Below are 115,343 nucleotides of genomic sequence, written 5' to 3'. Positions count from 1 at the left end.
TGTACTGTTGCTGTTGAACTGCAATGCTAAACACAAATTTTAGTCCTGGGTAAGGTGGAGTGCTGAGTGCTGAGTGCTGAGTAGAATATAAAAATACTCAGCACTCAGCACTCATAACTCAGCACTGTTTACTCGTCTTCTGCAAACACGAAACGATATAACTCACTGGGGTCTGGTTCAGGGCTGCTTTCGGCGAATTTAACTGCCTCGTCGATTACATCCTGAATTTTACGATCAATTGCTTTGATTTCTCCCTCATCCACCAGATTTTGCTCCACCAAATAAGTTGCCAACTTCTTAATTGGGTCACGGGCGAACCAAAATTCTTTCTCCGCTTTGCTTCGCATTTCATCTGGGTCAGCCAAAGAGTGACCCCGGAAGCGGTATGTAAGCGCCTCAATTAATGTTGGACCTTCACCTGCACGGGCACGGGCTACAGCTTCTTGGGCCACAGCTCGGACTGCTAGTACATCCATACCATCTACTTCCACGCCCACCATGTTAAACACACTGGCTTTTTTATAAATCTCTGGCTGGGAAGTGGCTCGTTCGTGAGACATCCCAATGGCCCACTTATTATTTTCGACTACAAACAGAATTGGCAGTTTCCATAAAGCTGCCATATTTAGCGTCTCAAAAAACTGACCGTTATTAGCTGCACCATCGCCAAAAAAGCAAGCTGTCACTTGGTCAGCATTTTTATCTCCCAGCACTTCGCGGCGGTATTTGCTTTGAAAAGCCGCTCCAGCCGCTACAGGAATTCCCTCAGCCACAAAAGCATAGCCACCCAGCAAACGATGTTCGGCAGAAAACATGTGCATGGAACCACCGCGCCCTTTGCTGCAACCTGTGGCTTTGCCAAATAATTCTGCCATTACCTCTCTTGCTGGTACGCCCGCACTCAGAGCATGAACGTGGTCGCGATAGGTACTACAAACATAATCTTCACCCGGTCGCATTGACTGTACAACACCACTGCAAACGGCTTCTTGACCGTTGTACAAATGGACAAAACCAAACATTTTGCCCCTGTAGTACATTTCAGCGCACTTGTCTTCAAACAAGCGCCCTAGTACCATGTCCTCATACAACCGTAACCCTTCTTCTTTAGTAATGTGCGTAGTAGCAGGATTAAAAGTGGGTAAAGTACGCTCTTGAACCATTATTTTTGAGTATCCCTGTTGTACAACTTAAAGTTACGGTCTTAAATAAGTTGGTCTGATAACACCTCAGCTTTTAACAGGCTAGCGTTTGTAAGACTCAACAATCAAACTTTATTTATGCACCAAAAAAGGGTCTTAGGGAACAGCTGAATTTTTAATTTTTGATTTTTAACTTTTCAGCCCATACCCCGTGAGGATTTGACTCTAAGGGCAACATCTGCCGCTTTGGGTTTTTCTCTCTCACCAAAACAGTGCTGAGTACCGTTAGCGGAAGCGGGGCGTTTAGCCCGTGCTGAGTAAAAAGTAAAATTAGACCGATTAGGCATCAAATCAGTTACGAGTAGTGAGTACTTAGGAAAAGATTCACAAGTACTACGTCTTACTCATTACTTCTTACTCAGAACTCAGCACTCAAAACTCAGCACTCCTGAATATTCCCCTCCATAGACTAGCAATCAAGATAGACTGCTTTCTGCATATCCATTAACAATTTAAAAAAAAGGAAGCAAAAGTCTATATACCCAAATAGGTAATTGTAATTAAAGGTAAATTATGATATGATTTTCTTCTCCTGTTATCAGGGTCAACCCTCAATAGTGGTATTTTTATTACTGCTTCCTGGGGAAGTCCCGAAAAAATCAATCATCAATAGATTCTTGCAACCACAACAATTTTGCCGTGATTAAAAGCGGTAGTTGTGGTTTGTGGTATCGAAGGCTGATAATAGTCGTGTTAAACAAAAATACTAAGAATTAAGACAAACAATTGAGGCTTTCTAGGCGAAAGCAAAAAATTAGTACTAGAATGTGACTCAAAATTTCGGGAAGGTACAAAACGAGTTGTTGCAATATACACTTGTAGAGTAAATTCTACACGGCATTTTTATGGCACGGTTTTACAGGCCTGGAAAACTCTAGGTGAATTATGTTGATCACGGTGCAGGGGAAGTAGGCTGTGCGAATTCCGCTAGATTACTACCGAATTTTAGGACTACCGTTAGCGGCAAGTGAAGAACAATTGCGACAGGCATACAGCGATCGCATTGTACAACTGCCACGACGTGAGTATTCTCATGCAGCAATTTCTTCTCGTAAACAACTCATAGAAGAAGCTTACGTGGTTTTATCAGATCCAAAACAACGCAGTACCTACGATCATCTCTATCTTGCCCACGCCTATGACCCTGATAACCTTGCTGCTGCCGCAGTAGCACTGGAAAATCGTCCACCAGAAAGCACCAAAAGGGGTAGTGACACCCAGAGTCTAGGTATTGAAATTACCCAAGACGAATTAGTTGGCGCTTTATTAATTTTGCAAGAGTTAGGAGAATACGAACTTGTATTGAAACTAGGTCGTCCGTACCTAGTAAATAAAAGCGGTGCTACAAGTTCAAGAAAAGGTAATAATTTAGCAGACGAAGAAATACACGAAAGTGCTGAACATCCTGATGTCGTTCTCACTGTCGCCCTTGCTTGTCTAGAATTAGGTCGCGAACAGTGGCAGCAAGGTCACTACGAAAATGCCGCTATATCCCTAGAAACTGGTCAAGAACTGCTAGTGCGCGAAGGGTTGTTCGCCAGTGTCCAGGCAGAAATTCAGGCGGATCTTTACAAATTACGACCATATCGAATTTTGGAGTTGTTGGCACTCCCTCAAGAAAAGACTGCCGAACGAAACCAAGGCTTGGAATTATTACAAAACCTCTTAGAAGATCGTGGCGGGATTGATGGCACGAACAATGATGACTCTGGTTTAAACATAGATGACTTTCTGCGATTTATTCAGCAGTTACGCAACCATTTAACAGTTGCAGAGCAGCACAAGTTATTTGAAGCCCAAAGCAAACGCAATTCTGCTGTCGCCACTTACTTGGCTGTTTATGCCTTAATAGCAAGGGGATTTGCTCAACGGCAACCTGCTTTAATTCGTCAAGCAAGACAAATGCTCATGCGTCTGGGCAAACGCCAAGATGTACATTTAGAACAGTCTCTATGTGCATTACTCTTGGGACAAACTGAAGAAGCGACTCGTGTTTTAGAACTTAGTCAGGAGTACGAAGCTTTAGCTTTTATTCGGGAAAAATCTCAAGACTCTCCAGATTTGTTACCAGGGCTGTGTCTATATGCAGAACAGTGGTTGCAACACGAAGTATTTCCCCATTTTCGCGATTTAGCGAACCAGCAAGCTTTCCTAAAAGATTACTTTGCTAACCAACAGGTACAAGCTTATTTAGAAGCACTGCCAACGGATGCGGAAACAACTAATGAATGGGCTGTAATTAACCCCCAGTATTTTCCCAAAACCCAGACAAATAAGCCCTCTTTCCACAACAATTCAACTAAGACCTCAGCGCAATTTAATCACAGCAGAACACCTGACCTAGATTTGCCAGAAACACCAACAAAAGAAACACCCGAATATTCAAATATCTCACCACCAATGTGGAATTCATCTGGGAGTATAAAATCAGAGGTTCCTGCTGCTGAAAGAATGAGCAGAGGCTCTAATCAGCATTTGAATGGTTCAGCTAAAACTGCTGCACCGGGTCATAACCAAAAGCGTAGGCGGAGAAAACCTACTCCATCTGCTAGCCGAGAGCGTGTACCAGATAATCGTCCTCATTCTCGTCGTCCCCGACGACGGCGAACTTTTGCTAACACCATCGAAGGTAAAACACGGCTGGTATGGAGAGTGTTTATTTCTTTGGTGAGTATATTAGTTTTCGGGGTATTAGCCACAACAACTTTTGGATGGTTAAAAAATCTGTTTTTCCCCAAACCACCTTTACCTATTTCACAGTTGTTTGTAGAAATAAATCAACCACCAGTATTTATTCCTCCTCGAAATAGTAAACCACAAGTATTAGATGGGCCTTTAACAGATACAACGGCCGAGGACGTGATTCGCACTTGGCTATCTACCAAAGCAGCAGCTTTAGGCCCGAATCATGAGATTAATAATTTAGAGCAGATTTTAACTGGTTCAGCTTTGTCTCAATGGCGGCTGATTGCTCAACAGGATAGGTCAGACAACCGATACCGGAAGTACGAGCATAGTCTGAAGGTGGAATCTGTTGAGAGAATTGATTTATTTGCAGATCGTGCCGCAGTGGAAGCTACGGTTAGAGAAGTGACGCAGTTATATGAAAATGGTCAGTTCAAAACCTCTTCTAACGATAATTTGCGAGTTCGGTACGATTTGATTCGACAACGAGGCAAATGGCGTATTCAGAGTACATCTGTTGTCAATCAGATAATCAGGTAAGTTGGAATTTTTAGGTGATGATCTGCGACAAGGTTTTACTTCAAAGCTGGGCTAAATGTAATTCCACAAATGGAGTTAATACTTCACCCGTCCAAATACCTTCTATTAAGCTCATATCTCTACTTACAGAACCGTATATTGTTACCTTTTCATTTGGACTGTTATAGATAAATCGGAACTGATAATTACCTGGCTTGAGAGATTGAAAAAACCATGTACCACTATCTCCACTGGTGATGCTAAATCCAAATCGATTACCCCAAGTCCCAAAAAATTTTATCTCAGGAAAGTATGTTACACTCTCTCCTGGCATAGCGAGAGGGTAATCAGATTCTAAAGATGTTGAAGCTCTAATCCAACCACCCTCCAATGGAATGACTGCGTTTGCATTCACAAGTTCTGGAAATAAGGTGAAATAAAAGCTAAACCTAAGAGGATGTTTTAAAAGTCCTCTTGTCGGTAACAAAAGGTTTTAGATACCCCTAAATCCCCCTTAAAAAGGGGGACTTTGATTCCGGTTCCCCCCTTTTTAAGGCTACGGTGTATACACAAGTCAAATTACCCCCCTTAATCCCCCCTTGGAAAGGGGGGAAACAAGAAAATCTAGTTCCCTCCCCTTTACAAGGGGAGGGTTAGGGTGGGGTAAACCCTTGGTTAATCAGCTATTTGATACTTGTGTATACACCGTAGCCTTTTTAAGGGGGGTTAGGGGGGATCTAAACGTGTCTAAAATCACACCAAAATACTTTTAAAACAACCTCTAAGAGGAGTTAGGGTGTTATTAGTAATCCGTATACCAATCTGTACAGAATATTTAGGAGAAAAATATCCTGGCGGTATTGGTAATAAAAATTCCAAATTGCTCAAAAGTTTCTGTATTAGATTTTTTTTGGTAAGCACAACATTCGCTCCGGTACTAAAGTTTCAAACTGGATGCCATCCACTTCAACGGCATTAATTTTATTTGATCCACTTGATGTCATATTGGCTGCTTTCTCAAGGACATCTTCATGCGCCATCAATACTCTAGGCGCATAGCTTAATGTCATTATCCTGAAAAAGAATAATAATTTCAGAAAATTTTTTATTCCCCGGAACTTCCCAATACCTCTAACAAACTCTTCAACATCAAATAAGCAGAAGTCCCTCCTGGGTCTTGATGTCCAATACTCCGTTCCCCCAGGTAGCTAGCCCGTCCCTTTTTCGCCTGCATCGGTATAGTTTCTTGCAACCCCCTTTGGGCTGCTGCTACAGCTTTTTGCATAGCTTCCAGCGTTCCCTGACTTTCTTCTACAGCTTGCCCACAAGCAGCTACAGCCGGAGATAGCACATCCACCATTGTTTTATCTCCTAGTTGCGCTTTTCCACGTTGCACCACGCCGTCTAAGCCTGCTTGGAGTATCGCTAAAACATCTTGTTCTGTTAATTCTTGCTTACCAACGACTGCTGTACTTGCTCGTAAAAACCAAGTGCCATAAAGAGGGCCACTAGCACCGCCAATAGAAGAAATCAAGGTCATACTCACGGCTTTGAAAATGCTGCTGATGTCTTTGTCTGTAAGAGTTGGTAACTGAGCGCTTACCTTTTTGAAGCCTCGATCCATATTGATTCCGTGGTCAGCATCTCCGATCGCAGCATCTAATTCTGTCAAATAGGCTTTATTCTGCTCTATCTCTGTTGCATAAGCCTGCAACCATTGTAATATCTGCGCTTGACTCACCATATTAAAATAATTCGTAATTTAAAGACGGTTTCAGACTGTTATTTAAGGAAAAATCACCTATCGATAAGAATCTGCTAAACTTCACGATTCTTAACCATGCTAGCTTCCTCGTGTAGCTGACAGAAGTCCCACAATCCAATAGGCTGATCTTAAAGTGGTAATTTTTTACCAAGCTCATCTGCACAAAAAAGTAGATGACTATGTGCAACATGTTGCCTATTTTCTCTCATCACTTAGTCGTTAATAACTACATATACAGAAAATGCCCCTGAAAATCGTCCAGAACTTTGATGGCAATTTCACTCTTGAAGCACAAGCCCAAGAAACTCTATTCAATTTATTGACAAGCGTTGCTTTCTTAAACCAAATTTCTCAACAGTTGGGATGTGAACAAGTTAAATTTACAGAATTACTTTTCCAACCAGTTCCTTACAGCTTAACTACCACTAAAGGAATGCCAGCAGAATTTGAGAAGTATCATGAATCTGATGAATATGCCATCATCAACGTACCACCAAATTTCATGTTTAATGCTAAGATTTTTAAACCCAGTCGTCTTTGTGCAATTTACCAGAAATTGGGTAATGCTTAATTTTCAAGATAGATTTAATTCAAGAATTCAACACCCAGAAGTCAGAATTTAAAAAGAATGCAGCATAGATAGTACATTTATGGATAAAATTTTCTCCTAATTATTTAACTATTCTGACTCCTGAATTCTGACTCCTGAATTCTTACAATTTAAGTAATTTTCACTTTTGAAGGCAAATAGCAAGTTTGATATTTGATCTATGGCTACTGAAACAAATCTTTCTTCTTTGGCAACCCTAGAATACATTTCTTATATTGACGCTCAGGGTCAATTGCCCGAACAATTTCAGGGTAAAATCGGGATATATGCGATTTTTGACCAAGAAAAAGTACTCCAATTTGTAGGATACTCTCGTGATGTTTACCTTAGCCTCAAGCAACATTTAGTCCGTCAGCCACAGCAATGCTATTGGGTTAAAGTTCAAACTATTGAACGCCCTAGTCGCACAATTTTAGAAAATACTGAAAATGCTTGGATTGCTGAAAATGGCAGTGTGCCTTGGGGAAATGGGGATAACAAGGAAAAATGGACTGATCCCATTGATGTCAAGGTGGTAATGACACCTGAAGAACAAGCAAATTATCAAAATCCAGCTAATGATGAATTAGCAACAAGAAAAATTATTAAAAATGTGGCGCGGAGAGTAGAAGCAGAAATTTCAAAGCAATTATTAGAAATGCGAGGCTTGAAAATGGAAATTCGCTTCAATCCTAAATTGAAAGAAGAAGGTTTACTAGATTTGAAATGAAGGTAGTTTTGGGGAAAACTATCTTATGAATATCACTTGTAATCTCCCATGACAATACAGCTGCTAAACGATCGCTATCAAGTTATCCGCACACTGGGTGCTGGTGGGTTTGGTGAAACCTATCTAGCAGAAGATACGTATATGCCTTCAAAGCGTCCTTGTGTGGTTAAACAGTTAAGACCAATTCACAACAATCCCCAAATTTATCAGTTAGTGCAAGAGAGGTTTCAACGCGAAGCAGCGATTCTTGAAGAACTTGGTGGGGCAAATGACCAAATTCCGGCATTGTATGCCTACTTCTCCTCTGGGGGACAATTTTACTTAGTTCAGGAGTGGGTTGAGGGCGATACCCTAACTGGAAAAGTCCAAAAGCAGGGGCTATTTAGTGAAGGCGCTGTCCAGGAATTATTCATGAATTTATTACCCGTCCTGGATTACGTCCACTCTCGGCATATCGTTCACCGCGATATTAAACCGGATAACATCATTGTGCGTAATCAAGATGGTAAATCGGTGCTAATTGATTTTGGTGCTGTGCGGGAATCAATGGGAACAGTAGTAAATTCTCAAGGCAATCCTACCAGTTCGATTGTGATTGGTACACCCGGTTATATGCCGAGTGAACAAGCCGCAGGTAGACCAGTTTTTTCTAGTGATTTATACAGTTTAGGAATGACGGTAATTTATTTGCTGACTGGTAAACAGGCGCAGCAACTAGAAACCGATTCCCAGACGGGGGAAATTGTTTGGCGACAGTATGCTGGTCATATTAGCCCAATTATGGCAGGAGTGATTGATAAAGCGATCGCTTATCATCCGCGCGATCGCTACCCTACAGCCAGAGCAATGCTGGATGCTTTGCAGAGCATAGCAAATCCAATTCCACCGACGCAACCCCTCTTGACTCAACCAACTGTAGTCTCTGCACCACCGCCTCAGACAGTACCAGTCAAACCACAGCCTAGCCCTCAAAGTGGTAATAGTCAGAATAATATCCTCATGGGCAGTTTGATTGCAGGTGGGTTAATTGGTGCATCTGTGATTATTAGTCAAGTGTTACCAAAATCTTCTCAACCCATAACAGACAAAACGGTATTACCTTCAGAAACACCGTCAAATGTCACCACCCCGGTGATAGAAACTCCCAAAATTACACCAACTACCCCATCTGTTCCAATTCAATCTATACCTTCCTTAACAACATCAGTACCACCAGTAGATACCACCGCCGCCAACATTTTTTTATGGCTTTCCCAAAGACGGGTAACTGATGCAGATTTGGATGGTAAAGACGGTTTGGAACTTGATATAATGCGAAATTCGGTTTTTGCCATTCATGGACGCCGCTTTGATACTCCAGAATTACAAGATTATTTTAATAACCAATCTTGGTATCGTCCTATATATTTACCAAAAGCGTTTCCACTTAGATTACTGTCAAAATTAGAGCAACAGAATGTAGACTATATCAGCAAATATCAAGACCGTTATGGCTTGAGACATTTTAAAAAATAAGTTTTTCACAATAGGGCAATGGGGGAGTTCAGCACTGGGAACTCAAAACTTATAACTATTTTGGCCCACGCCCTTGCGTAAGTCCTAATATTTAGTTTGGACTTATCAAAAAATTTTTTGCTACTGATTTACATAATATCTAGGTTAGGTTATGTAGTATATCAGACAAATTTATGGACATTAAATACCCTAAAATCGAAAGACATTAGGGGCTAATCCTAGCGAAATGTATATGGGGTGAGAAAAAAACTATATTTGTCTGCCATAAACTACATCTCCAGATACTGGGCAGTTTCAGAACCAGGAATTTATATTCAATATATAAGATAGCTATCTTTGAGATTAGCAATCCATAAGTTAAAGAAATGCCATTTTTATATTTTCTTTGTTATTTTGTATTTAACGGGACAGTTCTTGATCATTTGGTGGGTTTAAATAACAATTAGTTAAACCATTTCTCTCCAGAGATGCATGTAAAATCTTTGCATTGTGCTTGTCTTCGTTATCTTCACAATGCAAAATGACCAGACAGATTACATGGCAATATTCCCAATCGGCAAATAGTTCATCTACACAAGGAAAACCTTGCCTAAAACTATGCTTAAAACAAATAATCAGCGTATTTTTCTGCCTGCTTTTATTAAACCTTTAGAAGAAAAGAATCAAATAGGTAGTAAAAAGCAATTTGCTCAACCTAAATTAGATTTACTGCAACCATTACGTCAATGGCTGGACAAAATTGAGATTCAGAATCGGAAATTCGCCAAATTTATTGCTAAACTGATCCCCGCCCAGTGTCCGTTCGAGCGTGATATCATGCTTTTTGGTCGCATAATAGGTCACATTCCGCCAATGTGCAAACTCAATCCGCTTTATAACGAACTTGTCTACTTGCGTTTTCGCGCTTTGTGTTATCTAGTAGATCAGTGTGGAGAGGATATTCAATCCTACTGCTGAACATCACTAGAGAAAACACTATCTATATGGAAATTAAAATTGAGCGTCAACCCAGACAAGAACATCTCAATGAATTAGGTGTATTTAAATGGGAAGTTTGGAAAAAGGAAGTCTCAAAATTTCCTTGGACTTATGATTCTCAAGAAACTTGTTACTTTTTGGAAGGAGACGTAGTTGTTACTCCTGATGGTGGACAGCCAGTGCAAATGGGTAAAGGCGATTTAGTGATTTTTCCCGCTGGTATGTCTTGCACATGGGAAATTACCAAGGACGTAAAGAAGCATTATTACTTTGATTAGTCAAGATTCAAAATTGATCCCCTTTGTTTTCTTGATGATCCAGAAAACCAACATCTCATCACTCAATTTTGATTTGTATTATAGGGAAGTTCGCGGCGAGTATCGTAGGATAAAGTGGCAGAGTCGGTAAATTCCTTATATCCATATCTGTCGAAACTCGTTGCGATTCCATTCCCTAAACAATATTCATAGAAATAGATAGTCTGATTTTCTCAAAATTTGGCAGTAGACAATGATCCCCGACTTCTCAAAGAAGTTGGGGATATTGGATATTGTGCGATCGCTACCACAGGGAATATTGGGAGTTCATAATCGTATTAGTGGGAGTTTATATGCTCTTTAGCAGAAAAAGGTTTGATCCCACGGCAATTTTATTGAGGAAAATCATTAACAATGCTACTACATTTAAGTACTTGGCAAGAAGTTGAAGCTTATTTACAGCAGTCCAAGGGGATTATTTTCCCTATTGGTTCCACAGAACAACATGGCCCAACGGGGTTAATTGGCACTGATGCGATTTGTGCAGAAGCGATCGCAGCTGGTGTTGGTGATGCAACTCAAGCGATCGTTGGCCCTACAATCAATGTGGGTATGGCACTGCATCATACTGCTTTTCCTGGCACAATCAGTCTGCGTCCCAGCACTTTGATTCAAGTAGTGCGAGATTATGTAACTTGTTTAGCCAAAGCTGGTTTTAGCAAGTTCTACTTTATTAACGGACACGGCGGGAACATCGCTACCCTCAAAGCGGCTTTTTCAGAAACTTACGCTCATTTAGAAGATTTGCAGATTCCCAATGCTCAACAGGTGCAATGTCAAGTTGCAAACTGGTTTATGTGTGGTTCTGTATATAAGCTAGCTAAAGAATTATATGGGGATCAAGAAGGTTCTCATGCAACGCCAAGTGAAGTAGCCCTCACCCAGTACGTTTATCCAGAGGCGATTAAGCAAGCACCCCTTTCACCAGAAGTTGCAAGTGGACATAGGATTTATAGCGCAGCTGACTTTCGAGTACATTATCCAGATGGACGCATGGGATCAAATCCGGATTTAGCAACGCCAGAACACGGTAAGCAATTTTATGATTTGGCGGTGAAAGAACTTAGCAAGGGGTATTTGGAATTTGTGAACGCAGAATAAAAACTTATAGGTGATATGACGAAAGTTTTAGCAGTGCTGCAACAAGGTTTAAATTCCCAAGAACACACGGAGTTTGTTGTGCCTTTAGCTTAGTAAAACTTAATACAAATGAATTGAAAAATACAAATTGTTCATGTAAAACGTGATATATGAGCCGGTAAAAGTTTCCCCTTTTTCACACAATCTCCCTGGGGAAGTTAGTTAATAGCATTTGTTGGTGTGAGGTAATTCTAGAGAGTTCCGGCGAATAGGGAGAAAGTATTTGGCGAAAGTCATTGAAAACAGTACAAGTCTCAATTCCTGAGAATTGGGAAAGTTTGTTGTCAGCGATTTATAAACAACACAGTTATGTCCACCACTCTCGGAAGAAGCGAAAGCGGCAACCTGTGGGATCGTTTTTGTCAATGGATTACTAGCACCGACAATCGGCTTTATATCGGTTGGTTCGGCGTTTTAATGATTCCTACCCTATTGACCGCTACCATCTGTTTCATTATTGCCTTTATTGCTGCACCCCCCGTCGATATTGACGGCATTCGGGAGCCAGTTTCTGGTTCCTTATTATACGGCAATAACATTATCACTGGTGCTGTTGTACCCACATCTAATGCCATTGGTTTGCACTTCTACCCAATTTGGGAAGCTGCTTCAATGGATGAATGGCTCTACAACGGCGGCCCTTATCAGCTCATTGTCTTGCACTTCTTGATTGGGATCTTCTGTTGGCTCGGTCGGCAATGGGAGTTAAGCTATCGTCTGGGGATGCGTCCTTGGATTTGCCTTGCTTACTCTGCTCCTGTAGCTGCTGCAACTTCGGTTTTCTTAATTTACCCAATTGGTCAAGGTAGCTTTTCTGACGGGATGCCTCTTGGCATTAGCGGCACTTTTAATTTCATGTTGGTATTCCAAGCCGAGCATAATATCCTGATGCATCCATTCCATGAATTCGGTGTAGCTGCGGTGTTCGGTGGTGCTTTTTTCGCAGCAATGCACGGTTCTTTGGTGTCTTCCTCTCTAGTCAGAGAGACAACTGAAGCTGAATCTATAAACTATGGGTACAAGTTTGGTCAAGAACAAGAAACCTATAGCATCGTAGCGGCTCACGGTTACTTTGGGCGGTTAATCTGGCAATATGCCAGCTTTAACAACTCGCGTTCCTTGCACTTTTTCTTAGCCGCTTGGCCTGTAGTTGGTATCTGGTTGACGGCATTAGGTATCAGCACGATGGCATTTAATCTCAACGGGTTCAACTTTAACCAATCAATTCTGGACTCCAAAGGTCATGTAATTAATACATGGGCAGATGTGCTAAACCGCGCCAATTTAGGTATAGAAGTAATGCACGAGCGCAATGCTCACAACTTCCCCTTGGATTTGGCGGCTGGTGAGGCATTGCCTGTGGCAACGATGTCTACGATGGGCTACGCCTACGCACCTGCAATACATGGTTAATAGTAATTTTAAATTCACCGCGCTCTCTGTTTAGAGGGCGCTTTTTTTATGAAGCTCTAGTTATACAAAGATTTACACAGCTAAAATATTAAAAAAATATCTGGTGTATTTGGGTACAATTACTAAATTGTTACTCATTTACATTAGTAAATGCATTGGTATAAATAAAAATAATTATCAAAACTGTGAGCAGTGAGTAAACTAACTACTGGTGGTTATTCCAAGGGTTTAAATTTATTGTGTTTCCACTGACTAAAAAATCTCAGATTTTAGTTTTTGTCTCAATTCAATATAAAATCTAAAACTTAAAATCCAAAATCAACATGGCAGACCTAACTCCTAATTCTAGTTTTAGTTTGACACTGCGCTTGCAGATTCCTAATCGTGTAGGAATGCTGGCGTCAGTAACCCAGGCGATCGCAACCACTGGTGGTAATCTCGGTCAAATTGATTTAATTGAGCAAACCCGCAAAGAGTCCACCCGCGATTTGACTGTGGATGCTGCTAGTACCGAACATGCTGAAACCATTGTGCAAGCAGTGAAAGCATTGCCAGATATCAAGTTACTCAGTGTCTACGATCGCACCTTTAATTTGCATCGCGGTGGCAAAATCAGCATTACCAGCAGAATTCCTCTGAAGAGTGTTTCCGATCTAGCAATGGCTTACACACCCGGAGTCGGTCGAATTTGTACAGCGATCGCTCAAGACCCAGAGGAAGTTTACAATTTAACCATCAAACAAAACACTGTTGCTATTGTTACCGATGGTAGTGCCGTTTTGGGTTTAGGAAATCTCGGCCCAGCAGCGGCTCTCCCAGTTATGGAAGGCAAAGCAATGCTGTTTAAAGAATTTGCCGGGCTGGATGCTTTTCCCATCTGCCTTGCTACCCAAGACACAGAAGAAATTATCCAGGCAGTTAAGAATATCGCTCCGGTATTTGGGGGCGTGAATTTAGAAGATATTGCTGCACCTCGCTGCTTTGAAATTGAAAAAAGATTGCGCCAAGAGTTAGATATCCCCGTTTTTCATGATGACCAGCATGGTACAGCGATTGTTACCTTGGCAGCGTTGTTCAATTCTCTAAAGCTGGTAAATAAGGCAATGGGGGAAATTCGCATCGTAATTAACGGTGCTGGGGCGGCTGGAGTGGCGATCGCTCGGTTACTGAGGAAAGCTGGAGCAGAAAAAATCTGGATGTGCGATTCTAAAGGGATTATCTCTACTAGTCGCACCGATTTGACAGAAGAAAAACTCGAATTTGCTGTGAAAGCTCAGGGTACATTAGCGGGTGCAATGCAAGGCGCAGATGTATTTATTGGTGTCAGTGTACCCGGAGTTTTGACACCAGAAATGGTGCATTCGATGGCGAAAGACGCAATTGTGTTTGCAATGGCAAATCCCATTCCAGAAATTCAGCCAGAATTAATCAGTCAAGATGTTGCGGTCATCGCGACCGGTCGCAGTGACTACCCGAATCAAATCAATAACGTGTTAGCTTTTCCTGGAGTATTCCGTGGTGCTTTAGATTGTCGGGCACAGACAATTACCACCACAATGTACTTAGAAGCTGCAAGTGCGATCGCCTCCTTAGTCAAGCCTTCAGATTTGAATCGGGAACATATTATTCCGTCAGTCTTTGATGAGCGTGTCGTCACTGCTGTTGCCGCTGCTGTGCAACGTGCAGCGCGTGAAGAAGGTATCGCTCGGAATTAATTAAAATAACGATTCTTATGGGATGGGTGTCTTGGTAATGAAACCCAAGCCTTCGATATACCCCCCTTAATCTCCCCAATGCATCCTACGGTGTACACACAAGTCGAATTACCCCCCTTAATCCCCCCTTGCTAAGGGGGGAAACAAGAAAATCTAGTTCCCTCCCCTTTGCAAGGGGAGGGTTAGGGTGGGGTAAAACTCTTAACGTCTGGTTTTTTCTTGGCAACTTGAGCTGAAATCAAAGCCTTGACATTCTGTAGCTTCCAGCAATTGCCTAACCGTATCACCAGGCTGACAACTCATCAAAGTTGCCCCAATCGCAGCCAATGTCAAAACAGTGGTTAGTGCCAGCACTGTAGCTCGTTTTCTAGGTTTGATTGTAGTGACTAAAGTATCTATCTCGGTGGCAGTACCAACAACCTGAATTCGCTGAAGTGTTTTTAAAGCAAAAGATGCATTGGCATAGCGACGTTTCCGGTTACGTTCTACCATTCTCATCAACCACAACCGAAAATGTGGACTGATTTGAGGAACTAATTTCTGAAAATTAAATCGATAGTTATCATCAATTAATTTCCCAATTTCAGCAGAACGAGTATTAGTAAGTAAGCAAATTAGCGTTGCTCCTAAACTATATAAATCTGATGCTTCCGTTAGAGGATGACCAAACTGTTCCTCTGGTGGCATAAAACCTGGAGTTCCGGCTACAAAGCTGCTCAGAGCTATTTTTGCACCCTGTATCCTAGCTAAACCAAAATCAACCAGATAAGCATTTAGTTTTTCATCAACCAAAATATTCTCTGGCTTAATATCCCGATGAATAATTGAGGGAACTTGCTTTTGCAGGTAAACCAAAATTTCTAAGATTGACAAAGCAATTTGCTTAATTTCTTCAGGATGAAAACTGCGTCTTATACCCAATGATGGGGCATTTTTATATTCCTGCACCATATAAAAAACCCCTGGTATTTCAAAGGAATCTACATAGCGAGGAATGCGGGAATGATTCAGTTGTTGCAAGATTTCAATTTCGCGTTCATAGGTTTTTATGCCTGACAAATCTGCACTTGCATGAGCAAAACAAAACTCTTTAATCACCACCTGTTCATTAGAGTTGAGGACATTAGCTAAATAAGTAATGCGTCCCCCTTCTCGGTTGCGCCCTAGTTCGCTGATGACTTGATAGCCTTGTTGGGAAAAATCTGGATGATGACTTAAGGGAATTATTCCTTTATGTTCATTACGCACATCAAGCTCCATTACATTCACCAGATGAGTTTGATTTTTTCAAAGTGCAATAAAAAATAAGAGTGACTCACCCAGATTGTTAGCCGCATTTTTACCTTGCACGCGCCCAGGTGCATAGGCACAAAGTTATTCTTGATGACGGACACTTTGCTCAATGTCATACGCAAGTGTTGTTAATGGACAGTTTGCCCTCGTCTTGAGTCTAGGCATGAAATTATAGCGGTTCTCGAATGGAAGCAATACACTTTGACCTTTCTCCTTTTAGGCTACGGTGTATACACAAGTCAAAAAAAAACTTGATTTTTCATTGTTCTCTCGTTTATCTCGTTCCCATGCAGAGCATGGGAATGCTCCTCGTTAAGGCTCTGCCTCCAATCTGGCATTGAGTCAGAGACTCAATGAATGCATTCCCAGTCAGAGACTAGGAACGAGGAAAGTCTTATCAAGCTAGGTTTTTAGGACTTGTGTATACACCGTAGCTCCTTTTAGGAGAGAGACTTTAAGTCTTACTCCCCTTCCCTTGCAGGGAAGGGGCTGGGGGTTAGGTCTGTATTTCATACAATTGAGAACCGCTATATTGACTAACTGAGTATCAAATTGCGAGTTAGGAGTTAGGAGTAAAACTTCTAATAATTTTTCAGTTCTAACTTTTAACTCCTCACTCTTAACTTCTAATTTAGAACTCTTGATATTGCGCCAGCCAATCGACAATCTGAGCATTGACAACATCTGGAACTTCATCGTGAGGACAATGACCGGCATTGGGAATGGGAACAATTTTGATTTCTTTGCCATTCTCACGCGCCTTTTCGTAAATCTTGGCCCCGGTAATTGGTGTCCAAGGGTCATCGGCACCCCAAATCACTAATATAGGACGTTCTACTTTGGGCAATAGTTCCTCTGGGCTTGGGCCAGGAGGCGCTGTGAGAATGGATGCGAAAACTTGTTGCGCTCCTGGGTCGCAAGAGGGAGTATAAAGTAAATCGACTAATTCATCGGTGACGGCTTGGCGATCGCGGTAAACTTGGTAGAGAGTACGGCGAATTTGGGCTTTTTGGCGAATGCGATTATAGACAAATTTACCTGTAATTGGCGATCGCACAAACCGATTAAAAGTTGCCATCACCATCCGTAGCGGCGGGTTCAGTTCGTGGGGACGATGACTCAAACCACCCGCAGAGTTTATTAAAATACCACCAGCAGCAATTTCTGGATGTTCTACCAGTACAATTAAGCTCAAAAGTGCGCCGATGGAGTTGCCAATAAATACAGCAGGTTCGTGTATATGTGCTGTGCAGAAATCTTTCAGCAGTTCCACCCAAACTTCCACGCTGTAATCAATAGGCGCTTTATCGGAACCACCAAAGCCTAAAAGGTCTATGGCAAATACTTGGTAGCCAGCATCAGCTAAAACTGGGATATTTTTACGCCAATGTCCAATGGAAGCACCAAAGCCGTGAACCAGTACCAGAGGTCGTCCAGTGCCCATGACAGTGTACTGAATTTTGTAGCCTTGCCAAGTCCAAAAGAATTTTTCAAAAGCGTCTTGGGTTGCAAGCGGTTGTGTACTTACAGTCATTATTAAGATTAATAAAGTGTTTCTTTAATATAGTAATTTTCTCTGACCGAAAGAGTGCTGAGTGCTGACTGAGTAAAAAACAATAATCACACTCAAAACTCCTATACTGATAACTCCTAACTCAAAACTCAGCACTCAGCACTCAGCACTCAGCACTCAGCACTCATTAGATGTTAGTTCCATCTACCCCAAGGGATTAATAAGTCAAGAAGTACTTAGTATCCCTTGACTTATTAGATGAATGGTGATGTGAGATGAAATACATAAATCAAAGTTACTTTGCTCAAATGAGCAAATTTGTTCTAGCTGTAACCTCAGTGGCAATATTTTCGCCAATATCTTCTGCATCGGCAGCTTTAGGGTTCTCTACTACCATCGCCCAAATATCTGATAATTCCACAAATCAACTACTTTTAGTTGATAAAAAAGTAGAAACAATGAATCGCACTCAGTTAAATAGTAATAAAGTTTCGGCAAAAGGGAAAAAAACAGGTTTTAGCCTTGCGATTTGGCAACCAGCAAATACTTTTTCAGAGGTAATTGCCCGCGTTTCTGTCAAGAGTAAAAGTCATAATAATTATTTACAAGAACGGTTTGTAGGCGATTATAAATACAAGATTAAACAAAAAGTAAAATTTGTTAAGGGGCTAAAAGCTAGCGATCGCATCGTCGTGCGATTGTATGATATTCAAAACCGCTTTATTGGCTACAGCGAATTTGAATGTTTGTCAGCAAATACCACAGTTAACCTGATTTTGTCAGCCAAACCTAATGAATACCAAGTTGTTCGCACTGTTTATGGTCTTGATGCTGACCAAGACGGCACTATTGACACAAATGCCACCACCTACGACTACTTTACCCAAATCAGGAAACAAGGTGTTATTTTCTTGAGCAGTTCCCAAACCTTTCAAGGTAGTCAGTTCCAAGTAGAAGGTTTGTCAACAATTGCCAAAACTAGTGTTTATCCCCTCTCTTTCACTCAGGGAGATTATGCTTTAGTCCGTCAGTCGTTCGTTAACGCTTTTAGTTCCGATTTGGCAGATGTTTTGCAAGCTAATCCGGGTAGTTTGGTGCAGGTGATGGAAGTCAGCGATAACTCTAGCTACGACACTAGTCAAATGCTAATGAATTATCGCCAAATCAGTATGTCTCGAACTCTGCAAGTTGGTTTTTCTGATGTTTCCGTAAACTACTGGGCTAAAAATTTTATTACCAAATTGGCAACAATGGAAATTCTCGAAGGTTTTCCTGATGGGACTTTCCGCCCAGATGCACCAGTAACTCGTGCCCAGTTTGCGGCAATGCTACGGAAAGCCTTTGCCAAGGGGAAAATTCGCCAAGCTATTGCTTTTAAGGATGTCTCAAATCGATATTGGGCTTACAATGCCATTAGCGAAGTTTATCAAATGGGCTTTTTAAACACTGCTGTAGGCAAGGATTTCAACCCTAGCCAAAAGCTTTCTCGCCTTGATGTTTTGGTAGCATTAGCGCAGAGATTAAATTATCAAACTACTGGCTCCACGGATACAATCTTATCTGTTTACAGCGATGCAAATACTATTCGTCCTGAATATCGCAGTCTGATTGCTGCTTTGACACAACATGGTATAGTCGTCAACTATCCCAATGTGAACTTGCTAAATGCTGAACAGGTAGCAACCAGGTCTGAAGTGTCTGCTTTAATATACCAAGCCTTGTCTAGCACTGGAAAGGTTGCAAACATCTCCTCGCAGTATGTCGTTGGACAACAACAAGTTGCAGCTGAGGATTCGATGGAGCGCATCAAACCACGTCGCCATTGTAACCAAGGAATTGGTAATGGTGCTGAGGGATGCGACCCCGGCAATTCCCATCCTCACGGTGGTAGTAACGATGAAGGTGGACGTACTCCTGGCAAAAAGTAACACTATTTTTTTAAGAGACGCGATTAATCGCGTCTCTAGCTTGCTCAACTGTAAAACTAATTTCCTGACCATAGGAAATTTCCAGTGTATGACCATCAGGGTCTTGAATAAAAGCCCAGTAACCAACCGGAAAGCCCCAGTCATTTGGCCCATCCAGCAGTATTCCCTCAGCGCGTGCCTCATTGCACAGGCGATCGATTTCCCCACGATTCTGATAAGCTACGCCAAGATGGGATTGTGGTAATAATGCGCCTTCTACTTTAGCTGCTTTAATTAGGACAATCACAAAAGGTCTAGTCAGGTCACTAATCCAAGCAACATCTGATTGAGTTGCTTGATCAATGCGATGATGCACGACCGTCATCTGGGCATACTTTGCATAAAATGAGATACTTGCATCAACATCACTAACTGCAAGTGCAATGTGAGTAAAACCAAGATCAGACATAAAAAGAACTCCGTGTGTAGACTTAACCGGAAGAATGTAGGTATTGGCCTCATTGCTTACATAGAAAGCTGACACGATTGATAATGAAGGTAGGCGTTATCTTCACAAAATTTATGTTTTTAACTTGGTTCGACAGCAACTCTTGGTTACTGGAAATTGGTGGGAAAAGAATACTGATTGACCCTTGGCTGGTTGGTTCGTTAATTTTCAGCAACTTGGATTGGTTATTCAAAGGTTCGCGATCGCAAAATCGCCCAATCCCAGATAATATTGATCTGATTCTGCTCTCTCAAGGTTTAGAAGACCACGCTCACCCACCAACGCTTCAGGTACTCGACCACAGCATCAAAGTTGTAGCCTCTCCCAATGCTGCCAAGGTAGTACAGCAGTTAGGTTACACCCAAGTTACAGTATTGGCTCATGGTGAAACTTTCAGTTTAAATAATCAAGTTGAAATCAAAGCTTTCCCCGGCTCCCCCATTGGCCCTACTCTGGTAGAAAATAGTTATCTCCTCAAAGAATTGGAGAGTGGTCTAACTGTATACTACGAGCCTCATGGTTATCATTCTCCACAACTTCAGCAATCTGCACCTATCGATGTCGTGATTACACCGTTTATTGACATGACATTGCCTTTGCTTGGGCCGATTATTAAAGGCAAAAATAGTGCTTTGGAAGTAGTAAAGTCATTACAACCTCAAGTAATAATACCTACGGCTGCTGGTGGTGATGTGGCGTTTGAAGGATTGCTGATGAAATTGATTCAGACTAAAGGAAGTGCTGAAGAATTTCGTTCGTTACTAGAGAAGAACAATATTTCAACACGGGTACTTGAGCCGAAACCAGGCGATCGCTTTGAACTACCATTAGAAAAACGAGCATTAGCAATTTAAGCTCACATTTTCCACCAGGTGATTAGAAATCGCGGCTATACAACTTAAGTCCACTAAGAAAAAATCAAGGTTTTTAACCCACGGAGGTGGGTTTTGTCTGTGTAGCCGCGACTTCTAGTCGCCAGGTCTAATTTCGTTCCATAGCTGAATTATCTTGCATATACACTTCCCTAATCGGAAAAGGAATTTGAATTCCGGCTTTCTGATAGCGTTTATGTAACTTCTTAACAAATAGATGTTTACCAATACGCTGATCAAAGTATTCATTTACGCGCATATAAAGCGTAAAATCTATACTAAAATCATTAAAAGTATGAAATCTGATAAACGGTTCACTCTCTTTTAATTCCGGTGCAATTTCTTGCATGACTTCTTTGGCAACTTCTACAGTCACTTTTTCGACTTCTTCCAAATCGCTATCATAACTTACACCCACATCCATTGTTAAAGTAATTTCCTTTGCGGGTAAATGGTAGTTGGTGAAAATGGCAGAAGACAACTTAGAGTTAGGAACAATAACTACATTATTTGAAATTTCTTTAATAGTCGTATTGCGCCAAGAAATATCTATAACATATCCCTCATGTCCAGCATCTAACTTCACATAGTCTCCGGTTCTAACTTGCTTAGATATAATTAAGTAAAAACCAGAAAACAAGTTTGCAAGTGTGTCTTGAAGTGCTAAACCAACTGCTAAACCACCAATCCCTAAAGTTGTGATGATCGGTGTAATTTGAACACCTACCGTTTGCAATATGATTAATGTTCCCAAAACTAAAACAGTAATCTTAGCAAGGTTAGAAATTAGCGATGTGGGAACCCCTTCCGTTCTGCGAATAAATAAATTAACAAAACCAGCAGTCAATCTTGCTAAAACTAGGGTTACTGAATACAGCAGTGCGATCGTCAGAATTTTTTGCAATACAATTGCAACATCTGGCTTGAGTGGAGAACTCAGAATTGCCCAAAAGAAACCGCCAATGACAAACCAAATAAAAGTCATGCGGTGCAGAGAGTGAAATATAATATTACCCCCGGCAATTCGTTTGTTATTAACGAATGTTTCAAGTTTTTTGAAGATAACTTTTTCACCAATTATCCCAGCCAGTAAGCCACCTAGAATAAATGCTATCGACGGAATCCATTCGATCATATCAATTTTAAATTTGGAATTTTAGATTTAGGAGAGCAGCATTTTTGCTGTGATTATAGCTAATTTTTACCTTGTTAGTACAAAAAATCAACTATCGCTCGGCTTTGAGAAAAAACAATCTGAACACATTTTATATCTGGTAGTTCCTTCTGAAGCCTAACGATAAATTTTTCTGATCTACGACTTTGCGCCAAACCAACAAGAGTGCTGTAATTTCCCAAATTAATCTAGTATAGATTGTAATATAAATTTCTCCCTATGCCAGCTAAAGACATTTACCATAATGCGGTTAGAAATGCCCTATAAAAAGATAGTTGGCAAATCACCAAAGATCCATTTATTATCAAATGGGGTACAAGAAATTTATATATTGACTTAGGTGCAGAAAAACTCATAGCTGCCGAAAAAAGTGGAGAGAAAATAGCAGTCGAAATTAAAAGCTTTATAGGCGCTTCTCCAGTCACTGATCTAGAAAATTATTACTTGAACTAATATCTGGGTCAATACGGTTTGGTTAAGACAAAAGACGCGATGAATCGCCATCTCTACAATAATCGGTCTTTTGTAGAGACGGCGATTTATCGCGTCTTTGTGATAAATTATCGAATCTTTGTGATCTAAAATTTTCATCAAAAAGCCTTAACGAACCGTATTGATATCTGGGTTATTACCTGGAAATTATCAACTAACTTTTTGCTGTCCGGCTGAAGATTCGATAGTATAACCATGTACTAGTTTCTTTTAAGGGAAATAGTAGATAGGTAAGAGGATTTATTGTCACAATAATATTTCGGAAGTCTCGCCGCGCCAAAAATAAGATAGCACGAGCAACTTGCGGTGCAGACATCACTCCATAAGGATTCAGTTGACTCTTAAATGGGCCAAGAATTAACTTGCGAATTACACAATCCCCATCCAAGCGCTTAAGGGTAATTATATCTCCTAGCGATCGCTTGCTGAGTTCATAAAGCGGACTCAGCGCTGGAGAAACCTCAGCCTCAGAAGTATTCACCCAGATTTCCTTAGTTGCTTTTGCTTGTGGCCCTGTTACAGTTGTCGAAAATATATCCATCAACCGCAATGCGGAAAAGGTATTCACCTCATAAGAGGAGTTGATAGCCTCTGGTGTACGGCTAGTGTAGACATTGACTCCGTGGTTGATAATTAAAATATCTACTTTCTCTAAACTATCCCTCAAATTAGCTTCATTACCCAACTGCCAGGGAATTACCTTCACCCCAGCTTGCTCTACTAATTTTTCTGGATTAGTGGTTAATGCGACAACTTTAGCATTATTCTTTACAAGTTCAGCCGTCAACGCTTGACCCAAGGCTCCTGATGCTCCGGTTAAAGCGATGGTTTTACCCTTGAGAGACAGTCCTGTACCAAGAATTTTATCCACCAAGGGAAAGACACCACTGTAGTAAGCGTTGACATCATCAAAATGATGCCGCCAATGGTAAGACCGATTCACCCACCAAATGGATGGAATTGTTTCTAAAGGGCCAGGTAGGTGGTTGTAGTCTGTATCAATTTTTCCCTGAAAATATCGCACAGACGCGCCATACAAGAAGGTACAAGCATAAGCTACTCCCAGCCATAACCCCATTTGCTGGACAACTAAGGCAATGACTACCAATACCATTAACAGTAGACTCGACTCTAAAATGTCGTGATATAGCTGGGATTCTTGGTAAACTTTCAGGGAAACTATCGATAAATCGCGGCGATAAGCCATGTGGTGCTTGTTGTGCCATTTAGCAAGCCAATTGACTTGGTGACACAAAGCATGGTAACTGTCTCTCAAGACTTCAGCGAGTAAAAGTGAAAAAATTCCCCAAATAGCAAACTGTAAGCTGGCATTTAGCCAAACCCAATTAATTTGTAATCTTGCTTCAATCCCCATTAAGTTTTCAGCTAGCATTTTTATCATGTTTGTCTATACTCGTTTTTCTTAATCATTCTTTATGATCTGACAAAGGTGCGTTAAGGTCGAGTCTAGAGCAAATAAAAATTAAAGGGAATGGGAAATGGGGAATGGGGAATGGGGAAGGATAGTAAAGTTTCTTTATCACCAACGCCAGCCATTTTCTGTGTGTCCTAATTACGAATTACGTTAGCGCAGCGTTAGCGAGTCCGCGTACTCTTACAGAGAAGCAAGCTACGCTTTTAGCGTCTCGTAGAGAGCGTCATTACGAATTACGAATTAGTTATGATATCCCAGTTGACTTTCAGATAGCCAGGTTCAATGTGGGTAAAGTGTTTGCTCAATAGCTGATGTGCTTTTGGTAAAGCGTGGAACGGAATTGATGCATACAAATGATGCTCTGCGTGAAATGGCATATTCCACATGAAAAATCGCACAGGCCAGAGAGTTAGCGTTGTGCGCGTGTTTGTAAGCAGATTGGCGTCAAGAGTGCAACCTGTATGTTCTGCAAGCAGAATGAAACGGAGAATCGGCTGGCCCACAAGAAGCGGCAGCAGCCAATACAGGAAAAACCAAGGCTGATTAAATGCTATCGAGAGAACGATAGCACCAGCATAAATACTTAATTGCCAACGTGTAGAACGAATAACTTCGGCTCGTGCTGCTTCTGACACAAATGGAAAATCGTCAAATTGACCAGTTGCAACCTGAAAATGCCCACTTATCTTGCCCCACCACCACGGTAAACCGCTAATTATCAACAAGTATTTGCCCAGGTTGCTGGGTTTGAGATCAGTCAATTCTGGATCTTTGTTAGGAACGCGAGTGTAGCGGTGATGCCATTTATGATAACGACGAAAAAACGTGCTGTTGTAAAATGAGAGCAAGCCGGAAAACCAAGCCACGGAATCATTCAAACGATTGTTAGCGAAAGCCGTTCTGTGAACGCATTCGTGCATTGATGCAAACATCGAAGCCAGACTGAAGCCGTAGATTAACAGTGCTGGTATAGCCACCGACCAATTACCAAAGTTTGTTGCCCACAAGTAGCCACTGCAACCCATAATAGTGAGATGAAAAGCCAGTTGAACTAGCCCTTTGCTGTTGGAGCGATCGTTTAGAACACTTAATTCTTGTACAGTGAGAATCTGGCAGAGTTTTTGCTCGTGATTAGCTTTGTGATCCAATAATTCAGATTGAATAATTGCGTCAGACATAATTGAAACTCTACAGAGTGTTGCTGAAACGGAACAAGCTCTAGAAAGACCTGTAGACTACCAAAAACATAAATAACACAATAATATCAAAGCCTCTCTCCTAAAAGGAGCTATGGTGTACACACAAATATGAAATCGCTAATTAAGGGACTTCCAAATAAAAAAACATCCCAAATTTTCTTGTGGGACGGGTGTCCCCACCCGTCCCAGATTTAGGGCGCTCATGTTGCCCACCCCACAAAATGGATAATTTATTTCTTGAAAGTCCCTAACCAATGTTTCACCCCACCCTAACCCTCCCCTTTGCAAGGGGAGGGAACTAGATTTTTCTTGTTTCCCCCCTTGCCAAGGCTACGGTGTATACACAAGTCTAATTACCCCCCTTAATCCCCCCTTGCCAAGGCTACCGTGTATACACAAGTCGGATGTAAAGTAGGTGCAGAGGATTTTTGAGAAGCAAAAACTATGGATAATCCAATCTTAATTCACGCTTCGACGACACCAGGAACGGCATTTGGAGACCCAAGGCTGATAAAAAGGGGGCAGCATTATACGAGGCGATTCGTAAGCACCAATCGATAAATATCCGGCAAATAAGTCGAAATTGGGCAGAACAGATGGGTTATTATCGGTTTTTGGAGAATGAAAACGTAACACTATCAGAACTAGTACGTAGCCTTTCGGATGATTGCGAGTTTCATCTGGCAAAACGACACGTATTAGCGATTAGCGATACTAGCGAGATTAACTTGCAGTCTCATGCAGGTAGGCTGTCACCGCCAGGATTAGGAGTAGTAGGCAATAACACAGATGTCGGGTTTTATATCCATCCAACATTGGTATTAGATGGTGAGAGTGGATTTCCACTGGGGTTAAGCACAGTAAAACTGTGGAGCCGAGCTATAAACCATGCAGATAAACATAACTCGTGACTATCAAAATTTACCAATTGAGGAGAAAGAATCTTACAAATGGTTAGCATCGGCAGAAAGTAGTAAGCGATGCTTTGAAGTGGGTGGAGCAAAAATGGTAACTCATATTGGCGACCGCGAATCGGATTTATTTGAGGAATTTGCAACTGTACCCAATAAAAACAATCATTTACTGATAAGAGCTTGCCAAGATCGTCGATTGTTAGGGCGGTCTGAATCACTATTCGACTACTTAAGTCAGCAGCCTTGTGAAGGTACTTATATAATTAACGTTCCCGCAGACTCACGTCGAAAGCGAATGCCAAGAGAAGCAATGCTTATTGTTTCGTTGTGGACAAGTTGAGATTCAACGCCCCGATAAATTAGGCGTTTTTGGCTATCCTCCTAGTGTTACCCTTTTTTGCTGTTGAAGCTCTGGAAGTCCAACCACCCGCAGGACAAGAACCGATTCATTGGCGGTTGCTGACAACTCACGTTGTTGTCTGCTTGGAACAGGCACTGCGAGTCATTAAGTGGTACGGATGGCGATGGAAGATTGAACAACTTTTTGCCACTCTCAAAAAAGCTGGATTGAATATCGAAGCGACTCAGTTAGAGTCTAGTATTGCAATTCAACGCCTAACAATCCTTGCTTTGTCCGTAGCCGTGCGAACCTTACAAATGGTTGAGGGACGCGATAATACTCAACTTTCTGCCGAGCTTACCTTTTGTCAAAAGCAGCAGCAATGCTTATTAGGACTTCAATCTTCTGTTGAAGGCGATACCAAAAAATTACAAAATCCTTATCCACGGGGTTGTTTGCCCTGGGCTACTTGGATCATTGCTCGACTTGGTGGATGGTCTGGTTATACCTCTGGTAGGCCTCCTGGAATGCCTACCCTTGTTCATGGTTTAAGACAATTTGAATCCATCTTTATCGGCTGGAAACTCGCTCTGGATGGACTTGTGTATACACGGTAGCCTTAAAAAGGGGGGATTAAGGGGGGTAATTTGACTTGTGTTGTGTGTACACCGTAGCTCCTTTTAGGAGAGAGGAATGGAAGTGAGGTCAAAATTGTACTTCACGCTTGTCGAGAAACGCTATAGGACTTACGCAAACAATAGCCCAAATCCTAATTTTACGGTATGGGAAATTATGGATTGCCTCTACCACGTGTAGTTTTGCGTAAGTCCTAATACTCTAGAAAATCAGTTTATCTGAAAATTGCTGTAAAAGCTGTAGTGTTATTTAAGTAGCGTGATGTGAGAGATTTTTCTCGATTAGCGATCGCACTTCCACTCTAATCCCGCATTTCTCACAAGCTTCAGGCGTTTGATGGAGCAGAGGGGCAGAGGGGAAAACTTACTGCAACTTCTCCCCTGCTCCCCTTCTCTTGAGCAGGCTTTGAGAGGTGTGGTGAGAAATCTGGGTAATTTATTCCTGTACAGTCATTGGCAGACGAATGGTGAAAGTAGAGCCAATTCCCGGCTGACTTTTGACAATAATTTCACCACCCATCATCTGGCAAAAGTGACGGCTAATTGCTAACCCTAGTCCCGTTCCTCCATACTTTTTCGTAGTCGAAGTATCTCCTTGTGTAAAAGGTTGAAATAACTGCTGCTGTTGACGATGAGACATACCTATACCTGTGTCGGTAACGGTAAAAGTAATGCTGCCCAAAGGAGCCTCCGGTCGGAATTCATCTTTTTCTCTCTTGACTGTGAGCGTCACCTTGCCGTTTGTAGTGAATTTACTGGCGTTGCTGAGTAAGTTTAACAATACCTGCCGCATCCTAGTTTGATCAGCGTACATGGTGCCAAGTTGCTCATCAAAATCCACTTCTAAAACATTGGCATTTTTTTCTATAGCTGGTTTGACTGTGAGGACGACGTTATGAATCAGCGTCCCAATCTCGAATGTCTCAGGATATAGGGTCATTTTCCCCGCTTCAATTTTTGACAAGTCGAGGATTTCGTTAATCAAGTGCAGTAAATGCTTACCAGCAGCGTTAATTGTTTCTAAGTCTGTGATAAAGTCTCCCGATAAACCAAGATCGGTGGCATCGTCTTCTAGAAGTTGGCTCAAACCAATGACAGCATTTAATGGTGTGCGTAATTCGTGGCTGACATTGGCCAGAAATATGCTTTTTGCTTTGCTTGCAGCTTCGGCTAATTCTTTAGCTTGTTGTAGTTCTTTTGTTCGCTCAGATACCCGCTCAATTAGACGATTTAGAGATTTGGCGAGTAGGCCGATTTCATCTTCAGTGGTAACGGGCGCTCGCAAATCAAAATTATGTTTCCTTGCAACTTGTTCAGCTACTTGGGTGACAGTGATAACTGGTTCAGCGATCGCCCGACTGGTACGCCAAGCTACAATAGCTGCGATCGCTACCGAAACCAGCATACTCATGATCACGATGAATCGCTCAACGATTTTCGCCTGCTCAACGGCTTTTTGCCTTTCTTGCTCTTGATCTTCAGCAGTTTGCAGGATGTTAGTCAAGTTTTGCGAAAGCTGGTCTAGCCGCATGGCTGTTCCACCACGCATTATTGTTAATAACTGCGATCGGGCAGAGGAAATCTCCTCAGGCTGCACTTGCTGAGAATCAATTTCCTGCAAGACAACCTCTATTTGGTCAACGTAAGCTTTTAAATTAGTCTGGTAATCCAGCAATAAGGTCTGTAAAGTCGAACTTGTTGCTGCTAGTCTTTTCGGTTTACTGTCAATAAATCCACCAATTTTTGACTCTAATTGCTTGGCTTTTTCAACATTCTTCAGAAAATCAGCTTTTTTGCTTTGCAGTTGTTGTGAATTTTCTAATACAGCAACTAGGTTAGAGCTATGTAATTGCGCCCCGATGACTGCATCTTTATAATTACTCAGTAGTTGTCCTTGTTCATAGGCTTGATTGAATTGTCTGACTTCCCTTCCCCGGTAGTAGTTGGCGATCACCAACCCAGTCAGTGAGCCAAAAAAGCCAATTCCGATCGCTACAAAGTAACCATAGCCAATTTTTTGATGGATGCGCCAAGAACTAGCTTTGAGTTTCCCTCGTGAGGGAAATTCTATAGTTGGGAGTTCGTCTGTCGATGGTTCTTCGGCTGGCACTTTTTTGCTTTCTGAACTGCTGTCGATAGGGGTTGGCTTTTGAGTTGGCATTTCTCAAACCTCCTTGCCTTCCCACAAAAATCACCAAATTAGTCTAGCTTGTACAAACACTTCAATTTAGTCATTAATATCTACATTATCTTCTTTTATCGCAAGAGCAAATCATTGCTTATTAGATAATTAGCATAACCTTATATTATATGAGTGCTTTTAATAACAATGCTCCTAAGTAAACTTACGAAGGCGTACAGAATTCACTTTTGTCAGCAGCAATGAATAGTTTTCTGCACTAATGATCCGCCAGAGAGCATCTTCTCTTTACCACAACACTTTCCTCAATATGCGGTTGATAGCAATTAGTTTTTGCCATCAGGTACGCCACTACTCTACCTTACTGCTTCCTTATAAAATTAATACAATCAGGAAAAAAACAAAAGGTTTGACATTTGTTGGGCATGGGTCATTGGGCATGGGGTATTGATTATTTCTCCCTCATCCCCCAGTATTGAGTCACGTTTATCATAAAATAAGTTAAAAGTCTAGTCTGTATGAACACACAAAAATTTTTATTACGTATTAATATCAATACGAATGGGTTAATTGACGAACGCGGTCTAAGATAGCTTTAATATCAGATAAAATCCGCTTCTAGGCTTATATAAATGAGAAGTGGACTGATTTTTGCATGATTTGTACTTAGATTTAGTACGATTATGAGCAAATGACACGGAATGGGACAATCACAACCAGAGGATTCCAGTTGATTCAAAAAAATAGACTCAGAAGGTTGATTATAATACATCTTGCTGCCTTCTGAATTCTATCTTCCTACTGACTGTCTACCTTGTAGTTGATGCAGTAGATATTACGGGGCAATTATGGTTATAGGACACTAAAACCCTTTTGTGTCCTTCACCCAATTGTAATGATGCACTTGTGCATTACCTAATCAACAGCCTTTTGGTTGTAATTATCCAGATTAGAAAACTCAACTGTCAAATTTATGGGAGTGAAAATGCCAGAACAAGAATTTACGGAAACCGCATCTAAAGAGACTACAGTGGCAGAGATCAACAACCAAACGGGAACCATCACCAAAATCCAGCCTCCCGCACAGTCTCAAGATGAATGGCTAAAATACGGTGAGCAAATTTCTAGCTTTTTAGCAACATTGCCAGAATATCTGGGAAGCTTCTTTAATCAATATAAGCAACCGCTGGTAACAGTTGGTTTAATTGTGGGATCAATTGTTGGGGTTAAAGTACTCTTGGCAATATTAGATGCTTTGAATGATATACCCTTGGTAGCGCCTACTTTTGAGTTGATTGGTATTGGTTACTCTGCCTGGTTTGTTTACCGCTATTTACTCAAAGCCTCAACCAGGAAAGAGTTAACTAGTGAAATCACCACTCTTAAATCACAAGTTGTCGGTAAAGAAATTCCAGAAGCTTAATATCTGATTATCGCTTCTCTACGAACGCGGGAGCGTGTCGTAGAGAAGCGATAATCATAGCTGCTTGCTTCTGTATGGGAGTACGCTCTAATTTCAAATCACAGAAGTCTGATCGCCGGAAGTCGGCAATCAGACTTCTCGCTAAATTCCCTACAAGTTCATTAACAATTCGTAATTACGTTATAGATATATTCTAAATCCCGATCAATAACGCTACGATCTTTATAAGTCAGGGACTCTAACCCTTGGTTTAATTACGAATTACGAATTATTGTTGAGACGAACCTCCGGCAGACAATTTACCGTTTGGGTTCTGTTTTGGAGTCTGCAAAACTTCTGGAGATATTTTGGGCGATGCCTGCTGCGGGGGATTACTCCTACGCACAATATTTTGAGATGGAATTGCCTGCAACTTGCCCTGTTTTACTAAAGCTTGATGAATCATCGCCGCCACTTCAGCCCTACTAGCTACTTTGTTGGGAGCAAGAAGTTGTGGATTTGGATAGTTAACTACCAGACCATTGGTTGTAGCAGCGGCTATTTTGCTAGTAGCATAAGCTGGAATGTCTTTAGCATCTTTATAGACACTTAAAATCTTATTTGGGGAAGTGGGTGCTTGCAGATTTAACCCACTGGCAAGGGCAACTAAAACTTGCACTCGTGAAATATTTTGTTGTGGCTTGAAGGATTGTTTCGGGTAGCCTTTGAGAAATCCGGCACTGATGGCTTGGTCAATGGCTGGAGTTGCCCAGAATTTTGCTGGTACATCTTGAAATGCGATCGCAGTCTTAGACTGTTTTTGCTCAAAAGCTTTTTGCAGTATAGCAGCAAATTCGGCGCGGTTTACAGGCTGATTTGGTCTAAAAGAATAATCAGGAAACCCCTTGAGAATACCACGGGAAGAAAGAACGTCTATAAAACGCCGACCCCAAAAGTCAGTCGGCACATCGTTAAATGCAATTGGCGGCGGAATAATTGATTTTTGTTTTGCCGGAGTTACTAAAGGCAATGCTGATGATACAATCGCCGACTCAACTTCTGTTGAAGAGGATACAGGTGGTTGTGGGGATTGAGTTGGGATTACCTGATTAGATGGCAACACTGCGCCAGAAGGAGTTGCACTATTAGTTGGGAATGAAGGTGTCGTGGGTTCAACAATCGGCTCAGATGGAGAATAGGGTAGAACGTTTTTTGGCACTGCATTTGGTTCTACCTTGGCAGTAGGGGAAGGCAATACTTGATTTGGTTGAACACTAGAAGACGGAGTGGAGGAAGGCGACAGCAGCCCGTTTAAGTCCAAGCTAGAATCCCTGCGGGACAACGACCAAAAAAGAATTGCTCCGATAGTGGTGAAGGCAACCAAAATGGCTATAAATTCATCAAAGCCAAGGGCAGTTCTTTGGGATGACTCCGGTTCGGAAGGAGGTTTATTTGTCATCGTGATTACCCTGGTAGCAGTAAAATTTGTGTCTAAACAAATTAAGCCACAGATGACTGTTTTACACCAGCCCTTTTTTAATTAGTAATTAGTAATTCGTAATTTCTAGTAAAATATCACGCTTCTGGTTCAACGCCGAGCGATCGCAATTGGGCAGCTAGGCGATCGGCTCTTTCACGTTCTCGTTCTGCTCTTTCACATTCTTCTTGTGCCCTTTCGCGTTCTTGTTCTGCTCTTTCATCCCCAATCAACAGCAAATTACCTTGTAAATTCCACCAACGCAGCCAGGGTAATTCAACATTCTGATAAACTCCCTGCCATAAACCTAATTCAACACCCAAAGAAACAATGGGATAATGTCCTCGTTCATTTGCTGGTAAAAGTTTAGCTTGCGATCGCTCTCTAAATATTCTCCGCCCAAATCAGAAATCGCACGCCAATTGCTTCCAGTCACCTGAGAAAGATTTTCACCTTGACAGACCACTAGTCTTACTAAATACCCAAACTAAAACCGGATTTTGAGGGTGGCAGAATGTAAAATATTAACTTATTGTTTACCTGTCTTTGAAAAAATCAGGGTGTCTAGTGCCAGAAGAATTCAGTTACCAAATCTCACCGCCATTTTTGTCTGAGGGTAGCGATCGCGATCTTGGTTTGGATTCAACCCTCCAAGAGCTACCAATGTATAACTTCACGGTGGAAATCAACCACACTGGTATGGAAGTGGCTAGTGTTTTGGAAAAATATCCTCTGTTACCAGGAGTAATTTTGGTAGAACAGGGACAATTCATTGGAATGATTTCCCGGCGGCGACTGCTGGAATTTTTAATTCGCCCATTCGGACAAGAGTTATTTGTTCAGCAACCATTAGCCGTTCTCTACAGCTATGCGCGAACGCCGATGTTGCTGGTTACGGATACAACATCGATTTTAACTACGATGCAACTTAGCTTAAAGCGATCGCCAGAATTATTAGCAGAACCAATTGTAGTACAAACCGAATCTGGTGCTTATAGATTGTTAGATGTCCAAGAATTGAATATTATTTCTTGGCAAATTCGAGGAATCGACAATCTAGTGCGGTATGAACGTAGCCAAGCCCAATTGATTCAAAATGATAAAATGGCAAATCTGGGGCGTTTGGTTGACGGCGTAGCGCACGAAATTTTAGACCCAGTAGGTTTTATTTGGGGGAACATAACTTATGTTTCAACCTACAGCCAAGATTTACTCAAACTGATAGCAGCTTACGATCAAGAGTTACCATCAGTTTCTCAGGCAATTAATCAGATCAAAGAAGAAATTGAATTTGATTTTTTAGAACAAGATTTGTCGCGATCGCTTGCGAGTATCCGCACGGGAGCAGAAAGATTAAAGAAACTCGTCACCAGTCTACAAAACTTCTGTCATATAGATGAACTATATCCTAAACCAGTAGATTTACATGCCTGTATAGATAGTATCATTCTATTAATAAATAGCCGGATTCAAGGAGAAATTGAAATCGTCAAATACTACGGGCAATTACCGCCAGTGTATTGCTTTATGGGGCAGCTAAACCAGGTTTTGTTGAATATTTTAAGTGAAGTTGTGGATACTTTACTCAATGAAGCAGTGCGACAGCAGTTGCATTTAGATGAGACAAAGACTGTTCAAAAACCCCGAATTGAGATTACCACAGAAGTTATTTCACAAGAAGCAAGTAATCCAAATGCACCAGATTCTCGCTGGGTTTTAATTCGTATTGCTGACAATGGCTCTGGAATGTCTCAAGAATTACAACAGCAAATTACGGATTCTTTTTCTCTTGAAACAAAGAATGGTAAAAATACTAGTTTAACGGTAAGTTATCGAATTATTACTGTGAGACATGGTGGTAAATTGAATTTTCATTCACAGACTGGTATCGGTACAAAATTTGAAATATTGTTACCTCTGGTGTAAGAAGATATATTTAGAAAAATGACTCACATATAACAGTTTTTTGAAAGAAACAATTCCTCAAATACTGATTATGAAATCAGCATGAGAGTGTGTTGAAGGTGTTGAAGTTATTCTTATTATAAGTTTAAGATCCTTAGATAGTATTTAAGTTTTCCCACTCATCTAAAGAAACTTCAAACTCTTTCTTAACTTCTTCCATCACTAAATTTTCTGTCTCAAAATAGCCAATTTCTGTAATTTCTCCGGCTTGGGATACATCGAAACGGTAAAAGCCAGAATCTGTTGTATATTGAACAATTCTAATTTCTTTAGGTGGATCTAAGTCTTTGTATATCCCATCTATACATATACGTCGATATATAGCTCCGGTAGATTTGTGGTTTGGATTTAAGAAAACACGATACTTAAGTACAGGAAACCGTTGCTTAAATAATTCAAGTAGTTCAAAGAATACATCACATGCTTTTGCTTCGTCTCCAACTTCTCGGAGAATAATATTTTTCCATCCTGCTGTTGATCCATACCGTTTATAATATCGAGCTACCCAGTTGTTCAACTGACTAAAGGGAGGATTCTCTTCTTCAATTAATATCCCATTTTGCCCTATAGCAAAAAAATAGCCATCAATAAAGCTTCTTAATGCAGTTAAGGAACGCTGTCCTAAATACATTCCTGGTCTTGTTCTAATCATTGCTAAAATGTCATAAATATTTTTCATTTTATTGCCTATTTATAAACTACAGCAGATTACGAGTTGGTGAGGTAAAAAAATACCCCACCCTAACCCTCCCCTTGCAAAGGGGAGGGAACTAGATTTCTTTTTTCCCCCCTTTGCAAGGGGGGATTAAGGGGGGTAATTCACCGTAGCCCCTGAACAGGGGAAGGGTGTACTTCATTTACTGTAATATGCAATGTATTAGTGACACAACCCCCTTAAAAAGGGGGTTGTGTCACTAATTTTTAAGAAGGATCAAGTCTTAAGAATCGATAATTTTTAAGAAGGATCAAGTCTTAAGAATTGATATGCGTTCCAGCCTCCAATTCAATTCATCTGCAATAAACTTTCGCCACGTTGGTAAATTTCCCGCGCGTGATCAGTCCAAGCACCTTGTCCCCAATAACGAAAACAACTGGTTTGCAACAACAGGTTATGTAGAAGAACATTACGATAATGAGATTGTCTGGTTACAGGTTCTGCTGAGTCAATTTGTTGTAAGGGATCAAACTTTTGATGAAATAAACTGCTTAATTGGTACATGGGAGACAACACATTTTCATATCCTTTGACCCAACTGATATGATTCGTCCACGAAGCTCCATCCAGATGAAAATTAGAGTTTGTTTGCTTCAATTCTTGAATGGCATTCTCTACAGCTTGCGGTTGAATATTCTCTGGTGAAACTCGCTCCCAAATCTGATGTTGTCCCACTGGTTGACAAGTTGGATAATCTTCAGGTTTGCATCCAGCAGCTTCGATTAATTCTAAATATTCTGTACCACACACCCCAACAAAACCTGATTTTCCTCCCCCATTATTTACCATATCTCCCCAAGCTTGTTTAAAAGCGCTAGGAAATTCATTCATCATCACGCCGCCATTTTCACCATCACCAATTTGGCTAACTATTGGTGGTACAAATACACTGCCAATTTGTTGTTTTGATAATGTTTTAGCTTCATAATAAGGCTGCATCTGAGCAACTAATTTAGTATCCGAACCTTGGGTTTTAATTAAGGCTGTAATACTAATTGTTTCGCCTTGAGAATTACGGGCAATTAGACGATGTGGTAAATGTTTATGAGTCAGAGATTGACCAGTAAGAGTTTCTACAGAATGTTCTTGAACAAGTAGCCAGCGATATCCACATTCTTTCAGCGCTTTCACAAATTCAAAGAGAGCATCAGGGTGATTTGGTAGGTGCATTTCTGGGGGCGAAAATCCTTTGACTCGCGCTAGTGCTTCCCAGCCAAAAATTGCCGCAAAGTGATGTTGCCATGCAACGATATGTAATTTAATATCTGCTATGGGTGTGGAAGGAATAACTGCATGACCCCACATTGTACCCAACCACTCTACATAAGGTTGATAGGTGCGATCGCAAGTAATCCGTTTAAGGTTATCCAGAACATCACCGCGTCCCATTTGCCGCAGTCCCCACAGCAGATTACCAGAGTAATCCAACATCACACGGGGATTGCAACCTTGATTTACAAGTTCGGGGATCAAGTCACCCATGCGGCTGTAACAATGGGCAAAAGGATCTGCATTGTGGTTATCCCCTTCATGGGGATGTTCAAACATATATTGCAGATTGCTGATCAGTGTACCGCCATTTCCAGCAGGTATAGTTGGCTGGTGCATGTGCAAGGCGATCGCAAACACAGCATTTACGTCTTCTAAACAGATATTTGTTGTTGGTAAAAATACTGGTTGATCTTGGTTAACTACAGAGAGAACCTCTGTTTCCCAACCAGAAATATTCGGTAAGCCATCAATGATTTCGGGCAAAGGAGTCAGAGTTGTGGGGAAAGAAAGCATTTCTGTTTGCTCCGAAACAAGGTATGTCTAATTATGCGATCGCACAGCAATTTCTGATCTGCAACTTTATTTATTGATGCAAACTGCGATCGCCTTGTAGTCCTGCAAAATCTATGTAGTTCAACAGTTTTGAGATCGCACTTGTATAAAAAGCGTTAGAAATCTACAGTAATCCTATTTAATTTTGTTGCTAGTAGTGTACATCTGTACGCTCCTACAGCCGATTCATTATGTTGCAAAGATTTTTGGAAATGGTATGATACAACTCGAAATTAATAAATTTACATTTCATCTAGGTTTCTGGGTTTGAATCTGTTTCCCTCTTTTAAATAAGCTGTAAGAGGATGTCTGAGAAGTATCAAATAATTTCTTGATCCCCCCTAACCCTCCTTAAAAAAGCTATGGTGTACACTCAAGTCTTTTAGAGTTGCGCCACAGGCCTTTTGATCCCCCCAACCCCCCTTAAAAAGGGGGGCAAAAAGCTCTTAAAGTCCCCCTTTTTAAGGGGGATTTAGGGGGATCTCAAGGGTTAGATGTATACAAAAAAACTTTTTAGGCATTCTCTAAAATCCATAGAAACTATAAACATTAAATATTATTATTTGTCAAGATAAAATTTTCTATTCTATGCTTTACGCAAATTTAATTTTAGGAGGAGTCTAATGAAACTAAAACAATTTGGAATCACATTTTTGAGTCTTTGTATTGCTGCTTTTTCGGGGATCAAAGCAGCAGATGCGGCATCATTTTCGGTAATTGCCGATGGTCTTAATAATCCACGCGGTCTAAGTTTTGGTAATGATGGGAGTCTCTACGTCACCGAAGCAGGAACAGGCGGCAGTGGAGCTTGTGTTCCTTCACCGAGCGTTGCCAACCAATCTTTATGCTATGGCACAACTGGTGCAGTCACCAAAATTGGAAATGGTACGCAAGAACGTATACTTACAGGACTTCCTTCTTTAGCATTACCAGATGGTACTGATACTTCTGGACCTCAAGATATCAAATTTGATGCTACTGGCAAGCCTTATATTGCAATTGGGTATGGTTCAAATCCCACATTTCGGGCTGCATTAGGTAACACTGACTTAGGAAAAATCATCACTGCTAATTTCAATACAAATTCGTGGACTAGTATTGCTGATTTAGCTAATTATGAACTTGCAAATAATCCAGATCAAGGCGATCTAATTAGCAATCCCTTCTCTCTTCTTTTAGATGGAAATAAGATTGTTGCAGTTGATACTGGCGCTAATGAGTTACTCAGCGTAGGAACTGATGGCAGTAATTTAAAGGCGATCGCCACAATTCCCCGACAGATATTAAATAATCCAATTTTTCCCTCTGGCCCATCATCATCGCCATTTGAAATCCAAGCAGTACCGACAAATATCGCTAAAGGCCCAGATGGCGCTTATTATATTAGCGAATTAACTGGTTTTCCTTTTCCAGAAGGTGAAGCAAAAATCTATCGAATTGGTGCTGATGGTCAACCAACAGTTTATACCGATGGCTTTACCCAACTTACTGACTTAGATTTTGATGCTGAGGGTAATTTATATGCTTTGCAGTACGCTAATCAGTCACTCTGGAAAGGTAATCTAGATGGTGCTGTGATTAAAATAGCGACTGATGGAACTCGCACAACTATTCTTAGTGGCAATGGATTAGAGTCTCCTACTGCTTTGACTATTGGTGCTGATGGTGCTATCTACGTGGCAAACCGAGGCGATCGCCCAGGACTTGGACAAGTTATCAAAATTGAGAATTCCAAGTCTGTTCCTGAATCTAGTTCTACTTTCAGCTTATTAGCATTTCTTGGCACTGTGAGCCTTACTTTGTTGCACAAGAATAAAGCCAAAGAACTGAAGATTTCGGACTTTTAACTATGGGGTACTACTGGACACTCAGCACTCAGCACTACTGAAGCGATCGCCCTCGGCGTCTCCCCTTCTCTACGAGACGCTACGCGAAGGGATAAGTTTTTCCATAGATCGTTGTCTTGTTGGTGCTGGCGGAGTTGCTATTCGTAAAATTAGCTCTAGCAACCAAGGGGAAACGCGCTGACACAATACAGCTAAATGACTTTGCCATCCGACTAAAATTTCTGCTGAATCATTTTGCATTCCGTTGACGAGTGCTTTAGCCACTTGCTGGGGAGTCATGGGGATCACCCAGCGAAATAATTTTAAGTCGCGCACCATGTCTGTGTCTGTCAGCGAAGGTAGTAATGCAATGACGCGAATATTGTGTTCAGCTAATTCTTGGCGCAAGGCTTGGGTAAATCCTAAGATGGCAAACTTGGTTGCTGAGTATGTCGCCATCGTTGGTGCCGCCACTTTCCCCATCAGGCTCGATACATTGACAATTGTCCCTTGTCTTTGGCTGGCCATGCGTCTAGCAATCAAACTAGTTAGGTTGTACATTCCTAACAAGTTCACAGAGAGTTCTTCTTGAACTTGGGGCATTTTAGATTGTAAAAACGAGCTTTGATATGCGACTCCCGCACAATTAACCAGCAGGTGAATCTGTCCGTAATTGCGCCATAGTTGGGCAACAGCGATATTTACTTCAATTGTCTGCGTCAAATCTAATGCCACGATCGCAGTTTCTGTTCCCATCGCCTCGATTTCGTCGGCTACCTCAACTAATTTTTGGCGATCGCGTGCCACCAATATCAGCCGCTTGATGCCTTGTTGCGCTAGTTCGAGAGCGATCGCTCGTCCAATACCACGAGAAGCCCCTGTAATTAGGGCAACTTTACCTTGAATCTCCATTGGTTTTATCCTCCAAAATCTAAGTCCTACCAAACTCTTCGTTATTGCCGATATACACAATCAAGAGCTACTTGCTTGTCGGCACAAGGTAAGACAAATAATCAATCGCAATTGAAATCAAACTGAAACTAAGCCTTTGGCAACGAGATATTTCTTGGTTAATCTGCAATCCCTCATAATTGTCTATACGAGGCAGAAATTTCTCGTTTTTAACCCGTCAAACCCTAACACAATTGGCTGAATGCATGTAGCTCATAGATTTTATGTCTCCTAGATCCGAGCGCTCATCAGCATCGTTGTCATACACACGTTAGCAATTAAATCAAGGCATTGCAATATTCTTTAATAAGGATTTCTTAATAGTTCTTAACGACAAGCATATATATATAAAAGATTTTATTAAATAAGTTTTTATGAATCCCTCAGTATAAATATCTTAATTCCCTGACAAAGAGCCACTTTTTTGGGAAATTGCTATATCTAATTCATAGTTTAGAAACAAAAAAGACATATAGCGTTTTGCCTTATGGTTGCAATAGTTAGCTCTAAATAAACTCACAGAATTGCATCAGTAAATTTACTGTTTTCTTGAAAATAAAGGTTGATGATTTTTATTTGTTGAAAAGGTAGAAGTAGGCTCAATGATTGTCTTGAATTATGTACCAAACTTTAAGACAAATGGTAATTTCTTGAGGTTTAACTTTGAGTTAATCAAAGTAATGCTTGAGACTTGCCTTGTTTGTAGCAAATTTCAATCATCCATCACAATAAGATCCCCAAAATCTTAGAGAAGTTGGGGTTCTTAACTGTAAGTCAATATGATTCCTAATTGATAATTATGCCTAAAGCTACACTCCGTACATTTACGTAATTAGTAATTCTCTCCACAGTTCAATCGGCTTACTCTTTCCTTCTGCCTTCTGCCTCCTGCCTCCTAAAACTAACGACGGGTAGAAGTAGGTTGAGGATTTGATGGTTTGCTTGACTGGGGAGTTGAGCCATTCCAAATTTGATTGAATTGATCTACTGGCAATGACTGTAAAAGACTGAGATTAAGTGGCTCTTTACTAATGAATGTGCCGTAGGAAGGCTGTAAATAAGAACGGTATTCAGGACGGTTAAGGATATGGGTTTCTACAAAAGCTAGGCTAAGGGCGTTGAGATAGGAATAAACAGCATCACGATCGGGGCCCAGCAAGGCAGGTGGTACAGGTAAGATATCGTTTTCAGCAGTAGGTTCAGCGATCGCAGAAAAATGGGTAGCGTTTTCGATCAAAGCCAGGTACTTATTGGAGTCCGAAAGCCAGGTAAAAGGACGAATTTGCTCAAATACGGGTGGGGCGAAAATATCTTGACTACCTGCTACCAGCATTACCGGAATTTTAATTTGACTGACTCCCCACTGACCCAAAATTGAACTATCAATAGGATTAATCGCAATGATGGCCTTGATGCGATCATCTTTTAGTTCGTAATTTCCGGGAGGTAACTCTGTTGCTTGACACTGCAAAATCAGCGACAAATTAAACGATGAATTATTGGGATTACAATCTTGGCGTAGTTGCTCAAAGTTAATCTTTGCCCCTGCTAGAGCCAAAACTGTATAACCGCCAAAGGAATGACCGATCGCCCCAATTTGCTGAAAATTGAGTTTTCCTTGGAGTGTAGGATCAGATTTGTCTAGACGTTCGAGTTCATTGAGTAGATATTTGATATCCAAAGGTCGGTTGATAAATTCTGCTGCTTCTGGCGGCCCCGCCAAACCTGCAAAATATTGTTGAATGCGTTCGGCATTACTACCAGGGTGTTCCAGAACAGCAACGGCAAAACCATAAGATGCTAGATGTTCAGCCAGGTAGACGAAGGGAGAACGATCTGAGGCGACACCATGAGAAATGACAATCAGGGGAAAGGGAGGTGATGGAGAGTTTTGAGTTTTGAGTTGTAAGTTTTGAGTTGTAGGTAAATAGATATCCACCGGGAGACGGCGATTGCGAGAAAAGTCATTTAGCTCCAAGGTTTTTTTCTGCGAGCGGAATTGTCCAGGCGATCGCAAATCTAATTTTTGGGAGAAGTCAACAGTTGAATTGGCTGCTTGTGCGATCGCCTCTTTTTGAAGAGAGGCAACAACTTCATCCTTTCTTTTGAGCAATTGCGCCAAGTCATCGACTATCCTTAACCCCTCTGTGAAATTCACCCGCATAGTATTGCTAGGAAATTTACGCAGCAAATTCACAACCGTTAAACCCTCTTGATCAGCAGCAGACAAAATCAAAGAGGCACGTATAGCATAAAAGCCATTATTTCGAGACTCAGTGAGGAGTAACTCTCCTAGACGTTGCATCAGCTGCTCGCCTATAGGTGAGTAGGTAACTTGAGATACTAGTGTAGGAGTTACATTAAACCTTTGCTGGAGTAGATCCCGCAGTTGAGCCAATTGTTCAGGAGTAGCACGACTAGCATAAAAGGAAAGTTCGTCATCGATTTTGCCAACTTTCGCAAAAGTTTCTAGCGAGTCCACAGATAAAGAAAATTCGCCAAAGGGAGGGTAAAAAAAGCTAATGCGTTCAGCTCCCAATCCGGGAGCAGCAGTCAAGAAGGTAGATAGTAAACCTAAACCCACATATCTCAAAAATTTTTTCATTATAAAAACCCACTGTCTAACCCTGCCAAACAAGTTTGGGCAGAGAGGAAAGCGGGGCGGGATCTATAACCGCTTTCCTGTTTACACTGGCTAAAAGCACAAGAAAGCAAGTACTTACATCCATAGTTTCGCATATACGTAATTTTTCAGCCAAACAGCATCAGTAGCGCGATAATTATTAATATAGAGATCAAAATACGTTATATGTCCTTCACCTCCTGCGCCTCTTGTGTTGTCGTCCTCAACCAACAACAGGAGCAAAACATCTCCCATCAGAACCAGTGCCAGGATGTGCCAGTTAACCACAGTAAGAGCATAGTTAAAAGTTGCACTGTAGTTGAAAATGGTCGCGTGGTCGTTAAACCCTTACAATCACAACTCAATCAAACTTCCGAATAACTTTCAGAAATTTCAACTTTTTTCATCTAAAGGTAAAACATCGTGGAAGCGGTTGTAATCAATGTAGCGATGTCCATCGGGTGTGTGGTGGAAGATATCGACAAATTGATTGTTCCACAAAATCTCATTAGCACCATAACTATGACGGGCATGAACAACCTGTGCAACCGTTTCATCAATACCACTCAAAGAGATGATCACCATAGTATTTGTCTGGGTTAACGATTCTGGTGTCATCCCATATAGAGGACTAAACTCATCAATGACATGCATCACTGACCAGCTTAATGTGAAGCTAGGTGTTTGGCTCCTCAGTAGTTTCAGATCGTAGAATCGACGCATGAATTGCCCTTCTAGGGTTACTTCGTCGCGCATCAAATAGACTCGCATTTGCGCCTCCAGAATCATATTGCGACGCCGATTAGCGGTGCGAAATATGAGAGTTGGCATTGCATCATGAGATGTAATTACTGCTACACGACTAAAAAGCACACGGGCTGTAGGTCGGGAGAATCGAGCAAACGCGAGTCCTGTCATCACAGCAATTCCCACCAAACCGATCATTGCTTCAATGGTGACAATAATGTTGGCGTAAGTTGTTTTAGGATACATTGCCCCATAGCCGATGGATGCTAGGGTTTGCACGCTAAAGAAAAAGACATCTAAAAAAGAGCCAGGTCTGGCGTTGGCAATACAATCTCCTCCTATCAAGTAAGCTAGGGCAAATAGAGCATTAATAGTTACATAAAAAGTACAAACCAGGATCAGAAAGCCAGTCCAGGGAATCGTTAGCAGCAGATGATAGGGATCGCGCCAGTAGGAATGCCATACACCCATACCCATAATCTCAAATTTTCCATCTCGAACTTGAATCCGAATCGGTGGGATCAGATGCTGTCGTTTCTTCGGTGAAAGTCTCTTCTGTCGAAATTTCATTGCAAGTAGCCAAAAGAACGGCAACTGCTTAGTATTGTAAATTAAGTTGCTTTAGAGACATTCCACCTACCAAAAAAGGAACGGAAATTCCAACTTTCTTTCCTCAAATCAGCAAAAAAATAGGGTGAACAATGTCCACCCTAGTAATTTATCTGCTAGAAACTTATTTTTCTGGCTTTAGTGATTGACCCTTAGAACAGCGGTCAAACCACTCCTGGTATTTTTTCTGGTGTGACTCATCTTCAACAGCAATGGTCACTCGCACTCGCTTGCAGCCGTGATTTTGCTCTAGTGCGATCGCATTCAATAATAAACTAGCAATTTTAGGTGAGCTAAATTCGCTGCTTACCGTTAAACCGCTGTCAAAACCTGTAAATTCAAGTCTTTCTACGTCGGTCAAGTCAACGCCAGCAATTTCTTCATCTCCTAAATCAATTTCTGCGAGTTGTTTGTGTTCCGGGCTAACTTGTTCCACAATCAGTTTTTCACGCCGGACAGGAACTTGTATCATCCGGGTTTCAATTACTTTGCGAACAATCACCTCACCAACTTTACGCTTACTGCTTTCAACAACTAGTCGTTCTTCTAGTAGACGAATAATCTGTTCTTCAGTAGCCTGCTCTAAATTTACGGGATCAACTAGGCTATTTGTCGTTTGATTATTCGCTAGTTGCTCAGTTGAGTTGCTATCGCCTGGTTTTTCTGTTTCTAAATATTCAGGCATATACTCTATTTCTGATTGGTTTAAGTCTATGAAAACAGATTTATTTGGCTTGTCAATTTGTTTTATTCTCTGGCTCTGCAAGCGAAACAAAGAAGGATATTTTTCGGCTAACTGCTGACCATATTCTACAGTTTGCTGATTCAACTGCCTAGATATAACTAAGTTTAGCCGACGATTAGCATCCACAATTAAATCATGAACTACTCCTACTAGCTGACCTTGCTTATCGAAGACAGAAAAATTGTTCACCTTCTTTCTTAACTCTTCCAGTGAGGTGCTAGTAGTGCCAGGATTATTGTTTGTCTGCCTAATGTTTTTTGCCATCAGTTGGCTATTCATATACAAAATTTATGAACTACTTTCTATTTAGCTAAATTAAATTAGTCACCTTGATACCATTTAGAAAAGGTTTGCGATAGATGTATTTATTCAAGCTATATCAAGAGTAAAATTCGCAATCCAAAATCTAAATTGGGATCAATTATTGCAAGCACAGGTAAGGCTAATTCATTCAACAGCCTTACCTGCACTGTGTCGAATTAATTATTAGTCATTAGCTAGTAACTAATGACTATATTTAGTTAGCGTTCTTGAATCGGAAGATTACCAGAATTCACATCTAACTCTTCACGACGCACAGTTTCTTGAGTTTCAACTGTGTCTTGATCTACCACTTTTCTCACTCTAACTTCTTCACGCAAAAATGCTTCTTTGCGAACATCAGGAGTTTCTTCGTGGATTTCTATGCGAGCAACTTCGCCTTCACGGAAATCTGCTTCGCGCCCAGAGACAGATGTACCCGCATCTGTTGGAGTTACACGTTCAATCACAACTCGTTCTCTTTCTATGGGCACTGCAACCCGTGCAGTATCAGTCTCAACATGCTTGCCAATCGTTACTTCTCCAGTTTTTTGGCGTCGTTTACTGGCAATCAGCCGTTCTTCATACAATCTCAGAGTCTGATGATCTTGCTCATTTAACCCGTATAAAGAAGGCTCACGTTCGTAATTGTAGTTATCACGGGCGTAAGTGGGTGTTGTATCTAATGGTGCTGAAGCTTCTACAGGAGGGATGTTGTCTGTGGGTTGGCGATATACACCACGCACCCGTTCTTCATAGTCGTAATCAAGGGTTTGGCGTTCATTAAACTCAGGTAAATCTTCTGCTTGCTCTCTAGTCAAGCCAATTGTGTACACGCGGTCAACGTTATAGTCGATACGGGCACGACCAAGTGGTAGCAATACTTTTTTACCAAAAATCCAGAAACCTAAGTCAACAACTAGATAGCGAAAATGACCTTCGTCATCCACCAAAACGTCGCTAACAGTGCCAATTTTTTCATCAGTTCCTTGTGTATATACTCCAAGCCCATTAATATCGTGACCTTCAAAGGTTTCCCGGTAGTTAGGCTCAAAATCTTCTAATTTGTAAAGAACCATTATATTTAACCTCAAAAATTTTCTCTTCATCTCTTAATAACTAAACTAGACATTTTTTGATTTGTATACCTCCTTCTGGCGAATGAATTGTTTCCAAGATTAAATAATCAAAAGTTATAGGGATTTTTTATAAAGATAGCTAAATAAAGACATAAAATTACGAGTACTTCACTTGTTTTTAATATATCTAGTACAGCACAGCGGAAATAAACCACCCATTCCCAATCAACAAAACCCTTACGCTGTCTTCATTTTTAATTTTTAATTCCGCCTTGCGGTACTAGCCTTAGTGCATAGATTTCCAAAGATATTAAAATACTTACAACAAAGTTTCACATCTTGACGCTGTTTCTCAAAATGTAATTTTTCAAAGGTTAAAGTTCCCAAACTATCTAATAAGTTGGGAACCTTTTGGTTTAAAAACACAGGCATATATAAAAGTTAATACCAATTTGAAAAAAGAATTTTATAGATGGAGGATTCACAGAATATACACACAGCAATTCCCAATTCAAAATCTAAAATCTAAAATCCCAAATGGTATAACTTTACCTGCATGATTATTTTAGATAAATTACCAAAAAAACTTATTAATTGGCTAATTAAATAGCTTCATGTGTAGTCATCCCATTTTCTTGCACATTTAAATTCCCCGCAGTATCAACATCTAACTCTTCTCGACGAATGGTGTCTTGTGCTTCCACAGTGTCCCGTTCTACTACTTTCTTGACCCGAACTTCTTCACGCACAAATGCTTCTTTATGTATCTCAGGCGTTTCTTCATACACTTCTATGCGTGCTACTTCCCCTTCTTGAAACTTAATTTCATTGGGATCTAGAACCTTTCCTGCTTCTGTTGGCATAACTCGCTCAATCAGAACTCGTTCTTTTTGAATAGGTATCGTAACGCGTGCAGTTTCTGTTTCAATATGCTTACCAACGGTTACTTCTCCAGTTTTTATGCGGTGTTTGTTGGCAATTAATCGTTCTTCATAGAGTCTAAAAGTTTGATCAGATTGCTCATTTAAACGGTATAAATCTGGATCTTTCTGATAATTGTATGTATCGCGATCGTAAGTCACACCGCTGGTTGAAGAACGAAATACGCCACGGACATTTTCTTCATAATCCTTATCAAGGATCGCATCTTCTTTGTGATCGGGTAAATTTTCTACTTGCTGTCTGCTTAACCCGTCAACATACACGCGTCTTTCTGGATAATTGATCCGGGAAAGACCAATTGGCAGCAATATTTTCTTGCTAGCAAAATCTAAGCTTATATCAATAATTAAATACCGAAAATGACCATCGTCATCAACTAAAACATCAGCCACGGAGCCTACTCTTTCTCCTCCCTCAGTATAAACATCCAGCGCTTTAATGTCGTCTCCACCAAAAGTTTCTCGATAGTTTTGGTCAAAGTGTTCAAGTTTATGAAGAGGCATATACTGTTACCTAATTTGTTTATAACGTTTATTTGATAGTATAAAAAATATTGTGCTAGGTCTCCTCCTGCTGGCGACTGAGTTCAGTTGAGATATTTGATGATTTATAATTCATACTTGATGAGAAAATACTCAAGTTGAACACTATTGAGAATCAATAGAGATATAACTAAAGTTATAAAAAGAAGACATTATACTGGTATAAAATATTTTCAATCATCGAACGATCGCCCCGTAGTCGATTACCAAATTTCTACCCGATCGCATAAAACACCCCTGCTTTTTCAAGCAGTTGAGCGATCTCCTCTGCGTCAGTCCTAATTAAGAGCCAATACTGAAACAATGGGAGTAGACACTAGAGCACCATGTAGATTATGAGTGAACTTCCAAATAGTCTTGAAGATGCGATCGCCCAATCTCGTATAGCCGTTCAAGCTGCCCTTACAGATGGCTGTACTCGCATACAAGTTGAGTTCCTGTTCCCTGAACTCAAGTTTATGCCGGTGGCGGAACAATTTCTACCTGCGTTTACAGAATATGATTCCCGTTTGAAGATTTTCTTTGCTGACGCTGGGGCTGCGGCCCTCGCCCGCCGCGATTGGGCTGATGCACCATTTCAAATTTTGGATATCGGTACGGGAAGGGCTGCTTCCTTGCAGACAAAAATTCAGCCAGAGGATGAAATTTTCTTATTCATCGCCCCCACATCTGTAGAAGTACCGCAGTTGGAAAAGTTATGTGAAGTAATAGGCGATCGCCCTTTAGTCTTGTTAAATCCTCGCTTAGAAGATTCTGGAACCGTGGGCATTGGTTATACAGCGAGAAAAATCCGCGATCGCTTTATCAGTACCATTGAATCTGCCTATTACGTGCGCCCCATAGACGATGAAAGTGCCTTATATCGCTGCTACCCAGGACAGTGGGAAGTTTGGCTGGAAACCGCCGGCGAATATCAAAGAATTGCCGAATTACCCACAAAACCATCTGGTGATGATTTGGATCTCATTGTTTTAAAAGGACAACCGCAAACAACAACAGACGCGACACCCACAAGAAAGCCCAATGTGTTTAAGAGTTTGCAACGGTTCTTAAAGGCGTTGAGTAGTTAGGCGAAAGCAGAGGTAGCAGGAGGAAAATTCTCATCTGCTGCCTCATCTTGAGTTTTTTATACATAAACTTGATGCAGAAAACCCTATATATTGGGCGACATTGCCAAGCAGTGGGAAAAGAACCTAATGCGCCTCTTACATCAGAGGGTAATCTCCAAGCGATCGCTCTGACTGATTTGTGATTAACTCACAGCATAATCTGTATACTGCCGGATGTAAGGTGGGTGAAATCCAACTACAATATCGTGTTTTGGTACTCCCATCGCCGCTAGTTGCTCACCTACATCCTCTTCTGTACCATTCCACTGAATCCAAATTTTGCCGTTTCTGATATCAAAATGCATCACAGGCCCAAAAACCCTGCGTCTATTTTGCCAACCAATATATATCAGTTGATAATGGTCTTGTTCTCCATCAAAAATTGTTTGAGCTTCAATTTCATTATTAGAGGAGGCACGTTGAGCATATTCTGTAAGTAATTGACGAATACAGTTTCGATATTTATCTAAATCTGCCATCGGATAATTTCCTCCGTTTCCACATCATAAACTATCAGATTGATTTGACTGCGCTGGATAATACTTTTAATAAATGGTTTATTTAAAAAATCGTTATAAGTGTTTAAGGGCACTGCCAAATATAAAACTCGCTCGGAATCTATTTCTTCTAAGGCATATCGATAATTAATAAACTGTCCCACCGCAGTATGAAACTCAGAAATAGTTGAAGTGCCGATAAAACTTTTCACTTCAACCGCTATTACTTGTCCCTCTCTTTCTGCCGCAATAATTCTCTCTGCACCTAAATCAATGTACATATCGGTAATATTTTCTATGCGAATCAGCAAAGGATCATGAGTAATTCGCCACCCGTCTTTTTGTAATGCCGATTTCACAACATTGTGAAATTTATCTCTAGCTGACATAAACTATTTTTCAGCCTGTATGAGCATTCTAAATATAATTTGCCAAAATTAGGGAAAAGAAGAGAAGTAAGGAATTTTACTATTAACTCCTCACTTCTATCTTGTTTAATTTCCTTGCAACGGGGCGTTTAAGACTTTCTCGATGCGATCGCGCGTCTCTAATAAGTGCGCTTTGGTGTATTCATCCTCGGAATTAACCCCCTTAAGTTTCTCATCTAGTTGTTTGAGTTTATACCAAGCTAGAGTCCGGGCATCTTCAGGAACATTTTCTTTTCGCAATACCATACCAGTCAAAATGTCCAGATATTGACGCTGCAAGCCTCGCCGTAAACTGGCAATCTTCATTGGTTTACCTTTTGGTTTCATGACTTCCGTCCAAATACCTGATTGCAAAGTTTCAAATAGTTCAGGTAGAGTCAGTGCATTTTCGGGCTTTGTTTTGAGTTCAATATCCTTGAGGCGAGAGAGGCGATCGCCTGAGAATAAATCCCGCAACACAGAACCCTGCATCAGTAGCACCAAGTCATGAATTGGATAATCTAAACGACCAACTTGAGGAGAACTACCCCAATGTCGCCAACGAGAAGGAGCTAATTTATTCAGTAGTTCGGGTGAAAAGCTCAGGGCATCTTCTGCAAATACGTATTTTTGTAGCGTTTCTAAGGCCTGCCGTTGTTGTTCAACTGGTACTGGTTCAAATGGTAATCGGTGTTGGCCGACTTCAGAGACTTTCTCGGAGGCTATCTCGTTGGGGCGGATGCGATAGAAAGATTGTCCCCCAATGTATTTTGTGGTGTAATATATTTGCTGGAAATAGTTACCCAATACTGTACTAAAACGTTCGCTCACATCGCTGTAACTATCACCAGCCAATGGGTAACGTTTATCGAGACGTTCCCACATCACCCGCGAATTATTCAATTGCCACTGAGAATAAAGCAGCACATTACCACTGTTATCCCAAGCATTGGCAGTTGGATCAAGGTCATAGACATCTTCATCTGTGGAATAACTCAACTCTGGCTTGTAAGATTCTGCTGCAATTTCCTCCAAAATTGGCTTTTCTGCTAGAGGAGTTGATGTTTGAATTGCTATGTAACCATACTTAATCGCCCATTCATCATAAACGCCCACCATACTGGGAAAATAATCTCCCTGTTTTGTCCCTTGAGGGGCAATATTTGGGGGAATATAGTCCATCACAGAAGTTGTCAAACCTTTAGTTTTGGTAATTTCCGTATTATTCATTTCCTCCGGTGCTAGCAGTGTACTACCACGGAAGTTATGACGTAAACCAAGAGTATGTCCAACTTCGTGAGCAATGATTAAACGTAAGTATTGATTGATATATTCTTTCACCTGATCTGGAGTGGCCATAGTATCTGGCAGCAGTGACATCGCCAATGAACCAACAGCAAACTGGTTAGCAGCTTCCATCCCATAGCATAAATCGTACTCGCCTGCCATTTTTGATAAACGACTCAACAACCCCTGTTCCCCTTGCATTTGCTGGGGCATACCATTGTTTTTCGCATCTAAACCATTAGCGCAAAGTAGACGATTTTGCATCAAAGCTGATAGAGTAGTGCGATTTTGTGTTTGGCTAGATTGTTGGCTAGGTTGGACGATTTTGCGATACTCACTCTTTAGTAGCCTGACAAAGCTGGCATCTACGAGAATATCTGCATCCAAAATTTCTCCAGTCAAGGGGTTAACGCGGGATGGCCCCATTGCAAAGTAGCCATCGACTGTGTTAATCCAGCGAATCGTGTTGTAACGAATATCTGCTGGGTCCCATGTGGCATCATCTGGCATTTGGCGGACTTCAATTGCATCCTTGAATCCAGCTTTGAGAAAGGCTTTGTTCCACATCAGGACACCTTCTTTCATCGCATCACGGTACTCTAAAGGCACAGCGTTATCAATCCAGAAAACAATCGGTTTTTTGGGTGGAGAAATTTTTGCTTTTGGGTCTTGTTTTTCCAAATGCCAGCGATTGATGTAGCGGACAAAAGAATCGCCGCGATCGTCTTTGGATAAGTCTTGATAGGCGGTGATGAAATAGCCGATGCGATCGTCAGCAATTCGCGGTCGATAATCTTTATCAGGTAGTTGCGAGAGACTATAGTGGACACGCAGGGTAAAGCCACGGTTGTCAGCTAGCGACGCAAAGCTTGCTATTTCACTTTCACGGCCAGTACCACCAGAGAAATTCAAAACTGATTCGATTTCTAAATTTTGGGGAAAAGCTTTAGCAGTACCAAAATAAGACTGGTCTGTGCTCCCTGGGACTCCTAAACTTACAGATAATCCAGCTAAATCTGTCAGTAGCAAATCGCCCAAGTCGATAAGAAAAGTTTTGCGTTGTGGATGAATACTTTTAATGGAAATGCTGTAGAGAACAGAGTCACTAAAAGACCGGGCTAGCGATCGCGCCTGGGGATCTCCCTCACGAGTGCGAAAATTCACATTGCGAATGACAAAGTTTAGTTTATCATCCACCCGTTGGAAATAAAACAAAAAATCTTGTAGAGGCATACCGCTGTAAATACCCCGTTCGCCAATACCTGATTCCAGCGTTGCCGTAGCTAGGTAATTTTTATTGAGTTGCTCTGGCTTAATTTCTAGATAAATTTTATTCTTTTCTTTATTGCGATATAGAGTGAATAATCCCCCTGACTTTTGGGTATCTTTGATTACTTCGTCAAATACCTCTAAATCATCCTTTGCTACTGGTTTACTAGGATTAGGCTTGGCATTCGGTTTTGCAACTTGTAAAAATGGTTGCTGCCCTGCTTTTTTAGGATCTTTTACTACCCAAATGAACGGTTGAGGCTGTGCATGTTTATTTTGATTAACTACCCAAACTTGTCCCGAAGGTAGCTTCTTTTCCTGAGAAAGATTAATATTTTTTAGCGATAATGCTGAAATATTAGTTGGAGAAGTTTCTGTCGTTAACTGACTATTAGATTTCTCTCCAATTCTGCCTGTAACTACCCCTTCTACAACCTTATGTTTTACTGACAACTCGGTATCAACTTTGTTAAAAGATGGTGACTTGGCACTAGCCGTTGCTATCCCTAAAAATAAACCATGTAACAAAATCACATAAAAGCTTAATTTGTTCATCGCATCCATTCCCCGATAACTATTACGCACGCAATTAATTTTTAACTTTTGTAAAGCTATATAGCCTACTCTCTGCCGATTCTCTTAGCTGCTTCATATTAAGCAATAAACTTTTGACTTCAATTTTAGTTGCCATCTTTCAGTTTTTCTATGCTGTTTTAGTGTAGGATTTCTCCTAACAATTACCTCTCCAAGAAACAGTAAGCATAATTTTTACATCAAACTAGTAACATTCTTGGGGAAAAAGTATAACAAAATAGCAAAAGCATGGAAATTACTTGATTTTGGAAAGAATCTTAAGCTAACACTTTATTTACCTCACAAGAAGAAGCTGAAGGCTACTACAGGTGAGCGAAAAGCCGCCCTCCAGGAAAGCTGTTGGCAAATGCACAAGAAGTAGCTCGTCATAGACATAGCCAACTGATGATTTTTTTAATATAGTATTTGTTTATACTCTTGATTGTTGGCAATGAATAGCAAACTAGCATAGAAAAATTTTTAATTCAGGATTATCAAAAACAGTAATTTAAATGTAACAACGGACACAGAAATGTCAACATATTTATCTCAAGTCTGGCAGCTGCTGAGAAATTATGTGAGAGGTACAAGGTTGGAAGAGATGCCAAAGACCACATCGCCAGAAACCGAAGCAGTTTTACCTCTAGAAAAAAGTATTAAAGAAGCAGATAAAAGCGTTAAATTTGCTCAAGATGATTTGCAGGAATATTTATACTCTCCGAGACTGCAAAAAAGCTTAGAAAAATGGTCAATACCAAAGAGTGGTTTGACTTCTAAGATAGATGATCAGACATTGGGCACTCTACCCTCTGGGTTATCCTTTAGAGTGTGCGATCGCCAAATGCATGAAGAAATTTATGATTTACTTGGCAATGGGGCGATGAAACCAGAAATAGTCAGCCAAGTAATGGAATTGGTTGTGACTGGTAAAAAAATTCGCCCAGAACTACTTTTCTGGCGGCTAGAAGATTTTTATCATCGCTGGTGTCAGGGAGAATTTATCGATGGGACACCAGATGATAACTTACCTCAGAAAAAAAGATTAAAACTGGCAGCACAAAATATTGCGATTGGATTGAGACAGGTAGACATATATACAGGTCTAAACGTACTGATTTTACTGTTAGAGTTACACCGCTACGCTCAAGAGCAAGATGAACTCAAACAAAAAATCACCTTCTATCCATCTGCCCAACCAGACACAGACAATTTTTTTACATCTCAACTGCTGCGGATTATCAACTATAGCGATGCCCTGGAAATTGGTAACTTTAGCAGTATAGTCGGGCAATTCCTCAAAGGCGGTAACTTTCAGAGTGCTTACTTAGGCGATGCCAACCTCACCGGGGCAGACTTTAGTGGCGCTGACCTAAGCTTTGCTTATCTCGGCGATGCCAACTTAACTGGCGTAAATTTCAGCGGTGCCAATCTTAGCGGTGCCAACCTTGGTGATGCCAACCTCAGCGGTGCCAACCTTAGCGGTGCTAACCTCAGTGGGGCCGACCTCAGTAGCACCAACCTCAGTGGTGCTAACCTCAGCTGTGCTAACCTCAGCCGTGCCGACCTCAACCGCGCTGACCTCAGCAGTACGAATCTCAGCCGCGCCGACCTCAACCATGCCGACCTCAACCGCGCTGACCTGAGTAGCACCAACCTTAGCCATGCTGATCTAAGTAACGCCATCCTTTTCGGTGCAAATTTGAGTGAAGCCAACCTTAGCAGCGTTAGTCTTAGCTATGCCGATCTTTGCCGCGCCGACCTCAGTGGTGCTGATTTGAGTCACGCCATTCTCAACGGTACTAACCTCAGTGACACAATTCTTTTCAGTACCAACCTTAGTGATGCTATCCTTGTTGCCGCAGACCTCAGCTACGCCAAACTTAACGGTGCCAAACTTAACAATGCCAGACTTAACGGTGCAATGTTCTTAGGTGCCGACCTTAGTGGCGTAGACCTGAGTCGGGTAATTCTCAACGAAGCCGACCTCAGTGGCGTGATTCTGAACGACGCCGACCTCAGTGGTGCCGATCTCACCGACGCCATCCTGTTCGGCACAGACCTCAGCTATGCCAAGCTTAACAGTGCTAACCTCAGTGGCAGTAACCTCAGTGGTGCTATTCTCAATGGTGCGGATCTTAGCCATAGCAACCTCAGTTACGCCATTCTGGGTGGTGCAGACCTCAGCGACGCCAATCTCCAAGAAATGACCTGGGGTAAAAAGCAGCAGTGGGAAGGTGTGCGGGGATTAGAGACAGCAGTTAATGTGCCAGAAGCGTTGAAAGAAGAACTGGGATTGAATTGAAATGTCTAAGTTATTAGCACGATGCGATCGCCTTTTCTCTAGAGGGGTATATCCTGCTTGCTAGAGTGTAAGTCATTCACGTAAAATATAGTGCCATTGTTGCGGCAGTTCTCATGACCTCATCTGCGTCGTTTGACACATTAGAGTCTTTACAGGCGGATATCGCTGAATTGATCGCTCGTTTACCGACATTAAAAAATCGGCAATTTATTCAGCAAGCACTTGCTACTATTGTTCGTCTAGCTGATAGCGAAATTGAGCGTCTCGATTGGAAAATCTTGTCGGCTGCGTTAGCAGATATGGAGCGCGGTTTCGAGCTTTTTTATGATTACCGACACGTTCGCAAAGTTACAATCTTCGGTTCTGCTCGTCTCGCGGCAGATACACCAGAGTACCAAATGGCCCTTGAGTTTGCTCACGCTGTTTCTCAATTAGGATTCATGGTGATGACCGGCGGCGGCGGTGGAATCATGCAGGCGGGACACGAAGGTGCTGGGCGAGAAAATTCCTTTGGATTAAACATTCAGTTACCCTTTGAACAGGAAGCAAACCCTTTTATAGAAGGTGATCCCAAGTTAATTCACTTCAAATATTTCTTCACCCGCAAGCTGTTTCTTCTGAAAGAAAGTGATGCTGTAGCCTTATTTCCGGGAGGCTTTGGCACTCAAGATGAAGCTTTTGAATGCATGACATTAAGCCAGACTGGTAAATTTGGCCCAGTACCTCTAGTTTTAATTGATCGCCCTGGTGGTGATTACTGGCGCTCTTGGAGCGAATACATTGATAAGCAATTAGTGCAAAATGGTCTTGTCAGTCCTGAAGACCCCAGCCTTTACACGGTGACAGATAACCTGGATGTAGCTTGCGACGCTATCACCCGTTTTTACCAGGTTTATCATTCTAGCCGCTATGTAGGGGATCAATTAGTCATCCGTCTGAAAACAGATATATCAGACGCTCTTGTTGAGCAACTCAATGCTGATTTCAGCGACATTATTGTTAAAGGACGAATTGAAAAAAGTCAGGCATTACCTCAAGAAGCACAAGATGAAACTGTTGGGCTACCCCGCCTCATTTTGTACTTCAATCAACGCGACTTGGGGCGCTTGTATCAGATGATTGCCACAATTAATCAGATGGGTACTCCTTCAGCAGAGGATGCAGCACATCCAGAAAGAAAATAGATATTAACTAATTCGTAATTCGTAATTTGTAATGACTTCGCGGACTATTTCGTACTGCGCTAAGGTAATTTTAGGGTTTGAGTCCCGTATTAAAATCTAAAATTGCTGCTTTATAATTAGTCGGAGCATGAATCCTTAACTAATTCAATTACGAATTACCAAAGAAGAATTCAGGAGCCAGAATCCATTCTGGATTCTGTGCGACTGGATGGAGAATCGAGGTTTAAAGCCCCCGATTTTAAGACGCTCAAGGATTCGCTACCGCTACGCTATCGTGGAGAAGAAAAATTCTTTCCGATTGTTACCCCTGACTTCAGGCATGGGGTATTCTTGAATTCTGAATTCTGTCTTCTGACTCCTTCTCATGAATTATTTTGATGAGATGCGATCGCTTCATACCTTGATATACATTTTTACCATAATTAATTCATCTCATTGTCTCAGCTAGAGATTTTTTATTCTCATTAGGCTATCTTCATAAGCAATGGGCATTTTGGCATTGTCAAAGGAGCCACAAAAACAATATTATTCACCCTACTTACAGATGATAAAAACACCAGCTATTATGACTCAATACTGATTAGCGTAAAAAAACTTGTATATTAGCACAGGAAACTTAAATCCTAATAGAGGAATAAAAAATGCTGGAATTATTGGGTTCAGGTTTGGTGTCGCTTTGGCTGGAAATGGCCGGGGTACAAATCAAACCTCTAGATGCCTTAGATGCTTTGACTTGGCAAAGTAGTCCTGGCTTAGTTCTTGCCCCTGATCCCAATCCAACTGGGGCAACTACGGTGCAGGAATATCTGAAAAAGCTCATAACATCAAAACTAGTCGCCCAAAATCTAGCTGAGAGTCAGGGAATTTGGATGCAGTCGGGGCCGATGCTGATGGCAAATCACCAAGGTACAACACCTCTGCCCGCTGCGTCTTTAACTAAAATTGCCACTTCATTAGTTGCGTTGAAAGCTTGGGGACCAGATCACCAATTTGATACTTTAGTAAGTGTCACTGGGCCAGTGGTCAAAGGGGTTGTACAGGGCGATTTGGTGATTACTGGTGGTGGCGATCCTTTGTTTGTTTGGGAAGAAGCGATCGCTCTTGGTAATACTCTCAATAAAATGGGCATCAAGCAGGTAAAGGGAAATTTGATCATTACTGGCAATTTTGCCATGAATTTCCAACGTCAGCCGATGCTAGCCGGTCTAATACTCAAGCAAACACTAAATCGTGCGACTTGGGGACGCCCTGCTGTTTATATACACTCAATCATGCCCAAGGGAACACCCAAGCCTGAAGTCGTGATTGCTGGTGCGGTGAAAGTTGCGATGCAACCCAATGCTCAACAAATTTTGTTACTACGTCATCGCTCATTACCCTTGAAGCAACTAATCAAGGAAATGAACGTTTACAGTAACAACGATATGGCAGAGATGCTGGCAGAGTCAGTGGGAGGAGCAAGTGTAGTACAATCAACCGCTGCTAGCCTTGCTAGGGTGCCACAAGTGGAAATTCAGTTAATCAATGGTTCCGGCCTAGGCCAGGAAAATCGTATTTCCCCCAGGGCTGCTTGTGCGATGTTAATGGCTATTCAAAGGGAAGCAACCACCCATCAACTGAATTTGGCTGACTTGTTCCCCATGTCTGGATTTGATCGCCGGGGAACACTGCACGCCAGACACATTCCCCCAGCAACCGTGATCAAAACTGGTACTCTCCGCGATGTGAGCGCTTTGGCGGGAGTGATGCCCACACGCGATCGCGGTTTGGTTTGGTTTGCTATTATCAATCGTGGTACAAATCTCTGGGGTTTGCGGACTGGACAAGACCAATTACTGCAAAGTGTTGTCCAACAATTACAAATCCCTCCAACTGTTCCCGCTACTCTCACTCCTCACTCAGCCATCAACTCTTTACCCCAGCTAGGTGCAGCCAGTCGGAATGAAATCTTGAACAAAAGTTAGTTCATCCATAATCCACCGTTCAAACAGAGAGTGAGACAGTCTGATTCGCAATCCAAAAGTTTTATTGATGGGTGAAAACCGAACTTGTAAAGGGTGAATGTCCATAATAGCTTTTGGGTTAGATTTTCCATTAAGTTGATTACAGATAGTTCGTAAAATGCCCTAACCCAGTAGTGGAAAGAGCAGGAGAAACTTGAACTCAAAAGCCAACGTCAATTTTGTAAAAATAACTGTAAATAGATTTGTCACGACTAAGCAACAATTAGGCTTATAAATTAGGTTGTGATTATGCGATTTCCCAAATTATCTCGGTCTCTACGTCAACTCAGTAGTCATGTTTTAGCGATCGCGCTAGGAGTTTTGCTCACGGTTAGCACATTGCAGGTGTTACCATCCCAAGCCGAACCAGCACCTATAGTCACTGCTGGAGATACTTCAGAAATCATTGCCCAACGCCAATCACCAGCCACGGCTGCCATAAATAGCACCAGCTTTGTCACAGCAGCAGTGAATCGAGTGGGTACAGCAGTTGTCCGAATTGATACCGAGCGGACAATTACTCGTCGCGTTGATCCATTTCTAGAAGACCCCTTTTTCCGTCGGTTCTTTGGTGACGGTTTTTCTCAACAGATGCCTTCTGAGCAATTACGCGGTTTAGGCTCAGGTTTCATTATTGACAAGAGCGGCTTAGTTTTGACCAATGCTCATGTGGTCGATAAGGCTGATAAAGTAACAGTCCGGCTCAAAGATGGTCGCACCTTTGAAGGGAAAGTTCAAGGTATTGATGAAGTCACAGATTTGGCAGTAGTCAAGATTAACGCTGGTAACGATTTACCAGTCGCACCCTTGGGTTCTTCCACTAATGTACAGGTAGGAGACTGGGCGATCGCAGTTGGTAATCCTTTAGGATTTGATAACACCGTTACCTTGGGAATTGTCAGTACCCTCAAACGTTCCAGCGCCCAAGTCGGCATTAGTGATAAACGCTTGGACTTCATTCAGACAGACGCCGCCATTAACCCTGGTAACTCTGGCGGGCCACTATTAAATGGTCAAGGTGAAGTGATTGGCATTAACACAGCTATTCGTCCTGATGCGATGGGTATTGGGTTTGCGATTCCTATTGATAAAGCCAAAGCGATCGCAGCGCAACTCCAACGTGATGGTAAAGTTGCTCACCCCTACCTAGGTGTGCAAATGCTAACTTTGACACCCGAACTTGCCAAGCAAAATAATACCGATCCCAACTCTCCTATTCAGATACCAGAAATTAATGGTGTTTTTGTCATGCGAGTTGTTCCCAATTCTCCAGCTGCATCTGCGGGTATCCGGCGCGGGGATGTAATTCTTCAAGTTGATGGTAAAGCAATTATCAGTGCTGAACAATTGCAGAATGTTGTGGAAGATAGTCGCCTTGGTCAAGTATTACAGGTGAAAGTGCAACGGGGTAATCAGACACAGCAGCTTTCAGTCCGCACAGCTGAGTTGCAAAACGCGTCGTAGGGGCAATATAGCCTATTTTAATTGTGTGCAATAGCAAAACGGGCGGTTAGAAACCGCGTCTACACAAACAAAAGCTACCAATCCTGGGTTTCAAAACCTTGATTTGACCTTAGTCCGCGCAGGCGGACTTTGCCTGTATAGCTGCGTTCGCGTCAGCGTGCCGGAGGCTCTATTCAATTCGCCAAAGCTTAAGTTGACACCAATGACTGGTGTAATTCTGCAATAACATCTTGGGCTGACTGATGCCGAAATTTACCTGCATGGAAATCAGCTAGGGTTTGTTGGGCATCTATAGCTATTTCTGCACGACGGTTTTCGTGGTGACGATTTTGTAAAATCTTGATCAGCATTTCTTGCTGTTCGGAGGAAAGTTGCAAAGCGTCTTCTAGCACTTGATCGAGAGTACTCATAACGATTTCAAAATGTTAAGAAGTCTAAATTACTTACCAACACTTAATACTAGACCTTCATGGGCTAGTATTGCCTGAGGAAAAGCAGATTTAATATCGACCTGAACCTGGTCAAGAAAATCATCATGATCATCTGGGTGATGATGAGAAATTGCTAACCGTTGGACGCCAGCATTAAAAGCTGTATTCACCGCAGCTTGCCAGAGTAAATCAGCAGAGTCATGGTTGTGAGACGTAGGGGGAGTGTAAGTGGCATTGGCAATCAGCAAATCAACGCCTTTAATAAACTCTAAAATCCGCTCTTGCTCCACTTGATCAGCATTCTGGTGCAAATCCGTGATGTAAGCAACACTATACTCTTGCCAAGTAACTCGGTAGCCAACTGACCGCTGAGTTTGGTTAATTAATGCAGTTGTAATGGTGACATCATCTAACTTCACCTCACTGTCTGGAGTGAGATTATAAAACTGCAATTCCGACTGCATTACCTGCAAAGGGTAAGGAAAGTGTGGCTGGAGCATCTGATCGTACAGACATTGTTTAATTGAGGCTCCATTTGAGGCAGCTGTGCCATAAATGTGAAAACAATTTTCCACAATAAATGCTGGAGCAAAAAAGGGAAACCCTTGAATACGATTTGATTGGCAGTTGGTAAAAAATAAATGGGCTTCTAGTGGCTGTTGTAGTTCTTGCCAAGTTTTACCTAGTATACGTAAGCCAGTACCGCCATCAAAAATCAAGCGTTTCCCAGCGACCTGCATTTCTAGACAAGCGGTATTACCGCCATAACGATTGGTGTTGCTACTTGGAGTGGGAATCAAACCTCTTACACCCCAGAATTGCACGAGAAATTCACCTGATGGACTGCTTGGCAGGGTAGCTGACTTTTCAGGTATGTAGCTTTGGGAACCCGACAACTCAAAATTTGACATTTTTCTTGAAATTAGACCTTACTGAGCAGGTCATCGTAGCGCCGTACTTCCAACAGCCTGTTTTTTTCGTCCACAATGACTACCGTAGGAGAGTAACTTTTTAACTCTTCTGGAGTGAACTGCCCGTAAGTCATTATAATCAAGCGATCGCCAATAATGCCTAGACGTGCTGCCCCCCCATTTAACTCAATTATTCCTGAATGGGCTGGAGCCGGGATCGCATAGGTAATAAAGCGCTGACCGTTGGCATTATTAACTACTTGCACCTGCTCATAGGGTAAGATACCAGCTTTTTCCAAAAGCATTTCATCGATACTGATACTACCCACGTAGTTGATATTCGCCCCCGTGAGGGTGCAGTTATGAATTTTTGCCAAAAGGAGAGTACGCTGCATTTTGGTTTAGGGTTGGTGGCAGTTTTTGCGATCCGTAACAAGCGAAAGTTATCAAAGTGAGGAGTTAGGAATAAAAATTCATAAATCTTAACTCCTAACTCCTAACTCCTCTATTATCCTCTATAAGCTTTGACGGATTTTTCTACTAAAGCTGCAACCTTATCCACATCTTGCCAACCAAGAATTTCAGTCACCTTTTTTTCCAAATTTTTATAACTACGGAAAAATTCAGCAATTTCATCTAAGCGGTGTGGCGCTACGTCTTTCAAGGATTTTACCTGAGTGTAGCGTGGATCTTTGTCAGGAACACAAAGGATTTTCTCATCGCGATCGCCACCGTCAATCATCTCCAAAAAGCCAATCGGTCGTGCAGCAATAACACAACCTGGAAAGGTCGGCTCATCAATTATGACCATACCATCTAGGGGATCGCCATCATCAGCCAAAGTATTGGGTACAAAGCCGTAATCATAAGGATACTTTACCGAGGAATAGAGTACTCGGTCTAAAGCAAAAGCTTCTAGTTCCTTGTCATATTCGTATTTATTTTTACTTCCGCCAGCAATTTCGATCAAAACGTTGATTAGACCCGGTTTCGGTTGGGCAGGAATACGAGATAAATCCACAAAAAACTCCTCTGATAACAGTGAATCATGGGGGCACTCAGTCAGCTTCGCTCCCCGTGTAGAATTTTAAGGCAATATGGATCTCTTCCCAAGGTATTCATTCCACGGCACACATTGCCTTTCCCCTCCAAAAAATGGAAAAAGCGTTACGAAGTTTATTCGTAACGCTTTTTCCAAGAGGGTATTATGGATATCCTCCGCCCTTGATTGCTGTTGGAGGGATTTCTTGCCCCTATTCTGTCAAGACAACTGAAATCTGGGGTAACACAATACAGATTCAGCTTATTCCTGATGAACAACATTTACATCTACAGAGGTTGTCTCAAAATCAGTGTTCTTCTTTTTGTAGCTCTCCTACTGGTGGAATACTAGTGGAAAGCTTTATCAATCTTTACTGCCTTGTAGGTTTTGGATCAGGGGTTGCTGGTTATTTTGGACATCAGTTGAAGAATAGTGGGCGATGACAAATACGGGTAGGATAAGAGTCAACAGAGCGATCGCAGTTCCCACAATGTCTGCCAAACGTTGGGAATATGTCTCGGCATTGGCAGACTGGCTATTTGAATTCATACAAAATTGAAGTTCTTCGTAACACTGTGTAGGTCTACTCTCTGATTGAGAGTCTCGATTCCATTTTAGCTATTTTTAAGTTGTAAAATGTGTAGCATTCTACAACTTAAACCAGTTGTACAACTGTCATAATAGCATTTTTATACATGGACTTCTTAATACAAACTTACAACTAAACAAATCATGTTTTATTTTGTAATTAATATTTTCAGATGTTTCCCTGTATGGTGTAACGGTTTGCATACGCAAACCCAACTTTGAGAGCATCATAAATTACATTTTTTCGCTGTTTAAAGATTAATTAGCAAAACATATTTGTTCGATACTTCATCATTATAACATCCTACAATGCCTTTGATAAGGTCATTTTACTGGAATTGCTAATTTGTGATACAGGACACAAAACCGCGAAAGCACTGATAGACCAGCAGTACTTTTGATTGTTATACAGTAGTTATACATAAAAATATCTGACACCACACAATAAATGGGTAGGAATGATTTTTGTAACCAATGATAGCCACCGAATAAATACAGATACATCAACTGTATTAGGCAGCATATATTCAGTGATATCACTAAACAAATATTTAAGAATTTAAAGTTTAAAATCTATTTAATATCACAGTATTTTTGTCAATCTATATATAGGTAGAGTAAAAAATGTTTTGAGAAAGTAGCGTAGATGGTTATGTCAAACTTTGCTTATATCTTAAAAAAATACTTAATCCCAATTTCCAGCTCCTCAATTTGTCTGGATAATTTTTGTAAGTCGCCAAAAGCTACTTACATAGTTTTCCTCAGACCTTACCTTGTGTTTGGCTTAGTGAGTTCTATGTTGTTAATATTACACGTATTTTCCGAATAATTCTCTATGTTAGGGATCATTAGGTCTTGGAAACTTTTTTTGATGGCTATCTAGATATGAACAAATCCACCGCATTGCAGAAAGGATATATGTAAAGACCAAAACGATTTTAGCTGATAGTGCAGTATCAGCTAAACTTTGCCCTGTAAAGTTTAAAACACTTATTTAATTATTTAAAAACGTAGGATTTAATTTCTTGCTCTATTTGCTCACTAATAATCTCAGTTCCCATACTGGGTTTATCGAGGTTGACCCTAACAAAGTTTGTTTTGTCTTCGGCTGTGAATTTTTTATTATTATCAGAGTCTTTGATAATTTTTAGGAAAATTGCATTTTGACTTGGAACAATAACCCAACTGATTATTCGAGTATTATTTGGGGTAACTTGCAGGAGGTTCTTACCTGATAAATCAGAAAGATAGCCGATAGTAGCATCTTCGCTGCTGAGTTTTTTATCCGTATTGGTGTCTTGGTCAACAATTCTATACAACCAAACTCTTGTAATTGGCTTGTTTGCTGCTTTTACCTCCAATAAATCAAAGGAGGTAATAATGGCTTTTTTATTTAATAAAAGATGAGCTTCACCATCTTGTTTCTGATAAAAGATGATGTTATACAATTGGTTATTCCTTTCATAAGACCGTGAAAGTTTTAAATCAATTCCTTTATCTTCATTCTGTTCTGCAAGACTAACGGGAATCATTAGATAATCTGATTGTTCTTTAATGATTAAATCGCCATAGACAAGATTTGGTTGTGGCTTTGATTTCTCAGTTGCTTTTGCTTGTTCTGCATTTCTGCTAACAGAAGACTTACAAGAAAAAGAAAGGGTCGTAATAATAATCGCTGTAGTAATTTTATTTAAAAATCTATAACCTCTCATCAAATTCTCCTCGCAGGATACGTTGCTGTCTTATTTTATTCCCTGCTGGAAAATTAGCCAGTGTATTAATTTGAGTTTATATTTTACAAAACAAACCTACACAAATGGGCTTGTTTTTTTACAAAAATAATTGAATTACTCTAACCAAAAGATTGTAGGTTTCTTGGGCATATTAACTTTCTTTTGTTAATATTATTCTAGTCTAAGTGTTAATTTCGGCACTCCCTGCCGTACTGAGTAGGGCGGCTGCATCATGTCAATAAGCAAAGTCTATTCTCAATAGAGCTAGAACTAATGTCATTAAATTTTGCTTATTGCGAAAATTTTAGGCGATCGCTTTAGGGCTTAAAAAATAATCAAGCGCGAAATCCTTATTTTTTCGTTGGTTCTTAACCTTCGTTGTGATCAAGAGTAATTTAGATGCGTTTGCCCTGCGTACTGAGTAAATTATATCATAACAAAATACCAAAAACCTGGTCGAGGTTGACCAGGTTTTATTGAGTTCACAGTTTTCAAATTGTTAAACTAATTAAGTAATTGAAAGTTCATAACTAAGGTGGACTGAAAAACTAACAAACTCAGCATTCTTGCGTTTTTCCGCTTTAGGATTTGGCTTTGCCTTCTACATTAGGTTTTTTGCCACTTTTCTAACATTTGATATGCTGAAATTTGCTTGGGTTGATGACACGGGGACACTAAGTCATTGACCCTTTTTTTTTGGTTTTATTTTGTTTGGTGTCCTACTACTTAAATTAGCACTTAGCTTGTGAATTGCAACCCTTGGTTTACTAAAGTTGACCTTTTGTTAGGTTTTGCAATCTAAAGCTATAAATTTGATCCCTAACCTTCTCTTTACGAAAGTTCAAGGTATCTTGGATATATAAGCATGGCTACCGCAACTGCATTGTCACCAATTCCACATAATTTGATTATCATCCAGATTGTCGGTAAGAATGCGTCCAATGGCGTCAATTTCTGCCAATTGGGCAGCTAATGTGTTGTCTCCTACTTGTTCGGGAGAACGCGCTCCGGCCATGTCTAACGATAAGCCGCTCCGCGTCTACGCATTTGTTTGGAGTTGGGCAATTAACCACGCCAAAGATAACTGAGCAAGAGTACAATTATGAAGAAGGGCTATAGGATGCAGTTTTCCTAGCGCTCGTTGGGCACGTTCAAAATTTTCGCCTTGAAATAGTTTATTTTTAGCACGGTTATCTGTTGGGTCAAATTTATGACCGAGAGCAAATTTGCCTGTCAATAAGCTCTGTGCTGAAGGCGAATAAGCAAGGATAGAAATATTGTTCTCGATACAATAGGGCAATGCATCTTGTTCTACCTGTTTCCAGAATAAAGAATAAGGTGGTTGTAAACTATCAATACGTCCATAACTTGCTGCTTCGACTAACTGGGCGTGGGAAAAATTGGAAACACCAATGGCTCGGATTTCACCTTGCTCTTTGAGGAGGTTAAGAGCACTTATAGTTTCTTCGATAGGTACTATTTCACTATTGAAAGCACCGGAGGGCCAATATATTTGGTAAAAGTCGATGTAATCAGTTTTCAGGTTGGTTAGGGAGTGATGTTTAACGACAAGCCGCTACGCGTCAATGCAAGCTTCAATCACTTGTTCATACTTTAGATGGTTGGCGAAAACTTTCGTGACATACTGCACGCGATGTCTGGCGACAAGCCGCTACGTGTCTACGCGTACATAAGATAAAGCTTCAGCGATAATTTGCTCAGAATGTCCTCCACCATAAGCTTCAGCGGTATCAATTATCGTGATACCAGCTTCATAAGCGGCTCTGATGGTTTTAATCGACTCTGCATCCTCAATTTCCACCCACATTCTTTTACCAGTTTGCTAAGTTCCCGTCAAAATGGGTGAAATTTGCACATCAGAAGTACCTAGCGTAGGCGTAGGCGTAGCCTCTCGTAGAGAATCAGAATCCCGTCGTATCGCTTTTCCATAACTGCTTCCTAATTCATTCCCTTGGACAGTTCATACTTTATCGGTTTTAGCTTGAAATTAAATCAGAATTACATGTAGATGCTGATGGAATTGACTACAACTTTTCATGCCCTCAAAGAATGGGCAGTGGCCGTAAATGCCTTGGAAGATGGTAAAACAATTATGTTGCTCCGCAAAGGCGGTATCCATGAACGAAATGGACACTTCCAAGTTGCCCACAAGCAAGTTTTGCTTTACCCTACTTATGAACATCAACAAGCTTTCATGCTGAAAGCTGAGTATGCCAATGGTGTTTATCCAGTAACATCAGGTTGGCATCCTGAAACAGTTCGCATTGGAAGTTGGGCTGAAATTACGGATATTTTGCCAGTTAGTGACGAGTCTATTGTCAACACCTTGCTTCCCTTCCATATTTGGAACGAGCATTTTATTAGCGATCGCCTCAAATGGAAACCACGTCAACCGCTTTATATTCTTCTCCTGCGGACGTATAAACTACCCCAAGAGCAAGAAATTTCCTATTACGCCAAATACGCTGGCTGTAAGTCATGGATTGATTTAGATGAACCAATTCAGTTGCAAGCAGCAAAACCAGTTTTATCTAACTTTGCATACATCCAACTAGTAGAGACAATTCGCGAGATTGTTGGCGATAAGTTGTATGCTCCATCCTTCTAATAACCAACATATTCGACAATTAAAACGATGAAAAAACCGTGGTTGCTGAAAATTTAACCACGGTTTTTACTTTATAAAACTTTACTTTTGTTAGTGTCTACAGACGATTAATCGCGGCCATTTATGGCAATTAGCAACCGCAAGATAAAGACGAACAAGTTGATGTAAGTTAAGTACATCGATAAAGCAGCAGGCAGATATTGGTCATCGCTGTAAGTGCGGGGCAAGATATAGAAATCGACAACAGAAACCCCAACAAATAGAAACACCCCCAAACCAGAGATGGCGATTTCTAACCAATTGGGCGTGTAAACACCAAACATGGCAAATCCGAATTGGGCTAGACACACAACCACCAAAGCAATGACACCAAGATTGATGGTTTTCGTCAAAGCCATGCCGTCTTGTTCAGAGAGATTTGAACCAATTTGACGGGCGAGAATAAAGGTAACGCCACAACCAAGAGCAGCCAATCCAATGCCTTGAATGCCAACACCTTGGGATCTCAAGGCGACAAATACCAAGCCACTGAGAGTATATCCAGACAAGAGGCTGTAGGTTGCCAACAGGGGTAGTGCAAGTCCCTTATTACCTTTTTGGGCAACATTTTGGGCAACAAAGAACAAAATTAATTCCAAAATCACCGCACCAATGAAGGCGGGAAAGAATATTTCGGGATTAGTACGGATAACTCCCAAACCGCCGTAGGTTCCTAATGCTGTTAGCACCAATCCACCACCAACGTAGGGGAGGGCGTTAGCAATCACATTTGGGCCAACGAGGGCGTGAGATTTAGCCTCACGGATAGCTTCACGAAAATTACTGGTATTGCTCATATTGAAAAACTGTTGTTCAGGAAAACGTTCTGCTCATTACTATTCTTACCAATATTTGAAGAAGAAGTTAGAGTCACTCTTATCGGGAATACCCTGGGGGATCTTGCTACAGACCTGCCACTCTCTTGTTGACCACTCAATTATAGATAGAGTGTAGTGTTCACCGTTTATTCAGATGCTCTCTACGAGACGCTCTTGCAAGCTGGCTAGGAGTTGATTCGTTATTCACCAGTCACACAGAATTCAATTTCTTTTTCTGGCTCCTGACTCCTGAATTATTTTTTGTTAATGGAAATGTCCCTTAATACCCAACTAAGTACAAATTCCCATAAAAACGAGTCGGAATTCTGTTTGTTGTAGCTTGGATTTTGTTCTTCAAGCCAACTGCCAATTTGGATTTTCGACCTTTATTAATGACGGTGCGTACTAAGAAATAAAATTGCCCAATCTATTTTGCAATTAATTCAGTGCCGATCCAATTGCACTCAGTATGACTGATGGGCATTAAGTCAGCTATGCATTTTTCAGCATAAATAGCTAGTTTTTGTTGCAAAAGCTAAAGATTATATGCCATGCAAGAATTATGTAAAAAACAAAAATAACCTGCGACAGAAGGGTTAGCAAAATCATGCGTACAAATACTGAATTGCGGAGTTAGACCCCTCACAAGTTCAGTGAAACGACGATGGCTTATTCTGGCTTGACTAAGGAAAATAATGACAGCTTAGAAGAAAATATACGCAGCTCCATTTTCTCAGGAATAGGAGTTACAACAAAGGTAATGTATATGGCAGCAAGTGAGTCCTCTTTACGAACTGATGGTATAGAATTATTACACTTGTACCACCAGAATCCTTCTATTAAACTTCGTAATAAACTTGTACAGTTACATACTGGCTTAGTACGAAAGATGGCTCATAAATTCAGCCATCAATGTAATGAACCTTATGAAGATTTAGAACAAATCGGTTATTTTGGTTTAATTAGGGCAATTGAGCGTTTCGACCCTAGCCAAGGATATGCTTTTAGTTCCTTTGCAGTGCCATACATTCGCGGTGAGATGCTGCACTTTTTGCGCGATCGCAGTACTCTATTAAAAATTCCCCGTCGTTGGCAAGAATTGTACAATGAAGGGCAAAAGATTCGCAAGGACTTGGCAATGTCTTTAGGTCGCCAGCCCAAGGATGCTGAAATTGCCAGCCAACTTCGGGTATCTGTGCAAGAATGGCAAGAAACCAAATTAGCGGCTCAAAATCGGATGCCTTTGAGTTTAGATGCAACCGCAGTTAACTATGTTGATTGCCAAATAACCTTGGGTGAAGCACTTCCTTGTCCTCGTTCTCATGTACTTCTGCAACAAGAAGAAGAACGCCAACAACTCCAAGGCGCAATCAATATGTTGGAAGAAAAGCCCCGCATGGCAGTTGAAATGGTATTTTTGAAGGAACTTTCTCGCAAGGATGCTGCTAAAAACATTGGCACTAGTCCAATGACTGTAACTCGTTATCTGCAAAAGGGAATTCAAGATTTGATTTGCTATTTGCAACCACAGGTAATGCCCACTGGATCTTGATGTCATTAGTCAATAGTCAGTGGTTAGTAGAAAAGCAACTGACAAATGACAAATGACAAATGACTAATAACTAATTATCTAGATTTTAAATCAGCGATCGCACCTTTGGTCATAGCAGCAATAGCTTGGTCTGTCGCTTTCGGCAAATGATAATATTTACCGCCTGCTGTTTGCGATAATTCTTTAGCAAAACCCGTAGACACAAATTTACTTTCCGTATCAATTACTAATAGTTGCATCCCTAAAGCACGAATTCTGGCAGCAATTTCTAATAATTCTCCTTTGATATCTGGCTTTTCTCCTGGTTCTAGCTGTTCACCCAAAGAACGCGCTAAGGGAATATTACCCCGCCCATCGGTGATTGCTACAAGGACAACTTGCCCAATATCTCCACTCATCTGAGCATTTAAGCCGACGCGCACAGCTTGAGTTAAACCATGCGCTAAAGGCGAACCCCCACCACAGGGCAATCTTTCCAGGCGGTTACGCGCTAAAGCAATAGAACGTGTTGGAGGTAATAATACCTCTGCTTGTTCTCCCCGGAAAGGAATTAATGCTATTTGATCGCGGTTTTGATAAGCTTCAGTCAACAGTTGCATCACCGCACCTTTAGCCGATTGCATTCGATTCAGGGCCATTGAGCCAGAAGCATCTACCACAAATACTACCAACGCCCCGGCTTTGCGTACCAGGCGTTTCGAGCGAATATCAGGCTGTTCGACAATAACTGTTCTATCTGGTTGTCTTTCTCTTCGTGCTTTTTGATATGGAGCCGCAGCCCTCAAGGTGGCATCTACTGCAATGCGTCGCGCTTTCCCCTTGGGCAACATTGGCTTAATATAGCGCCCCCTGTCATCGGAAAAGATGACACTACGACTACCAGATTTACCTTGCCGCTTCGCCATTTGAGTAAAGTAAAGCACGTTGTCATCAAGTATTACCCCTTCTGGATCAAAGATAAACTCTTCCGGGATGTCGGGCGGTTCTTGCTCTTCATTTTCTTCTTGTTCTTCCTGTTCTTCTTGTTCCTCTTCTGATTCGTCCTGGGGTTCTTCTTGATTCTGTTGCGGCGGCGGTGGAGGCGGTGGTGGTGCTTGATCTGGTGGCGGTGTCTGCACAACTGTGGCGCGTGGCACAATTACCAGTTCCACAGCACGGCGCAAATCTTCGGCATTAACTGTTGTTCGTCCCTCCAAAGCTGCGGCGGCCTTGGCAACCCGCGCGGCGAATAACTCGGCGCGATGTCCCTGAACTCCGCCGCGAATGGACTCATCCACTAAATAGGCAATTTGTTCATGGGTGATAATGACTTCTTTCAACCATTCCCGCGCCAAGATGATTTGGGTTTTGAGGGAGTCCAAGTCTTCGTTGTACTGTTTGAGGAAATCTTGGGGAGATTTAGAATAAGCGATCGCTTGTTCAACTGCTTCTACTCTTTGATCTAAGCCGAGTACACCGTCAGCAGAAAGTGCGATCGCAATTCTATCTAGCAAATGCTCTCGTAATCCACCTTCTTCTGGGTTGTAGGTGGCAATAAATAGGGATTTGCACGGATGCTGAAAACTAATCCCTTCTCGTTCAATCTGGTTGCGTCCCTCAGATAATACTGTTAAAAGCTGATTTGATATTTGGTCATCTAATAGATTAATTTCATCTACGTACAGTACACCCCGGTTGGCTGTAGCGAGTAATCCGGGCTGAAAAATCGTATCACCTTGTTTGACCGACTTTTCCACATCCACGGAACCGAGGAGTCTGTCTTCAGTGATACCTAGAGGAATTTGCAAAAAAGGCGCGGGGATAATTTCGATGGGAACATCTTGAATGTCTTTGTCTGCGTACTCCGCCAAAAGTTGATCGTCCCATTCTTCTGGGTGGTTGGGGTCACAATTACTAATTGAGCCTTTGACAACTTCAATGGGCGGTAGTAGAGCGTGGATAGCACGAGCCATTACAGATTTTGCCGTACCGCGACGACCTGCGATCGCTACTCCTCCCAAACCAGGATCAACTGCGGCTAACAGTAAGGCTAATTTAATTGCTTCTTGACCGACTACGGCTGTCAAGGGAAAGGCAGTGATCGTGGGATTGATAGTAGGCGCAGGCATTGTTTGCTTTCATAGCGAGTCTCGGCCTTTAGCATACCAATTTCTGGCACATTTAGAATAGGGATTATGGCAATGAGAGAAAGGTAAGGTTATGAGTATTGCTCAAGCTAAACGCTTCACACTGGATGAATACCACAGGCTTGGAGAATTGGGCTTTTTCCATGAAGATGACCACATTGAATTAATCAACGGGGAAATTATTGAAATGGCATCCAAAGATACAGCCCATGAAACTTGTTTAAGAAAACTGTGGAAGGAACTCCCTAAAATACTGGGAGACAAGGCTACTTTGCAATCACAAGCGCCGATTGCTTTGCCACCTAATAGCGAACCTGAGCCTGATTTTGCGATTGTTCAAAACCGTGCTGATGATTATCTGTCGGGTCATCCTAAAGCGGCTGATGTGTTTTTAGTAATGGAGGTTTCAGATTCTTCTTTGGCCTATGACCAAGACGTTAAAATACCTCTCTATGCTAAAGGAGGTATTACTGATTATTGGATATTCAATTTATTCGATAATTATTTGGAAGTTTACAGTGAACCATATCAGGATAATCAAGGCAGATATGGTTATTCAAATAAGCGAATTTTCCTGTCAGATGAGATAATAACTTTTCCCTGCTTCCCTGATTTATCTCTTGATTTAGCTAAGGTGTTTCCGCCAAAGCGGAATTTTTAAACTTTGTTATAGGATTCAGTCATAAGGCAAAGGATTAAGTTTTATGGCTTATAGTGATTTTAAACTTATTGAAGTTATTGATTCTTTTGGGTTAGTTATCCACGAATCATCTGGACTATTCGCAAATGTGCAGGAGCAAGAATGTAGCGATTTATTATCTACTCTTCTTAGGGAAAATGTTGATTTAGCAGTAGCGATAAGTTCAGAAAAAGCTCGTAGTGAAATGATCATAAGTCCAATCTTATTAGAAATTAGACGCAAATTTAATTATGAAATAAGCTTTTTTTCTGGAGTTGATTTTACTGTTGATAGTCAACGAGGATTAAACGGCTTTTGTGATTTTATTTTAAGTCTTTCTTCGGAGCAGTTGCTTGTGCGTAGTCCTGTGATTGTCCTAGTAGAAAGTAAAAATGAGAATTTGAGGTCTGGTTTAGCCCAATGTATTGCCGAAATGGTAGCTGCTCAGTTATTTAACGAAAGAGGTGAAAATCAAATAAAAGCTATATATGGTGCTGTTACTATCGGTACGCTCTGGCAATTTCTTAAGCTTGAAGGTAATGCAGTTTCGATTGATTTGAGTGAATATTATATTAAGGATATTAAGAAAATTTTAGGTATTTTGTATGGTGCGATCGCGCAAAGTAAACCGTAAAATAGGTTACATTTATTTACAAGTGATATGCTTGACAATATAGCTGATATCATGCAATTCTTGTAATTGAGACAGTAAACAACTTGCATGATAAAGCACAACTCTAAAGTGTAACCACTGGCGGCTGTCTCAGCAGCATAATTGCTGTGTTGCTCGCAACATTTTGCACGATCCGTTAAGCTAAAAATTCAGCCTGATGCCAGGTTCAATAGTTGACTACAATGTCAAAGAGAAACTAACCCATCTAAATGAATGTTTAGCATAGCGGATCGTGCGGAATGTTGCGAGCAACACAGTAATTATGCTGCTGAGACTGAAACTAGTTAAACTTGCGAGTAGAGAAGAGAGCTTAGTGATAGGGAGGTACTTTTTGAGTATCAATTACCTTTATAAAGCTACCCTGCTAAATGTGTAATTTGTTGAATCTGTCCAGTTCACCAAAGAATACTGGATATATTACCAGAAGTGTTGAACGGTAAGAAAAATCCGATAAAAATAGCCCAAAATATGGTATTTTTGGGCGAAGGCTTAAACTATATTAGTTTGATTGTGATTATAAATTCATTTCCCAAAATTGTCAAAGATATCTTGAAAAGCCTGCCAAAAAATGATTATCCAGTATTGAATAGTCGTCTATTCTTTGAGTGCTGGCTATCCTATGCTCTGGATAATAGCTTAACAAGTATGCGAGATTTATTTAAGAGATTAAACAATACAGGATTTGAGGTAGATATTTCTACTTTTTCTAAAGCAAATTTACATCGAAGCCAAAAAACAATTTCAAGGAATTTACCAAAAATTAAATGAATTAGTACAGAAGAAAATTCACAAAAAAATTACACGATAAATATGCTATTTGTCCTATTGATTCAACAATTATTACCCTGACAAGTAAATTGTTATGGGTTTTGGGTCATCATCAAGTCAAACTTTTTAGTTCTTTGAATTTAGCTACAGGTAGCCCAGAAGATAACTTGATCAATTTTGGACATGATCATGATTATAAATTTGGTTCCAAGATGATGTCTAGTCTCCCAACTAATGCTGTAGGGGTAATGGATAGAGGCTTTGCGGGATTAAAATTCATTCAAGAATTGGTACAAGAAAACAAATATTTTGTTTTGCGGATTAAAAACAATTTCGTTACTAGAATTTGAGGATGCAACTGGATTAGTCAAAGTAGGTGCATCTGATGAGGCTATTGCCTATAGAGTCATTAATTTTTGTGATTTAGAAACGAAAACTGAGTTCCGCTTAGTGACTAATTTACCAAAGTCGGGAGATGCAGCTGTTAATGATGATGAAATTAGGGATATTTATCGATTACGTTGGGGAGTTGAACTCTTGTGGAAGTTTTTAAAGATGCACTTAAAACTTGACAAATTAATTACCAAAAACGTCAACGGTATCACCATACAAATTTACGTTAGTTTAATAGCTTATCTGATTTTACAGCTTTTATCTATTCCCGCACAATGGGGACATACACTATTAGATAAATTCCGCTATTTGCAATCTTGTATGTGTCAGAAAATCAGCTATGTTCATTGGTTTGAGGAGATGATGTTATGTTGACTAATTTAGCCTTTTTAGAGTTAGTGTAACTATCTATGTAAAGTTTTGTATCAGCATTCAACATTTCTGATATATTACAATGACACACGCTGATAAGTCTTCCAAAAAACAAACTAACCAGCAGAAAAATTCTGTCGGTATTTTTGCCGATATTCAAAACGTCTCTTCAATTAAAGGAAAGGGTGATTTGTTGCTGGAATTTGCCCAATCCAAGGGGCGTATAGACTGCAAAAATGTCTACTATAATTCACACTACAGAAACCAAGTTAGCACCAAAAATGAACTTGAAATTCTTGGTATGAAGTGTGTTGATGTTCCCGATCATTCAGAGAATAGTGCAGATTATAGATTGATGGCTGACTGTGTTAAACTGTTCGCCCCAAAACCTTCACCTAGTCCTAATACAATTATTCTGGTACTAGGAGACTGGGACTATGCTGGCTTAATTTGCATGTTACAGGCATTAGGTAAAAAAGTGATAATTTTTGCTCAAAGAGGTAGTGAAAATCCAAGATTGATTAAACTAGTTGGTAATGAAAACTTCTATTTTGTAGATCAATTACCTGAGTTAGTTGACAATAGCAATAAGACTCAACCTCAAAACACGGCTATTGTGTCTCAGATTAATTGCAAAGAGGCTATAGAGTATCTAATTGAAGCTATCAAAACTGCCTCAAGCCAAGGTAAGCCTACCGTATTTGGTCGCATTGATAAATTGATGCGTCAACATTGTGCTAACTATCAAGGATACTTATCTATTTCTACAGATGATGGAAAGAAATTTAAGAGTTTTAGCCAGTTTATTGATGTTGCTGTAAAGGATGGCAAAGTCAAAAAGCAAAATCAGCAGTTATTTTTAACTGAGTTAGATATACTGGCTGCCTAAAATAGCTTTGAAAAACCCAGTTGAATAAAAAACTGGGTTTTCCCAAGACACCGCGATTTGCGGTTTTTTTATGTCTGAACAAAGCAACACTTGTAAAGTTTCCCAACAGCCAATTTTGCAATAAAATACAATATAAAAATGCACAAACTTCTAATATTCCATAATGAAAAACTTCTACGCCGTGCGCTTACACATCGTTCTTATGTCCATGAAAACCCCGGAGAAGGCGAACATAATGAACGCCTAGAATTCCTCGGTGATGCTTTGCTGAATTTCTTAAGTGGCGAATATCTCTATGGTCGTCATGCAGAAATGGGAGAAGATGAACTAACCCGGCGGCGTTCGGCGCTGGTAGATGAAAAACAATTAGCAAAGTTCGCCGAGGAGGTAGGTTTAGACTTTAGGATGCGGTTAGGAAAAGGCGCAATTCGAGACGGAGGCTACCAAAATCCTAATTTGCTTAGTAGTACCTTTGAAGCAGTTCTTGGTGCTTACTATTTAGACAATGAGTCTAATATTGAAACAGTTCGCGCAATTATAGAACCACTATTTGATTCTGTAGATCCTAAGCATATAATTGTGCCTCGTTCTAATGTAGACTCAAAAAACCGCTTTCAAGAATGGGTGCAACGCAACGTTACCCCAAATCCACCCAAATATTTCACAGACCAAATAGGAGGCCCTTCTCATGCGCCAGAATTCATAGCCAAAGTATTGGTAGATGAAAAGATTTATGGAGAAGGCAAGGGACGCAATAAAAAAGATGCTGAGAAAGCTGCGGCTGAAGATGCGCTTGCTAAGTTGAAAAAACAAGGTTTGTTATAGAGTTTATGGGTTCATAAATTTTGAGAATTTTAAAATTAGAAGCTTCCTAACACTGAAAAAACGTAAAAAAATGAGGATGGTATACGCCATCCTCATTTTATTTTTTGTTACTTCACTCATTTCCAGATGCTAGCTAGAATTGAGTCAACTATTACAGTTGCGGTACATACTGTTGCTTCTCTGGCACTTCAGCATACTCAGCCACAATCTGGCGGAATTCTTCGCCGTCAATTGTTTCTTTCTCGATGAGCAAATCTACTAAGCGATCGGTGACAGTGCGATGGTCACGGATGATCTTCTTAGCATTGTCGTAGCACTGCTCAACAATTTCTCTGACTTGAGCATCAATACGGGAAGCAATGGATTCAGAATACTCAGATCGGGTTGTCCAATCACGACCCAAGAATACTTCTCCCTGCTGGCTTTCTAACGACAGTGGGCCTAAGTCGGACATCCCGAACCGAGTCACCATCTGCCGTGCCATTCCCGATAATTGCTGCAAGTCTCCACCAGCGCCAGTTGTGACTTCCGCAGCCCCAAAAATTACCTCTTCAGCGGCGCGACCACCCAAAGCACCAGTAATTCTGGCTTTCAACTGAGAACGAGAAATTAATCCCTGTTCTTCGTTGGGTGTAAACCAAGTTAAACCCTGTGCTTGTCCACGTGGAATCAGGGTAACTTTCTGTACTGGGTCATGGTCTTTTAACAAAGTCCCAACTAAAGCGTGTCCAATTTCGTGGTAAGCAATCAAGCGCTTGCTCTTGCTATCTACCAAAGGAGTACCTTCCATCCCTGCAACTACCCGATCCACCGCATCATCAATTTCGCGGAGGGTGATCGCTTCTTTACGTCTTCTGGCGGTAAGAATTGCCGCTTCGTTGAGTAAGTTGGCTAAGTCAGCACCAGTAAATCCAGGAGTGCGGCGAGCGATCGCATCTAAAGATACGCTAGTGTCTAGTTTCTTGTTCCGCGCATGGACTTGCAAGATTTCCAAACGCCCTTTGATATCGGGTGCATCGACTGTTACTTGTCGGTCGAAACGACCGGGACGCAACAAGGCTGAGTCTAGTACGTCGGGACGGTTGGTGGCAGCAATAATAATGATGCCTGTGTTACCTTCAAACCCGTCCATTTCGGTGAGCAATTGGTTGAGGGTTTGCTCTCTCTCGTCATTACCGCCACCGATACCAGCACCCCGTTGTCTACCCACGGCGTCGATTTCATCGATGAAGATGATACAGGGGGCGTTGTCTTTGGCTTTCTTAAACAAATCGCGGACGCGGGATGCACCCACACCAACGAACATTTCCACAAATTCTGAACCGGAAATACTGAAGAAAGGTACACCTGCTTCACCAGCGATCGCTTTTGCTAGTAAAGTTTTACCAGTTCCAGGAGGCCCAACTAACAGCACTCCCTTGGGAATCCGTGCGCCCACAGCAGTAAATCTTTCTGGCTGCTTCAGGAAGGTGACAACTTCTTGCAATTCTTCTTTAGCTTCTTCAATCCCAGCTACGTCGTCAAATTTGACTCCGGTTTTTGCTTCCATTTGGAAACGCGCTTTGGATTTGCCGAAGTTCATCGCTTGACCTGGCCCGCCGGGAAGGTTGCTAGAACGCCGGAACAAAAAGAACAACCCGGTAATCAATAAAACTGGAAATACGAGATTGCCCAACAATCCCCAAATTGCGCCATCATTCCGCATGGGGTGAGCATCAAAACTAATGGCTTTTTCTTTGAGCTTGCTAATTAACTCAGGAGCGTTAATAGGCAAATCTACACGCCACCTTTGGACACGATTTTCGATGTCTGGATCGCGGGCTTCTATAATTGCTGTCCTACCGCCTTCGTAAAGATCCACACTGGTGACGCGATCGCCATCCAAGTATTCTAGAAAGCGACCATAGGTCATGCGGGTATTGGCTGCATTCTTACTCATGTCAGTAGGAGCGCCTGCAAAAGCCCCTTGCCAGAAGAAAAAGCCAATTACCAAAGCCGGCAATGTCCAGAGTACTACGACTTTCCAAGAGAATTTCATCTTAATTTGCCTCTAGATGCCTATACAACTCATCAGCCTTAGTAACGGAATGTTCATCACTCTGTAACTTTAAGCTGTTAAACGGATGTCTATAAATCCATTTTGTTTAATTTGATCTCTTATATGCACTGCCATAAAGCGATTAGAGCATTATGGCGATGCCAACAAGAATCTTAATCAAAGTTAACTTAATTTTAATACAATATCGCACGAGAAAAAGGAGCGCAACGGGATGCAAAGACATGGAGAATTTCTCTAGAATGCTTCTCGTGGTGTTTAAGCCCTTCTCAATCAATCATCATTCTGGGAAACTGGGGACTGGGGACTGGGAAACTAGGGACTGGAAAAAATTAGTTGAACCCTAATTTTTAATCTAATCCTCAATACCTAATCTCTAATCCCCAATCCCCTACTTAGCTTCTGTAATTTGTAAAGTGTAAGGAAGATATTTGCCTTTTTCGTAAGAACCAACCCAAATTTGGTAACTTCCAGGTAGCCATTCACCAACAATGCCGGCATTTTTGCCATCAAAATCGTCATTGCACCAAGTACCACCAGGCCCCTTGATAGTTATGGTGGTGTCTTCAGGACTTTGCACTTGCAACTTTAGGTAGTCAAATTTACTTGTTAGCGCTAATGTGTGGTCTGGGGTTTCATCAACAAATCCGTTACAAGGGCCAGTGGCTGTTTCACTTCTCCCAGCTACTTGACTCCCAGATATTGAACCACCACTCATCCCGCGAACTGTCAAGGGGTCTGGCGAAAACTGAGGACCAATGGTGACATCTCCAAATATCGTTGGCGCTTCCTGAGCATCAGCATCAGTAACAGGGGTAACCGTCGATATGATGAAGAGCGTAACTATCATGAACGATAATCTTATCCCTCTATTGAGCGCTTGTGTTGGCATTGTAATTACGTTCGCTTCTAAGTGTTTTTGAAGACATTAATTTTACACACCAAGTTCCCAAAGTGAGGAGAATTGACTACCTATTTTAGATTTGAAATTGGGGATAATTCATGAGTAATTAGTCAATGATTTTTTGTTCTTATAGTTGCTCTACCTTATGGATAGGGGCGCACGTTTGTGCGCCCCTAAAATCTAAAATATTTCTAAAATTTGGAAGTAATCGCTAATGAGCTTCCGTTATAGCGCGACTCAAGCGTGGTTTATCTAAACCAATCTGATTTAGTAGTAACCAAGATTGAATGAGGTCGGGGCCATGAACATCTCCAGTTAAAGCTGCTCTAAGCGATCGCATTACCAAGCCTTTTTTGACTTTTTGCTCTTTCACCACTTGTTTGATAATATCCTGAGCGGCGGCTTCCGATAGTTGCGCCTGGTTTTCCAAAGCTTTGACAATCGCCTCAAGGACAGCAGCAGAACCTTCTTGTTTCAGTTGTGTGCTACCTTCATCGCTAAATTCAACTTTGTCGCTAAAAAATAGTTGGCTTTGAGCTACTGCATCTACTAAACGAGTCAAACTCTGGCTAATTAAAGTTACTAGCTGTTCTAACCAGGGGCGTTCTCTTCCACCATCAAATTTATACCCAGCCCCTTGCCAATAGGGTATGAGTAAATCTGTAAGTTTATCTACTGGTGTCTTGTGGATATACTGGCTGTTCAACCAATCCAGCTTGTCCCAATCAAACTTTGCACCTGCTTTATTTACACGCTCAAAGCCAAATTCTTTGGCTGCTGATTCTAAGGTAAATATTTCTTGCGTTGAGTCTGGTGGCGACCAACCCAGTAATGTCATGTAATTCACCAAACCTTCAGCAGTAAAGCCCATTTTCTGAAAGTCAGAAATGGAAGTGACGCCATCACGCTTAGAAAGCTTGCGTCCTTCCATGTTCAGAATCAATGGTGTGTGGGAAAATTCTGGGATTTTTGCCCCCATTGCTTCATATAGCAGAATTTGCTTGGCGGTGTTGGCGATGTGGTCTTCTCCCCGGATGACATGGGTGATTTGCATATCGATGTCATCCACTACAACGACAAAGTTGTATAAAGGTTGACCACTTCCCTCTTCTGAGGCGCGGGCGATGACCATATCACCACCTAAATCGCTACCTCGCCAAGACATTTTTCCTCTTACTAGGTCATTCCAGACAATTTCCCGCCCATCTTCGATTTTGAAGCGAATTACAAAAGAACGACCTTCTGCTTCAAAAGCGGCGCGTTGTTCTGGCGTGAGGTTACGGTGACGGTTATCATAGCGAGGAGCTTCACCTCTAGCTTTTTGGGCTTCTCTGAGCGCCTCTAATTCTTCTGAGGTGGTGTAGCAGCGATAGGCTAATCCTTGATCTAGCAGTTTTTGTACTGCTTCTTTATAAAGATCCAGGCGTTGGGATTGAAAAAATGGCCCTTCATCCCAGTTAAGCCCTAGCCAGCGCAGTCCTTCAAGAATATTGTCGGTGTATTCGGGACGCGATCGCTCTAAATCTGTGTCTTCTATTCGGAGTATAAATTTCCCGCCGTGGTGGCGGGCAAATAACCAGTTAAATACAGCTGTTCTAGCTGTACCAATATGTAAATTTCCGGTTGGACTCGGCGCAATACGGACTCTAACAGTCACAGTTGATTCTCTCTTTCGCAAAGCATGATAAATGTAGCTTATATTCAAACCCTGAATTCTGAGTCAATCCTTTTGGGGAATTCAAAGTTTAAAACCACCGAGCTTTGTTTCGATGATTAACTACTGATAAATTTAGAACGGGACTGACGGGGCTCGAACCCGCAACTTCCGCCGTGACAGGGCGGTGCTCTAACCAATTGAACTACAGTCCCTTGTTTGGCAACTTTGCTATTATCACTATTTTTTTTCTACTTGTCAAGTGTTTTGGAATAGGAAATTAGAAATTATTTTTGTCTCATCTCTCCAAGGTGGAAATTTTTCGTTAAAACCTAGATAATACAACCTGTGGCTCTGATTCGAGATGCTGCAATATCCGGGATTGCATTTGTTTATACTGCTGCTTTAATAGCTGTTTGCTCAACTGGGGTTGAGAAGCGGGCGGTAGATTATGACTCTGTTGCACCCAGGTTTTCAACATTTGCCGCTGAGTTGGCTCAATGCGACTGCTGAGAACTTTGATACAAGAATTTGGCGCTTCCAGAGTAAAGAAAATCAAAGGATACTGCTCATTTTCAGCCAATAAACTTACCAGCCTAAGATTTTGGGGATTTTGCATATCTAAATAGCATGGTAGCCACTTAGGAGCCAATTGCCGATTGTAGAGTACAGTCACCCACAACAGCATTGGGTGAGGGGATGTTATGAAGATAAACTGGCTGTAACGAGTAGAAACCGCATAGTTTTTGATTTCTTGTTTAGGCAACATCAACCATAGCGCTGTTAGAGATCCTTGTGGGGCGTCTAAAAGCTGAGGAAAAACAATTTCTTGAATTGGTTTATTTTGAGGCCACAAAAGTTGCCGATAGTTTTGTTCTACTGTGATTGGTAATCCAGAATCTAGGGGACGGCTAAGAATAGAGTTAGAGCCTAAAGTTGTAGGTAAGCTGGGAGAATTAGACTGTTCTAAGCTGTTTAAAATTTGCAAAATTTGAGCTATATTTTGTGGGCGATCGCCTGCTTTTTTAGCAAGACAAGCCATAATTAAATTATTTAGCTTATGAGGTATTTTCAGAGTCGGTTTAACCTCTGCGATCGTTTTTGGTTGTTCAAAGTGATGTGCTTTATACCAAGCCCCAAAATAGTCAGTTTCTGGTTGCCAAGGTTTTTTGCCTGTGAGCATTTCAAACATCATCACACCCAGGCTATAAATATCAGAGCGACTATCTAATTTTTCCCCATCTAGTTGTTCTGGAGAACAGTAGGGTAAAGTGCCATTAAATCCCCTACTTGTACTAGCTGTTGATGCATAATTTAAAAATCTAGCAATCCCAAAATCAAGAATTTTAACTAACTGACCCAATATCGGATCGGGAATAACTAATATATTGGCAGGTTTGATATCTCTATGAACTAATGGACAAATTTTGCCATCAATGTTAATACCTTGATGAGCACATTGTAAGCCTAAACAAATCTGGCGAGAGATAGTTAAAAAGATGGGCAGAGGTAATGGAATCAAATCCTTTAAACTCTTGCCAGATAAATATTCCATGACGTAGTATGGTTTGCCTTTCTCATTCACACCATAATCATACGCCCGCACTATGTGTATGCTCTTTTGACTCAAAGCTGCACTCATTAAAGCTTCACGAGCAAAGTCTTGTTGCATCTTGGTATCGACAACAGTTTGAGTCAAAAACTTGATAGCAACTGGTATTCCTCCTAACAAAATATCATTTGCTAAAAAAACTTCACCCATACCACCGCTACCAATTAATTGCTTGAGTTGATAACGATTGGCAAGCAAGCCCGTACTACTTGGAGATGTAAATAAGCTCTGATTCACTTTATTAACCTCCACTCCTGAGTACATTTAAAGTTAGCAATACATACATAATTAAGAGAAGGTTTTTAGATAATGGAGGCAACCATTTTGATGGCAGACTTTCAATGGCGTGATACAAACTTCAAAAAAATCTCCAAGAATTTATTCATCCAATTTTTTAAACTTTCTCTCTCAGATTTTTGATGTATAGCTAAATTTTGTAAAATATCTAATTTTAGCTTTTCATACTCTGTTTTGAGAATATTTTTGGCTTGATTAGGCGAAATTAATTCTTTTGACTGTTGACTTATCTCTAACCAATCTACAAGCTGCTGGCGCTGGCTAGCGGTGAGATTTAAAGTTGTTACATGAGAGCAACGTGTTGGATCTTCTAGGGGAAAAAACAGTAAATGATAGTAGCCTACTTCTGCTAAACCACGTGCTATATTCTGCCCTTTATTGTCTTTCAAATCCAGAAAATAAGGTAGCCATTTAGTCATAGAAGGTTCGGCATCGTATAGTACTGTTACCCACAATAGCATCGGGTAAACATTCATTTTACTAATAAATTCAGTGCCATGTATTTTATCCAAAAATCTTGTAATCTCTTGTTTGGGCAACATTGCCCAAAAAGTTGGTATAGGTCTTTGGGTAGTATGTAGTAAATGTGGAAACCCAATTGGCGCAATTGGCTTATTTTTAGGCCAATTTTTCTGCAAACACTCTTGTTCTGATAATAAAGTTGCGGGTACTAATTGAACCGGAAATGAGAGGTTAACAATATCACTACCATTGCTAGGAATAACATCTTTAAGCTGAATATTAACCTTTTCTAAATCTTCTAATATTTTGTTGATATTCTGAGGGCGATCGCTTACTTCTTTAGCTAAACAACTCATCAATAGTTTTTCTAATATCTGCGGAACTTTGACTTGGGGATTAATTTCTTCAACTGTAGGTGGCATTTGAAACCGATGCGCTTGATACCAAGTACCAAAAGAGTTACTTTTTGTCTGAAATGGATGCTTTCCTGTCAGCATCTCAAACATTAGTACTCCCAAGCTGTAAATGTCAGAGCGGACATCTAGCAGTTTACGTCCTTCCATGTGTTCTGGAGAACAGTAAGGCAAACTGCCAATAAAAGAATCTGTCAGCGTCATTCCACTTCGCTCTGTTAGGAATTTTGCAATGCCAAAGTCGAGTATTTTGACAATTTCTCCTTGTTTACTATCTTCACTAATGAATATATTTTCTGGTTTAATATCCCTGTGAACAATAGGATAAATCTCTCCTTTATGGCTGATGCCTTGGTGGGCACATTGTAAACCTAAACAAATTTGATTACAAATCTGCAAAAACTTTGATATTGTTAAGGGCTTAATTTTGAGAATTTGTTTGAGATTTTTTCCTTGGAGATATTCCATTACATAAAATGGAGTTTTATCATCAGTAACGCCATAGCTTAGGATGCGAACAATATGTTTACTTTTGCGACCCAATTGAGCGCCAATAAAAATCTCTCTGGCAAAGCGTTGGGACATTTGTTGGTTCGCCAAATTAAGTGATAATATTTTGACTGCAATAGGCATACCACCTTTAGCAGTATCTTCGGCTAGATAAACTCTACCCATCCCTCCTTTGCCAATCAAATCTCTGATTAAATAGCGATTATTTAAACATTGTCCAATGTAATCGTCTAATTCTGATTTTTGCCCTACCATATTCTCAATTTTATTTTGTTTCATGAAAATCATTTTTGAAAAATATTGTTGGCAAAATACTTTAAAATTTATAGCTATTTATTAAATTTAAATCTTGCAAAAATATCATTATTTTGAGATAACTAACTACAAGCTTTAATTATGGTTAATTTCTCTGCAAAAGCTCCTAAATATTGTGTAACATATTTATTAAGGATTACGGTTGAGAAATTACACGGAAACTCTAAATAGGCTAGATAAAGTTACCTAGTAGATTCCGTGAATACACAGTAATAAGTAAATAGCAGTAAAGCCGCGATGTCTATACACCTTTATTTCTGTACAGCTAATTGTTAAAGTTTGGCAATAAACGACGTAAGAATCTAATTAGCGTATTTTCAATTTTAATTTGAAAGGCTAGTATCTGGGTGCGTTGTAGGGAGTTGAAATTGTTATCACTAATAAGAATTAATGATTGTTGTTCATTGGGTAGCTTAGGGCCAAGAGTTAAGCCTTCGATGTTGTCTAGCAGTACATCCAGTTTTCTCAAATCTAATAGCAGTTTTTTCTGAACTGGTTTAATATTTTTGGCATCAACTGCTAAAAGGCTATCAATAGTATGAATATCATCGGCTCCTTCTAAAGAAACCTGAAACAGAGAAACAGCAAATCCTAAACCAGTGAATGACCGTTCTAAACTTAGGAAGTGTCCTTGATTGTCGAGAGCAAGTAAATCGGGCAATCCACTAGCGAATTTGCCAATTAAATTCAAAAATGGTGCAACTGGTTCTGTTTGGTAAAGAAATTCCTTTTCTGGCTGGTTGTTGAGCAAGTTGTATTGCAAAATTCGGCAAGGACTACCGATATTAGGTTTAGCTGCGGCACCATCTTGAATTAGAGCATTTTCGGTGGCTGTGAATAGATGCTTTTTATCGGGTGTGATGGTAAGGCTTTCAAAAGCTAAGTTGTTGCGGATACCTTGTTGACTAGTTTTATCTGGCAAAAATTTGTTTGGGATGGGGAGTGTTGCAATTTCTCTGCCAGAAGATAGTGAGAACTCTTTAATAAAAGGATTAATTAATTTTACAGCATCGCCTTCAGAAGAAATAAACACAGTTGCTTTATTAGTTAATGCAATACCTTCTGTATCACTTTCACTAGGGCTAAATGTTTGACTATTCTCATTTAATAATGTAGGAACACTAACTGGGATAATTCCATCTTTTTGTAGGGAACCTTTACTCAAGTCGATTTTTAGAGTGTAGAAACGGGCATTAGCTTTTTGCCCCCGGTCATCAGAAACAGCATAGTAAAGGTTGTTTTTTACATTATATGTAATTCCAGATAAGCCTCCAACTTCAGTTTTCTGAAATATTAAACCTTTCGGTAAAGTGGCTTCCCCAATAAATTCTATGCTACTGATTTCAACAGCATTTGTATGTAAAATTATAAATAAGAAAGTGATAATTATAATCGGGATAAAAAAGTAAATAATTCGCGGAAATACAAATATTTTTTTAATGAACTGCATGTAAAGCTCTTGCTAAATTTTGAAAGTTATAAACCAATACGCTTGGGTTAAGGGCTAATTGTACAAAATTGTGGGTTTTTTAGACGCGATAAATCGCCGTCTCTACAAGTGTTTTGGTCTTATCTGAACTGTAATAAACAAGATAGCACTGAAAGAGTACTGATACCATTTCTGCATAAAGATGCACTAAAACATATTAAGACCTACAGCTATTTACCTGAAAATAGCTGTAAGTACAAGGAAGAAGGTGGATGTAAAGAGGCTTGCCATAGGCTATCGTAAAGAAATAAACTATCCTGGAATATGCGAAGTACTCAGCGCTAATTAAGCAAGTCGCAAATCATATTCATCCTGAAAAAAGTTGACAAGCCAATCTTTGACTCTGCGGGTAGCGCGGCAATCATCTTCATTGTAGCTTTGGATAATTTCTAGTAAGGCGCGATCGCCTGTTTCTAGCCACTGATCATACCAGTAAATACATTTTGCGCCACTAGCTTCCTTTTCCCGCCACTCAAATCCTAGCCAACGAGCGATCGCTTTGAGGGCATAGCTTTCTATTGGCAATGCTACACTTTCGGTTAATTGTTCATACACATCCACAAATCGATTCAGGACAGGACGCACTAAGGAGTACGGAGTGTGGTAAAGCTTTGCTAGCCGTTTGACTGTATCAAACTCGTAGACACAAAAATGATAAATTGGCGCTTCGGGATATTGCCAAACTAAATCCAAAAATTGCTGCCAAACTAATTCTTCGTCTTCTGGTTTGTCTGCTAAAAATGAATAAAACTGTTCTGTATTGGCAAGTCTATCAACAACTAAAACCCCCAAGAGATAATTTAAATCTAAGTCTGGCTGTGCTTCAATATCAAAGTAAATCTCTATGGGTGCTGTAAATGTAATATCTTCTATTGGTAACGGGTAGGGTAAAATTAGGGGTCGTTTTTCGAGTGCACATTGAGCTTGCACTACCAGCTTGGGTGCTATTTCTCTGTCAAAACCAAGTAGGTTTTCTAAGGTGCTGGGACTAGTGTTAGCGAGAGATTCCAGCGTGGTGATGGCTAAGGCTTGGAGTTGAGTGTAGCGAATGGGTGTTACACCTGGTAATAATGAGAGATGTTTTTCAGATTGAGCGATCGCATAACATTCACTATACCAATGGCAAAGATTGCACTTTTGCCGGGAAATAAACACTTCTGGCGGATTCGGTAACTCTAAAACTTGAATAAACTCCTCCAGAATTTCCTGCATCCGTGGCGTCCATTTGAACAAATCCACCGCATAGTTTGTATTTTTGCTTCGCAATATAAGCGAAGCTGTTTCAGCTGGAACTCTTTGCACTGTCGCCAATACTTGAGCATGAAATGCAGCGACAACTTGATATTCTTGCTTAGGACGCTTACCGAGTTCAATATTAGCCGGGACGTATATCCAATCCCCAAAATGGGATTGTCCTGGCTGTTTCACAAGTAAATCTGGACGACTTAGGAGGGTGTATGCTTCAGAATAATTTGCTAACAGTACTCCTTTATATATGTACTCAACCCCACGCTGCATCAATTCTAAAGTTTCTTTCTCTCCCCTTTCCCAGTTTCCATAAGAATAATCTGGTTGGTGATAAGTCTTCTGTGCCAAAGCACTCAGCTGATGAGCGATTTTGTCCTGTTGCAGTTTGCGTAGCAACTCATTGGGAGCATCGCGCTGACTTTTGTCACCGTGAGTATCTAGAAAAGGCCGGCGTTTACAGCGTTGATATTGCAGTAGGAGTTCAGCATTAATTAGCATCTTTATAAGTTAACAAGAATTAGTACACTCTGGGAGTAAATTAGACAACTAAAATCTGGAAGTGGCGATTGCATCCACACTTAATTTGCCGTTTATTTTATACTGTCAACAGCTAGCTATTGGTGTAAACAGCACAAGCGTTTGCTTTTTTGCCAAATTACAACTGAGAGAGATTGACACAACCACGGTTTATCCACAAAGTACAAATACCTCTAAATCTCTATAAATCTGCAAACAGCAGATATCCCTTGTGAATTATGACTAGTATTTCTGCATCACCAATCAAGCTGCATCGCCATCGAGAGCAATTTCCGGCTTTAGCAAATAAGACTTATTTCAATTATGGCGGACAAGGGCCGATGCCCCAAAAAGCAATGGATGTTATGGCCCAAACTCAAGCTTATGTTCAAGAAATAGGCCCCTTTGGAAATGAGGCGTATAGCTGGATAGCACCCCAAACTCAAGCCGCAAGAGAAGCGATCGCTTTGGAGTTAAATGCACCAAGCCAAACAATTACTCTCACTCAAAATGTCACTGTAGGCTGTAATATCGCCATGTGGGGTATTGAGTGGCAAGCTGGCGACCATTTGCTGCTCTCGGACTGCGAACATCCAGGTGTAATTGCGACAGCACAAGAAATCTCACGGAGATTCGCTGTGGAAGTTACTACCTGTCCCCTAAAAGCGACTTTAAATGAGGGCGACCCCGTAACAGTCATTGCCCAGCACTTGCGCCCCAATACCCGCCTAGTGATATTGAGTCATGTTTTCTGGAATACTGGTCAAGTTTTACCTCTTGATAAAATTGCCGAAGTATGCAGGAATAATCATTCTGCACTATTAATAGATGCTGCCCAATCTGCTGGTTTATTGCCTTTAAACTTGACTGAATTGGGAGTTGATTTTTATGCTTTCACTGGTCACAAATGGTTATGTGGCCCTGCGGGTGCTGGTGGTTTGTATGTTCGACCAGAAGCACGAGAAAGCTTGAAACCTACATTTATTGGCTTGAATGGCATTGTTGTGGATAGTCAATCTCAGCCTGTGGATTGGCTTCCAGATGGGCGACGATACGAAGTGTCTACATTAGCTTATCCTTTATATCTTGGGTTAAAGGAAGCGATCGCAATTCATCAGCAATGGGGAACCTCACAGGAACGTTACGAACAAATTTGCCACAACAGTGAATACCTCTGGCGACAATTGACGGCGTTACCTGATATTAAATGTTTGCGAACTTCCCCACCCGAAAGCGGTATAGTCTCCTTCCAAATTGCAAATAATCAGTCCCAAGCTAATTTGAAGTTGGTGCAATTTTTAGACTCACAAAGGATATTAACTCGAACAATTGCCGATCCTAGCTGTATACGCGTTACCGTCCATTACTTTACTTTAGAATCGGAAATCGACCTATTGGTTGGGGCAATTCAAAGTTTTTGCAAGATTAATTAAAAGTTAGGAGTTATAAGTTATCAGTGTAGTAATTATGATTTTAATTCTTAACTCTTAACTCCTAACTTCTAACTCCTAACTTCTAACTCCTAACTTCTAACTCCTAACTCCTAACTCCTAACTCCTAACTTTAAAATGGAACGCCCAATCTTATACTTAGCCATAACTAACCACGGCTTTGGTCATGCTACCCGCACGGCTTCTGTAGCTGCGACAATTCAAAAATTATGCCCAGAAGTTCTACTAATTCTGGTGAGTACTGCCCCACGCTGGTTGCTAGAGTGCTACATACAAGGCGATTTTATCTATCGTCCCCGTGCATTTGATTTGGGTGTGGTGCAAACGGATAGTTTAACAATGGATAAAGCAGCGACTTTAGAAAAGTTGCTCGATATTAAGAAGCATCAAAATTCGCTGATTGCTTCAGAAGTGAATTTTATCCGCCAAAATCGCGTTAATCTCATTTTGGCAGATATTCCTTTCCTAGCTCCTGGGTTTGCCAAAGCTGCAAATATTCCCTGCTGGATGATGAGTAACTTTGGCTGGGACTTTATCTACCGAGATTGGGGAGGCGAATTTACCGCAATTGCAGATTGGATTAGTGATGGGTACTCAAAGTGCGATCGCTTGTTTCGTCTCCCTTTCCATGAACCAATGCCAGCTTTTAACAATATCACAGATGTCGGCTTAACAGGCGGTTCCCCTCGTTACTCTGCTGATGATTTACGTTCTCTTTGGGGAATAACTACACCAGTCGAAAAAACTATTTTATTGACCTTTGGTGGTTTGGGTTTACAGCAAATCCCCTACGATAACCTGCGGCGATTCCCCGATTGGCAATTTATCGTCTTTGATCAATCTGCCCCTGATTTACCTAATTTAGTGAAAATTGATGACCGCAAATACCGCCCTGTAGATTTTATGCCTATTTGTGCGCGAGTCGTCTCTAAACCTGGTTACAGTACTTTTTCTGAAGCCACATTATTAGGAGTACCGATTGTTACTATACCGCGTGAGGATTTTGCCGAAGCAGCTTTTCTAGTAGAAGGCATAACTAATTATAATCAGCATCAAATTATCACCCCATCTGACTTTTTTCAAGGTAATTGGGATTTTCTCCATGAGTTACCTCAACCACCAAAGCAATCTCAACCAATTGCTAAGGATGGGAATGAAGCGATCGCTAAAGCTGTTATTAATTATTTGCAGACGAAATAAAGTTATTCAAAATACAATCAATTAATAATGGAATCTCCAACAATAGATAAAGAAACTTTAGAATTGGCCGCCCAAGATGTACGTCGAGTGATTGAAAGGCAAAAAGAAGAACGGCAGATATTAATCACTCAGATGAACATCTTATTTGTCACAAACACCGCATTATTAAGTTTTTTAACAATATCCAGGCTGATTACAATATTTAGTCTTTTTAGTGTATTAGAAATATTGTTACTGCTTTTCAACTTTATGTTACTAATACGGGCTTTATTGCCACGCAAATTTTTTGTCAGTCCCAACCTAGAAACTGACGATTTTCAGAATAAATATTTGAAGTTTTCACCTCAAGAATACCAGTCACAGATGTTAGTTAACTTGAGAGAGACTTATAATGAAAATCAGAAGCAAGTAGAGGATATTTCTCAATCCCTGACGTATGCTACTTTTGTGACTGCTGGAATTGCTTTTGTTGCCTTGTTACATCAAGTAACAGTTTATTTTATTCCTGAACTACAAAAAATATGAATACCAACCAAGATGATACAACATCTTCTAAAAATGGTTTACAACTGCCAGAGCCAGATCCGGCTAACATTACAGCTTTATCTCACAATCTACCTAATACGCCTATCATCCCCGATGTCATAAAAGAGTCTGTAAATGCCGTGTTAAGCATCTTTAGAAGAAGACATACTAAGTCAAGCGATCAACCAACGAGAGAACAACAACCAAATCAAGCAGATTGAACTGCTAATTAGATTTTACTGTCATCAATCATTACTGTTTTAAATGAGCCACTACCAAAAGTTACTGAGAATTTCTACGACTGGTAAATCTTTTTACAATATCACTGCAAAAATTGAATCCATAGTTGCAGAATCAGGTGTTGATATTGGTCTTTGTACTTTATTTTTACGCCACACTTCAGCCAGTTTAGTTATCCAAGAAAATGCCGATCCTGATGTTCTTGTGGATCTAGCTGATTTTATGGCAAAACTCGTTCCAGAATCAGGCAAATATATCCATGATGCAGAAGGCCCCGATGATATGCCGGCACACATCCGTACCGCACTCACTCACACTTCTGAACATATCCCCATTAATCGAGGTCATCTTGTACTGGGAACTTGGCAGGGAATTTATATTTGGGAACACCGCCAACGCAGCCATTCAAGAGAATTGGTTGTTCACATTTCTGGATAGATATTTCTCAATGATTGTTTATTTAAAGTGTCGTTTTGTAGAGTTTAAATACTCTGTTTATACTGCGAATCATTAGGATATAATATTGTAGCCTGTGCGGTGATATGTATTACATAATTCTTGCCGTAATAGCTTTCTTAATAAAAAAATAACCAGATACATACCAAATAATCTATGTAAATTTAAAAGTTAAGTTTATTTATGATTATTTAATAATCTATTTATTTTATTATACACTAATATTTTAGTGTAAGCTGTCTGGGCAATTTCAATTAATATGAAGAAAGAACTCAAACCAACTCCTAATTTTCAATTTCTTGATGAAATTTTTGTCCAGCAGTCTGTTAACTTATTGTCACTTAATCCCCACAAGACATTAATTACCAATTTTGCAGAATTGGGAAATTTGATTACTGAACAAAACACCGACATTCCGATTCTCACAACCCTTCAAGAAACTCTCGAAAGCATAGTCCGCACTCAGTTGCAAAACTTCCCAGAAAACATCTTCTGGGATTTTGATTTTCTGGTAAGTAGTATGCTTAGGCAGGCGTTAACGGCAGATGAAGGCGCTGTTCCCTTCTTAAAAGTTTTTGGTGAAAAGATGGTTTGTTTGACGGAAATGTTTGGGAATAAAACGGAAATGCGCTTTCGTTATGTTCATGATTTTATGTATGGATTTGATTGGGCAAGATGGGTAAAAAAAGAACCACAAAAACGCTCACATATAGAACCTTTTAGTCTGGTTTTTTTTGATTATTTGCTCGCTAAAGGTAAGGAACTTTTACAACGTATTAATCATGGTCAAGTTATATCTTATAAACTGTGTGAAACAGGCTACCGTAACCCCTTCACCTTTTCTCGTGAACCAGAAGATGAATACCGTCTGCTAACTTATTTAGCAAAAGAACAACTTATTCCAGTAGCAGCATGGAATTGGAATGCTAGCCCTGTATGGAACAAACCTTTCCAAGAAATGCGCCAGCAAGTAGCATTACAATTAAATATTCAACCACAGAGACATTGATTAGCAATTCAAAATTGCTGAAGAACGATAATTATGAAAATTGCTGATTTAATTACTTGGTTTGAAGCATGGGCAAATCCAGCTTGGTGTGAAAGTTGGGATAATTGTGGCTGGCAGATTGAGCCGGGAGTTTTGCAGGAAAAAGCACGGGTTTTGGTCTGTTTGACACCGACTTTGGCGGTAATGCAGGAAGCGATCGCTCTTAATGCTAATCTGATATTCGCCCATCACCCCTTGATTTTTAATCCTCTCAAATCTTTACGCACTGGTGAAGCGATCGCAGAAATGGTAAGGTTAGCCTTTACCCATAATATTGGTATTTACACTGCTCACACTAATTTCGACCAAGTGCAGGATGGTACCGCTGACGTTTTGGGTCAGATTTTAGAACTCAAAGAAGTTACTCCCATAGTACCAACACAAGGAGGATTAGGATATGGTCGTGTTGGTTTGCTAGAGCCATTTCTGACATTACAGGAATTACTCGCAGCCATTCAAACCCGACTTGCTCCGCCTAATTTGATTTTTTCTCCAACTGCTGATTTACAACAAACAATTTCACGAGTTGCCGTTTTGGGTGGTTCGGGAGCTAGTTACATTTCAGCCGTCGCTAAAACTGGTGCTCAAGCTTATCTGACTTCTGACTGTAAGTTCCATCAGTTTCAAGAAAGCCGCGATTGTAATCTCATTTTAATCGATGCTGGACATTACGCTACCGAACGTCCGGCTTGCGATCGCTTAGTGCAAAAATTCCAGTCCTTAAACTTAGATTGGGTGCAATTAAGTAAAAATGATGAAGATTTCCGCCAGTTTTTCGCTTGATTGCTTGTGATATCCAAACTATATTTTTTGGATGCTTGCCTAAAAATTTTTTTATATATTTTAATATTGTTAAATCATGGGGTTTAGCTGTATTAATACTGAGATACTTCATAAATTTTATATCAATCAACTCATAGATAAACGTACATAAAGTTCTCTTTTTAACCATAATTGTGATAGAAATCACTAGTTACGTGTAATTATAATCACATGATATTCATGTTCCATATCAATTAATAGCAGAGAAAAATGTTCCACACTTGACGTAACAAATTGTTTACTCTGCCCTAATCAAGATGATTCGCACACTCATTGAATCTGCTTTTGAAACTGGATATCTTAGTGTTGAATCTGAGGGTTTACTCCAGCAAGTACTGTCTACTAAATGCTATCAGTCAGAGGATTTGCCTTTTCTTGCAGCCCTATATAATGCAGTTCGCGCAGGTCAAATTAAACGAGAAGCGTCTTCATCAAGCGTGCTTATGGAATTTCCTCTATCAGTTGAAGGAGGCAGGAGACAGGAGACAGGAGGCAGAAGGCAGGACGAGCAAACTCCAAGAGGATTCGACCCTTAATGATTTGGAGTCATTAAACGGAAATTCAGTGATATTTTTAAACCGCAAGCTTGCTCTGGTCGCTTTACTGAAGTAGAGTCCAGTTTTCCTTCCACCTTCTAGCCTCAGCAAGAACTGCCTTTCTTGATAAATCTTGCTGATACTCCCACAAAAGAAACAGAGGGGAATCTTCTCAGGGTATTGACGCTTTGCCCCTTAACTCCTTTGTCTATCTGCCTTTCCCTCGACTCCGTTGCCTTTTTCTTAGTTATAATCGGGCAAAAATCTTAAAAACTCAAAACTCTTTAGGTGTTGTTGTTGAAAAGCATTAAGGTCAGCAAGAGAATGAGTTAAGATCAGATACAAGTGGGTAAAAGTAAAACCAAGTCCCCGGACTTCCCAGTAATGCCAATGACTAAAAGTAGGCAAATTAAACAACCGCAATCAACGATTGTTTTGGAGTATTCTTTATTACATAATGGTAGGAATGACTCACCAACAAATATGAACCTGGTTAGGACAGGTGCTGAATTGTTTGACTTCTATGAAGCAGACATTCCCTAGAATCAGCCGGAGGGAGATTTAGTTCATTGCGAGAGCAACCATTGATTGATGACCAAACATTTCTCAACATTTTGACAACTACAGGCAAGTTTTGGGATTAGGTCATAAACTCTACTTGTTGTTCCAAACAGTGAAATTAACCTCCTAAAGGTGTAATGTAATGGGGTAGAACCCAGATTTTGACAGGTTTAACTACGTTGTTTAAAAAGGCAGAAACAATACATGCTACACCGCAAGATTTATCAACTGTGTTGCGATGGGCGCGAGGTATGTGTTTTCTTGCGGGACCAGCAACGCTGGATTGAACGCGCCCGCATCATAGACATAGAGGGAGATTTAGTGACCCTACGCTATGAAACAGAAGAAGAAGACGAAGTTTGTTCTTGGGAAGAAATGGTTCGCCTCGAGAGCATTGGTGCTGTAACGCAAAAATTGGCTTCAGTACCACGCGGGAATGTGGAACCTTTGATGACTGAAGATTGTCCCGAAGCTGAACGCATTCATAACCGCTACACTGACTCGAATCCAGAATAATTAATCAGTGCTGAGTGCTGAGGGTCGAGTGCTGAGTAATAAATCCTAACTCAGAACTCAGAACTCAGGACTCAGGACTAGATAAACGTTCAAAGGCAGGACAGTAACCTTCAAGAGTTACCTTGAAGTTAAACAGCGGGGAAGCTGGGTTCCAACACCGCTGCCCCCTTTGGTGTCGGCAAGTACCACAACAGTCTACATCTGTCCATGTATAGCGATCGCTATTTTGGCTGAGTAATTCTCGTTGAGACAATCCCCTTAATACTAGTTCTTCCCCTTGCCAACGAGCTTCGATTAACCCAGTATCAGCAAATTGCCGCCAACGCGGATCAGCAGTAATCACATCAGGTAGGGTGATTGTGATTACTGTTCCCAACTCCGTCAGTTCGCCTTCGTAGTTAGTTTCTGGCGCTGCCGGTTGCAAAAATGTATCGCCAATAAGCAGTTCTACTAAAGTGTTAGCTGCTGGTGAATGTACATGGTAGCGGTTTTGCAACTCTTCTAAGCTAGTCAGGTCTGCTAAATAAGCAGGAGAACCGTGGACAAAAATCACGTGCTGGGGTCGCAAGTTATGAATTAGCTGCGTAGTACCAGGACCATCACTATGTTGAGCTAAAAGATAGGTTTCAACAGTGGTGGGTGCTAAATATTCTTTGTTAACTTTTATATCAATTTTTTCTGGTAACAGGATCAGCCAAGGCCCGGTGTCTAGTTGGCAATGTTCACCTAAATCAGATGTAGAGTCGGTGAGGACTATACAAGGTGATTTGCCCACAGTGGGACGATGTTCTGGTTGTAAACGACGCACGCGGGGACGTACCCGTTCATCCCAAAACAAGGGTTGATGGCGGGCGAAGTTCTGCACCGATGGGGGAAGGTGAGGTAGTAGTTCTAGGTAGGCATCACACCCAGTAGCAACAGCACCATCTACCCAGATATCTAAATCTCGTCCGGTGAAATGGTGATGCGATCGCAAGAGCATTAATAGTTCTTGACCCAATCCTAAAGCAGGGGTGGGAAGGATTACAGAACAATGATCAGCGATCGCGCGATTAATTCGCTCTGCTAGTTGATTTTCTTGGTTACGGCGGTGAGGATGACGGGATGTGCCATAACTACCTTCAATGATTAGCACATCCAAATCTAAACCCCGCAGTTCCTCTAAACGCAAACCTTCTACCAGGCGAGAGTTGGACAGGAAAAAGTCCCCTGTATAGAGTAGCTTGTAAATACGCTGCTGAGTGGTGTAGGTAAGTAGAATTGCCACTGCCCCTGGTAGATGCCCTGCGGGAAATAATTCTGCCACCAGACCTTCTTGGAATTCCACAGGCGATCGCAACGGCAAGGCATGACAAAATTGGGAAATTTCTTGAGGGTCTTGGTCTAGCCAATTCAACGGCAGTAACTTGCTAGTCACCTCACTACCATAAATAGGTAACTTGGGAAAAGCTTTATGCAGTGCCAGTAAACCTCTAGAATGATCTGGGTGGGCATGACTAATCAAAACTAAATCTGCTGGTAGGGGCGAATTAGCTCCATGTACTGACTTATTAAGCCCCTTAGCCAGCGATGAAATATCTTCCAAACCACAATCCAACAGAATGCGGTATGGGCCCATTTTCACCAATAAACACACGCCCTCATTGTCATGCTGGACACTATAGGGGAAACATTCTAATTCACTACCCGCTTCCGCAGCATCTACGCGAGAGGATGCCGACAGATTATCCCTCATGCTCTCCTCCCCTCAAACCTCATCATCATGGACATATCCCAAAAGCCAAAAGTTACATACACAAATTTTGGTTTTGTGACTTAGGGGTAAGTTTTATCGTGCGCCCCTACACCCTGAGAATACAGATTTTTGATTGGGGAGGACGCCTCCACCGAACCCGCACTGGTTCGGAAAGGTGGGCTAACGAGAAGCCATCAAACTAGGAACTCAAGGAGTTTGCCTCTTGTGTATTTTCCCTTTGCAAGTTTTGAGCGCTTTCAGCCAACTCACCCTTTGGGAAGTCACCCAAGCGCCTACAGATTTATCTCAATGTGCAGAGCCATTGCCGTGATAGTTATCTGAATCATAAAATCCATTTTTCGTGCCAAAAAATAAGCACGAAAGTGTGAAGATAACTGTTAATCCAGCTAGAATCAGCTTTACATCCATTTGTTTGCTGCCCCTTACTCAAGACTTTCCTATATTAATTTAGTGCTTCCGCAATCAAACGGAATCACTAGAAAATCTTTACTATGCTTATGTGGATTGGACAATAGGTAAATTTACCGCAATCAGTCAGATTGTAGAACCTTTCGGTTCACCTGTCTATCCATCTAGATGTGAAGCAATATGACAGCGATGTCTACGACGGGCTACGCCTACGCAATCTTCTACAGTCCGTAAAAATCCTCATCTAGAATAGGCATCACCAGAAATTAATGATGCGTTACCTGAAACTCTTGTAGAAATCTTACATTTAAGTTTTCTACAAGGGTTTCCACTCCTATGTCTAGGTCTGCTCAATCGAAAAAGGAAAAACCGTGAGATACTCACTCTCCTCTGGCATCCGAACCCCAAACTTATTCAATTAGATGTTAAAAAATGAGTGAACGGACAATTTAATCAATAATTTTATAATTCTTAACCCAATATAAACTTATTCAATAAATTATTTCTGCTAATTAAACTAGATGCTAAAAAATGAGGGAATAGACATTTAAGTAAACAATTTTATAACCCTTAACCCGCTCTAAACTTATTTAATAACCTACTTCTGCTAAAGTCATAAAAACTTCAGCATCATTAATATATGTTAATTGTTGGTACTCGCTTTGATGATGTCCTAATCGGTACTTCTTTGGATGATATTGTGCTTGGTCTTGCGGGAAATGATCGCATTATCGGTAGCATCGGCAATGACACACTTGTAGGAGGATCTGAAACAGATACAGCTGACTACAGCGAATTAGGTCAGGCTGTGACTCTAGAAGCTGCTGGTGTTGTCAACAAAGGTAAATCCGGTAAAGATCAGCTATTAGAGATAGAAACTATCATTGGGGCAAAAGGACAAGCCAATGCTATTGATGGTTCTATAGGCACAGCAACAACATCATTGAATGTCAACCTGTCAACCAATAGTCTGATTATCAATGGTGTTCCAGGATTGGGTACTTTGACTTTTAAAGTTCAGAACTTTGTCAACGTCACTGGCACTTCACAAAATGACACCATTATCGGTGATTCAGCCAATAATTTGCTCGAAGGTGGAAAAGGCAATGATGAAATCTTGGGAGGTAATGGCAATGATACTGTACGCGGTGGTGATGGTAATGATGTGATTGGTGGAGGCAGCAAAGGTGTTATCTTTGCCTCTCGCCTTGGAGATGGGAACGATATTGTAGAAGGTGGTAGTGGTGATGACATCTTAATTGGAGGAACTGGTAATGACCTCATAGATGGAGGTATCGGAATTGATACGGCTGACTATAGCGGATTGGGTAATGCTATTAGCCTCGAAGCCGTTGGTATCGTGAATAAGGAAGGTATATCTGGGAAAGATCAACTCGTCAAGATAGAAACTATCATTGGGGCAAAAGGACAAGCCAATGCTATTGATGGTTCTATAGGCACTGCAACAACATCATTGAATGTCAACCTGTCAACCAATAGTCTGATTGTCAATGGTGTTCCAGGATTGGGTACTTTGACTTTTAAAGTTCAGAACTTTGTCAACGTCACTGGCACTTCACAAAATGACGCCATTATCGGTAATTTAGCCAATAACTTGCTCAAAGGTGGAAAGGGTAATGACCAACTCTCAGGTCTTGATGGTAAAGATACTTTAGTTGGTGTTGATACTGCAAGTGTTCAACCAGGGATAAAGGAGATAGATATCCTAACAGGTGGTGCAGATCCAGACACATTTGTGATTGGAGATGAAAAAAATCCTTACTATGTGGGAGGTGGAGGATTTTTCGGTCTTAATGACTTTGCTTTTATAGGGGATTTTCAGACAGGACAAGATAAAATCCAACTGAAAAAACTTGAAAACTATATTTTTGGTAGCAACTACATTGCTATTGGCTCTCCATTTGGGTCAATCACGAACGATACATTGAGCAGTGAAGACATAAACGACCCTCAGCTAGAGTCAACTGTTAACGAGATTATTAAAAACAATGGCTCTAAAAATTCCTTGAGTCTTGGTGTTTCGTTAGATACAACAGAAAACAGCACTGACTCTTCTGTGATTTTACCTCGTTTTGATGTGATCACAATCCTCGCCAATAACTATAGCCTGAGCGATATTCAATTTGTCTAAAACACTTAAATTTGGAAGTTTACTGTAATAGACATCTGGTAAGAAAGAATGTAGAGACTTAGCAGTGCTAAGTCTCTACAAGGATTTCAGGTAACGCATAATTAACTCCACGAGATATTTATTATGGGTGCGGTGGTTCCTTGCCAAAGCCATAGCGCAGTCATACATAATCTAAGTTTGAAAGTTGTCGATGTAGCTAAATTTTACTGGTACTATCACCAGTCTCAGCAGGGTGGTAGTTGTGAAACCGCCCATAATTGGCGGTTTTCACATGAAACATTTTCATCACTCACAGTTCCACCTCCACTCTGTCTATGCATATCAATCTTGATTTTTTCTTAAGAAAACTTGAAGTTTATTTACTTCTATCAACTATGAGGCATTTAATAGTAAACTCTTTCAGATGCAACTGTATAGAATACTACGATTTTACTAAGAGTAATTACTAAGAAAAAATGCTTCAAAATTTTATGTAGATTAAACTACTCTAGGTCACACACTAGATGTATTTAGATCACCGCCAACCAAGGCTTAGATATGAAAAACTGATAAAGCGAATCTAGATTTATCTAATTAAAATCTAAAATATTCATGTATTTTTCTACACTAGAAGATTATTTTTTATACGCAACTCGTAACTACTCTAAAGCTTTTGTGTTGCCAGGAAGTCATCTATTACCATGTAATCCAGGTATAGGTTAAGCTAGCGTCCACAGCTACACGTGAGTTACAAAGGAGCAAACTCCATTGCTCTAAATTCCAGTAAGGGTGGCCCTGATTATGGAATTTTTAAATCAATCAAATCAATAAATAATTGGTATTTACCAGAGTAACCAGATATGTTCAATGCCACTGAAATTTTAATTGATGCCTTTGTAAATGAAATTCGAGATGGCTACCGTCGCACTTATGGCTGCTTCAAAAATGATTATCAAGACATTATCGCCTGGGCTGGTAACATGGCTTTGGAAAATATTGCCAATAGCGACGCCCTTTACCACAATGTTGAACACACTGTCCTTGTCACCCTAGTAGGGCAAGAAATCTTACGTGGCAAACACATTAGGGAAGGCGGCGTTTCCAGTGAAGATTGGTTGCATTGTATTATTTCCTTAGTGAGTCATGATATTGGCTACGTTAAGGGAGTTTGCCGGCAAGACCGAGAAGCAGCAGGCTTATATGCCACAGGTAAAAATGGCAAAATGATTTCTGTAGCTCCTGGCGCTTCTGATGCTAGTCTGACACCCTATCATGTTGATAGAGCCAAGCTCTTTATTGATGAGCGTTTTGGAGGTCACAAGTTAATAGATGCTGAGGCAATTAAGAGCAATATTGAATTGACTCGATTTCCCGTGCCTGCCGCAGAAGATCATCAAGATACAAAGTGCTTTGCAGGATTAGTCCGGGCTGCTGATTTGATTGGTCAACTAAGTGACCCACGTTACCTAAAGAAAATTACGTCTTTATTTTACGAGTTTGAAGAAACTGGTGTAAATAAAGTTTTGGGCTATAAAACTCCTGCCGATTTACGTAATAACTACGCTAAGTTTTACTGGAATGGTGTCTATCCCTATATCCAAGAGGGATTGCATTACCTATCATTGACACAACAAGGAAAACAAATTCTTGCTAATCTCTACTCAAACGTGTTTGTTGTGGAACATGAAAAACAACAGGAAGAACAGCAGCGGTATTTGGAGAAGTTAGGAGTTGCGAATTAGGAGCTATTCAATTTGGGATTTTAGATTTTTTATTCAATCCAAAATCCAAAATTGGTAGAGTTGGGAGTTTAAGAATTATTAATGATGAATTATGAATTAAGATAAAAGCTTAATAACTCATAACTCATAACTTATAACTCCTAACTACTATGGATTGGTGGCGACGACTTAAGAAAAATCCTTTGGCACGATTTGGGGCAATTTTGCTGTTAATTTTTTACATAGCAGTAATTGCAGCTGATTTCGTAGCTCCTTATGACCCCTATGCCTCACAGCCTAATGGTTCACTGCTGCCACCAACTAAGATCCACTGGGTTTCTCAGTCAGGGCAGTTTATCGGCCCCCATGTTTATCCGACTACTCAGGGAGATACGAATTTAGAAACAGGCGATCGCAAACTCATTGTAGACTTCAAAAATCCATCACCTCTGCGTCTATTTGTCTCCGGGCCAGAATACCGATTGTTACAGATGAGTTTGCCATTACCCCCGAAGTGGGATGAAGTCACGATCTTTCCTGGTATCCCCTTAAATTGGCATTTATTTGGGACAAAAAGTGGCACAAAAGTCAACATATTGGGCACTGATGACCAAGGGCGCGACCAATTCAGTCGCCTCCTGCATGGCGGTCGCATCAGTATGTTTATCGGGATTTTTGGCATTATCATTACCTATCCCCTTGGTTTGCTTATCGGGGGAATTTCTGGCTATTTCGGCGGTGTAACTGATAGCCTGATTATGCGCTTGGCAGAAGTGCTAATGACTTTCCCTAGTATTTATCTTTTGGTGACATTGGGTGCAGTCTTACCAGCGGGTTTAAGCAGTACCCAGCGCTTTTTGCTAATTGTGGTGATTACTTCGGTTATTAGCTGGGCTGGTTTAGCACGAGTCATTCGCGGACAGGTATTATCACTTAAAGAGCGAGAATTTGTCCAAGCAGCGCGGGCAATGGGTGCGAACCCACTTTATATCATCCTCCGCCACGTTTTGCCGCAAACAGCTAGTTATGTAGTTATCTCTGCGACTCTTGCAATTCCCAGCTTTATTGGTGCAGAGGCGATATTGAGTCTCATCGGCTTGGGCATTCAACAACCAGACCCTTCTTGGGGAAATATGCTTTCTCTGGCTAGCAATGCTTCAATTTTGGTATTGCAACCTTGGTTAATCTGGCCGCCGGCTGTGCTGATTATTCTCACAGTGCTGGCATTCAACTTACTCGGTGATGGGCTGAGAGATGCACTCGACCCGCGCAGTTTAAGAAGATAAGCCATCAATAATAACAAATGCGTACTCCGAAATAACAAATGCGATCGCAGAAGTAGCAAATGCGAACCCCAAAATAGCAAATGCGATCGCCGAAATAGCAAATGCGATCGCTGAAATAACAAATGCGAACCCCGAAATAGCAAATGCGAACTCCGAAATAGCAAATGCGTACTCCGAAATAACAAATGCGTACTCCGAAATAGCAAATGCGTACTCCGAAATAACAAATGCGATCGCTGAAATAACAAGTGCGAACCCCAAAATAACAAATGCGATCGCTGAAATAACAAGTGCGAACCCCAAAATAACAAATGCGATCGCTTTACTCTACTCCTGCAAAACCCAACGGCGAAAAAGTTCTACCATAATCCGCCACCTTCCCTGAGTTTCCTCAACGACATCATGACGCTTCAGAGTATTCAGCGCTTCCTGTAAATCAGCGTCATTCATACCTGTAGACTGAGCTAAGGCATCCAGACTTAACCCTTCTGGGTGAGGTGCAAGCACTTGTACAATTGCTTGTTGACCTTCAGCACCCCGCGCCGCCTGACCCCAAACCCCATCAAAATAGTAGCGTCCCCGCTTGAAAAACTCAGGGTCATTGATAACTGCTTCCACATCTTCCACTGTGAAAACTGGGTCACGCGATCGCCCTTGCTCAAAAACAAGGTCATTGTAGCCGCGCACTAGCTGAAAACCCAGCAGTTGCACTAAATATGGTTGGCCATTTGTTAAGGCATAAATTTCATCTAAAGCTTCCGGGATGTAGTCGAGGAGGAAGTCTTCATTACCTGGGTTAGCGAGAATTTTGCGCGTAGCTGCACGTTTTTGAAAGCCTACATGAATAGGAATGACGCTGGCAAAGAAGGGTTGAAAATAATCTGCTGTCATCTCTTCTAAAGTGTGCAAACCAGCAAAGGCAAAGGCGATTTTAGAACTCATTTGCACCAAACCGCGCAGAAAACCCATAAAGTCGATAGGGATTTTTTTCGCTTCAATTAAATCTTCAATTTTCTCAAATTCGTCTAAGGCAATGATTAACCCACCATCTAGCTGTGCTTCAACCTGTTTTAAATAACGTTCAAAAGTCCGGTAGGGAAGATTTAGTAAATCAGCGTCATCTGGTGGTGGAAGTTTTACAGTTTGAGAAATTTCATCACAAATTGCCATTAGTACTTCACCCACACCTTGGGGGCTATCTCCCAAACGTAGCAAGTTTACATAAGCTAGCTGGATTTGTGAACCTAGACAATTAGCAGCGTTAAGCAGAATAGAAGTTTTGCCCATCCGCCTGTGACCGTAGAGAACTACAGACTGGAGTTGATTACCCATCACCCAGAGTTCTTCTAACTGTCTGATAATATCTTCTCGCCCAATAAAAAGATGACCTTGAACCGGATCGCCTACAACATAAGGATTAACCACAGGCTTGGTGATAGAAATTTCTCCCACTTCACCAGTGATTTGTAAAAGGCTTTCTTTCCAAGTTTGAGCAATATCTATGATTAACCCTTGCTCTGCTTGTGGCAAGGTGTCAGCTTGATTTAGGATTTTTGTCAGTTCGCCTAATGCTCGATTGAGAGCTAAAGACCTGGCTGAACGTGAGATACTGCGATTAACAAACTGGACATCTTCAACAACTCGACGCAGATTAACAAGGACTTTCCAGGTATCTGGACGTAAAAGCGGTTCCTGGGGAAAAGGAGGAACTTGGATAGCAGCAATAGAGGCTGGTTTTTGAGCTTTATCAAACGCCGCTAAAGTTTGGGCAAGGGTGTACATTTCCTCACCATAAAGTAGAGAACGCACTTCTGTAAAAGCCTTTACTGCTTTGGCTGGCTCATGTTCATGTAGATGCCAGAAACCAGCCGCAGCAGCACTGGCAGGAGTATCTAAACGAATGTCTGTGTCAAAACGAGCCTGTAAACTTTCTTGCCAAGAACGAGGGAAGAAAGAGTAGACAGAGAACAAATCTTTGATAAAATTTGACTTTAGGGTTTCATCTAGAGAAACTGAAGCAAAACGTAATATATTCCAATCAAAAGGATTTGCCGCCAGTCGAGAGACATTCCAAATAAGTTGCTCTGAGGAGATTTTGGCAAGTACTCTATTGACTGCTTGAAGAACGGGAACGAATTGTAAGGTATAAGCCAGAAGTTCATTAGTATTATGTAAACCTGTTTCCCAATCATTTTGCAACCAATTTTGCAAACGCCAAACAAGATTAGGAAGGGGAAGCGGAGTAATGCGGGGGAGTAGCCAACTACTGTTTTGGATGATTCGCAAGTTTAAAGGTGATCCAATAAGCCAGGTTTCTGGACGCAGTACCGCTACGCCGAACGCCACGCCTCCCGCCACGCCGAACGCCACGCCTCCCGCCACGCCGAACGCCACGCCTCCCGCCACGCCGAACGCCACGCGTACCGCCACGCCTCCCGCCACGCCTCCCGCCATGCCTACCGCCACGCCTACCGCCACGCCGAACGCCACGCCAAACGCCACGCCTCCCGCCACGCCGAACGCCACGCCTACCGCCACGCCTCCTGCCACGCCTACCGCCACGCCTCCCGCCACGCCTACCGCCACGCCTACCGCCACGCCTACCGCCACGCCTACCGCCACGCCTACCGCCACGCCTCCTGCCACGCCTACCGCCACGCCTACCGCCACGCCTCCCGCCACGCCTCCCGCCACGCCTCCCGCCACGCCTACCGCCATGCCTACCGCCATGCCTAACCAGTCAACGCGAACATTTAGAGTCTGAAAAATTAAACCTATAGCTACAGGTGTAATTACTGTTAAAACTAATCCTTGAAAAAGTAACTGACGTTGAATAGCATTTTGACGCAATAACTCCCATCCCTTTCGCCAATTCATTTCCCCTTCAGGAATATACCCACCCCCGAATCTATCCACATACCACCGCAAAGCTTGGGGAAAGAAAAACACCCAATACAAAAGGCGCAGATAATCCAAGGGGTTCCACAGCGAGAGGGGACGCTTCAACTTGGGCGCTAAGTCTAAGCGGGGTACTGGGGTCATTATTCAACCTCCATCTTCGCCCGTGAAGAACCTAACTCCCCAGCCCCCTTCCCTATGAGGGAAGGGGGAGTAGGAGTAATCTTGCTCCCCTCTTCTTGTAGGCTAACGTGTACACACAAATCGGAGTTACTTTGAGATCCGGGTTTTACCCCCCTTAATCCCCCCTTGTAAAGGGGGGAAACAAGAAAATCTAGTTCCCTCCCCTTGGAAAGGGGAGGGTTAGGGTGGGGTAATTCGATAACTTGTGTGTACACCGTAGCCCCTTGTAGGGGAGAGGTCAAAGCGGTGTCATTCATTGCAAACCCTCCACATACCGCGAATAAGTTCGATAACACAGTTGCATCAGTTTTCGAGGATGTCCGCCACTTTCTTGGATGAGTTGGATGATTTCTTCTTCAGTAAAACTCACTGAAGTTCTAGCCAAACGGTTGGTAATAAAAGCACGCATAGTAGCTTCATTCCAAGGATGAATGTGTTCCTCTTGGCAAATACCTGCCAACGGAGAAGTATTACCTTGCTCCTGACTATCCTTAAAAAGGTTGTTTAGGGGTTTGGTGGCAGCTAAAATCAGCTTCAACGGAGCATTACTTCCTTCAGCTAAACCGCGCAAATAATCCCTTATGTTGCGAGTAAAACCTTCACCTGTAAGTTTTCCTACATTGTCTATAGCCAGTAGTATTTTACAACTTCGCAAATTGCGGGTTAACTGATAGTCTTTACTGTCAGGTATACCAATCTCGTAGCACAACTCACTATAAAATTGACTTTCATTATGAAGTAAATTCAGGTCTAAGAAAACTGGCTGACGTTTAACATTTAGACGAGTTTCTACTTCTTGGCAAATCATCCATAGCAGCGAGGATTTTCCGATTCCCTCTTCCCCAATTAAAACAATACTACTACCGCTATTCAACACCTCAAATACTCGCCGCATTTCGCGCTCTCGGTCAAAGAATAGATCCTTTTCTTCTACTCTGCCACTAAAAGGAATGAAGGGATTTTGATTTAGCTCAGATACATTATTAGGTAACTCTGGATAAGTAGTATAATTTGGTTCTGGCGCAGTGGTATAAGATAGTTTTTTAGTATGGTAATTGTAATTTCTCTCAAAAAAGTTTTCAAGTTCTTCCCTCAAATTTCTTTTATCAAGATCGTCTATATTTAATACTCTTTTAATCTTATCGTTTAAACTTTTACCTATTTCTTTTAAATACTGTTCTGTCAGAAGTGTTGAACGGTAAGAAAAATCCGATAAAAATAGCCCAAAATATGGTATTTTTGGGCGAAGGCTTAAACTATATTAGTTTGATTGTGATTATAAATTCATTTCCCAAAATTGTCAAAGATATCTTGAAAAGCCTGCCAAAAAATGATTATCCAGTATTGAATAGTCGTCTATTCTTTGAGTGCTGGCTATCCTATGCTCTGGATAATAGCTTAACAAGTATGCGAGATTTATTTAAGAGATTAAACAATACAGGATTTGAGGTAGATATTTCTACTTTTTCTAAAGCAAATTTACATCGAAGCCAAAAACAATTTCAAGGAATTTACCAAAAATTAAATGAATTAGTACAGAAGAAAATTCACAAAAAATTACACGATAAATATGCTATTTGTCCTATTGATTCAACAATTATTACCCTGACAAGTAAATTGTTATGGGTTTTGGGTCATCATCAAGTCAAACTTTTTAGTTCTTTGAATTTAGCTACAGGTAGCCCAGAAGATAACTTGATCAATTTTGGACATGATCATGATTATAAATTTGGTTCCAAGATGATGTCTAGTCTCCCAACTAATGCTGTAGGGGGTAATGGATAGAGGCTTTGCGGGATTAAAATTCATTCAAGAATTGGTACAAGAAAACAAATATTTTGTTTTGCGGATTAAAAAACAATTTCGTTACTAGAATTTGAGGATGCAACTGGATTAGTCAAAGTAGGTGCATCTGATGAGGCTATTGCCTATAGAGTCATTAATTTTTGTGATTTAGAAACGAAAACTGAGTTCCGCTTAGTGACTAATTTACCAAAGTCGGGAGATGCAGCTGTTAATGATGATGAAATTAGGGATATTTATCGATTACGTTGGGGAGTTGAACTCTTGTGGAAGTTTTTAAAGATGCACTTAAAACTTGACAAATTAATTACCAAAAACGTCAACGGTATCACCATACAAATTTACGTTAGTTTAATAGCTTATCTGATTTTACAGCTTTTATCTATTCCCGCACAATGGGGACATACACTATTAGATAAATTCCGCTATTTGCAATCTTGTATGTGTCAGAAAATCAGCTATGTTCATTGGTTTGAGGAGATGATGTTATGTTGACTAATTTAGCCTTTTTAGAGTTAGTGTAACTATTTATGTAAAGTTTTGTATCAGCATTCAACATTTCTGCTGTTCTGTATATGGTTTGGCAGTAGGATTAGACTTTTTTATTTTAGAAGGCATTTGACTATAATTCATCCCTTGCCAACTTAGTAGAAAAACTTTTTCTTCTAACTTGCCCAGTAATACTACTTTTCCTTTCCTCTCCTCAAATATTTGCTTAATAGATTCTAATGCTTCTTCAGCTTCCATTTAACCTGGTTAAGTTGGTAGAGTAAAGTTAAAACCTGGATATAAGCTTAGTATTTTACAGCAAAACCTACGTAATCCTACGTCTATGTAGACATTCTTTGTATTTATGACCTAATCCTACATTTACCTACATCCTACGTATAACTATGGACTACAGGCGAGTATAGAGACATCCCAACAAGAGAGGAGTGCAAAACGATGTCTACTTACTATGCTGAAAATGAAAATTTACCCGTGCAGCAACAGCCAAGAGATAAATCTCTAGATATTCCCAGCCAGACAAACAATACAGAACAACTTCTCGATATTGCTGAAAACATTACTGCTGCTTTAAACAAATCAGAGACAGTAGAATTAGTTCAAGCTGGAGGTCAAACAGCAGAAAATATTTTTAAAGTCTTAGTTCAATATGGTGGTAAACCAGTTGCAATTATCCTGGCTACTGCTGTTCTTATTGCAGCTACAGCTATACCAATCTTAGCTGTAAAGGTATCTCTGGGTCATATAACTCCAATCCATAATAGTTCCCAGACAAAATGATAGTTTTGTGAGCTATCAAATACTAAAAAGGGGTGGGCTTTTCGTCCACTGGTGTCAACTTAAGCCAAAAATAGCGTACTGATTGGGTGTTGTTCACCCGCCAGGGATTGTAAATCCCTGACTAATTGCTCAAGTCTACTGAAGTAGACTGAAAATTTTTGCACTATGAAGTCCTCTGAAGAGGACTTTAGCTATGAGACAGGGATTTACAATCCCTGGCGGACGTGCGGTTTCGCGTTAAGTTGACACCAGTGACTTTTCGTCCCACCCCACAAGAAAATTATAAACAGTGAATAACTCTTGGCTAATATCGAATTCGCGGATCTACATAAGCATTTAAAATATCAATTAAAATGCTGGCACTGACAACGATCGCACCAAAAAAGACTAGCACTCCCTGGACTGTGGGATAATCACGATCGGCGATCGCTTGATACAGTCGATTTGCTAACCCAGGCCAAGAAAATGTTACCTCTGTCAAAATCGCCCCACCCAACAGAGACGCAAAGGTTAATCCCAAGACTGTAATCACTGGAATTAGCGCATTTTTTAAAGCATGGGAGGCTAAAATCTTATTTTCACCAATCCCTCTGGCTCTAGCGGCTTCTACATAATCGGCTTGCAAGGTTTGCTTCAAATTCACTCGCACAATTCGCTCAAAAATTCCACTGAGCAAAATTCCTAGTGTGAGACTCGGTAGAGCCAGATGGTGCAAAGATGTGAAAAACTGAATGAAGTTTCCACCGAGTAAGCTATCAATTGTATACAACCCAGTGACAGGAGTCGGCGCCGGCAGATTGGGCGGAAAGCGGTTGGAATTTGGAAACCAACCCAGTTGGACTGAGAAAATCAACTGCAAAAGCATTCCCGCCCAAAACATGGGAAGTGCGTAGGTGATGATCCCAAATAAGCGCCCACCGACATCAAAATATGTCCCAGGACGAGAGGCGGAAAGTGTCCCAACCGCAATTCCAACGATGAGTGCAACCGCCATACTACATACTGCTAACTCCACCGTCGCCGGGAAATATTGCCCAATTATGTCCCAAACATTTTGTCCGCGACTCATTAAAGAGGTTCCCAAGTCAAAGCGCAGTATGCTTCCCAAATAATTTAGGTACTGTAGCCACAGGGGAAGGTTTAAACCAAGTTGTTTTCGCAATTCCTCTTTAGCAGCTTCTGGCGCACGTCCACCAAGAATTGCATCTGCTGGATCTCCTGGTGTTGCTCTTAGTAAGAGAAATACAATGGTGATGATTGTTAATAGCTGAAGTGGCGCAAGAAGCAAGCGAGAAACAATGTAATACTGTAAAGCTTTAGAACGAGACATAAGCAATTAAAAGTTTAAAATTATAAATGCAGTTTTTGGAAATATCTTAGAGGATGTTTGAAAAGTCATATTGGCGGTATCAAAAGTTTTAGATCCCCCTAAATCCCCCTTAAAAAGGGGGACTTTGACTCCGGTTCCCCCCTTTTTAAGGGGGGTTAGGGGGGATCTAAAAGTACCTAAAGTCACAGCGAAACACTTTTCAAACAACCTCTTAGCTATTAACTACAAATATATTGAACATGAAAGATTTTATTTAAGAGTCAAAAGTCAAAAGTCAACAGCTATGACTAATGACTAATGACCAATGACTACTTCTTAATTGTGTGATAAACCAAAATTTGGGTAGGGTTAAGTTGTACGCTGTTCACACCATTTCGGGCAAATACATAGTCTTTGTTTTGCCATAAGGGAACGTAAGGTACATCAGTTGTTACTTGGGTTTGAATTTCGGTAAAAATTTTCTGACGCGCTTCAGGGTTTTGTTCTTTGCGTTGCTGATCAATCAGTTTATTTATAGCTTCGCTATAGTAGAACGAACCTTGAGTTTGACTGCCTCCATCTTCGCATCCTTTAGCAACTGAACCTTTGTCACAAGACAAAAACGGCTGGACGTAATTATCTGGATCTAAAAAGTCTGGATACCAATCAAGTAAAGCTGCTGGATATAATCCCTTGGAAATATCTTTAAAAAAGGCAGGCCCTTCTGCTTGGGTAACTTCAAATTGCAGTATTCCATCCATTTTGGTATCCACAAGAGATTTGAGTGTCTGTGCTGCCAAACTACGAGTAGGCGAACTAGAAGGATACCAAATTTGTACTTTTGCGGGATTTTCTTTGGAGAAACCAGCAGTAGTTAATAATTTTTTAGCTTGTTCAAAGTTAGCATCGCCATATTTATCTTTGAATAATGGCTGAGAAACATTGAACGTTGTAGGAATCATGCTATAAAGCGGATCTGCTTGACCAAGTAACGCCCGCTGATTTAAAAGTGGACGGTCAATTATTGATGCGATCGCTTGTCTTACCTCTAATTTATCTAAAGGCTGCTGATTCCGGTTTAATACCAGATAACTTACTACACTACCTTGAGCTGCGATCGCTTGCCAATCCCCTTTTTTTGCTCCTTCTTCTAAACTGCGATTTTGATCTGGCTGTAGCGACAGATAAGCTATATCGACTGCGCCTGTACGAAAAGCATTAAACAAATTAACCGGACTAGTTTGAATTTGGACGTTAACACCCTTGTTAGCTGGTTTTTCTCCCCAATACTTATCAAAGGCATCAAATCGGATGGAATCAGTACCATACTGCGCTAACTTGTAAGGGCCAGTCCCCACAAAGGTATTCGGCTTGAATTTACCTGCACCGAGTTCGTAAGCTTTTGGTGAAAGCGCACATACCCCAGGAAAAGCCAACAGTGAAGGAAACGCTGCAAAGGGCTTTTTCAGCTTGATGGTTAACTCATACTCGCCTGTGGTATTTACCGAATCTACTATATCACCTAATAAGAATGAGGGTTTTCCTTTATTTTGAATAAAGCGGTTGAGCGTAAACGCCATTGCTTGGGCGTTGAAGGGAGTCCCATCGTGAAAAACTACTCCCTGACGCAAGGGAATTGTATAAGTTAAGCCATCTTGAGTAACTTTGGGTAATGCTGTGGCGAGTTGTGGCTCAATTTCCGTGCTTCCTGGTTGGTAAGTGTAGAGGCGATCGCTCATATTAAACACTAAACCCAAGGATGCTAACTCATAGGTATCAGCCGGATCAAGGGTTCTTGGCTTTGCTGTTGTACCTATAGTAATACGACCATCACCTGTAGGGCTATTTACAGAACCCGGTGGTGGCGTAGAAGAATTAGGACCAGGAGCGCAACTAACAACCAAAAATAAACATAGACAGAACAAAGATAGGAATTGTGTAATCCGACCCCACCGTTTCACGGACAAGGAAAACCAGGTCATAGCAATAATATATTTGATATCAGCGGTCAGTAATCTTACTACATTTATGACTATTTTGTGGGATTTTTACAATTAATTACAGCAATATTTACAGCTAAGTATATACTTAGGAATAAAAATAACTTGCAACTAGGGATGAAAGAATTTGCTCTATGAAAATGAATCCGTAAGCATCTAGTACCGCAAGGCGGAATTAAAAATTAAAAATTAAAAATGAAGACAGCGTAAGGGTTTTGTTGATTGGGAATGAGTAGTTTATTTCCGCCGTGCTGTACTAGATTAAACTTTTGTAAGTTTATTACTGCTTTGCCATATCTACGACGGGCTACGCCTACGCACTATTTTGTTACAAAAAATCATCGAAATAGAATTCAGGAGTCAGGAGTCAGAATTCAGAATGAATTTTGTCCAAGTGGCGGATAGCGCAGCGTTAGCTCATCCTGGAGCGTCTTGATTCTGACTCCTGAATTCTGACTTCTGAATTCTTCTTCATTGACAAAAATACAGAGTTTGACATTTGTTAAATACTGAAAAATTTTTATTTAATTAAGATTTTAAACATCGGCTAAATTTGTCGTAAATTCTATAGTTACTAGGGAATAGCTTTGCTACACTTTGACCTGAGTCCAAGTAGTGTACGTTAAGACTTTGCCTGTTGCTGCTTGGGCACAGACACCTGTTGAGTGGTTTATCGCAAAGATCGGCTGTATTGGCAAAAATCTCATGTTTGTACATCAGCGAAATCAAGCGATCGCGATATCGTTAACAGCAGATTGAAAGTCTAATAGTGAGACTAAAACCGTGAAATATTTCTTTCTATCTGAAGGATGGGCAGTTGCTAGAGTCTGGGCATCTGATGGACTCTGGCAAATAACCGCATGGCGACGCCAACCAGATATTCAGCGAATGAATATTTGTTTAGTCGAACAAGACGAATTGCTATGGCTTTATCGAGTTGAAGAAGCCATTTTAACCGTGGAAGTGAAGCCAACAACACCAGTAATTGCTAGTAAGACCATAGGTCAAGTAGTACTCAAGCGTCTAATGAGCGCCGAACAGGTAATCGAACGCCTGGGTACAGCTGAGACGAAGTGTCAACTGCAAAATATCCAGTTGGTGGTTCAGTAGATATGGGGCATGGGGCATGGGAAAGAATTTTTTTCCCTGCTCCCTCTTGCTGGAGCTTTTTCTGGTCAATGCCCAATTCCCAATGCCCAATGCCCAATGCCCCCTTGATCGTAAAGAAAAGATAAGAAAATTTAATCCCCGACGGGTATTGGTAGCGAAAAAACTTGGAGATGCTACGCGATCGCATCAATTTACACGCTTGCAAACAATTCCATCAATAGTTACACTTTTTAAAACATTCTCATTTTTGCTTGGCGATGGCTACCCTAACATAGGTAAACCTCCCGAAGCGAGTAAGCATTGCCGAAGCACCCACGCTGTCTGACTTATTAAGACTAAGCTGTGGTAGTACTCTGGCTCTGGCAATAACAAAAAACAAGAGAGAGTTTTATGAGTGGCGTTTTTCGTCTCTCATAACCTCAGTAAGAAAATTGCTTTGTAAACTAACTCATCGAGGAGGAGCGTAGTCGATGGGACTACCCTGGTACCGAGTACATACAGTCGTTCTGAATGATCCAGGGCGACTGATTTCTGTACACTTAATGCACACAGCCTTAGTAGCAGGCTGGGCTGGTTCGATGGCACTCTACGAACTAGCTGTTTTTGATCCTAGCGATCCAGTTCTCAATCCGATGTGGCGTCAAGGGATGTTCGTTCTGCCCTTCATGTCACGTTTGGGCGTTACCCAATCTTGGGGTGGTTGGAACGTTACTGGTGGCCCATCCACTGATCCTGGCTTCTGGTCATTTGAAGGCGTTGCTGCGGCTCACATTGTCCTTTCCGGTCTTTTATTCCTAGCTGCCGTATGGCACTGGGTTTACTGGGATTTGGAACTCTTTAGAGATCCCCGCACTGGTGAACCGGCTCTCGACTTGCCAAAAATGTTTGGCATTCACCTGTTCTTATCTGGTCTACTTTGTTTTGGCTTTGGTGCTTTTCACGTCACCGGACTATTTGGGCCGGGGATATGGGTTTCTGACGCTTATGGTATAACTGGCGCCGCGCAAGCAGTAGCACCAGAATGGGGGCCAGATGGTTTTAACCCCTATAACCCTGGTGGCATTGCGGCTCACCACATTGCCGCTGGTGTTGTTGGTATTATTGCAGGCTTATTCCACCTCACAGTTAGACCCCCCGAACGGCTCTACAAAGCCCTACGGATGGGGAACATTGAAACAGTACTTTCTAGCAGTATTGCAGCAGTCTTCTTTGCTGCTTTCGTTGTTGCTGGTACTATGTGGTACGGTAACGCCGCCACACCCATCGAATTATTTGGCCCTACCCGCTATCAATGGGATCAAGGCTACTTCCGTCAAGAAATTCAGCGCCGCGTCCAAACAGGCGTTGCTCAAGGTGAAACCCTTGACCAAGCTTGGTCGCAGATTCCTGAAAAATTGGCTTTCTACGATTACGTCGGTAATAGCCCCGCTAAAGGCGGTCTATTCCGTACAGGGCCAATGGTGAAGGGTGATGGCATTGCCCAATCTTGGCAAGGTCACGCCGTTTTCAAAGATTCTGAAGGACGGGAATTGACCGTGCGTCGTCTCCCCAACTTCTTTGAAACCTTCCCAGTGATTTTGACTGATGCAGATGGAGTTGTCCGCGCTGACATTCCCTTCCGTCGGGCAGAATCTAAGTATAGCTTCGAGCAATCTGGTGTCACCGTTAGTTTCTTTGGTGGCGATCTGAATGGTAAGACCTTTACAGAACCAGCTGATGTGAAGAAGTATGCCCGTAAAGCTCAAGGTGGTGAAATCTTTGAATTTGACCGAGAAACCTTGAACTCTGATGGTGTATTCCGCACCAGTCCTAGAGGTTGGTTTACCTTTGGACACGCCGTATTTGCTCTGTTGTTCTTCTTTGGTCATCTCTGGCATGGCGCTCGGACAATCTACCGAGACGTATTTGCTGGTGTTGATGCGGATCTAGAAGAGCAAGTTGAGTGGGGTCTGTTCCAGAAAGTGGGTGACAAGTCAACCCGCCGGAAGGAAGCCCTCTAATTTTCAGTGCTGAGTTATGAGTGCTGAGTTCCGAGTTAAGGCTCTGATTCAGCACTCAGATGACTCAGCATTCAAAACTTTAATTACTGGCTCGATAGGCAGGAAATCATAATATGGAAAGCGTTGCGTACATCTTGATTTTTACTCTGTGTATAGGTACTCTGTTTTTTGCGATCGCATTTCGCGAACCCCCTCGCTTTGAGAAACCAAAAGATAAGTAGAGCCTATTTCCAGAGCTTTAAGCTGATTTAACGTTAATATCCGTTGCTACCATACTTGGTAGCAACGGATATTATTGTATTTGTGCTTTGTTAGTTTTAAATACTAAGTAAATCAGCAATCATTTTTATATTGTGATATAATTTCCAATCTTGGGAGTAGATATGTGTTAATGCTAGCTTTTCTGCGCTAGGATGAAAAAGGATGTTTTGTGTAGGCTGCCATAAAACTGCTTGCACAACATATTACGCTTGTCGCACAACCTTTACGGAGACTAGAACCAGGAACAAATCAGCATGGTCAATCAGAATTTAACCGCTACAGAAATTGGATTCACTCACGAAGATTTCGCTGCTCTACTTGACAAATACGATTATCATTTTAGCCCTGGTGATGTTGTCCCAGGAACAGTTTTCAGTATAGAGCCGCGCGGCGCTCTGATTGACATTGGTGCTAAAACCGCAGCATATATACCTATACAAGAAATGTCTATTAACCGGGTGGATAGCCCGGAAGAAGTATTACAGTCAAACGAAACGCGCGAATTTTTCATCCTTACCGATGAAAACGAAGATGGTCAATTAACCCTTTCCATTCGCCGTATTGAATATATGCGGGCTTGGGAGCGCGTGCGACAGCTACAAGCAGAAGATGCTACTGTCCGTTCTGGCGTGTTTGCAACCAATCGCGGTGGTGCATTGGTACGGATTGAGGGATTACGTGGCTTTATCCCAGGTTCTCACATTAGTACCCGCAAACCTAAAGAAGAATTAGTAGGCGAAGAACTGCCATTGAAATTCTTAGAGGTGGATGAAGAACGTAACCGCTTAGTTCTATCTCATCGTCGGGCACTGGTTGAGCGCAAGATGAACCGCCTAGAAGTCGGCGAAGTAGTGATTGGTACTGTTCGTGGTATCAAGCCCTATGGTGCTTTCATCGACATTGGTGGTGTCAGTGGTCTACTGCACATTTCTGAGATTTCTCACGAACATATTGATACACCCCATAGCGTGTTCAATGTCAATGATGAAGTGAAAGTTATGATCATTGACTTGGATGCAGAAAGGGGTCGGATTTCCCTATCTACCAAGCAGCTAGAAC

At 41.1% G+C, this 115,343-nt stretch carries 94 protein-coding genes, 1 tRNA gene and 7 pseudogenes (2 of these 102 only partly in view); 50 read left to right on the top strand and 52 right to left on the bottom strand.

What is annotated here, in order from left to right; translation table 11 throughout:
* The 3 genes from HUN01_RS15980 to HUN01_RS15970 form a co-directional block, all read right to left on the bottom strand.
* Window positions 1–34, bottom strand: the 5' portion of a protein-coding gene (locus tag HUN01_RS15980; RefSeq protein WP_181932098.1) for an aldose epimerase family protein. 836 nt of this gene lie to the left of the window's left edge; only the first 34 of its 870 coding nucleotides appear in the window; its start codon is at window positions 32–34; its stop codon lies beyond the left edge, outside the window.
* 94 nt (window positions 35–128) lie between these two features.
* On the bottom strand, window positions 129–1,163 hold the full coding sequence (gene pdhA / locus HUN01_RS15975) for a pyruvate dehydrogenase (acetyl-transferring) E1 component subunit alpha (protein ID WP_181932097.1): 1,035 nt from the start codon (window positions 1,161–1,163) through the stop codon (window positions 129–131).
* Between the two features lie 176 nt (window positions 1,164–1,339).
* Window positions 1,340–1,489: a hypothetical protein gene (locus HUN01_RS15970; RefSeq protein WP_181932096.1), complete on the bottom strand. Its 150-nt coding sequence runs from the start codon at window positions 1,487–1,489 to the stop codon at window positions 1,340–1,342.
* A gap of 628 nt (window positions 1,490–2,117) precedes the next feature.
* On the opposite strand from HUN01_RS15970, the gene HUN01_RS15965 reads away from it, so the two are divergent.
* Complete coding sequence (locus HUN01_RS15965; protein WP_181932095.1) at window positions 2,118–4,427, top strand: IMS domain-containing protein; 2,310 nt, start codon at window positions 2,118–2,120, stop codon at window positions 4,425–4,427.
* A 40-nt stretch (window positions 4,428–4,467) separates the two neighbouring features.
* On the opposite strand, the gene HUN01_RS15960 is transcribed toward HUN01_RS15965, so the two are convergent.
* From HUN01_RS15960 to dhaL, 3 genes are all read right to left on the bottom strand, one after another.
* On the bottom strand, window positions 4,468–4,821 hold the full coding sequence (locus HUN01_RS15960; RefSeq protein WP_181932094.1) for a hypothetical protein: 354 nt from the start codon (window positions 4,819–4,821) through the stop codon (window positions 4,468–4,470).
* Between the two features lie 484 nt (window positions 4,822–5,305).
* Complete coding sequence (locus tag HUN01_RS15955) at window positions 5,306–5,476, bottom strand: hypothetical protein (RefSeq protein WP_181932093.1); 171 nt, start codon at window positions 5,474–5,476, stop codon at window positions 5,306–5,308.
* A 35-nt stretch (window positions 5,477–5,511) separates the two neighbouring features.
* Window positions 5,512–6,150 (bottom strand): dihydroxyacetone kinase subunit DhaL, encoded by a 639-nt coding sequence (dhaL, locus tag HUN01_RS15950; protein WP_181932092.1) that lies wholly within the window; start codon window positions 6,148–6,150, stop codon window positions 5,512–5,514.
* A gap of 262 nt (window positions 6,151–6,412) precedes the next feature.
* Between dhaL and HUN01_RS15945 the strand changes: the two genes are divergently transcribed.
* From HUN01_RS15945 to HUN01_RS15910, 8 genes are all read left to right on the top strand, one after another.
* Complete coding sequence (locus HUN01_RS15945; RefSeq protein WP_181932091.1) at window positions 6,413–6,742, top strand: hypothetical protein; 330 nt, start codon at window positions 6,413–6,415, stop codon at window positions 6,740–6,742.
* 199 nt (window positions 6,743–6,941) lie between these two features.
* Window positions 6,942–7,490, top strand: a complete 549-nt coding sequence (locus HUN01_RS15940; protein WP_069073894.1) for a GIY-YIG nuclease family protein — start codon at window positions 6,942–6,944, stop codon at window positions 7,488–7,490.
* Window positions 7,491–7,538: 48 nt separating this feature from the next.
* Complete coding sequence (locus HUN01_RS15935; protein WP_181932090.1) at window positions 7,539–9,005, top strand: protein kinase domain-containing protein; 1,467 nt, start codon at window positions 7,539–7,541, stop codon at window positions 9,003–9,005.
* A gap of 597 nt (window positions 9,006–9,602) precedes the next feature.
* On the top strand, window positions 9,603–9,962 hold the full coding sequence (locus HUN01_RS15930) for a Mo-dependent nitrogenase C-terminal domain-containing protein (RefSeq protein WP_181932089.1): 360 nt from the start codon (window positions 9,603–9,605) through the stop codon (window positions 9,960–9,962).
* A gap of 26 nt (window positions 9,963–9,988) precedes the next feature.
* Window positions 9,989–10,261: a cupin domain-containing protein gene (locus HUN01_RS15925; RefSeq protein ID WP_181932088.1), complete on the top strand. Its 273-nt coding sequence runs from the start codon at window positions 9,989–9,991 to the stop codon at window positions 10,259–10,261.
* Between the two features lie 393 nt (window positions 10,262–10,654).
* The gene (locus tag HUN01_RS15920) at window positions 10,655–11,401 is read left to right on the top strand and encodes a creatininase family protein (RefSeq protein WP_181932087.1); all 747 of its coding nucleotides are present in this window, start codon (window positions 10,655–10,657) and stop codon (window positions 11,399–11,401) included.
* A gap of 348 nt (window positions 11,402–11,749) precedes the next feature.
* Window positions 11,750–12,853 carry a photosystem II q(b) protein gene (psbA, locus tag HUN01_RS15915; protein ID WP_181932086.1) on the top strand — a complete coding sequence of 368 codons (1,104 nt, stop codon included), beginning with the start codon at window positions 11,750–11,752 and terminating at the stop codon, window positions 12,851–12,853.
* A 323-nt stretch (window positions 12,854–13,176) separates the two neighbouring features.
* Complete coding sequence (locus HUN01_RS15910; protein WP_181932085.1) at window positions 13,177–14,568, top strand: malic enzyme-like NAD(P)-binding protein; 1,392 nt, start codon at window positions 13,177–13,179, stop codon at window positions 14,566–14,568.
* 201 nt (window positions 14,569–14,769) lie between these two features.
* Here HUN01_RS15910 and HUN01_RS15905 read toward each other — a convergent pair whose 3' ends face one another.
* Together HUN01_RS15905 and HUN01_RS15900 are read right to left on the bottom strand one after the other, a co-directional pair.
* Window positions 14,770–15,828: a serine/threonine protein kinase gene (locus HUN01_RS15905; RefSeq protein ID WP_181932084.1), complete on the bottom strand. Its 1,059-nt coding sequence runs from the start codon at window positions 15,826–15,828 to the stop codon at window positions 14,770–14,772.
* A gap of 664 nt (window positions 15,829–16,492) precedes the next feature.
* A complete protein-coding gene (locus HUN01_RS15900) occupies window positions 16,493–17,395 on the bottom strand; it encodes an alpha/beta fold hydrolase (RefSeq protein WP_181932083.1) in 903 nt (300 codons plus the stop codon).
* Between the two features lie 287 nt (window positions 17,396–17,682).
* On the opposite strand from HUN01_RS15900, the gene HUN01_RS15895 reads away from it, so the two are divergent.
* A complete protein-coding gene (locus HUN01_RS15895; RefSeq protein WP_238846281.1) occupies window positions 17,683–19,302 on the top strand; it encodes an S-layer homology domain-containing protein in 1,620 nt (539 codons plus the stop codon).
* A 10-nt stretch (window positions 19,303–19,312) separates the two neighbouring features.
* Here the strand turns inward: HUN01_RS15895 and HUN01_RS15890 are convergent, their stop codons facing one another.
* Window positions 19,313–19,750 (bottom strand): VOC family protein, encoded by a 438-nt coding sequence (locus HUN01_RS15890; protein ID WP_181932081.1) that lies wholly within the window; start codon window positions 19,748–19,750, stop codon window positions 19,313–19,315.
* A 113-nt stretch (window positions 19,751–19,863) separates the two neighbouring features.
* Between HUN01_RS15890 and HUN01_RS15885 the strand changes: the two genes are divergently transcribed.
* On the top strand, window positions 19,864–20,643 hold the full coding sequence (locus HUN01_RS15885; RefSeq protein WP_181932080.1) for an MBL fold metallo-hydrolase: 780 nt from the start codon (window positions 19,864–19,866) through the stop codon (window positions 20,641–20,643).
* Window positions 20,644–20,770: 127 nt separating this feature from the next.
* Here the strand turns inward: HUN01_RS15885 and HUN01_RS15880 are convergent, their stop codons facing one another.
* The gene (locus HUN01_RS15880; protein WP_181932079.1) at window positions 20,771–21,796 is read right to left on the bottom strand and encodes a mechanosensitive ion channel family protein; all 1,026 of its coding nucleotides are present in this window, start codon (window positions 21,794–21,796) and stop codon (window positions 20,771–20,773) included.
* Between the two features lie 321 nt (window positions 21,797–22,117).
* Here HUN01_RS15880 and HUN01_RS15875 point away from each other — a divergent pair.
* Window positions 22,118–22,264: pseudogene (locus HUN01_RS15875) on the top strand (element excision factor XisH family protein); the annotation flags it as partial.
* On the opposite strand, the gene HUN01_RS15870 reads toward HUN01_RS15875, so the two are convergent.
* The 3 genes from HUN01_RS15870 to HUN01_RS15860 all read right to left on the bottom strand — a co-directional run bounded on the left by HUN01_RS15870 (window position 22,265) and on the right by HUN01_RS15860 (window position 24,940).
* Window positions 22,265–22,426, bottom strand: a complete 162-nt coding sequence (locus HUN01_RS15870; RefSeq protein ID WP_181932971.1) for a hypothetical protein — start codon at window positions 22,424–22,426, stop codon at window positions 22,265–22,267.
* 55 nt (window positions 22,427–22,481) lie between these two features.
* Entirely contained in the window at window positions 22,482–23,729 is a 1,248-nt protein-coding gene (locus tag HUN01_RS15865) for a bifunctional sterol desaturase/short chain dehydrogenase (protein WP_181932078.1), read from the bottom strand.
* Window positions 23,730–23,995: 266 nt separating this feature from the next.
* Window positions 23,996–24,940 carry a fatty acid desaturase family protein gene (locus HUN01_RS15860; RefSeq protein WP_181932077.1) on the bottom strand — a complete coding sequence of 315 codons (945 nt, stop codon included), beginning with the start codon at window positions 24,938–24,940 and terminating at the stop codon, window positions 23,996–23,998.
* A 560-nt stretch (window positions 24,941–25,500) separates the two neighbouring features.
* Between HUN01_RS15860 and HUN01_RS15855 the strand changes: the two are divergent.
* Window positions 25,501–26,832: pseudogene (locus HUN01_RS15855) on the top strand (IS4 family transposase).
* Window positions 26,833–27,286: 454 nt separating this feature from the next.
* On the opposite strand, the gene HUN01_RS15850 reads toward HUN01_RS15855, so the two are convergent.
* Window positions 27,287–29,011: a sensor histidine kinase gene (locus HUN01_RS15850; protein ID WP_181932076.1), complete on the bottom strand. Its 1,725-nt coding sequence runs from the start codon at window positions 29,009–29,011 to the stop codon at window positions 27,287–27,289.
* A 952-nt stretch (window positions 29,012–29,963) separates the two neighbouring features.
* Here HUN01_RS15850 and HUN01_RS15845 point away from each other — a divergent pair.
* Window positions 29,964–30,413, top strand: coding sequence for a CAAD domain-containing protein (locus HUN01_RS15845; RefSeq protein WP_181932075.1), 450 nt, complete (start codon window positions 29,964–29,966; stop codon window positions 30,411–30,413).
* 268 nt (window positions 30,414–30,681) lie between these two features.
* On the opposite strand, the gene HUN01_RS15840 is transcribed toward HUN01_RS15845, so the two are convergent.
* The 3 genes and pseudogenes from HUN01_RS15840 to HUN01_RS15830 form a co-directional block, all read right to left on the bottom strand.
* Window positions 30,682–31,851, bottom strand: a complete 1,170-nt coding sequence (locus HUN01_RS15840) for an S-layer homology domain-containing protein (protein WP_181932074.1) — start codon at window positions 31,849–31,851, stop codon at window positions 30,682–30,684.
* A 116-nt stretch (window positions 31,852–31,967) separates the two neighbouring features.
* Window positions 31,968–32,243: pseudogene (locus tag HUN01_RS15835) on the bottom strand (Uma2 family endonuclease); the annotation flags it as partial.
* On the bottom strand, window positions 32,177–32,335 hold the full coding sequence (locus HUN01_RS15830) for a hypothetical protein (protein ID WP_181932073.1): 159 nt from the start codon (window positions 32,333–32,335) through the stop codon (window positions 32,177–32,179). The gene HUN01_RS15830 and the pseudogene HUN01_RS15835, both read right to left, overlap by 67 nt.
* 101 nt (window positions 32,336–32,436) lie before the next feature.
* Between HUN01_RS15830 and HUN01_RS15825 the strand changes: the two genes are divergently transcribed.
* On the top strand, window positions 32,437–33,795 hold the full coding sequence (locus tag HUN01_RS15825) for a sensor histidine kinase (RefSeq protein ID WP_181932072.1): 1,359 nt from the start codon (window positions 32,437–32,439) through the stop codon (window positions 33,793–33,795).
* A 133-nt stretch (window positions 33,796–33,928) separates the two neighbouring features.
* Here the strand turns inward: HUN01_RS15825 and HUN01_RS15820 are convergent, their stop codons facing one another.
* Together HUN01_RS15820 and HUN01_RS15815 are read right to left on the bottom strand one after the other, a co-directional pair.
* Window positions 33,929–34,513 (bottom strand): hypothetical protein, encoded by a 585-nt coding sequence (locus HUN01_RS15820; RefSeq protein ID WP_181932071.1) that lies wholly within the window; start codon window positions 34,511–34,513, stop codon window positions 33,929–33,931.
* Between the two features lie 324 nt (window positions 34,514–34,837).
* Entirely contained in the window at window positions 34,838–36,334 is a 1,497-nt protein-coding gene (locus tag HUN01_RS15815; protein ID WP_181932070.1) for a glycosyl hydrolase family 57, read from the bottom strand.
* Window positions 36,335–36,996: 662 nt separating this feature from the next.
* Between HUN01_RS15815 and HUN01_RS15810 the strand changes: the two genes are divergently transcribed.
* Complete coding sequence (locus HUN01_RS15810; protein WP_181932069.1) at window positions 36,997–38,220, top strand: ScyD/ScyE family protein; 1,224 nt, start codon at window positions 36,997–36,999, stop codon at window positions 38,218–38,220.
* A 69-nt stretch (window positions 38,221–38,289) separates the two neighbouring features.
* On the opposite strand, the gene HUN01_RS15805 is transcribed toward HUN01_RS15810, so the two are convergent.
* Both HUN01_RS15805 and HUN01_RS15800 read right to left on the bottom strand, forming a co-directional pair.
* Complete coding sequence (locus HUN01_RS15805; RefSeq protein WP_181932068.1) at window positions 38,290–39,111, bottom strand: SDR family NAD(P)-dependent oxidoreductase; 822 nt, start codon at window positions 39,109–39,111, stop codon at window positions 38,290–38,292.
* Window positions 39,112–40,051: 940 nt separating this feature from the next.
* On the bottom strand, window positions 40,052–41,755 hold the full coding sequence (locus tag HUN01_RS15800; RefSeq protein ID WP_181932067.1) for an alpha/beta hydrolase: 1,704 nt from the start codon (window positions 41,753–41,755) through the stop codon (window positions 40,052–40,054).
* Between the two features lie 204 nt (window positions 41,756–41,959).
* On the opposite strand from HUN01_RS15800, the gene HUN01_RS15795 reads away from it, so the two are divergent.
* On the top strand, window positions 41,960–42,154 hold the full coding sequence (locus HUN01_RS15795; protein WP_181932066.1) for a hypothetical protein: 195 nt from the start codon (window positions 41,960–41,962) through the stop codon (window positions 42,152–42,154).
* Between the two features lie 12 nt (window positions 42,155–42,166).
* Here the strand turns inward: HUN01_RS15795 and HUN01_RS15790 are convergent, their stop codons facing one another.
* From HUN01_RS15790 to HUN01_RS15775, 4 genes are all read right to left on the bottom strand, one after another.
* The gene (locus HUN01_RS15790; protein WP_181932065.1) at window positions 42,167–43,090 is read right to left on the bottom strand and encodes an ion channel; all 924 of its coding nucleotides are present in this window, start codon (window positions 43,088–43,090) and stop codon (window positions 42,167–42,169) included.
* 163 nt (window positions 43,091–43,253) lie between these two features.
* Window positions 43,254–44,153, bottom strand: a complete 900-nt coding sequence (locus tag HUN01_RS15785; protein WP_181932064.1) for a YsnF/AvaK domain-containing protein — start codon at window positions 44,151–44,153, stop codon at window positions 43,254–43,256.
* Window positions 44,154–44,395: 242 nt separating this feature from the next.
* Window positions 44,396–45,253 carry a DUF2382 domain-containing protein gene (locus tag HUN01_RS15780; protein ID WP_181932063.1) on the bottom strand — a complete coding sequence of 286 codons (858 nt, stop codon included), beginning with the start codon at window positions 45,251–45,253 and terminating at the stop codon, window positions 44,396–44,398.
* A 602-nt stretch (window positions 45,254–45,855) separates the two neighbouring features.
* Window positions 45,856–46,698, bottom strand: a complete 843-nt coding sequence (locus tag HUN01_RS15775; protein ID WP_181932062.1) for a DUF2382 domain-containing protein — start codon at window positions 46,696–46,698, stop codon at window positions 45,856–45,858.
* A gap of 374 nt (window positions 46,699–47,072) precedes the next feature.
* On the opposite strand from HUN01_RS15775, the gene HUN01_RS15770 reads away from it, so the two are divergent.
* Window positions 47,073–47,807 (top strand): DUF1995 family protein, encoded by a 735-nt coding sequence (locus tag HUN01_RS15770; protein ID WP_181932061.1) that lies wholly within the window; start codon window positions 47,073–47,075, stop codon window positions 47,805–47,807.
* A 182-nt stretch (window positions 47,808–47,989) separates the two neighbouring features.
* Here HUN01_RS15770 and HUN01_RS15765 read toward each other — a convergent pair whose 3' ends face one another.
* From HUN01_RS15765 to HUN01_RS15755, 3 genes are all read right to left on the bottom strand, one after another.
* On the bottom strand, window positions 47,990–48,325 hold the full coding sequence (locus HUN01_RS15765) for a XisI protein (protein WP_181932060.1): 336 nt from the start codon (window positions 48,323–48,325) through the stop codon (window positions 47,990–47,992).
* Window positions 48,313–48,732 carry a XisH family protein gene (locus HUN01_RS15760; protein ID WP_181932059.1) on the bottom strand — a complete coding sequence of 140 codons (420 nt, stop codon included), beginning with the start codon at window positions 48,730–48,732 and terminating at the stop codon, window positions 48,313–48,315. The genes HUN01_RS15765 and HUN01_RS15760 overlap by 13 nt, the downstream gene beginning before the upstream one ends.
* Window positions 48,733–48,837: 105 nt before the next feature.
* Entirely contained in the window at window positions 48,838–51,861 is a 3,024-nt protein-coding gene (locus tag HUN01_RS15755; RefSeq protein ID WP_181932058.1) for a zinc-dependent metalloprotease, read from the bottom strand.
* Window positions 51,862–52,411: 550 nt separating this feature from the next.
* Between HUN01_RS15755 and HUN01_RS15750 the strand changes: the two genes are divergently transcribed.
* From HUN01_RS15750 to HUN01_RS15735, 4 genes are all read left to right on the top strand, one after another.
* Window positions 52,412–54,181 carry a pentapeptide repeat-containing protein gene (locus HUN01_RS15750; RefSeq protein WP_181932057.1) on the top strand — a complete coding sequence of 590 codons (1,770 nt, stop codon included), beginning with the start codon at window positions 52,412–52,414 and terminating at the stop codon, window positions 54,179–54,181.
* Between the two features lie 113 nt (window positions 54,182–54,294).
* The gene (locus HUN01_RS15745) at window positions 54,295–55,365 is read left to right on the top strand and encodes an LOG family protein (protein WP_181932056.1); all 1,071 of its coding nucleotides are present in this window, start codon (window positions 54,295–54,297) and stop codon (window positions 55,363–55,365) included.
* A gap of 641 nt (window positions 55,366–56,006) precedes the next feature.
* Complete coding sequence (locus HUN01_RS15740) at window positions 56,007–57,329, top strand: D-alanyl-D-alanine carboxypeptidase (RefSeq protein ID WP_181932055.1); 1,323 nt, start codon at window positions 56,007–56,009, stop codon at window positions 57,327–57,329.
* Between the two features lie 288 nt (window positions 57,330–57,617).
* Window positions 57,618–58,832 carry an HhoA/HhoB/HtrA family serine endopeptidase gene (locus tag HUN01_RS15735; protein WP_181932054.1) on the top strand — a complete coding sequence of 405 codons (1,215 nt, stop codon included), beginning with the start codon at window positions 57,618–57,620 and terminating at the stop codon, window positions 58,830–58,832.
* Between the two features lie 188 nt (window positions 58,833–59,020).
* On the opposite strand, the gene HUN01_RS15730 is transcribed toward HUN01_RS15735, so the two are convergent.
* The 7 genes and pseudogenes from HUN01_RS15730 to HUN01_RS15700 all read right to left on the bottom strand — a co-directional run bounded on the left by HUN01_RS15730 (window position 59,021) and on the right by HUN01_RS15700 (window position 65,476).
* A complete protein-coding gene (locus tag HUN01_RS15730) occupies window positions 59,021–59,242 on the bottom strand; it encodes a hypothetical protein (protein ID WP_181932053.1) in 222 nt (73 codons plus the stop codon).
* Window positions 59,243–59,271: 29 nt separating this feature from the next.
* Window positions 59,272–60,174, bottom strand: coding sequence for an MBL fold metallo-hydrolase (locus HUN01_RS15725; RefSeq protein ID WP_181932052.1), 903 nt, complete (start codon window positions 60,172–60,174; stop codon window positions 59,272–59,274).
* An 11-nt stretch (window positions 60,175–60,185) separates the two neighbouring features.
* The gene (gene panD, locus HUN01_RS15720) at window positions 60,186–60,569 is read right to left on the bottom strand and encodes an aspartate 1-decarboxylase (protein WP_181932051.1); all 384 of its coding nucleotides are present in this window, start codon (window positions 60,567–60,569) and stop codon (window positions 60,186–60,188) included.
* A 113-nt stretch (window positions 60,570–60,682) separates the two neighbouring features.
* Window positions 60,683–61,195, bottom strand: coding sequence for an inorganic diphosphatase (locus HUN01_RS15715; RefSeq protein ID WP_069069694.1), 513 nt, complete (start codon window positions 61,193–61,195; stop codon window positions 60,683–60,685).
* Between the two features lie 384 nt (window positions 61,196–61,579).
* Window positions 61,580–61,765, bottom strand: coding sequence for a TLTLP motif-containing protein (locus tag HUN01_RS15710; RefSeq protein WP_181932050.1), 186 nt, complete (start codon window positions 61,763–61,765; stop codon window positions 61,580–61,582).
* A 1,037-nt stretch (window positions 61,766–62,802) separates the two neighbouring features.
* A complete protein-coding gene (locus tag HUN01_RS15705; RefSeq protein WP_181932049.1) occupies window positions 62,803–63,516 on the bottom strand; it encodes a hypothetical protein in 714 nt (237 codons plus the stop codon).
* Window positions 63,517–64,423: 907 nt separating this feature from the next.
* A pseudogene (locus HUN01_RS15700) lies at window positions 64,424–65,476 on the bottom strand (aldo/keto reductase).
* Between the two features lie 90 nt (window positions 65,477–65,566).
* Between HUN01_RS15700 and HUN01_RS15695 the strand changes: the two are divergent.
* Entirely contained in the window at window positions 65,567–66,166 is a 600-nt protein-coding gene (locus HUN01_RS15695) for a DUF1802 family protein (RefSeq protein ID WP_181932048.1), read from the top strand.
* Window positions 66,167–66,273: 107 nt separating this feature from the next.
* Here HUN01_RS15695 and HUN01_RS15690 read toward each other — a convergent pair whose 3' ends face one another.
* Window positions 66,274–67,002, bottom strand: coding sequence for a Bax inhibitor-1/YccA family protein (locus HUN01_RS15690; RefSeq protein ID WP_181932047.1), 729 nt, complete (start codon window positions 67,000–67,002; stop codon window positions 66,274–66,276).
* A gap of 787 nt (window positions 67,003–67,789) precedes the next feature.
* On the opposite strand from HUN01_RS15690, the gene HUN01_RS15685 reads away from it, so the two are divergent.
* Window positions 67,790–68,575 carry an RNA polymerase sigma factor SigF gene (locus tag HUN01_RS15685; protein WP_181932046.1) on the top strand — a complete coding sequence of 262 codons (786 nt, stop codon included), beginning with the start codon at window positions 67,790–67,792 and terminating at the stop codon, window positions 68,573–68,575.
* 74 nt (window positions 68,576–68,649) lie between these two features.
* On the opposite strand, the gene bchD is transcribed toward HUN01_RS15685, so the two are convergent.
* Entirely contained in the window at window positions 68,650–70,683 is a 2,034-nt protein-coding gene (gene bchD, locus HUN01_RS15680) for a magnesium chelatase ATPase subunit D (RefSeq protein ID WP_181932045.1), read from the bottom strand.
* Window positions 70,684–70,774: 91 nt separating this feature from the next.
* Between bchD and HUN01_RS15675 the strand changes: the two genes are divergently transcribed.
* From HUN01_RS15675 to rnc, 5 genes and pseudogenes are all read left to right on the top strand, one after another.
* Window positions 70,775–71,362, top strand: coding sequence for a Uma2 family endonuclease (locus HUN01_RS15675; protein WP_181932044.1), 588 nt, complete (start codon window positions 70,775–70,777; stop codon window positions 71,360–71,362).
* A 43-nt stretch (window positions 71,363–71,405) separates the two neighbouring features.
* Window positions 71,406–72,014 (top strand): hypothetical protein, encoded by a 609-nt coding sequence (locus HUN01_RS15670; protein WP_181932043.1) that lies wholly within the window; start codon window positions 71,406–71,408, stop codon window positions 72,012–72,014.
* A gap of 549 nt (window positions 72,015–72,563) precedes the next feature.
* Window positions 72,564–73,589, top strand: a pseudogene (locus HUN01_RS15665) (IS4 family transposase).
* A 79-nt stretch (window positions 73,590–73,668) separates the two neighbouring features.
* A complete protein-coding gene (locus HUN01_RS15660; RefSeq protein ID WP_181932042.1) occupies window positions 73,669–74,475 on the top strand; it encodes an NYN domain-containing protein in 807 nt (268 codons plus the stop codon).
* A 138-nt stretch (window positions 74,476–74,613) separates the two neighbouring features.
* Entirely contained in the window at window positions 74,614–75,300 is a 687-nt protein-coding gene (gene rnc / locus HUN01_RS15655; RefSeq protein ID WP_181932041.1) for a ribonuclease III, read from the top strand.
* A 151-nt stretch (window positions 75,301–75,451) separates the two neighbouring features.
* Here the strand turns inward: rnc and ftsH2 are convergent, their stop codons facing one another.
* The 8 genes from ftsH2 to HUN01_RS15615 form a co-directional block, all read right to left on the bottom strand.
* A complete protein-coding gene (gene ftsH2, locus HUN01_RS15650; RefSeq protein WP_181932040.1) occupies window positions 75,452–77,338 on the bottom strand; it encodes an ATP-dependent zinc metalloprotease FtsH2 in 1,887 nt (628 codons plus the stop codon).
* A gap of 409 nt (window positions 77,339–77,747) precedes the next feature.
* Window positions 77,748–78,248 carry a hypothetical protein gene (locus tag HUN01_RS15645; RefSeq protein WP_181932039.1) on the bottom strand — a complete coding sequence of 167 codons (501 nt, stop codon included), beginning with the start codon at window positions 78,246–78,248 and terminating at the stop codon, window positions 77,748–77,750.
* A gap of 223 nt (window positions 78,249–78,471) precedes the next feature.
* Window positions 78,472–79,917, bottom strand: a complete 1,446-nt coding sequence (gene gltX, locus HUN01_RS15640) for a glutamate--tRNA ligase (protein ID WP_181932038.1) — start codon at window positions 79,915–79,917, stop codon at window positions 78,472–78,474.
* A 138-nt stretch (window positions 79,918–80,055) separates the two neighbouring features.
* A tRNA-Asp gene (locus tag HUN01_RS15635) sits at window positions 80,056–80,129 on the bottom strand.
* 110 nt (window positions 80,130–80,239) lie between these two features.
* Window positions 80,240–81,763, bottom strand: coding sequence for a serine/threonine protein kinase (locus tag HUN01_RS15630; protein WP_181932037.1), 1,524 nt, complete (start codon window positions 81,761–81,763; stop codon window positions 80,240–80,242).
* Window positions 81,764–81,864: 101 nt separating this feature from the next.
* Window positions 81,865–83,487 carry a serine/threonine protein kinase gene (locus tag HUN01_RS15625; protein ID WP_238846279.1) on the bottom strand — a complete coding sequence of 541 codons (1,623 nt, stop codon included), beginning with the start codon at window positions 83,485–83,487 and terminating at the stop codon, window positions 81,865–81,867.
* 301 nt (window positions 83,488–83,788) lie between these two features.
* Window positions 83,789–84,973 (bottom strand): esterase-like activity of phytase family protein, encoded by a 1,185-nt coding sequence (locus tag HUN01_RS15620; RefSeq protein ID WP_181932036.1) that lies wholly within the window; start codon window positions 84,971–84,973, stop codon window positions 83,789–83,791.
* Between the two features lie 324 nt (window positions 84,974–85,297).
* Complete coding sequence (locus HUN01_RS15615) at window positions 85,298–86,758, bottom strand: TM0106 family RecB-like putative nuclease (protein ID WP_181932035.1); 1,461 nt, start codon at window positions 86,756–86,758, stop codon at window positions 85,298–85,300.
* Window positions 86,759–87,015: 257 nt separating this feature from the next.
* On the opposite strand from HUN01_RS15615, the gene HUN01_RS15610 reads away from it, so the two are divergent.
* The 10 genes and pseudogenes from HUN01_RS15610 (at window position 87,016) to HUN01_RS15565 (ending at window position 94,131) form a co-directional block, all read left to right on the top strand.
* Window positions 87,016–88,209, top strand: a complete 1,194-nt coding sequence (locus HUN01_RS15610; RefSeq protein ID WP_181932034.1) for an aminotransferase class V-fold PLP-dependent enzyme — start codon at window positions 87,016–87,018, stop codon at window positions 88,207–88,209.
* A 135-nt stretch (window positions 88,210–88,344) separates the two neighbouring features.
* Window positions 88,345–89,427: a glycosyltransferase family protein gene (locus HUN01_RS15605; RefSeq protein ID WP_181932033.1), complete on the top strand. Its 1,083-nt coding sequence runs from the start codon at window positions 88,345–88,347 to the stop codon at window positions 89,425–89,427.
* 27 nt (window positions 89,428–89,454) lie between these two features.
* On the top strand, window positions 89,455–89,952 hold the full coding sequence (locus tag HUN01_RS15600) for a hypothetical protein (protein ID WP_069069675.1): 498 nt from the start codon (window positions 89,455–89,457) through the stop codon (window positions 89,950–89,952).
* Window positions 89,949–90,173, top strand: a complete 225-nt coding sequence (locus HUN01_RS15595; protein WP_181932032.1) for a hypothetical protein — start codon at window positions 89,949–89,951, stop codon at window positions 90,171–90,173. Before HUN01_RS15600 ends, HUN01_RS15595 begins: the two co-directional genes overlap by 4 nt.
* Before the next feature lie 43 nt (window positions 90,174–90,216).
* Window positions 90,217–90,630: a secondary thiamine-phosphate synthase enzyme YjbQ gene (locus HUN01_RS15590; protein WP_181932031.1), complete on the top strand. Its 414-nt coding sequence runs from the start codon at window positions 90,217–90,219 to the stop codon at window positions 90,628–90,630.
* 277 nt (window positions 90,631–90,907) lie between these two features.
* Window positions 90,908–91,657 carry a hypothetical protein gene (locus tag HUN01_RS15585; RefSeq protein WP_181932030.1) on the top strand — a complete coding sequence of 250 codons (750 nt, stop codon included), beginning with the start codon at window positions 90,908–90,910 and terminating at the stop codon, window positions 91,655–91,657.
* Window positions 91,658–91,690: 33 nt separating this feature from the next.
* Window positions 91,691–92,479: a Nif3-like dinuclear metal center hexameric protein gene (locus HUN01_RS15580; protein ID WP_181932029.1), complete on the top strand. Its 789-nt coding sequence runs from the start codon at window positions 91,691–91,693 to the stop codon at window positions 92,477–92,479.
* A gap of 296 nt (window positions 92,480–92,775) precedes the next feature.
* A pseudogene (locus HUN01_RS15575) lies at window positions 92,776–92,973 on the top strand (hypothetical protein); the annotation flags it as partial.
* 465 nt (window positions 92,974–93,438) lie between these two features.
* On the top strand, window positions 93,439–93,597 hold the full coding sequence (locus HUN01_RS15570; protein ID WP_181932028.1) for a hypothetical protein: 159 nt from the start codon (window positions 93,439–93,441) through the stop codon (window positions 93,595–93,597).
* Window positions 93,598–93,819: 222 nt separating this feature from the next.
* Window positions 93,820–94,131 carry a DUF6679 family protein gene (locus tag HUN01_RS15565; protein ID WP_012408115.1) on the top strand — a complete coding sequence of 104 codons (312 nt, stop codon included), beginning with the start codon at window positions 93,820–93,822 and terminating at the stop codon, window positions 94,129–94,131.
* A 64-nt stretch (window positions 94,132–94,195) separates the two neighbouring features.
* Here HUN01_RS15565 and HUN01_RS15560 read toward each other — a convergent pair whose 3' ends face one another.
* The gene (locus HUN01_RS15560) at window positions 94,196–95,866 is read right to left on the bottom strand and encodes an MBL fold metallo-hydrolase (RefSeq protein ID WP_181932027.1); all 1,671 of its coding nucleotides are present in this window, start codon (window positions 95,864–95,866) and stop codon (window positions 94,196–94,198) included.
* 1,069 nt (window positions 95,867–96,935) lie between these two features.
* Here HUN01_RS15560 and HUN01_RS15555 point away from each other — a divergent pair.
* The 3 genes from HUN01_RS15555 (at window position 96,936) to HUN01_RS15545 (ending at window position 101,433) form a co-directional block, all read left to right on the top strand.
* Window positions 96,936–98,447 carry a calcium-binding protein gene (locus HUN01_RS15555; RefSeq protein ID WP_181932026.1) on the top strand — a complete coding sequence of 504 codons (1,512 nt, stop codon included), beginning with the start codon at window positions 96,936–96,938 and terminating at the stop codon, window positions 98,445–98,447.
* Window positions 98,448–99,286: 839 nt separating this feature from the next.
* Window positions 99,287–100,168 (top strand): Npun_R2479 family HD domain-containing metalloprotein, encoded by an 882-nt coding sequence (locus HUN01_RS15550; RefSeq protein WP_181932025.1) that lies wholly within the window; start codon window positions 99,287–99,289, stop codon window positions 100,166–100,168.
* A 149-nt stretch (window positions 100,169–100,317) separates the two neighbouring features.
* Window positions 100,318–101,433: an ABC transporter permease gene (locus HUN01_RS15545; RefSeq protein WP_181932024.1), complete on the top strand. Its 1,116-nt coding sequence runs from the start codon at window positions 100,318–100,320 to the stop codon at window positions 101,431–101,433.
* Here the strand turns inward: HUN01_RS15545 and HUN01_RS15540 are convergent.
* From HUN01_RS15540 to HUN01_RS15530, 3 genes are all read right to left on the bottom strand, one after another.
* Window positions 101,422–101,736, bottom strand: coding sequence for a hypothetical protein (locus HUN01_RS15540; RefSeq protein WP_181932023.1), 315 nt, complete (start codon window positions 101,734–101,736; stop codon window positions 101,422–101,424). The genes HUN01_RS15545 and HUN01_RS15540 overlap by 12 nt on opposite strands.
* Before the next feature lie 24 nt (window positions 101,737–101,760).
* Window positions 101,761–104,475: an AAA family ATPase gene (locus HUN01_RS15535; RefSeq protein WP_181932022.1), complete on the bottom strand. Its 2,715-nt coding sequence runs from the start codon at window positions 104,473–104,475 to the stop codon at window positions 101,761–101,763.
* A gap of 292 nt (window positions 104,476–104,767) precedes the next feature.
* Entirely contained in the window at window positions 104,768–105,610 is an 843-nt protein-coding gene (locus HUN01_RS15530) for an ATP-binding protein (RefSeq protein WP_238846277.1), read from the bottom strand.
* A gap of 176 nt (window positions 105,611–105,786) precedes the next feature.
* Between HUN01_RS15530 and HUN01_RS15525 the strand changes: the two are divergent.
* Window positions 105,787–106,812: pseudogene (locus HUN01_RS15525) on the top strand (IS4 family transposase).
* Between the two features lie 57 nt (window positions 106,813–106,869).
* Here the strand turns inward: HUN01_RS15525 and HUN01_RS15520 are convergent.
* On the bottom strand, window positions 106,870–107,064 hold the full coding sequence (locus tag HUN01_RS15520; RefSeq protein ID WP_181932021.1) for a hypothetical protein: 195 nt from the start codon (window positions 107,062–107,064) through the stop codon (window positions 106,870–106,872).
* Window positions 107,065–107,262: 198 nt separating this feature from the next.
* On the opposite strand from HUN01_RS15520, the gene HUN01_RS15515 reads away from it, so the two are divergent.
* Window positions 107,263–107,604 carry a hypothetical protein gene (locus HUN01_RS15515; protein ID WP_181932020.1) on the top strand — a complete coding sequence of 114 codons (342 nt, stop codon included), beginning with the start codon at window positions 107,263–107,265 and terminating at the stop codon, window positions 107,602–107,604.
* 304 nt (window positions 107,605–107,908) lie between these two features.
* Here HUN01_RS15515 and HUN01_RS15510 read toward each other — a convergent pair whose 3' ends face one another.
* Together HUN01_RS15510 and HUN01_RS15505 are read right to left on the bottom strand one after the other, a co-directional pair.
* Entirely contained in the window at window positions 107,909–108,934 is a 1,026-nt protein-coding gene (locus HUN01_RS15510) for an ABC transporter permease (RefSeq protein WP_181932019.1), read from the bottom strand.
* A gap of 308 nt (window positions 108,935–109,242) precedes the next feature.
* The gene (locus HUN01_RS15505; RefSeq protein WP_181932018.1) at window positions 109,243–110,895 is read right to left on the bottom strand and encodes an ABC transporter substrate-binding protein; all 1,653 of its coding nucleotides are present in this window, start codon (window positions 110,893–110,895) and stop codon (window positions 109,243–109,245) included.
* A gap of 633 nt (window positions 110,896–111,528) precedes the next feature.
* Here HUN01_RS15505 and HUN01_RS15500 point away from each other — a divergent pair.
* The 6 genes from HUN01_RS15500 to HUN01_RS15475 form a co-directional block, all read left to right on the top strand.
* On the top strand, window positions 111,529–111,672 hold the full coding sequence (locus HUN01_RS15500) for a hypothetical protein (protein WP_181932017.1): 144 nt from the start codon (window positions 111,529–111,531) through the stop codon (window positions 111,670–111,672).
* Between the two features lie 24 nt (window positions 111,673–111,696).
* On the top strand, window positions 111,697–112,023 hold the full coding sequence (locus tag HUN01_RS15495; RefSeq protein ID WP_181932016.1) for a hypothetical protein: 327 nt from the start codon (window positions 111,697–111,699) through the stop codon (window positions 112,021–112,023).
* Window positions 112,024–112,039: 16 nt separating this feature from the next.
* Window positions 112,040–112,348 carry a hypothetical protein gene (locus HUN01_RS15490; RefSeq protein WP_181932015.1) on the top strand — a complete coding sequence of 103 codons (309 nt, stop codon included), beginning with the start codon at window positions 112,040–112,042 and terminating at the stop codon, window positions 112,346–112,348.
* 145 nt (window positions 112,349–112,493) lie between these two features.
* Window positions 112,494–114,023: a photosystem II chlorophyll-binding protein CP47 gene (psbB, locus tag HUN01_RS15485; protein WP_181932014.1), complete on the top strand. Its 1,530-nt coding sequence runs from the start codon at window positions 112,494–112,496 to the stop codon at window positions 114,021–114,023.
* A gap of 113 nt (window positions 114,024–114,136) precedes the next feature.
* A complete protein-coding gene (locus HUN01_RS15480) occupies window positions 114,137–114,244 on the top strand; it encodes a photosystem II reaction center protein T (protein ID WP_084227385.1) in 108 nt (35 codons plus the stop codon).
* A 294-nt stretch (window positions 114,245–114,538) separates the two neighbouring features.
* Window positions 114,539–115,343: the 5' portion of a 30S ribosomal protein S1 gene (locus tag HUN01_RS15475; RefSeq protein ID WP_181932013.1), read on the top strand. It continues 323 nt past the right edge of the window; the window shows 805 of its 1,128 coding nt (coding positions 1–805); the start codon lies at window positions 114,539–114,541; the stop codon falls past the right edge of the window.

This window comes from Nostoc edaphicum CCNP1411 (assembly GCF_014023275.1).
Taxonomy (GTDB): domain Bacteria; phylum Cyanobacteriota; class Cyanobacteriia; order Cyanobacteriales; family Nostocaceae; genus Nostoc; species Nostoc edaphicum_A.
The sequence above is the reverse complement of the archived record's forward strand: the minus strand, read 5'-3'. Positions and strand labels throughout refer to the sequence as shown.

Bases quoted from the DNA above. Each gene is read 5' to 3' on its own strand.
- pdhA (WP_181932097.1), bottom strand. From the start codon at position 1,163: ATGGTTCAAGAGCGTACTTTACCCACTTTTAATCCTGCTACTACGCAC.
- HUN01_RS15970 (WP_181932096.1), bottom strand. From the start codon at position 1,489: ATGCCTAATCGGTCTAATTTTACTTTTTACTCAGCACGGGCTAAACGC.
- HUN01_RS15955 (WP_181932093.1), bottom strand. From the start codon at position 5,476: ATGACATTAAGCTATGCGCCTAGAGTATTGATGGCGCATGAAGATGTC.
- dhaL (WP_181932092.1), bottom strand. From the start codon at position 6,150: ATGGTGAGTCAAGCGCAGATATTACAATGGTTGCAGGCTTATGCAACA.
- HUN01_RS15945 (WP_181932091.1), top strand. From the start codon at position 6,413: ATGCCCCTGAAAATCGTCCAGAACTTTGATGGCAATTTCACTCTTGAA.
- HUN01_RS15940 (WP_069073894.1), top strand. From the start codon at position 6,942: ATGGCTACTGAAACAAATCTTTCTTCTTTGGCAACCCTAGAATACATT.
- HUN01_RS15935 (WP_181932090.1), top strand. From the start codon at position 7,539: ATGACAATACAGCTGCTAAACGATCGCTATCAAGTTATCCGCACACTG.
- HUN01_RS15930 (WP_181932089.1), top strand. From the start codon at position 9,603: ATGCTTAAAACAAATAATCAGCGTATTTTTCTGCCTGCTTTTATTAAA.
- HUN01_RS15925 (WP_181932088.1), top strand. From the start codon at position 9,989: ATGGAAATTAAAATTGAGCGTCAACCCAGACAAGAACATCTCAATGAA.
- HUN01_RS15920 (WP_181932087.1), top strand. From the start codon at position 10,655: ATGCTACTACATTTAAGTACTTGGCAAGAAGTTGAAGCTTATTTACAG.
- psbA (WP_181932086.1), top strand. From the start codon at position 11,750: ATGTCCACCACTCTCGGAAGAAGCGAAAGCGGCAACCTGTGGGATCGT.
- HUN01_RS15910 (WP_181932085.1), top strand. From the start codon at position 13,177: ATGGCAGACCTAACTCCTAATTCTAGTTTTAGTTTGACACTGCGCTTG.
- HUN01_RS15905 (WP_181932084.1), bottom strand. From the start codon at position 15,828: ATGGAGCTTGATGTGCGTAATGAACATAAAGGAATAATTCCCTTAAGT.
- HUN01_RS15900 (WP_181932083.1), bottom strand. From the start codon at position 17,395: ATGACTGTAAGTACACAACCGCTTGCAACCCAAGACGCTTTTGAAAAA.
- HUN01_RS15895 (WP_238846281.1), top strand. From the start codon at position 17,683: ATGAGCAAATTTGTTCTAGCTGTAACCTCAGTGGCAATATTTTCGCCA.
- HUN01_RS15890 (WP_181932081.1), bottom strand. From the start codon at position 19,750: ATGTCTGATCTTGGTTTTACTCACATTGCACTTGCAGTTAGTGATGTT.
- HUN01_RS15885 (WP_181932080.1), top strand. From the start codon at position 19,864: ATGTTTTTAACTTGGTTCGACAGCAACTCTTGGTTACTGGAAATTGGT.
- HUN01_RS15880 (WP_181932079.1), bottom strand. From the start codon at position 21,796: ATGATCGAATGGATTCCGTCGATAGCATTTATTCTAGGTGGCTTACTG.
- HUN01_RS15870 (WP_181932971.1), bottom strand. From the start codon at position 22,426: ATGAAAATTTTAGATCACAAAGATTCGATAATTTATCACAAAGACGCG.
- HUN01_RS15865 (WP_181932078.1), bottom strand. From the start codon at position 23,729: ATGATAAAAATGCTAGCTGAAAACTTAATGGGGATTGAAGCAAGATTA.
- HUN01_RS15860 (WP_181932077.1), bottom strand. From the start codon at position 24,940: ATGTCTGACGCAATTATTCAATCTGAATTATTGGATCACAAAGCTAAT.
- HUN01_RS15850 (WP_181932076.1), bottom strand. From the start codon at position 29,011: ATGCCAACTCAAAAGCCAACCCCTATCGACAGCAGTTCAGAAAGCAAA.
- HUN01_RS15845 (WP_181932075.1), top strand. From the start codon at position 29,964: ATGGGAGTGAAAATGCCAGAACAAGAATTTACGGAAACCGCATCTAAA.
- HUN01_RS15840 (WP_181932074.1), bottom strand. From the start codon at position 31,851: ATGACAAATAAACCTCCTTCCGAACCGGAGTCATCCCAAAGAACTGCC.
- HUN01_RS15820 (WP_181932071.1), bottom strand. From the start codon at position 34,513: ATGAAAAATATTTATGACATTTTAGCAATGATTAGAACAAGACCAGGA.
- HUN01_RS15815 (WP_181932070.1), bottom strand. From the start codon at position 36,334: ATGCTTTCTTTCCCCACAACTCTGACTCCTTTGCCCGAAATCATTGAT.
- HUN01_RS15810 (WP_181932069.1), top strand. From the start codon at position 36,997: ATGAAACTAAAACAATTTGGAATCACATTTTTGAGTCTTTGTATTGCT.
- HUN01_RS15805 (WP_181932068.1), bottom strand. From the start codon at position 39,111: ATGGAGATTCAAGGTAAAGTTGCCCTAATTACAGGGGCTTCTCGTGGT.
- HUN01_RS15800 (WP_181932067.1), bottom strand. From the start codon at position 41,755: ATGAAAAAATTTTTGAGATATGTGGGTTTAGGTTTACTATCTACCTTC.
- HUN01_RS15795 (WP_181932066.1), top strand. From the start codon at position 41,960: ATGTCCTTCACCTCCTGCGCCTCTTGTGTTGTCGTCCTCAACCAACAA.
- HUN01_RS15790 (WP_181932065.1), bottom strand. From the start codon at position 43,090: ATGAAATTTCGACAGAAGAGACTTTCACCGAAGAAACGACAGCATCTG.
- HUN01_RS15785 (WP_181932064.1), bottom strand. From the start codon at position 44,153: ATGAATAGCCAACTGATGGCAAAAAACATTAGGCAGACAAACAATAAT.
- HUN01_RS15780 (WP_181932063.1), bottom strand. From the start codon at position 45,253: ATGGTTCTTTACAAATTAGAAGATTTTGAGCCTAACTACCGGGAAACC.
- HUN01_RS15775 (WP_181932062.1), bottom strand. From the start codon at position 46,698: ATGCCTCTTCATAAACTTGAACACTTTGACCAAAACTATCGAGAAACT.
- HUN01_RS15770 (WP_181932061.1), top strand. From the start codon at position 47,073: ATGAGTGAACTTCCAAATAGTCTTGAAGATGCGATCGCCCAATCTCGT.
- HUN01_RS15765 (WP_181932060.1), bottom strand. From the start codon at position 48,325: ATGGCAGATTTAGATAAATATCGAAACTGTATTCGTCAATTACTTACA.
- HUN01_RS15760 (WP_181932059.1), bottom strand. From the start codon at position 48,732: ATGTCAGCTAGAGATAAATTTCACAATGTTGTGAAATCGGCATTACAA.
- HUN01_RS15755 (WP_181932058.1), bottom strand. From the start codon at position 51,861: ATGAACAAATTAAGCTTTTATGTGATTTTGTTACATGGTTTATTTTTA.
- HUN01_RS15750 (WP_181932057.1), top strand. From the start codon at position 52,412: ATGTCAACATATTTATCTCAAGTCTGGCAGCTGCTGAGAAATTATGTG.
- HUN01_RS15745 (WP_181932056.1), top strand. From the start codon at position 54,295: ATGACCTCATCTGCGTCGTTTGACACATTAGAGTCTTTACAGGCGGAT.
- HUN01_RS15740 (WP_181932055.1), top strand. From the start codon at position 56,007: ATGCTGGAATTATTGGGTTCAGGTTTGGTGTCGCTTTGGCTGGAAATG.
- HUN01_RS15735 (WP_181932054.1), top strand. From the start codon at position 57,618: ATGCGATTTCCCAAATTATCTCGGTCTCTACGTCAACTCAGTAGTCAT.
- HUN01_RS15730 (WP_181932053.1), bottom strand. From the start codon at position 59,242: ATGAGTACTCTCGATCAAGTGCTAGAAGACGCTTTGCAACTTTCCTCC.
- HUN01_RS15725 (WP_181932052.1), bottom strand. From the start codon at position 60,174: ATGTCAAATTTTGAGTTGTCGGGTTCCCAAAGCTACATACCTGAAAAG.
- panD (WP_181932051.1), bottom strand. From the start codon at position 60,569: ATGCAGCGTACTCTCCTTTTGGCAAAAATTCATAACTGCACCCTCACG.
- HUN01_RS15710 (WP_181932050.1), bottom strand. From the start codon at position 61,765: ATGAATTCAAATAGCCAGTCTGCCAATGCCGAGACATATTCCCAACGT.
- HUN01_RS15705 (WP_181932049.1), bottom strand. From the start codon at position 63,516: ATGAGAGGTTATAGATTTTTAAATAAAATTACTACAGCGATTATTATT.
- HUN01_RS15695 (WP_181932048.1), top strand. From the start codon at position 65,567: ATGCTGATGGAATTGACTACAACTTTTCATGCCCTCAAAGAATGGGCA.
- HUN01_RS15690 (WP_181932047.1), bottom strand. From the start codon at position 67,002: ATGAGCAATACCAGTAATTTTCGTGAAGCTATCCGTGAGGCTAAATCT.
- HUN01_RS15685 (WP_181932046.1), top strand. From the start codon at position 67,790: ATGGCAGCAAGTGAGTCCTCTTTACGAACTGATGGTATAGAATTATTA.
- bchD (WP_181932045.1), bottom strand. From the start codon at position 70,683: ATGCCTGCGCCTACTATCAATCCCACGATCACTGCCTTTCCCTTGACA.
- HUN01_RS15675 (WP_181932044.1), top strand. From the start codon at position 70,775: ATGAGTATTGCTCAAGCTAAACGCTTCACACTGGATGAATACCACAGG.
- HUN01_RS15670 (WP_181932043.1), top strand. From the start codon at position 71,406: ATGGCTTATAGTGATTTTAAACTTATTGAAGTTATTGATTCTTTTGGG.
- HUN01_RS15660 (WP_181932042.1), top strand. From the start codon at position 73,669: ATGACACACGCTGATAAGTCTTCCAAAAAACAAACTAACCAGCAGAAA.
- rnc (WP_181932041.1), top strand. From the start codon at position 74,614: ATGCACAAACTTCTAATATTCCATAATGAAAAACTTCTACGCCGTGCG.
- ftsH2 (WP_181932040.1), bottom strand. From the start codon at position 77,338: ATGAAATTCTCTTGGAAAGTCGTAGTACTCTGGACATTGCCGGCTTTG.
- HUN01_RS15645 (WP_181932039.1), bottom strand. From the start codon at position 78,248: ATGCCAACACAAGCGCTCAATAGAGGGATAAGATTATCGTTCATGATA.
- HUN01_RS15625 (WP_238846279.1), bottom strand. From the start codon at position 83,487: ATGAAACAAAATAAAATTGAGAATATGGTAGGGCAAAAATCAGAATTA.
- HUN01_RS15620 (WP_181932036.1), bottom strand. From the start codon at position 84,973: ATGCAGTTCATTAAAAAAATATTTGTATTTCCGCGAATTATTTACTTT.
- HUN01_RS15615 (WP_181932035.1), bottom strand. From the start codon at position 86,758: ATGCTAATTAATGCTGAACTCCTACTGCAATATCAACGCTGTAAACGC.
- HUN01_RS15610 (WP_181932034.1), top strand. From the start codon at position 87,016: ATGACTAGTATTTCTGCATCACCAATCAAGCTGCATCGCCATCGAGAG.
- HUN01_RS15605 (WP_181932033.1), top strand. From the start codon at position 88,345: ATGGAACGCCCAATCTTATACTTAGCCATAACTAACCACGGCTTTGGT.
- HUN01_RS15600 (WP_069069675.1), top strand. From the start codon at position 89,455: ATGGAATCTCCAACAATAGATAAAGAAACTTTAGAATTGGCCGCCCAA.
- HUN01_RS15595 (WP_181932032.1), top strand. From the start codon at position 89,949: ATGAATACCAACCAAGATGATACAACATCTTCTAAAAATGGTTTACAA.
- HUN01_RS15590 (WP_181932031.1), top strand. From the start codon at position 90,217: ATGAGCCACTACCAAAAGTTACTGAGAATTTCTACGACTGGTAAATCT.
- HUN01_RS15585 (WP_181932030.1), top strand. From the start codon at position 90,908: ATGAAGAAAGAACTCAAACCAACTCCTAATTTTCAATTTCTTGATGAA.
- HUN01_RS15580 (WP_181932029.1), top strand. From the start codon at position 91,691: ATGAAAATTGCTGATTTAATTACTTGGTTTGAAGCATGGGCAAATCCA.
- HUN01_RS15570 (WP_181932028.1), top strand. From the start codon at position 93,439: ATGCCAATGACTAAAAGTAGGCAAATTAAACAACCGCAATCAACGATT.
- HUN01_RS15565 (WP_012408115.1), top strand. From the start codon at position 93,820: ATGCTACACCGCAAGATTTATCAACTGTGTTGCGATGGGCGCGAGGTA.
- HUN01_RS15560 (WP_181932027.1), bottom strand. From the start codon at position 95,866: ATGAGGGATAATCTGTCGGCATCCTCTCGCGTAGATGCTGCGGAAGCG.
- HUN01_RS15555 (WP_181932026.1), top strand. From the start codon at position 96,936: ATGTTAATTGTTGGTACTCGCTTTGATGATGTCCTAATCGGTACTTCT.
- HUN01_RS15550 (WP_181932025.1), top strand. From the start codon at position 99,287: ATGTTCAATGCCACTGAAATTTTAATTGATGCCTTTGTAAATGAAATT.
- HUN01_RS15545 (WP_181932024.1), top strand. From the start codon at position 100,318: ATGGATTGGTGGCGACGACTTAAGAAAAATCCTTTGGCACGATTTGGG.
- HUN01_RS15535 (WP_181932022.1), bottom strand. From the start codon at position 104,475: ATGACCCCAGTACCCCGCTTAGACTTAGCGCCCAAGTTGAAGCGTCCC.
- HUN01_RS15520 (WP_181932021.1), bottom strand. From the start codon at position 107,064: ATGGAAGCTGAAGAAGCATTAGAATCTATTAAGCAAATATTTGAGGAG.
- HUN01_RS15515 (WP_181932020.1), top strand. From the start codon at position 107,263: ATGTCTACTTACTATGCTGAAAATGAAAATTTACCCGTGCAGCAACAG.
- HUN01_RS15510 (WP_181932019.1), bottom strand. From the start codon at position 108,934: ATGTCTCGTTCTAAAGCTTTACAGTATTACATTGTTTCTCGCTTGCTT.
- HUN01_RS15505 (WP_181932018.1), bottom strand. From the start codon at position 110,895: ATGACCTGGTTTTCCTTGTCCGTGAAACGGTGGGGTCGGATTACACAA.
- HUN01_RS15490 (WP_181932015.1), top strand. From the start codon at position 112,040: ATGGGAAAGAATTTTTTTCCCTGCTCCCTCTTGCTGGAGCTTTTTCTG.
- psbB (WP_181932014.1), top strand. From the start codon at position 112,494: ATGGGACTACCCTGGTACCGAGTACATACAGTCGTTCTGAATGATCCA.
- HUN01_RS15480 (WP_084227385.1), top strand. From the start codon at position 114,137: ATGGAAAGCGTTGCGTACATCTTGATTTTTACTCTGTGTATAGGTACT.